The organism is Leptospira bandrabouensis, assembly GCF_004770905.1.
GTDB lineage: Bacteria > Spirochaetota > Leptospiria > Leptospirales > Leptospiraceae > Leptospira_A > Leptospira_A bandrabouensis.
In genome coordinates this window covers 980,416-1,095,758 of record NZ_RQHT01000014.1, presented here as the reverse complement: position 1 = coordinate 1,095,758, position 115,343 = coordinate 980,416, and the positions used below count along the sequence as shown (strand labels likewise).

Genomic DNA, 115,343 nt, shown 5'->3' with positions numbered 1-115,343 from the left:
ATTGATAAAATCGTTAAACTCAACTGTTTTTGTTGATCCAGATGCAATAAACAATTGTTTGTGTTTACTGGTAAGAATCCAAGATTCCCAAGTTTTTGGGGGAATGATAGATTCCCCTGTAACACCGATGACCAAATCAATTTCCGCAAATTCCAAATCGGATACATGAGAAAAACTCGATTTTAAAAATCTAGATTCCGATTGAATTTTGCGATCTACTTCTAAAATATCTAAGTTGTTTTCATGAAGGAATCCACCGATTAGAAAACTTTTTAAAAACCCACCGATGTTTCCGTTGGAACCAAGTAATAGAATTTTTCTTTTCGATAATACTTTACCAATTCCGTGCAAAGTATTGCCGATCGCATTCAAAATAGAACGAGCTACTTCCTTAGATTCTTCCTTGGTTTTTTCATTAGAAATTGCGATCGAAAAAGTAGGCAAAAATAAAAACTCTTTCTCTTCTTTTACTTTGACCAAACGATCATAACCATTGCGTGTATGTTCAACCGTTCCCATTACATAAGTTTTTAAAATTTCATTGAATGGTTTTTGTTTAATGGTTGGATCTTTTGTCTCTACCCAAAACTCATCTAATACTGATCCGAATGACACTCCATCTAATGCACGTTCATTCAAAACGGGTGCCACATAACCACCATCTTCTATGAGAATTAATTTTTCATTTTTGGGAATTAAAGACAATAATTTGTTTAAAAACAAAAATACTGCCAACCGTCTCATAGCATCAAAAAAACCTAATTTTGCTTCTTCTAATTTATGGCGGAATGTGGAATGAATTTCAAAATCACTATACAAAGGAGAAATTCCATAATAAGGAGTATGATTTTTTGTAAGTTTGAATTCTAGGCCTGCCATAAAAAAGTTTTCGGTAGGTATATCCAACAAAATATCTAAATAAACTGGAGGAATATTGCCACCATACTTTACAAAGGCGACATCAAGTGAATTTGCTTTTAATCTTCTAAAAGTTTCAATTAAAGAAATAATTTCAGAGGTGACATGATGGATTAAAAATATATTCACGCCTTCAAAACTATATTTATGCCCATTTGCATTGGCAATTTGTTCCAAAATAGGCATTCGTTTTAAATAAAAAGAAGAATCGAGTAGGGTTCTCTTCTGGTTAATACTAAAATTTAAAACTCGATCCAATCGAGATAGGTCAACATAAACTGATACTTTTCCAATTAGAGCCCGAATTGTGTTTCCTTCTTTGATTTTTTTAGAAACTGAAGAATCTTCTAATAAAAGAAATAGTTTTTTTAATATGGATAACGAAACACCTGGGTCTGAACTTAAAATCAAATTACGATATTGTTCTTCCCAATAAAAATTTATATTAGTCAGTTTTCCAAGCGGAGTTTTTTCAATTTGCCCAAATACTTTACTAAAATGACTGTTTTCTTCTTCGTAAAAAGTTTCACCCTTTTGGGCCGCATTGATCATCCCATTGCTGAGTGATTCACTAATTTTTGAAGCACCTGCAATATAAGTTCTTGTATGTACATCACTAATCACTTCATGTTTGATGTTGTTTAAGTTTAGACAACCATCTTCTTGTGTATCTATTGTTATGCGAAGAAAGAAGTCACCAATTCTGTATAAACTAGCAACCCTTTCCATTAAAATATAATAACCGGAAGGATGAATAAACTCTGCTTCAAAAGGAAATAATAAAGCTACAGAAGAATTTCTGTTCGGATCTTCCCCGTAAAATTCGGGGTGAATTTTTTTGGCTATCGATTGTTGTTGGAAAGAACCAAATACAAAACGTAAATTCTCTTCAAACTGTTCTCGAAACAAAACCCAATCTTTTAAAATTCCTGCCCTGGCAAACACCTGGACATGTTGGATATGCATATCCACTAATTCATGATTGATAGTAGGATTTATTTTATAAGTAAAAGACAAATCTCCTGGCAAAGAATGTAATTGATTACCAATCTCTTCTCCAATAGTTCGAGAAAGAATGGAAAGCCCAAAAAAGATTCGTAAATGCGTAAGATCAATCTCCCAAAGACCATCCTCAATGGGAGCAAGTACCGGGCCTAAGGAAGTGTGAATCTGTTTGTTTATGTTCATAAAGTTACTTAAAATCTACTACTACCTTCACACTGGAAGGATCTTTAGCGGTTGCATAAGCCAATTCCAATTGGTCTGAGGAAAACCTATGAGATATTAAATTTGTTTCGAGTGCATGAGTGATCTCTGGGTTATCACGAAGAAGTGAAATTGCCATATGAAAATCCCCGCATCGAGAACTATGTATCTCTTTTTGATTCGCAAAAAATTTTCCCACCAAACTTGCATCCGCTGGCCAATCTTTTGTTTTAGATGTATCAACAAGGATGGCACCCCTTGGTCGTACCAAAGAATTTTCATGCCCTGGATTCGGACGAATTGCTAAACTCAATTCTTCTGGACTGGAAACCACTACTAAATCAAATCTTGGCAATTGGTTGGAAAACATTTCAGAATTCAAAATACTCTCTGCTTCTTTGGAACTTCCCTCGAAAACTGTAAATTGTGTTTTCAACTTTTCTTTAATCGTTTCGGAAACACTACCAAACACGAATATGTTTCGATTTTTACGATTTTCCTTTTCCCAATGAAACAATACATTTGAATCGGAATAAGGAAGAATGGAAAGTTCATCTACGACAAGTTCCGTTAAATGAGCAATTCCTGCCATCACTTGCCCATTCGTTGTTTTCAGATGAACTTCTCGTTTCGCTATTTGTAACGCAGATTCAAAACCTGAAGCTGTCGAAGTAGTATCATAAACTATGTCAAATTGGTTTTTTAAACTTTCTATGTCGGTGTTTCGAAGATCAATTACTTCATCGGCACCCATAGCTTTGGATAAAGTCACTAGGTGATCGTGCCTGGTAATTGCTGTTATGCGAAAATCGGATAAATTGGTTTTCCGGTAAGAGGCAAGGGCAGCCAAAATCAAACTCCCTAAACGACGGGGTCCAAGGACCGCCACATGATCTCCCGGTTTTGGTGGAGAAGCAAGAATGGCTTGTAAGGCGGCAGCAAAGGGTTCCATCAGTACAGCAGCTTTTGGTGAAACACCTTCCAAAGAAATAGCAGCATGAACAGGGGCTAAAATATAAGGTCCAAACCCACCAGGAAGCCGATCAATGCCAAGCACTCTTCGTTCCGGGGAATGAGTGGGAATCCCTTCTTTGCAAAAAACATCAGGAGACTTGTCTCCTCGTGCTTCATAAGTATCGTTAATTTCGACGACATACTGTTTTCCTTGGTGTTCGCCAAGACCTTCCGCTAGAACTTCATGCCCAATGATTTGTGGGAGAGGGAAGGGTAAAAACCTTCTGTCTATGTCTGTGGAACAAACGCCACAGGAAATGGTTTTTAGAGGAATATAACCCGGTCCTAAGTGGAGGTAAGGGTCACCATTTCGTTTGATTTCCCAACCTTCCTTTTCATTGCCAAAATACTCGTATTCAGCTGATTCAAACGAGTCATCGGATTTGTAATCCTTCGCTCGAAATTTTAAGTTCATTACCTATTGTTGATAAAAAAAAGAAGAATGATAGTCAATGTAAAAAAGGTAAAGTTGAGAAGAAAGCCCTGTCTGATTTCTCTCCTTTCTTTATCACCAAGTAAGTAACTTGTTACAAAGACAGAAAAAAATCCACCTAGATGAGCCCAGTGAGCTACCTGGTCACGGGCAAACAAATTAGTTACATCAGAATAAACCATCATCCAACCAAAGAGAAAAACAGGAAAAGGTATAGATTTTGTTTTAGTGATGGGAAATCGAAAAGGAGATAAAAATGTTGCGGCGGAAGCCAAACCAGAAATAGCTCCACTTGCCCCAACAATCGGAGTCCTATCACCAAATATTAATCCTCTTACAATTCCATCACCTAACACGGACAGTATGCCTGCCATAAAATAAAACAATAACCAACGAGCTTTTCCTACGCGATTTTCTACAACCCGACCCAGTAGTAGAAGGAAAAACAAATTCGAAAGAAGATGAGCACCTGATCCATGAAAGAAAGTGGATAAAATCCAATTGATTGGTTCTAACTCTCCAGGTGTTGCGATAAAATATGGTCCAATTAAATCAGGAAAAAAAATAGATACAATTGGGTATAAAAGAAAAAGAAATAAAGAAAAACCTGCAGTAAGGGGAAATTCCCAAATAAATGATCGCATAACTATTTAAATGTGGGAGGAACCGCTTCTTCGGGGTTTCTTTCGTAAGCAGGATCAAAACCAGGAATTCCCACTGCCAATTCGTGAAGATCTGGTTGTTTCCAAATCAGTTCGTAATAATCTAAAGAACCATAGGAATCAAAGTGGCTATCATATAACAATCGTAAGTATTTTTCTCGATCATTCAAGATGATTCTATTGACTTCATGAACCATATCAGCGAAACTCCTAGTTTCTTTATCAAATTCATCGATCGAATCATGTAATAATCCTAAAAGGACAATGTACTTCTCCGCTTGTTTCAGTGATTTTAATGAATAAGCTAACTCTTGAAGTTTCATTAAATATAAATAAGGTCGAATGTTTTTTCCTACGAGTAATTTCTGTTTCGCAACTGCAATTTCTCGATATCCCAACCGCAAATATAAATTGGTTTCTGTTTTTTCCTTTCCGTTCGCTAATCTTGCAAGCCTGCCTAATTCAACTTCTAATTCTTCAATTTCATCTTCTAAAACATAAATATACAGTTGAATGAGTAGACCCTGTGTTCTCCTAAGTTCAGAATAGGAACGACCCAAATCCATTTGCAAATGCAGAATTTCGGATTCGATATGGTGTTGTACGCAACGTTTGAAGTATTTTTTTTGATCCTCGGTACCGCGGTTGCTAATGGTAGAATTTAGAATGCGTAGAAACTCGTAGTTATCCTTAAGTCCGTAGCTAACACGAATTAACTGAGTCGCCTTGGAACTGGACTGATCTGGCGTCATCTCTCCAATCACTGTCAGAAAGAGCATTAGTATGACCGAAAAACGTTTCATCTATGCAAATAGTTTCGGCCGTACGGAGAAAACATTAGCATGATAAAAAAGAAAAGACATATACGTCTCATATTCTAGTATTATGTCGGAGAAGAATCTGTGCAAAAGTTAGGATCACTACCAACTTCCCCCTTGGAAGCCATCGACCTCCTTAAATCTGAAATGGACCAACCAGTCTGGGAATCACGTCTTTTGGATTTGATGAAACTGGCTGCCGATGGTGATAAAAACACTTGGACTATGATTTACCAAATCATCAGGGAGGCCGACTCGGGTCGATTGAGTTGGGGTTACCACAAATCCCTACTTTCTGGAATGGTTTATCTTCTCTCTTATGTGGGGGATTCCAAAAGTTATCGAGTACTGCTGAATTATGTCAAATCACTCGACCGCGCCATTCCCATCGGTGCGATGGAACTTATCTCTGATTTACTTCCTACTTTTGCTGAACTGGATGTTCGGGAACTATTTACCATTGCTTCCAACTCTGATGAATTAAAATCTGCCTTTGGTGTTTTAGCATTATGTAAACTCAATATAGAAAACAGACTTTCCGATGATGAAAAAGAAAAACTAAAAGAGTTTTTAACTACTTATAAAAATTATAAATACTATCTCACTGATACAATCGAATTAACGTTAGAACAATTAAATGAAACGGATGCAAGCGATATGTTGACGGAGTTAGATGGAATCTTTCAATGAAAGCTGCAGTACTTCCGCAAGGCTCAAGATCTCTCGAAATCCAAGAATTGGATCTACCTTCCCTTCTCCCTAACCAGGTAAAAATCAAAGTCAAAGCCTGTGGAATTTGTGGTTCTGACATTCATTTGGTCCTTCACGGAAAAATGAAAGCAACCTATTCGCCTTGTGTTCCTGGTCATGAAACTTCAGGTGTTGTGGAGGAAGTAGGAGAACAAGTTACCCGATTCAAAAAAGGAGATCGTGTTGTTGTTAGCGCTGGAACTTCTTGTGGAAAATGTAAACACTGTTTGGCGGGAAGAGAAAATCTTTGTGAAGAAATTGGAGTTCTTGGTTTCAACCAACGTGGTGGATTTGCAGAGTATTTACAAATCGAAGAACGTTATCTTCACAATTTACCGGATGAAATTCCTTTTACAGAAGGAGCCATTTTGGCTGATGCCGTCTCTACTCCTTACCATGCCGTCAAATACCAAGGGGAAATCAAACCTGGAGACACAGTTGCCATCATTGGATGTGGTGGACTGGGAATTCACGCTGTGGCCATTGCTAAAGCATTGGGAGCAGGCCGTATTTTTGCTGTGGATATCGATAGCGGATCCCTTGAAAACGCAAAATCTTACGGGGCAGACGAACTTATATTAGTTGAAAAAAATATGCAAGTGGGTAAGGTTTTAAAAGAAAAATCTGGCGGCATTGATTTGTTATGCGACTTTTCTGGTTATATGCCCAATATTGAAAATTCGGTCCGCGCGATGAATCGTGGAGGAAGGATTGTTCTTGTCGGAATTGGCAGAAACAAATTGGAAATTCCTATGCCGTTTTTTCTAATTGAAAGACAAATTCGTATCACCGGTTCCTATGGTTCCGATAGAAGAGCAATCCCTGAGCTCATCCAACTCTATAAAGATAAAAAATTAAGTCTGACCAAATCCATTAGTGGAGTTCATAAGTTAGAAGAGACCAATGAATTTTTACATGCACTGGAAGAAAAAAAAGGAAATCCCATTCGGTTTATCATCAATCCAGAATTATGAATTATGGGGTTTCACAAGAAAGCTAAATAGATTCTGGTATAATGGAAAAACTAAATCGTTGTGGTTATAACCGTAAAAATTAGAGACTTTTATTTATTTTATTTCTAATAATAAAAAACTTAAATCATCCATTTGGTATTTCCACCCGGAAGAAAACCGAAAGAGCGAATCTTGTACAATTGCTGCAAGCTCCTGAAATTTTTGGTAACGATTGTCCCATAACAATGATTTGAGTCTTTCTTCGCCGAAGCTATCACCTGCCTCATTTAATAAGTCAAATATTCCATCCGTGTATAATAAAATTTTATCACCCGGAAACAGTTTTACTGTATCTTCTGCATAGGGAATATGAGAGAACAAACCCAAAGGTTTTCCTTTAACATTTAAATGAATGACTTCCGATTCCGAATTTCGAATGAGAAAAAAACCTGGATGGCCCGCATTACTGAATGTTGCCGTATATGATTCCGTATCAATGAATACATAAGAGGCAGTAATAAAAAGATTTTTAGTTTTTCCAACCAAATGTCTGTTCATTGAATGGAAAACCCTAGAAGGAAATTGTAAATAGGCACCGGCCCCAACAAATGCCATTTTAGACATGGCTGCTACCATTGCCGATGAAATCCCGTGCCCTGATACATCTGCCATAAGAATCGCCCAATTTCCCATACTATCTTTTGTATGATCAAAGTAATCTCCGCCCACCGACTCTAGGTTTTGCGAAAATCCTATGATTCGAATTTTATCGTCTTCATTATATTTAGAAGATAATAATGATTTTTGGAGTGCATGTGCCAAAGCTAAATCTTTATCAATTTGAATTAATCTCTGCAATTCCTTGTTTTTGATCCGCAGTTCCGCATTCATTCTGTTAATCGAATGTAATAGTTGCCAATAATGTTTAAATACATAAAATCCAAACAAACCCAACATGATAAAAAACCCGAAGTGAATAATTCTTTGTCCGTGTGAAAAAAATTCCAGGTCTACTAAAATATCATGAAGTCCTGCCAAAACAATGATGAGTAATCCCAAGGTAATGGTTCGTAGATTTTTATTTCCTTTGATTAAAACATAAATAGAAGAAAAAATTGCGATCACTGCTTCTAATACAATTACCCAATTATAATCATCTTCGCTGTTAAGAAACGAAATTCCATTTTCATAATTTTTTATAATCGAAATAAAAAAGATAATTATATGAAGGAAAGTTAGAATCTTAAATAAATTTCGAAAGAAAGGAGGAAAAATCCCAATCAAAAAAAGCAAAAGTGCAAAAGGAAAAAATGCAAAATTAATATAAGTGAGTGGAGTTACAATATACGAATACTGACTGAGAGAAAATCCAACAAAGCCGTTTAATGCTTCTATTAGAGAGGCTGAAAATAGTAAAATAGAAAAATTCAGAAATATATTTTCTCTTTTTCTTAGAAAATAAAATCCAAGAAAAATGATAGATAGGACAAGTAAAACGGGAGCAAAAAAAGTTTCAGAAAAGTTTTCTATAAACAAATCTACAAGTGCCATGGAATGATCTTTGAAAAATACTTTGCGATCCATTCCGATATAACCATGGTACCTGGATTGAAATTGAATGATGAGAGAACCTGACGGGTTTTGGTTTAAAGGAATGATATAAGGAAAAAAATGGTCTTGGAGTTTGGATTCGAAAACTAATTCTTTTCCTTGGAATAGTTTAAATTGTTCTAAAGCGATTTCAACATAAAGCACAGGGCTTTTCAGTTGTCTTACAAACTGATCACTGAATTTAATATATAAATATTGGCTCTCAAGAGATTCAAAACCCAAACGATTGGGTTCCATTTTTTGCCAATCATTTTCTGGAATCAAATTAGGATCTTTCAATTCTTCTCTTGACCAATAGTAATATCGATCTAAAAGATAAATGGATTGTTGGAATTGGCGATCCGGTGCCACTTCCGAATGTAAGTCCAAACACCCCATACACTGGAAAAGAATCCCTAAATAAAGAACAAACTGTAAGAAGGTGTGAATCGATTTATATGATTTGACTTCTTTCAAAATTTAATTCCTATAGGATCAAGCAGGATACGTTCAATGAATCGAAATCGATTCCAATCATTTTTTTACCTACTACCCCTCCTATTATTGTCTCTTACCACAATTGTGGCCCAAGAAGAGAAAACTGCCCAAGAAAGATTTGTGGAAGACAAGATGGAATGTTATTCCATCGCCACAGAAATTGACGGGCAAGAATACCAAAAATCGCTCAAATGTATCTCACAGGATTCTATCTGTTACATTATCCAAGGTTTTGCGATGAGTTGTATTCCGCGCTCTGGAAGATATTCCGCTGAACTACCAAACCTAAATCCAAAACCGACTCAACCATAATCGTATAACGGGAGATTTATGAAAATCAAAACAAAAATCACAGAAATGTTAAAAATTGATCTGCCAATCATTGCAGCTCCAATGTTCCTCGTCTCCTATCCGGAGTTAGTGGTGGCAGTTTCGGAAGCAGGTGGGATAGGCTGTTTTCCTTCTTTAAACTACCGAACACCTGAACAGTTACGGGAAGGAATTTTAGAAATCCGTTCCAAAACCAAAAAACCAATTGGAGTTAATTTGATCCTTCATAAAGAACATAACCCGAATTGGGCGAAACAATTCGAAGTTGTTATGGATTTAAAAGTAGAACTTATCATTACAAGTTTAGGGACTCCTCGAACCATTGCCAAAGAAATCAAATCCAATGGATCTACTTTGTTTTGCGATGTAACCACGCTGAAACATGCAAACATAGTCGCAAAGTCAGGTGCAGACGCTCTGATTGCCGTTTCCCAAGGAGCTGGTGGACACGCTGGTGCTATCACACCTTTTGCATTAATTCCTTACTTAAAAAAGGAAGTTGGACTACCTGTGATTGCAGCAGGTGCTATTTCTACGGGATCACAAATGGCGGCGGCCTTGTCTTTAGGGGCAGATGCAGTGTATGTTGGAACTCGTTTTATTGCGACTCCAGAGTCTAGAGCCCAAAATGAATACAAACAAATGTTAATTGATTCAAGCCCAGATGAAATCATTTATACTGAAAAAATTTCAGGAATCCCCGCCAACTGGTTAGCAAAATCAGTGGAGCGCTCTCCTGATGTTTTAGAAGATGGTCCGAAAAAAATTGCAGCAGGTCACGCTGGCGGGGAAAAAGCCGTTGAACAAGAATACAAACGTTGGAGAGATATTTGGTCTGCGGGACAGGGTGTCGCACAGATTGAAGAAGTAAAACCTGCCGGTGAAATTGTAAAAGAGATAGCCAGTGAATATTTAGCTACTCTCAACAATCTTCCTCGCTAAACTAAAATTATGCGAATTGGTCAAATAGACCGGTTCGCATTAAAAAAATAACAAAGACGAATATGAGTCTTTCTTTCGTTCTCGATCCTACTTTCAAATTAAAACTTAAAATTTGAGAATCGCATTAATCATACCTTTCGTATCTAAATAGTCGTTCGATTTATAAATCATCTTTCCATCAGCATCTAAAATTAAAAAGAAGGGTAATCCAATTTTTAATTCTGGATAATTGGGATTGTTTGCAAACTCTTCAAAAATGGGATCTGTATCATAAACTTTCCAAAGGATGGCTCTGTTTTTAAAAGTTTCATTCCATTCTTTATTCGAAAGCGTAAGTTTTTGAAACTCTTTGCAGTTTGTACACCAATCGGCATAGAAGTCGATAAATATCGGTTTCCCCGTTTCTTTGGCAATTCGATAGACATCCGCTTCACTGCGGTACCATTCTAAATTTCCATGAATCTCCGTGGGAGCCGAGTTAATTTTTGAATGAGAAGAACCCGGTTCGAGTTTCCACAAGGCCGATTGCAAAAGTAAAACTAACACAATCAAGGAAGTAAAAGCACCCATTTGTAAAAGTGCCAATTTCATTTTTTCGTGAGGAAGACCTTCTTTCTTTTGTAAGTAAAGAAAGACCAAAGCCAAAATCCAAATGAAAAATACTTTTATAGAAAGAGCGGAATCAAAACCCCAAAGGACAAAAGCTTTTTCTAAATATGTAAAAGCAAAATAAAAAATCATCAATGCAAGGATCCATTGAACGGCCTTCATCCACTTACCCGATTTTGGTAAGGCAAAACCAAAAACTCCAATGAGTAAAAATGGAATCCCAAGACCCAAACCAAATACAAACATCTTTATAGAAGTAAAAAGAATGGGAAACAAATGAATCCCTTCTGTTTGGTAAGCAATGAGTTGAACAAGAATTGAAACCACAACTGGGCCCACACAAGGAGAAGAAAGTAGACCCGCACCAACACCTAAAAAAAATGTATTCGCATAACTCACATTTGCCGAATTTCTTAAATCACCTGCAAAAAAAGGAAAATATAAAAATTCTGCAACGCTAAGACCTAAAACAAAAAACAAAATAGCAAGGATAACTTGTGTTTCAGGATATCGTAAAAAGGAATTAAAGGCCCCTCCACTCAAACCCGCAACAAGTCCAAATACTGCATACATACTGGCTAAACCCAAATAGTAAACAAAAGGGTGTGACCATTTATGATTCGTGACTCGGGATTTTAAAATCCCGGCTGTAATGGGGTATAAAGGATAAACACAAGGCAAAAGACCCGCCAAAAGCCCGCCTAAGGCCAAAAAGAAAATACTATAAACAGAAAAGGAACCGGAAGACAATTGGGATTCTATAAAGGTTTGAATTTCAGATACCATACTCGCTTTCTTAGAACGTGGCTGTGGCTTTCAAAACAATACTTCGATCCAATCTTCCGTATTCAGAAATTGGATGTGTCGCAGGTTTTGAAAACTGTTCTATATATTCGACACGATTTGATGTCTCCCCGGTACTGTCTACATACCATTTATTTGGTCCTCCTTTAGAATCATACGAACGTACTTCCGTATATCCTATTGCCAACCTAGCAGAAGGGGTCAAAAACCATTCTCCAAAGATTTGCCTTGTAATGTAATAAGACTGATCAGAATAGAGAGGATCGGTGGTTCCCGGCTTGAATCTCAACCAAGGCTCTCGTTCCACCGTCTCTGTGGCACGTAAACCAGGTGAGGGTCCACCTGTTGCAATTTCTCCGCGCATGACCAGTCGCACCGTTCCATTCCCAAGCCCTGCCCAAAAATAAGCTCCTCGTCCTGTGGATTCTGCTACTTTTGTGGCAGGTTGGTAAGGTGCTAACTTATCTACGATTTCCCCACCCAATTGTTTTTTGGCCATTCCCCCCAAACCTAAATTTAGAGCCTCTTTCCAAACCAGATGAGATTCGACTGCAATCACCTGCTCTTGGTTTAGAGAAACACTTCCTTGTTTTCTTGTAGCCGGATTCCCATCACTAACGAGGCAGCGAGTTTTTCCTTCTCGGCATTCATCACTCGCATAACCAATAGCATTCGATGCTCTTCCTAAAACATGGAGACCAGTTTTTAAATTCTCAGACCAAGTAGGTTCCCATCCCAGTTTTCCGATGACATCATATCCAGTATTCGTTGTATTCTGAGTATTTCGGTATCCTTCCCCATTGACAAGAGCAGTTTGTACAGAAAAAGAATTCCATCGAAGGATATAATTAATTCCAAGATCCACCGGATCTTTTGCAAATCCCATAGATTCTAATGGCGATTTATCGAAATAACGCCAATCATAGTTTCCTGACCAAACAGAAAACATATGCGGAAGTTCAAACATTCCAAATTGCAATTGATGTTTTGTATTTCCTAATTCAAAAGTTTTAGCAAGATTTGCTCGCCTAACTAAGAACACATAAGGATTGGATTTATTTCCTGTCCCCGCAGATGTATCATTTGTTAATGCATCGTTACGCAGGATTTCGCCCCAAAATTCGGCTTTGATTCCGGTATCTTCCCATTCTTTCGAAATGGTTACCATAGTCCAAGGAAGGGAAAATCCTGCTTTGTCAGAGGGAGATAAGTCTTTCGTTCCAGATGCTTTGTCCCGAACACGATAAGATAGTGTGGGAGTTAAGATGGCTCCCAGTTTTAATCCATAGTAGCCATCTGGTTCGTCTTTTTTAGTTGTGACTACTTCCTCACCAAAGATTGGATAGGTGAAGAAGCAAATAAGTATGAATACCTTGAAATAATATTTCACTTTTTACCGTAAGTTTCGTCCGGAGTAAAACTAGTATCTTCCCAACCCACTGGTTTGTGACATGGAAGACAACGAGACAACATGGGATTGCCTTTTCGTTTTTCTTGGAACTGAATGGTAGCACCTTCCTTTGTAATTAGTCCTTTGTAATCATTTTTTTCCAACTCAGAGGCACCTAATTTAACTGCCCCACCTGTTCCCTTAGAAAATTCAGTACCATTGATGTTTACGAGTCCTTCACAAACACAAGTGTATCCTTTTTTTTCCTTTTCTTCGTAGAACACTCCAAAGGCGGTTCCGCGAACGCCCGCAGTTGTAGTTTGTGTGGATACCTCAAAACTACCTTTTTTGAAATCGTTTACTCGGAACCATGCAGCACCATTTTGCACATAGGCTTTGGCAATTTTTTTATCAGAATTCCATTCTTTTAACGTGAAATCAGTGTTTGGTTGGATTCTTATTTCTGTTTCTTGGTATAAAAAATCCACTTTGGATCCATTCCCTGTTTTAATCCTGTCTCCAGGTTTCAGAATATCATTTACTTTGAGAGTTTTCCAAAGTTTGGAAGAGTCAGTAGAGGAGAGAAAACTCACCTTTCCACGGGTAAAGGTTGCCACGGCAAATTCTTCCGCGGAAAGGGAAACGCTGGTTAGGAGGAGGGAAGAAAGGATTAGAAGGATTCTGAGGCTCATAATCCTTCTAACAACCATATTAAAAAAATTTATCAATCAATTTTATCAATAAATTTCTATCAAGCAAGTTTTACCAGGGTATCGTAAAACCCATGTCTTTCAATTTGTACTCTAATTCCTCACGTTCACGGCTTTTTTTAGCGGTGGAACCTTGTTCATCTAACAATCCTAGTTCGATTGCCTTCTTTTTGGCCCCTTCTTTTCCGGATGTATTCAAAGCTTGGATAATTTGTGTATCGTATTTTGTGAGATTCAAAGCACTCAATCGATAATCCACAAAGGCTTCCCAAGCATTCGGAACCCATTTTTGAACAATTTGTTCGCCAATGGTTTTTGCAAATAATCGGATTTCCAACTGAGCATGGTCATCCATACGCAGAGCTAAAAAATGTAACAAATTATGTAAGTCAATTTTCCAATACGCTTCTGTATATGTGGCAAGAGGAAGGTCTTTTCTTGCTTGTTCGCGAGCCACTCCCATTTCTAATCTTTCGTTGTAAATATCAGTAGCGAACTTTTGGAATTCCGTTTCTCTTTTTGTTAGGTGGTCACCCTTGGATGATTCTAAATATCCATCACTACCTTGTTTGTTTCCTACCGATTGTACTCGCCATTCTCCAGGAAGAGTGGTTTGTGCCGAATCAATGGCTACGGAGTAACGCGTAGAGTATTCATTGACATTTGCCATACGGTGGCGAATCCACTGGCGCCAAGTGTCCATAGGAACTCGAACATGTAGCTTTAGTTCGCACATTTCAAAGGGAGTGCTATGTCTGTGGCGCATCAAATAACGAATGAGACCCCTATCCTCATTGACTTTTTTTGTTCCTTTTCCGTACGAAACGCGTGCAGCCTGAACGATGGATTCATCAGAACCCATATAATCAACAAGCCGAACAAAGCCATCGTCCAGAATCGGGAATGGTTTTCCTAGAATGGAGTCTAATTCGGGAACGGATACTCTTGAAATGGATTCGAAATCAGATTGTTGCATATTAGCTTTATTTTTTAGTTCACAGGCATATGAAAAGTCGAAAATAGAGTTATAGCGTACTGTATCGCCACATAAATAGAAAGGATGCTAAATGGCACTTGAAGAAAATTCGTTGGAAGATCGTTTGATCAAAATTTCCACCAGAGACAGCAATAAAAGTCTTATGGTAAACCCGGACAAAATTTACATTTTTCCGGTGCCCAAAACTACTTTCCAATTTTTGGAAAATATTTGGCAATCCTTCGCAAATAAAATGGTTTCTCTTGTTGACTTCAACGATCATCCTATTTTCAACTTTTCAATTTTTGAAGTCATCGACCAAGAGGAAATGAAAATTGTGGCCACAGCCACTCACTTCAAACTCAAGGAAATTGCAGAGCGTAGAAAAATTCCCGGAATTGAAGAATACATCAAAAAATCACGCCCCATTCATCTAGCGGATCCGCGAAATGAATCAGCACGTTTTATCAGAAAATCCATCATTGATTTTAATAAAGGACTAAGACCCGAAGTCATTTTTATCAATCTCAAAGAAGAAGAAATTCATCCTGAAAAAAAAGTTTTACTTTCAGAGACGATGAACCATGCGATTGGAATTCCTCTTTTTGTGAATGAGAACCCCATTGGAATTCTCTGGGGAATTACGAAAGATCCCATTCCTGAGGATAAAATTCGTCCCCTCACTCTCCAACTTTATTCCTTATTTGATGTGATAGAGTTTGTTGTCGCAAAAGAAATGGAATCGGGAAACGACCATTATATTGCACAAAAAAATATCGAAAAAGCTGATACGGTTTCCAATTCAAGAAACTTGTTTTATACAACCACAAAAGATCAAAAAGAGCCTGTCACTTCTATCATTTTCAAATCACATCAGTATAATATTGAATATAGAATGGATGCGTCCTTCATTATTCCGACAACTGATGGTTATGCGGTATCATTAAAAAGTTTTACTCCTGAAAAACTAAACAATACTGGGAAAAATCTTTTGTTAATTCCTGGATTCTTTTGCAGGCGTTCTGTGATGGACAAACTGGCAAAAGAACTTGCTCTCAAATATGGATACCGCGTTTTCCTAATGGATATGAGAGGGAGATCCAGACAAACCATGCCAAAACATGGAAAAAAAGAAGGATGGACAGTTGATAACTACATCCAAGATGACTTTCCAGAAGTTTTACGTTGGATTCGTTGGCACTACCCGAGCGAAAGAACTGTAGTCCTTGGCCATAGTATGGGTGGAATGATTCCACGTTTTTACGTGTCTTCTTATGAAAAAATCAAGGAGCAAAAAGAAGAATTCAATTTACCTAAACCAGAAGAATACATTGCAGGAATTGTATCCATTACTTCGCCTAACTATATTAGCTTAAAATCTAACTTTATTGGACTAGATACATTAAAACGTGGGTTCAGTATGCTCCCACATAAAATGATTTCCGACATGATTTTGAGTATGGCTAGTTTTTCGATGCAAGCCACAATCCAAACCATTGATTTAAAAAAATTCTTTAAACTCATATTGAATCTTCATTCCAGCTTAAGAAGTTTTAGTTATAATATTGGAACCAAAGTTTTAACCATCAAAGACTTTGTGGGTTATAAAGAAATCACTCCACCTGAATGGTATTTTCTCATGGAAGACGTGTTTTGCGAAGAATCCGTTTCTGTCATTATGCAGTTTTTCCAAAGCCAAATCTCTAACGAAAGAAGTTTCTGGTCAAACGATGGTCGGATCAATTATACAGAAAATTTTCTAAACAACTTTGATATGCCGATTTATAGTGTGATAGGAACTGTTGATAAAATCGTTCCCGAAGAAAGTTTAACGGAACTGAAAGATCTTAAATCAGAAAACAAGGTGGTCACTTATTATGAACAAGGCCACCTTGGAATTATCTTCCACGGAGAAACCGTTAGAAAAATTTGTAAAGGGATCGATGAATGGATTCAGGGATTAAAATAATCCCTTCATTCCCCTAACGTCCGCTAAACCGGTTGCGAATGAGTTCCATCTCTTTTTGAAGAGTAGCATCCCGACCGGCAAGGAAATAGGCCCCTCTCACAGGAACACTTGTGATTTCAGAGTCTTCGGTAATAGTAACAACAGTTCCAGGGATTTTCCTTTCCAAAGAGTATGTCCAAGATCCTCGCATTTTAAAACTCGCATCCGTTAGTTCAATTTTCCAAAGTTGATTGGGTTTGGATTCACGAAGCTCAAAAATCATATACCCACCCATGTCTGGTGTTTCTTCCCATTTTGTGATCGTTCCATCTGGTCGTGATTCTAGAACTTTGATGGAAACTACTTCTTTTCTTCGATTGGGTAAGTCATTTACATCGGTAATATAAGCCCAAATATCCTCAGGTTCCGCTTTTAGCCACTCACTCGTTTCTGAGTGGAATTTTGGATTCTGAAAATAGCCGACTGCTAAAAAAAGAATGACTAAGCCGATGAGTAAAAAACTGGTTCCAAAAGCAAAAAGAACAATTCGTTTCATAACTTTTTTTCTTGCTAAGTCTTAGATTGATCAATCATAATCTTTTCCACGATGCATCCAAATGAAGAGTTAATTCAAAAGTTTTATACATCCTTTCAAAACAAAGATGGCCAAACGATGGTTTCCCTTTATCATCCAGATATAGAATTCCAAGATCCTGCCTTTGGTCTTTTAAAAGGGAAAGAAGCGGTTGCCATGTGGCTGATGTTAATTGAAAGAAGCCAAAACCTTACCATTCGATTTTCGAATATCAAAGCGGATGAGTCAAAAGGATCTGCGAACTGGGAAGCGGATTATCATTTTAGTAAAACAGGAAGGATCATCCATAACAAAATCCATGCAAATTTCACTTTTAAAGACGGAAAGATCCTGACTCACAAAGATCATTTTTCAATGTGGAAGTGGCTTGGAATGGCAATGGGACCTGTAGGATATTTAATGGGTTGGTGGCCGGCACTTGGAAACAAGGTACGCAAAGAAGCACTCACCGGATTACAATTGTATATGAAACGAAAACGTATGTAGTTTGTTAGGTCCAATAGGAAATTCAATTTGGGTTCTAAATCAAGCCAAATTGTTTCCCTATTTAAAGTTACCCTTGAATTTCCAGTTATGGACTTGGCATATTGGAGAGTCCACCAGCGTTCGTTACGTCAGAGTAACCCACCGATTCCAAAAAGGATTTGGCACTGCCACTGCGACCACCGGAGGCACAATACACAATGATGGATCTGTTTTTATCACCAAATTCATCCAATCGTTTAGATACCTGGTCAACGGGAATATTGACAGCACCAGGGAAATGGCCGGACTGAAACTCTGCAACGGTCCTCACATCAACCACAAGAGCACCCGCATCAATCTTTTCTTTTAAAAGCGATGGATTACCACCTAACGAATTTTTAAGTTTGTAAACAATAAAAACAATGCTTACAACAACTAATACGATTAAGACAATTCGATTCAATTCTACTCTCCCACCTTACTTGTATAGACGAATGAAATAGAATCATTCGCACCCAACTCTCGAAAAAAACAAGAATAATAACCTGTGTGACATGCAGCACCAATTTGGTCTGTAACATACTGTACAAAAAAAGGATTCGAATGTATATAAATGGCAGCTAAGTTTTGGAGGTGGCCAGACTCTTCTCCTTTCACCCATTTTCCTTTTCGAGAACGACTATAATAGGTGCCCAAACCAGATTCCACAGCAGAAAGAAGACTTTCTTTTTTTCCCCAGGCCAACATCAAATCTTTACCAGACTTATCTTGTGCAAGGAAGGGAGAAAGTGCAGGAATGGTATTTTGAAAGGAAATCCATTCTCCTTCTGTTAATTTTAAATTTCCAGATTCCCATAACAGACGTTTATCGAACCATTTCAAATTGGGATCGATTTCTAATAATGCATCTTCATCACAATCGATAAACAATTGTTTTTTAGTAAAATCAAAATGATTCACAAAATTTTGTGCAAAATCTGCGTTCACTACTTTTAAACTCACTTCATTTGATTGGAGAGAAGGTTTTGATATGATGGTGATTTCTTTTTCTTTTGGGAGTTGTATCATCAATTAGTCTCCACAGATAAAATTTCAGTCGTTTTTGTTTTTCCACGAAGAGACAAAGTACCCATCGATTTGATTTTTAGATTTTGACGATATTCTAAGGATATTTGATCATATAATTCTTTCGAAATCAGGAAGTTTCGTTTTAAATCTTTTCCTAAAGATTCCAATCTACTTGCCGCATTGACTGTATCACCGATGACAGTGTATTCCAATCGTTTTTCCACACCTACATTTCCAACAACAACAGGGCCGTAGTGGATTCCGATACGAATGGCAATTGGTTTTTCTCCATTTGATTCTCTTTTTTGGTTCCAAAGAGACAATGCTTGTAACATCGCTACGCCAGCTCGAATCGCGTTCGTAGCATCTTCTTTTCCTGGATGAGGAGTTCCGAAAGTTACCATCATACCGTCTCCGATAAATTTATCTAGTGTGCCACTATGTTCAAAAACGGTATCTAACATAAAACTATGGTATTCGGAAAGAAGTGACATGGTTTTTTCAGGTCCTAAGGATTCTGAAATCTGAGTGAAATTGGCTATATCACAGAATAAAACAGCAACAGTTGACTCCTTACCACCAGGTTTAAAGAATTCATCGCCAGCCTCTCCCATTTGGTTGGCAACATTTGGAGAAAAATAACGAGAAAGTTGAGACATTTTGATTTCGTTTGTGACCGCTGCCAAAACTATTCGCCTAACACGGTATGTAAGATATGCCAAAAAAAATCCTAAAACGCCTATGATCCCCATTGACATGATGTAGTTATTTACATGGGCAGCAGGTCCAAGAAATGCTTCTTTAAAACTTTCTGTACTCACAAACCTGGGATCTTGTTGCGCATATACCAAAATCCCAGCTTGGCTTATCACTACTCCCAAAGCATAAATCATTGGATAAATAGGTTGGATGCTAAAGGCATTCATCACTAACGTTGCTGCGATAATAAAGTGTAAATAAGTTTTAATTAAGTAAGTTCTTGGGACTTGCGACTCACCACCAACAGCATTGTACCAAATAAACGGAAGGATCGTGATGATGAATAAATCAATCAAAACACAAAACAACCCGACAAAGGAAACAAATTTCCCTCGTTTCAAAAACTTGGACAATATATATAAAACTAAATTTAAACCTAACGAAATAGAGGCGATCGTTAATAATTCAAATAAAGTTTGAGCAACAAAGAAAGTAACAATTGTCAAAAGAGAAAAGATTATGATTTTCCCGTAGAGGCTAAATTTAATCCCTTCGATTTCCTTTTCCTTTAAGATTTGTTCTGACTTTGTTGCCATAAGTTTATTTTAAAAGATCACCAGGGTTTGCGTCACGATCAGGAACAAATAAAGATAAAGTTTTTTCTTTTCCTGATGCGAGTAACATTGCTTCCGATAATCCAAATTTCATTTGTCTTGGTTTCAAATTGGCAACAACTACCACTTTTTTCCCAACGAGTTCTTCTGCACTGTAACTCGCTTTGATCCCTGCAAAAACATTTTTGATTCCTTTTTCTCCAAGGTTAACTTTTACAAACAAAAGTTTGTCGGCACCTTCCACAGGTCCTGCTTCCAAAATTTGTCCTACTCGAAGTTCTACTTTAGAAAGTTCATCAATGGTGATAAATCCATCTTCCGAAACAGTAGTAGCTCCCGTAGCAGGAGCTGTTGTTTTTCCAGATTCGACATTTGACCTTTCTGGATTAGCTTTTTGAAATGCTTCTTTGGTTTCCTCAATCATAAGCGAAATATTTTTTTCCTCTACGCGTTTTGATAACATTTGGTATGGACCAAGAACTTGGTTTTCGAGTGTTCCATTCAAATTTAAAAAACTTAAACTTTCCACTTGGAAAAGTTCGGCAACTGAACTTACAATTTTAGGAGTTACCGGACCTAAATATGTAAATAGAATCTTTGCACAATTAAGGGAAGTTGTTACTACCTCTCTTGCTTTATCTACATCGGTTTTAATTAAATTCCAAGGCGCATAATCATTAACATATTTATTGACTTTATCCCCAAGCCCGGTAATTTCACGCATCACCTTTGAATAGTTACGTGACTCATAAGCTTCGCGAATTTCTGTTTCTTTAGATAAAAGTTCCGAAACTAAAGATTTTCCTTCTTCCGAAAGAGCACCTAATTTACGATCCATTTTATCAAGAATTGAAGTAGAAACTCGGGATACCAAGTTCACAAGATTTCCAATAAGATCAGAATTGACTCTAGATACAAAATCATCGAAAGAAATATCCACGTCTTCCATTCCTGAACCCAAACGGCAAGCGAGATAAAATCGGAAATGTTCTACATCCAAATACTTTGCGAATGTAGATGCGTTGATAAATGTTCCTCTGGATTTGGACATCTTCTCACCGTTGACAGTTAAAAATCCATGAACATTCAGTTGGGATGGTGTTTGGTAATCTGCTCCCATAAGCATTGCTGGCCAAAAAAGTCCGTGAAAGTATAAAATATCTTTTCCGATAAAATGAACAATCTCACCTTTCCCTTCTTTCCAAATTTCATTGAACTTCTTTTCATCTTTTAAAAAGTTCATAGAGGATGCCATATATCCGATCGGAGCATCCAACCAAACATAAAAATATTTATTCTCTTCTTCAGGAATTGCAAAACCAAAGTATGGGCCGTCTCGACTGATATCCCATTCTTGTAATCCAGAGGTAAACCATTCCTTTAGTTTTTTCTGCGCTCCTTCATTCAATCGGCTATCGCCTTCGATCCAAGTTTGCAGTTGCGATTGAAAGTCTTGGAGTTTAAAAAACAAATGTTTGGATTCTTTGAGGACAGGTGTGGTTCCACAAATGGAACAATAGGAATCTTTTAAATCTTTTGGAGAGTAACTAGTTCCACATACTTCACAAGAATCACCGTATTGGTCTTTTGCCCCGCATTTAGGGCAAGTTCCTTTGATGAATCTGTCAGGTAAAAACATTTTGTCATGTTCGCAGTACGACTGTTCGATGTTACGTGCAACGATATGTCCTTTTTTCTTTAAGGTGAGATAAATGGACTCTGAAAATTTTTTGTTTTCTTCCGAATTTGTCGTATAATAGTTATCATACGACACGCCAAAAGAAGTAAGGTCTTTATAATGTTCCTTCTGTACTTCTTCAATCATTGTCTCGGGTGTTTTGCCTGCTTTTTTTGCGGCAATCATAATGGGAGTTCCGTGTGTGTCATCAGCACAGAAAAAATAACAATTGTTCCCAACTAACTTTTGGAAACGTACCCAGATGTCTGTTTGGACTGCTTCTAACACATGGCCTAAATGGATGGAACCATTGGCATAGGGAAGCGCACTTGTAACGAGTATATTTTTCGACATAGATTAATTCCAGTTTCCTGATTCGAAGTTCCAATTCAGCCTATTTTTCTGAAAAATCAAGAAAAGAGTAAAAAAATGAAGTTGAACGGAGAATCCAAAGCAATACAATTCCTGATTGTTATGGCAAAGAAAATCGTCCAAAATTTGAAACAAGTCAAAGGGAACAAAAAGATTCATCCAGATTCCATCCAATCCACCCTGGACATCGAAAGTGACCTTCATATTGAATACGCCAAAGTCCTGCTTAGTTTATGGTCCTATGCTTGTCATGCGGATGGTCAGTTCAAAAAAAAAGAAGGGGAAATTGTTGGGGAATTAGTGAACGTATTATTTGAACCAGATTGCCTACTTAGTGGATTCCAATCTCAAAAAAAACAAGTTTTAGACATCTTATCAAAAACATTCGAAAATCCTCTTCCAATGAAAACCATAACGAAAGTGGTTTCTGACAATGACGAGTATGCATTGAATTTTTTTGAAGATGCTGTATGTATCGTTGCTTCCGATGGTTCTCTCAACAAGGATGAAATTCGGTTTTTGGAAGACTTGGCTAGCGAATTGAAAATTAGCCATATGGACAAAGTTAGAGTTGAGAAAAAATATTTAAATTGAGATATCAAAAACTCTAATTCAAAATTCCGATTTCTATTTTAATAAAAAAAGAAGAACTACGATTTTGAAAACCAAGGCATTTTAGAATCATCAAAGCCTTGGTTTAGAATAACAAATCCAATGACGGTCGGTAATAGGTTCTAAATTTAATTTTGAATCGAGTCGCACGATTTCCAACATTTCCTTTATTTCTTCCAGTCGGTAAGCGGCAAGCAAACTATTAAAAAAATCTCTTTTTAATACTTCAGGTTCATTATTCGCATAACGCTCTACTAGGTGGTTAGCCATGTTTAATGAATCTGGTCGCATTAGGTCGGAGATAAAAATAAAACTATCTGGATGAATCGACCTTTGTACTGCCGCCCAGAATTCAAATGGATCATGTAAATGATGTAATAAGGAATTTGAAAAAACTAAATCATAGGAAGATTCAGGAACAAATTCCTGAACGAGTTCTTTTTTAAATTCTATTTTTTGGTTTCTTTTTTTTAGAACCATTATATCCATACGCTTCTTACAAAGATCTAACATGAACGCAGAACCATCTACAAACGTAAAATTCGCATTTGGAAATTGTGAATACAGTCGAGATGACATATCACCTGGGCCACATCCTAAATCCAAGACGGATACAGGACTAAACCTTTGAGGAAGTCTATCTTGAAATTTACGAATGAGAAACGAATGCGCAGTTTCGAAGTCAGCTTGGGCGTAGGACTCTACTTGTGTAGGGTCATTCATAAGTTCTGGCTCTGGAATCCGAATCATGTGATTAAAGGAAAAGTTAACAGATCGTTTCATTCTCTAATAAGGATAAAATACTCATGAGACAAATTTTTCTAGCCATTCTTTTCTTTGTCTTTCTGACAAATTGTATGTTTACCGAAGCAATTGGAATACCCACTTATGGGGCCGTCAAAGGTTCTGAGGCAAAAAAACGAATTTCCGAGGCAATTTTTGAAGCAGAATCCACTGCCTCCTCCTTTTGGTTGTCACAATCAGGAATGAAAGGAGGACAGGGTCCTATTTCACCTCTTCTCTTAATCAATGGTTTTTTAGCCAAAATTTTATATTCCTATCTTTCCGATATCGATGATGAGGAATTTTTTATAGAGCACTCGGTGTTACAGTGCGAATCGGATATCAGAACGAAAGGTGCTCTGGTTTTGGGTGCCGTCTATGATAGTTTAACAAACGTTGGGGGAGTAGCTCGTGATGCACTATTACTTCCGGAATTTGCTTCCTGTGATTTAGAAAATACAGGTAAAGTGATTACCTTGGAACCAATTCGCTTTTAAATGAGGTAAACAATGAAATTTATATTTTCACTTATATTCGTATCAGTTTTTTCTTCTATAATAGTCAATTGTCAAAAACCCGTATCAACAGATAAAAACGCGCTGTCATTACTTGTCGCGGGAATTTTAGGTTCCTGCTATAGCCTTGACTCCTGTTTTGATCAATATGCAAAAACTACAGATGAAGGTGCAAGTTTCCAAGTATTCGATGGGTCAGGTAATAGGTTTTATGCGAGACAATCTCTTTTAGATTATAATACCTATCGACCGATTGCTTCTGGTTCCAAATGGGTCACTGCCATCACAACCATGAGGGCCATAGATTGTAATGCTGACAGTACCACATATGCAAATTGTGGGACTGTCACAACAGGAACTTGCGCTACTGGTGGAACTTTATCTTTAAGTCGAACCACGGGAGATGTCCTTGGTTGGACTGGGACAAAGGGAACCATTACCCTTCGGCAATTATTATCTTTTACATCAGGTCTCAATGCTGGTGGAGGCAATGGTTCGGGGCAAGCCACTTGTATCTCTAGTTTACCCGTCGGAGCATCAGGGACCCAAAAGGACAGCTGTGTCAATGAAATCAGGGATCAATCCACAGGAACACCTGGTGCTTTATACCAATATAATTCAAATCATATGGCAGTCGCACAACGCATGTTAGAGATATCATGCGGAAAAACTTGGGATACTATTTTTAGGCAACTCATCGTCAATCCATTAGGTTGGGATGTAAATCAAGCAGTTTGGAAAGGGAATTTTAGATCAGGCGAGGACACAGATGGAAGTTTGTCAGGTGCTTATGGTCTCTCCATTTCTCCAGAACATTATGCGCGAATGCTTAATGTTTTACTGACAAACGGAACTGCAAAAAATGCCGCTGGAGGAAATATCGCCAATTTCCTTTCTACCACATCGGTGAGAGAAATATTGTCAGACCAATACAACGGAGCAAAGATAGGTTACTCACAATTTTCTGCTTTCGGATACCGTTGGCAATACGGACTTGGCAACTGGAGATTTTGCACCACTACTGATATACCTGCTGAATGTGATAAAGACCTCATTTCGCACAGCATTGGGATTAATGGATTCTTTCCTTGGTTAGATAAAAATCGAAATTATATGGCAATCCTTGCGGTAAATAATATTGGAAGAAAAAATGGATTGAGTTTGTTACCAGCTTCTTCAACCTCATTATTCTTTGCAGAAACAGTAAGACCACTCATTCATCAACAAATAGGTAAGTAACCATGACAAAAAAACAAATTCTAATTTTGACTTTAGTAGGAATCTCTTTCCTATCAAATTTATCTTCACTCTTTGGCCAATCACCAGAATGGTCGGAGTCCAAACGTAAAAAAGGAATCCAAGTATTGACACGTCCTTTTCCTGGCTCCAATTTAGATGAATTTTTAGGTCGAACCGAATTAGATGCATCGATTTCTCAAGTCATCGCTCTTTTGACAGATCCGGCTTCTTGCAAAAACCTTTATCATCAATGCAAAGAACTCACTGTGCTTTCTGGTACTGAAAAAAAATCAGTGGTTTACCTTCGCAATGGTGCTCCTTGGCCAGTCAATGATCGTGATTTGATTATGGACCGAGGATTTGAACAAAATGAAAAAACTTTAGCCACTGTTATGAAAATCAAACGCCTTGATTCCAATGCACGGCCTACTCCTTCTGGAGTCACTCGTATGGAAAACTTTGAAGGTGTTTGGCGTATCATTCCACAGACCAATGGAAAACTAAAAATTGAATACCAAGCTCACTTTGAACCGGGTGGATCTGTTCCTCAATCCGTCATCAATTTAGTATTAACTGACACTCCTTACGAATCACTTCTGAATCTAAAAACATTAGTTGAAGAAGGAAAACATAAAGACGCAAAATTTGATTGGATCAAAGAGCCAACGAAAAACTAATTAAACCTCTGCTTTTACAAGTTATAATAAATCAGGACTGTATTTTGGCTTCACAGGGAACTTTTGTTAGGTTCTCTGTAGTCAAAATGTGGTTCTTAAACCATAACTTATAAAATTGGATCCACAGTTGGGATCGGGTGGGCAATACAATCCAAAAATTCCTGACCTATGATGAACTCTGATAAAAACTTCCGTTTTTCGTTCAAACGGCAAATACGAACTAAATTCTACCATCATGTAATTCAGTAATGCCCTAGATTCGATCGCATCTTTTTGTAAACCATCCAAATAGTATCCTTTCGCTTTATTTTCTAACTTTGGATTTTCAGAAGCAAGAGACAAACCTTCGCCTAACGATAAACTAAATGGTGAATCATACATTCTTTCAATTTTTACAATATAAAATCCGTTTACTTCCCAATGATTCATTTCTCCAAAATGTTTGGTGACATTTCCTTCCCATAAAAAATCAAACCAACGAATTCGGTAATCGAATGGCCGAGAAATTCCTATAGTACCTATATAAGATTCTTTGTAGTCGGTTTTTTGGCGGAATACAATGGGGATGAGATCTGTGGTTGTAAAGATACCTCCATATAAAACCAATTTCCAATTTTCTTTTGGAATGGAAACGGATTGAAGGTTTCGTAAAGGAAATATCCCGAATCCAAAAATTAAGGATAAAAACATTAAGGTTTTAAGAATTGTTTGGCGAAATAATTTAAGTTTTCGGTTCAAAATCAAATGAAAATTTACCTTGGTTATGGTTGGAACCAATCCTGGTTTCTTTTTTCCCATTCTTTCAACTGTAAATGGATATTATCATAATTTTGAAGGAATAATCGCTTAAGAAATGTTTCATACTCTTTGCAATTTTCTGTTTGCGATTGTTCCAGTGATTCTCTGAGTTTACCTGGTTTTTCTTGTACACAATATTTTTGTAATTTTGAAGGGTAACGATTCGAATTAAAAGCAGGTCCCACAATACTGGAACCTGTACCTATGTAGAATGGCATCGGTGCCCAAATGGTTTCATGAGTGGATAAAAAAGAAATTCTATGCAAATTAGATTCACCAGAAGTCCAAACTAGTTCCGCTTCTGTTTCCATTGTCCCGTAGTACAACATTGTTAATGCAAGTAAACTCACTCCTATACTATAAAATGGCCTTTGACTTTCTTTGCGAATGACAACCGTCAGATTATCAATATTTGACAATTCAAATCCACGATCCCATCTTGGAAGTTCATTTGGATCTATTGGTTTTTCTTCTTTTGGTTTGGGTGCATGGTCTGGGTTTGGTTCTGGTAAAGGAACCGTAGTCAAATCTACAACCTTTGTATTTTCATCTAACAAAATGGCCGGTGGAACCGGAAAAATTTCATTAAAAACTTTTGCAAGAATAGGGTCAGTGGTTGTCCATCGAATCGAGATCATTTTGTTTTTGGAAAGTTTTGCTTCCGAACTCAACTCAGGCATTGGCGTTTTGCAAAAGAGATTCAAAACAAAAAAAATGATAAAAGAGAATATTAACTTTAGATTCATATTTAGTTTATTTTTGAATTTCTACTAGGTAATATAAATAATTCTAATGGGGTCAAACGAAAAACGTCTATCATTAAAAACGAAGTTTAACAGAGATAAGATCACTCTGGTTAGACATTCCATATTTATGATAGTAATGGTTTGTCTTTTAGTAAGTTTAAAGTAGAAGTTGGAAGATATAAAAAAAGCCCGATTTCTCGGGCTTTTTCCTGTATTTTGCAGATTGGATTTTTATCCTTTCGACTAAATAGACTTAGTTTCTAATTAAGAAGCAAGTGCTTGGTCAAGTAGGTCTTTCGCAACTACTCGAAGTGCCATTACTTCTTCTGCACCTTCAAAGATAGAGAATACACGAGCATCAACAAAATATCTTGATACTGGATATTCTTCCGCATAACCCATACCACCATGAATTTGCATTGCTTCACGAGTCACCCACTCAGCAATTTTGGATGCATACAATTTAACAAGTGTTGCTTCCATTTGACCTTTGTGTTCATCGAGTAGAGTTGCTACATAGTTTGTGTATTGGCGAGTTGCTTGCACAATCATAGCCATCTTCGCGATTTTGAACTTAGTTAAAGTGTAATCGTAAATTGGTTTTGCGAACACTTTACGTTCTTGGGAATAACGAAGAGCTGCTTCAAGAGCCGCTTGCATCACACCATTGGCACGAGCTGCAGTTTGGATACGTCCACCAGCAAATCCTTCCATTTGGAAATAGAATCCTTTTCCTCGTCCTGCATCCCCACCAAGAAGGTTCTCTTTAGGCACAAAGTAATCTTCGAAAGATACTTCGTAAGAGTGCATTCCTCGGTAACCGATGGTTCCGATTGCTTTTCCTTGGATGGTTCCGCCACCGTCTTGTTTGTAACTGAATTCATGTCCTTCAAAGGATGGTTTTTCAGCCAGTAGGATGGAAAGACCTCTGTGTTTGAGACTTGGATCAGATTCTGTACGGCAAAGGATAAGTAGGAGATTCGCATAACCTGCGAATGTGCACCAAGTTTTTACACCGTTGATTACAAATCCACCGTCTACTTCTTTTGCTGTTACGGAAACTCCTGCCACGTCAGAACCGTAATTAGGTTCTGTTACCATAATTCCTGCGAATTTTTCACCGGAAGCAAGTAGCGGTAACCATTTGTTTTTTTGTTCTTCGGTTCCCCCTTTGAGGAGAGCCTTGGACATAATTTCTGGACGAGTGATGAGTGATCCTGCGGCACCAAGGGAACCACGAGAAAGTTCTTCTGTTACCACTAACATCGAAATGTTATCTGGGCGATCATCTGGTTGGATTCCACCAAACTGTTCTGGAATACAAAGACCGAAACAACCCATGTCTTTTAAGCCATTGATGATTTCTGCCGGAATCAAATCATCATGTCTATGAATGTGTTCTGCATGAGGAACCACTACGTTTTCAGCAAAATCTTTGAAGATTCCGCGGAAGTTTTCATGGTCTTCGGAAAGACCATAGGCACCGAAGTGTCCAAGATCAACAATCTTGTCTACAATGGCTTCGTAGTTTTCCATTTTCGATGCAGCTTCTACATAAGCATTGATTTCATCTGAAAAAAGTTTGGTGAATAGTTCTTGGTATGTGAGTTCATATTCAGCAGGGCGAGCTGCGAGTTCTGAACGAATGTTTGAAACAGTTTCGGCTACAAAAGTAAGAGCCATTTTTTGTTCCAATTCACCAGTTCCCTTGGAAGCATCCCAAGCATAAACGATAAAGTTCTCAGCAACACGTTGTTGAGCCGTCATCCAAGCTAATTGGTAAAACACATGTTGTGTTTTGTCCATTTTGCTTACGGATACTTTGCCGTTATCGGAATTTTTCTGAGCTAGTCGTTTGGTAACTTCATTAAGGAGGGCGGCTTGGGCACTAAGAGCCTTCTCCGCCTGGGATTTTTCGAGTTTCACTGCCGTTGCGGTCATGTGTTTAACGTTCCTGCGGTGGTTTTCTTCCACTATACGGAAAGAAAGTACCTTGTCATTTTCATTTTTAGACTAGGTTTTGGGTCGGGGAGGCCCAAACTGGACAAAAGTTGGGGTTAAGGAAAGAAATTATTGAAAATCATCGGCATTGATCCTGGATCCCACCGTGTAGGGTATGCGATTCTTTCCTTTCCACCTGGTTTACGTAGAAACCCGGAACTGTTAGTTTATGGAACGATTGAAGTGGCTCCCAAAACCCCCTCTCCTGACAACCTGCTCCAAATCCGAAAGGAACTGATGGACATCCTCACCGAATTCCAACCAGAGGCGGCCGCAGTAGAAGAACTCTTTTTTGTTCAGAACACTACGACCGGAATGAAGGTCTCGGAATCTCGCGGGGTCATCTTACTTTCCCTCGGCGAAAAACAAATCCCTGTGGTATCACTCACGGCCACACAAATCAAAAAAGGAATTTCCGCCAAAGGAAATGCCACCAAAAAAGAAGTCCGGGCAGCCATCCAAATGATTTTAGGATTCAAAGATCTGAAAGGCCACGATGACTCATGGGACGCCATCGCTTGCGCCTTTGTGGGTCGATCTTTAGTTTGAAGCGCTCCTAGCTTGGTTCATTGACAAAAAGATTTCATTCTTTTGTTCCCGACTCGCATTGGCAGAGACTGTAGAAAATCCAGTGGTGATTTCTAAATTTCCATTCCTTAAACCTTCCATAACACTATTTGCATATTCATCTAAGTTTAGACCCGCCGTATGTGTGTTAGGGATTCCTAAATCTGTATCCACCATTGGTGGCGAAACTTCAATCACTTCAATCGGTTGGTTACGAAATTGAAACCGCAATGTCAAAGTGAAAGAATGTAAGGCCGCTTTTGTCGCACTATACACAGGTGCATAAGCCAAAGGAATATGTGATAATCCAGAGGTTGTATTGAGAATGACCGCATTTTTCTTTGCAAACAGGTGTTTAGCGAATAACATAGAAAGATGAATGGGTGCTCCCAAATTTACATCGATTTCCTTTCCTAAGTCTGTCCAAGGTTCTAATTCATTTAATTTAGGATACCGTTGGATCCCTGCATTATTGAATAGAACATTGAGTTCTGGAAAATCTTTTGTAGTTTCTTGAAACAATTTTTCTCTCTCATCAGGTTTAGAAATATCACGAAGATAAGTCCCCCATTTGGGATATATTTTCTGAATCTCTTCCAATTTCTTTGCATTGGTTCCACAGACTAAAATTTGGTTTCCCAAATCAGAGAATCGTTTTGCAAGAGCAAGACCGATCCCACTTGTTCCCCCAGTGATGAGGATTGTATTTCCATTCAATTGCATGATATTTACCTTTCCCTTAGTTACATTTACAATATTTTGTAAGTTACAAAAAGTCAAGTCCGTAAGTTTCAAAACTAACATTTTTTTTATTTTGTAATTTGAGATTGACCCTCTAGGTTTTGGCCCGATCCTTTCCTTATGCCAAGAACCGGTCTCACAGCCTCGGAAATCCAAGACAAAGCGGTGGAAATTGCCATCGACCAAATGCGGGCCAAAGGTTTTGAAAAGGTTCGATTGGTGGATGTAGCTAAAGAAATGGGGATTAGCCATGCGGCCCTCTACTCCCATTTTCAAGACAAAACAGCACTTCTCGATGCAGTTTCCGAACGTTGGCTTGTGAAGTTAGATGAAAAACAGGACCTTCTCGTGAATGAAAAACGAGATCCTATCCAAAAGATCCTCACCTGGTTTCTAAATCTCCACCGCATGAAATTGGAAAAAGTGAAACTAGATCCTGAGTTGTATAAGGCTTTTGATATGGCAGCAGAAGAGTCCAAACCCTTTATCCAAACTCATTTGACCAATATGCGAATCCAAATGTCTAGTTTGGTCACAGAAGCCATAAACCAAAAAAAAATCAAAAAACGTGACGTGAACCTTGTGTCAGAAATTCTGATTTCGGCAGGAGCGGCTTTCACTCACCCTAAACTTGTGGCCCAACATTGTCATGAGGATAGAGAATCGTTGTTGGTGGATACGATTGAGGCGGTATTGAAGGGACTAGGTTGAGATGGTGGTCATTGAATACGATTATTTTAAGTATAATTAAAAAATGATTACTTTATAAGTAAAGTTTTCCAAAATATTAGATTAAACTACCAAACCACTGGTGGATTTCAAACTTACTCTTCAAAATATTTTCCAGAGATTTGAGAAAATGTGGGATCTCTAAATTAATTTTACTCTTTTTCTCCTGCTAAAAATCTAGCAGTGTTTACATTACGGATCGTCATGGATTTGTACAATTTATGGCTGATGAGTTTTGCCAATTGGCTTTTATTTACATTTTCTCGTTTGATATTCCAAAAGATGGCGCCTTTGATATAACGAATCTCTAAAAATTCTATTTTGAGAGGAAGTTCCTCAATGATTTTTTTGGAATCGGCTTCTGGAAACAAATAGGCCACATCCGTTCTTTGCGTTGGATCATTTTGCCATTCCTCTGGGATCGCTTTGGCAATTTTTTTCATTTCCTTTTCTGTCTTCACAAGAGTAGGAATTTCAAAATCAAATGTTTTCTCAAAAACCTTTTGTATTTTTAAAAGGACTGTTTCTGAATTATCATCGGATTCAAAAATGATATTACCGGAGTTGATATATGTGGAAACATTTGTAAATCCTAAGGATTCAAAAAGGATTCGAAGTTTTTTCATTTCGACTTTTCTGTTTCCTCCAACATTGATCCCTCTGAGTAGTGCTATATATTTCATGGCGGGGTGCGGTGAGAAAATTTAGAAAGGAATACTACCTTCATTTACTCCAATTCTCGATTCTTAAATCAGGAATCTTGGAAAAGTGTCTTTCGTTATTAGTAACTAATGTGTAATTTAGAAATAAAGCAGTAGACCCGATTAATAAATCGAAATCATCAAGAATATTTCCTTTTTTTTGTAATACGGCTTTCACTTCTCCAAATGTTTCGACAATTCCTTTAGTCAATTCGATAACTGGGAAAAGTTCGCCAATTCTATATACGGTTGCTAAATTCTTTTCTCTACTTTTTGATTTTTTCGCACCAAAGATTAACTCACCATAAGTAATGACGGAAATTGCTTTTGAAGAATTCTTTTTTTCGATGAGATTTTTCTGGACTCTCTCATTTCCCTTAAGACTATAAATGATAATATCTGTATCAATCAAAAAGCTCATCTGTCACCTTTGATCGATTTTTTTTAGATCTTGATGATCGAATGTCGGAGATGATTTCTTTCGCAGTTTTTTCATCGTGCCAAGAATTTGTAAGTTTTAGAAATTCAACAGTTTGTCTCTCTGTTTCAAGATTATCTCTTTTTAAATGACTTTCTATGATCATGACTACTTCTTGACTGACAGAACGATGTTCCAACTCCGCCCTTCTCTTTAATGATTCGTATAGTCTGTCATCAATATCTCTAACTTGAAGATTTGCCATATTTACTAACCAATCGTAATCCTATTCAAATTCATGAATTTTCAAGCATTTTTCATACATTCTTTGATCTGAATTTTAAGGCATTGCAAACTAAGACAGCTCTTGCTTTACATTCTTCATCTATTTTAGCTAATATAGTTAAAAAATGTTGTAGTATATTTTTTTAATTCATGTACAGAAAAAAACTTAATACGACAGCCTACCCAAGACCATCGTATCTAAATTCTAGATAAAAATACTTTCCTATGGCCTTGGACAAACCAAAAGAAAATCTTCAAACACTTGCGAAATCAAAAGTTTGTTTTTGAAAACAAGTCCCGTACTTCCGGCTGAAATTTCTGCACCTTCATTGGCATACACTTCAGTGACCTCTTTGTTCTCTGGATTGATTTTAAAAACACGAGTGGGCGCTAGATTCGTTCGATTCATCACATGACGAATGAATTTATAGGTTGAATCATGGGCCGCAAGCCATAACATTCCATTTTCATCTTCTAAAATATTATCGGGGCCCGCACCTATGGCGATGGATTCCAAATACTTTAAATTGATCTTTCCAACACTTCGTTCCACTTGATACACACGAATGGCTTTTTCAGAAAATACAGATCTGTATAAAAGTTCTTCATTTCCTTTTTTACGAATATAAATTCCATTGCCAAGCATTACAGGTACATTTAATGCCTGGAAAGTTTTTCCATCATAATAAGATACATCTGCTCTTCCGCTGCGAACGATCATGTCCCAGTACTTACGAAGGGCATTACTGGTTCCATTATCATTCGAAACAAAAATCTCTCCTGCTTCGTTCATAAAAATATCATTGGGGCTTGTAAGTGTAGGATCACTTAGAGTTTTTATAAAAGTCCATTTGCCTGACTTGGAACGTTCAAAAATTTCTATGGTATGTGGATTTTCATCAACTAACGTATGGGAGATCACAGCTAAGGTATCTACACCATTTACTTTCGCATAACTAATCCCATGTGGACGAAAATTTTCAGGATAATTGGTTTCAATTTTTTTTGCTTCTAATTTTCCATTCGAGTCAGCGAAAGAAACTTCAAACAAAGCTCCGATATCTTTTAGTCCATTGCGGCGTTCATGGGAAGAAACAATGACTGTAGATGTATCGCGGATGAGATCCAAATCTTCAGGACCGGGAGTTCCAGGAATTCGTTCGCAGCCTGCGATGGGTTTTTCTTGGATTGGGTTACTACAGTTCACAATTAAGAAAACTAGGGTCAAAACGGAGAGAAAAGTCCATAGGGTTTTTACGCGCATCCGACCATTTTAGCCCAGGATTTCAGATTCCTCCAGAAAATTCTTTCTAGACATTATTGTGCAGTGCAAAATAATGGAAAGAGAAGGAGTAACATCCGATGAGCAATGTGGAAAACAAACTGCAAGATATCGTGAATGCTGGGATTGGAGCCGTAAAGACTTCCAAAGAAGTTTGGGAGAAACTGGTTGTAGACCTAAACGAGAAAAAAAGCAAATTTGAAACTAACTTTCAAAAGTTGAAAGAACAAGGCGAAAGCGATACTAGTGACAATGCCTTAAAAGTAAAAATGGGTGTGGCTTGGGGAATCGTTCGTTTTGATGAAATCAAAGATAATGTAGTTAAATATTTAGATAAAGTCAAAGAAGGAAATCAAAACAAACCTTCATAAGTTATATTTTGTATATCACCATCCTGAATTTTCTTCCGGCAGGTTTGTTCGCAGGCCTGCTGGGTTTTTTAAACTTTAACTTTTGAACTTCGGAGTGACCGGATTTGAACCGGCGACCCCTTGCCCCCCAGACAAGTGCGCTACCGCTGCGCTACACCCCGCGTTCTGAAATCCAAAAACCTTACGATCGAAACCGGGTCAAGTCTTACTAAGAATTAGAAATTCAAATGCCTAAATTGTCTGGTGAAATGGCCCAAATAATTTGCCCATGTGCAAATTTTTCCCGAGCTACGTTGATCGCAATGGTGGAACCTGGTTGAAAGATTAAATTTTCTGCAGCACTGGAATTCCCCAATAGTTTTGCAGCGAAAAATGTGATGTCTGGATTATGACCGACTAACAGAACTGTGTCGGAATTTGTAAAATTGACTAAACAAGAAATAATATCGGTACAACCTTTACCAGCTAATAGGTCATCTGACGGAACCATTTCACAGCTATATTTTAATTCTTCAGAAAGAATCTCTGCTGTATGTTTAGTTCTTGTATAAGGGCTATAGTAAACTTGTTTAACGGCTAACGAAGAGTTTTTAATAAACTTTCCGATTTTATGAATATCACTAACACCTTTGTCGGTTAGATCCCGCTGCGAATCAGAAATCGTTCCGCTTGCGTTTTCCGCCTCACCATGACGAACCAAAATGATCTTCATATTACTTCCTAAGTCCAAGATTGGAACCTCAGACTAGCGGAGAAACAAAAAATTAAGGAATTTCTTGCGAAAATGGATGATAGAGCCATTCTAAGGAATATGACAGACAAACCCTACCGCAAAAATGTAGGCATGGTAGTTTTTAATTCTTTAGGCAAAGTAATCGTAGGGGAACGAGTACAATTCCCTGGTTCTTGGCAGTTCCCTCAAGGTGGCATCGATGAAAATGAAGATTATTTGGAAGCCGCTAAACGGGAATTATATGAAGAACTTGGAATCAAAAAAGCAATATATGTAACTGAATATCCTGATTGGATTCCTTATGACTTCCCTAATTCATTGGGACTTAATTCTCACTTACAAAAATTTCGTGGGCAATTACAGAGATGGATTTTATTTTATTGGGATGGAACTTTGGAGGAGTGTGATTTAGTCCACCATGAACAAGAGTTTTTAACAGTCCAATTTATGGAAATTGAAGATACAATCCAATCCGTTGTCGAGTTCAAACGAGCCGTCTATGAGAAGTTTGTCCCTCTTTTTAAATCTGCCATTCAAAATTACATTGCAGAGAATTCTAAATCCAAGTAAGTTCTAGAAAGGAGACTATCTTTGGGAAAATCAGAAGAAGCAAGAGCGCGAATTTTAATACGGGGAACTGTACAAGGGGTTGGATTTCGTTACTATGTCCTCCAAAAAGCCCAAGAAATGAGACTCAAAGGTTATACTCAAAACTTACCCAATGGGGAAGTCGAAGCAGTGGTAGAAGGTGATAAACTTTTTATAGAAGATTTATACAGAGCCATGCAACGAGGACCCACAAAAGCAAAAGTAAAGGATCATGTCATTGAGTGGAGTGATCCAAAAAATCAATTCAGAACATTTTTAATCAAAAAATAACATGAAAAAACGAAGACTTGGCAAAACAGGAATGGTGGTATCCGAAATTTGTATGGGTACCATGACATTTGGCTCCTCGTGTAACGAAGATGAGGCGTTTCGAATTTTAGATCGTGCCTATGATGCAGGAATTGATTTTTATGATACTGCAGAAATTTATCCGGTGCCTCCGCAAAAATCTTGGGTGCATCGAACTGAAGAAATTTTCGGAAAGTGGCTCAAAACAAAACCTCGTGATGGTATCATTCTCGCTACGAAAGTCGCAGGTCCAGGTCACGGTTGGTTTAGTCCCCCACTCCGCGAAGGAAAAACTGCATTAGACAAATACCATATTCGTCGTGCCATTGAAGGCTCCTTACAAAGATTAGGTGTTGAAACGATTGATTTGTATCAAACGCATTGGCCAGACCATGATGTATCCTATGACGAAACTATGGAAGTTTTGACTGAACTTAAAGAAGAAGGAAAAATCCGTTATGCAGGTTGTTCCAACGAAACTTCTTTTGGATTGATGAAAAGTCTTTGGACTTCCGACAAATACAATTTAATTAGATATGATTCCATTCAAAATAACTTTTCCATTTTGAACCGTCGATTCGAAGATGAGTTAGCACAGGTTTGTCGAAAAGAAGGAGTTTCTTTGTTACCTTATTCCCCGCTTGCCGGTGGAGTCCTCACAGGCAAATACAACGGTTCTGTTCCCCCGGAAGGCGCAAGATTTGTTCGTTATATGGCCGAAGGTGAAAGACAAAAACGAATGTCGAATCGTTTCCTAAATGAAAACACTTTGGCTGCCACAGCGGAACTTATGAAAATTGCTGAAAAATATGGAATGAGTGCAACTGTTCTTTCTGTTGCTTGGAGTAAACAACATGACTATGTTGCTTCCACCATCATTGGTGCCAATACTGTAGCACAATTGGAAGAATCCTTAAAAGCAACTGATGTCATCTTGTCTGAAGAAATTCTAACGGAAATCAATCTAGTTTCTAAAAAAATCCAATACCCAATGGGTTAAGGTAAATAAAAACAATGAGTTCTAATTCTTACGAAGATCCTTCAGAAAAACGTTCCGATATTGATGGAGAATCAAATCCATCAGGTAAAAAAATTTCAAAGTTTGAAAAGATCACTTCGGGAATTTTCCGGAAGGTTTTAATTTTATTTTTAATTACTTATCTCTTTCCGGAATGTTCTAGTTTTGGACCCAAAAATGCACAGAGTAGTCTTATCATTCTTCACATGACAATAGTTAAAGATGAGATGATTTTAGATGAGTTGATTGATCCAAGGTTTCAAAAGGTAACTCTTCGCAAGGGAGAAAAAACTTTTGAATACAATGAGAGTTCGGAGCACTATTATTATTTCCAAAATCTAAAGGAAGGGCAGTATGAAATTTATGATGCAGTCCATCTTTTGAATCGTGGTGCATCGGACTTTTCCTTTGGAAGTACAAAACAACCTACAAAAATTGATATCGATTTTGACCGAAACGATGTCGCAAAAACAAGGGTCGATCTACAACCAGGCACTGTTGTATTTATGGGAAGTTTTCACGTTACCGTTGATTTTAAATTCCAAGAAGAACCAAAAATCACGATTCGATATAGTAAATCGAATGAAGAAGAATTAGCTGCGATGGAACATTTGTATAAAAATTATCCAAGAACCGGTTGGGGACAAAAAGCTAAAAATAGAATGAAACTTCTATCATCATTTACGCAGTAAAAACCAAATTGGTTTGTTCTCATTCCAAAGTTTACAAACCAATTTACAGCGATTTACAATTCCTTATTTTAAAATTCTCAAACTAAAGTTACCAAATCTGGATCTTGTAAGTGCGGGGTGTTATTCCAACTCACAGGCTCCCAATGGCCTTTTTCTCTTCTAAAAACACTGAGAGAAGAATTGGTAATCGATTTCATAAATACGGGAAATTCAACAGGTTGCATTTTACAAGAGAGTCCCATCATGATTGCTATGGGTGTGCTAGAAGATACTACTAACGTACTTTTTACATCGTCAGGTATTTCTTTCGGGCCAGAAGAAACTTTGTCCACGTATTCTTTGAATGTATAAGGTTCTACAGGATCCCAAACTCCATGAACCCAATCGTGTAAAACTACCTGAATGAGTTCTTGGAAATAATCTCTAGTTTCCTCTTTTCCTTCTTCCCATGCTTTCTTATAAGATTCGTATAATTTTGCAAAGTTACTATTCGCATGACGAATCTTAGCTGCAAGACCAAGCCACATTCTGGAATCAAATTCATCCCAGGCTGAGTTTTCCACTGGTTCTGGAATACAAAACTGGTCTTTAGAAAAACTTTCAATAATACCTTGTGCAGTTTGTTTTTGTCGATTGAGGCTACCAGTGTATACAGAATCAAATTCGATTCTCTGGTTTTTGAAGTATTCTCCCAGTAGTTTGGCTTGTTTCCAGCCATGTTCTGTTAGTTGGTCATAGTTTTTTCCAAGGCGATCTGCTTGTCCATGACGGACTAAGTACAATAAAGACATTTAGGTTTGGAACCTCGGATTAGAGATGGCCAAATTTTCTTTAAGTTGGTTTTTTGCAAAATTCCAAATTTTTCCACCAGGCTTAAGGTCTGAGTTTGTTTTGTCTTTTGTTAGGTTTCGAATTGTTTTTGCAAATTCTTTGTTCCAAACTAGAAGCAAATTGTATTTTTCCTTTCGAGTTAAATTCGCAAAATCTTCCGATTTAAATTTTGTATCTAAGTCAGAAATTTTTAAATTTAAATTTTGGATTCGTTGAAGGTCAGATTCAAATTCTTTTGATTCTATTTCCCGGGCTATCACACCCAACATATTCCAAGATACTAATGTTTTATAAGATAACAAATCATCTCCTTCCAATTTAGGAAGAAGTTCCTTCATTAAAAAATCCTGAATGGTCGAAATGAGTTCTTTCGTTTCTGGTCTATATTGCATTACTGATTTCCTCGATGAGTCGCATGGCTTCCCATTCCATTTCTGCAGTTCGCCTGCCAATGGCAGCAAGTTCGATCCCCTTGTCTTTGCCAGATAAATGTCTTTCTGTTTGTTGAGCACTTCCTATGGCCCAACGTACATTCCCCATAATTTCCCAGAAAGTTACCTTAAACGGATCCACAGGGATTCCTGAAGTGTTTTGGTAAGCATCATAAAAATCTTTGCGATCCCCAAATCCACCCACTTCTTTATTCAACCTTCCAAATCGCCAGTCGCGCATACACAACCAAGCAATGTCTTCGTGGCGGTCCCCAAAATGGGCAAATTCATAATCCAAAATTCCTTGGAGTCCATCAGAGTTCATCATAAAGTTTCCTGTACGAAAATCTCCATGAACAAGAACTATATCATCAATTGCAGGAGCATTTGATTCTAACCAAAACAAACAAAGTTCTATGGCAGGATGTGCTTCGGGAAGTTCGTCTAACGATTGTCTTAGATCAGAAATAGCAATGGAAATATAATTTTCTTTTGTGACTAACTTTAGCTTTTGTTTAAGTTCTTCATCTGAAATAGAACTGGGTTTTACGGTATGGAGTTTCGCTAAGTTTGAAGCCAGATCTGTTACCATCTGGGTTTTACGATAGGAATCAAGTTCCTTATCTTTTGTGATATAACGTCCAGTAGCCTTACCTCCAATTTTTTCCATTAGAAAAAAAGGGGCACCTATGACATCGGAAGTTTCTTCTAAAAAAACTGGAGTTGGAGTTTTAACACCTGCTTTGTATACAAGCTCTGCCACTTTAAACTCATCTCGTTTTGACAAAGAAGAAAGTAAACTCGCTCCTTTGTCTGTGCGTAAAACTAACGACTGTTTTCCGGATTTAGAAATTAAGTCCAATGCATAATTGTCTTGGCAAGCTCCTCCACTTAAGTGTTGCATTTGGGAAACTTTTACATTATCTTTCCAAACGGAAGATAAGTGGAGTTCTACTTTTTCTTGTAATTCCTTAATTTCCATACTCCTTAGAAATCCCATTTTTCTGAAATGTAGTTTCTACCAATGACCATCTTATGAACTTCCGATGGTCCATCAGCAATCCTTGCGGCTCTTGCATCTCTGTAAAACAATTCCAAAGGTAAGTCTCTTGAATATCCTTTACCACCGCAAACTTGGATGCCCATATCAATTGTATTACACAAAGATTCACTCACTTTCCATTTTGCCATAGAGGTTTCTTGGCGTGCATCTTTTCCTTTTTGTAATAACCAAGCAGCTTTCAAAGTCAAAAGGAAGGCCATTTCAATTTCTGTTGCTCGTTCTGCAAACATCCATTGGATTCCTTGGTGGTCAGCGATTCGGGCATTAAATACTTCCCTTTCTTTCGCATAACTTCGTGCTATCGACAATGCTCGTCTTGCCATTCCAGTCCAACGCATACAATGTGTTAAGCGAGCAGGACCAAGCCTTTCTTGGGAAAGTCGAAAACCCTCACCAACACGCCCAAGAATCATATCTTCAGGAACTTCTACGTTTTCGAAATTTAGTTCGCAGTGTCCACCAGGTCCATGAGAACCCATAAGTTCAATTTCCCGAACCATTGTGTATCCTTTCGCATCGGTAGGTACAAGGAACATGGTGGTTTTGCGGAAACTCCCATTTACTTTTGCCATCACAATTAAATACTTCGCACCATTGGCTCCAGTGCAGTACCACTTACGTCCGTTGAGGATGTATTTATCACCTTGTTTTTCGGCATTGGTCTGTAAGGTGGTTGGGTCTGATCCTGCCCCCGGTCCTGGTTCGGTCATTGCAAAACCGGTTCGCAAATCACCTTTGATGAGTGGGTGGAGGATTAACTCTTTTTGTTTTTCAGAAGCAGCAATCGAAAGTAGATGCATGTTTCCTTCATCGGGTGCATCACAATTAAATATGTATGGTGCGATGGGGGAACGACCCAGTTCACTAAAAATGATACACGTTCCTATTAAATCTAGACCCAATCCACCTTCTGATTTTGGAAGATGTGGAGTCCAAAAACCAGCTGCCTTTACTTTAGCACGCGCTTGTTGGTTAATGTCTTCAGGCATACGACCTTTTTCATAATCGTAATGTTTTTCCAGAGGGATGATTTCATTTGTAATGAAGTCTTGGATATTTTTGCGAAGTGTTTCTACTTCTTGGGGAATTTCAAAGTCCATTGATTCCCAGAATTACAAGAATCAATATGAGTCGTAAATCTTTTTTTAATGAGATCGAAAAATAGGTCTTTCTCGTTTTGAATTTCTTCTAATTTCAAAATGCAAATGTGGACCGGTCGCTCTACCTGTTTGTCCAACTTCCCCAATTTTTTGGCCCTTTTTTACTCTCTGACCAACATTTATATTAAAATCAAAAAGATGTCCGTAACGAGTTTCATATCCTAAACTATGTTTTAAGATGATTAAATTTCCATAACCACCTTGTTTACCTTTGAAAATTACTTCACCATCCATAGAGGCAAATACATCTGATCCTTGTTCGGCGGCCAGATCAATCCCACCATGAAAGGTATCTTTTTTTGTAAATGGATCGATTCGTTTACCAAAACCAGAGGAGATCCTTGCTTCCGTTAATGGGAATTGAAATCCAAATCCATAGAAAAAAGATTTTTCTGATTTTCCCATGGATATACCTGGCAAAAACCATTTTTCTCTTTCAGAATCATATTGTAATTTGTTGGAATCTATATTATACTTTTCGGCTAACGCTAGTTTTGTTTTATCATCCCCGGTTGTTTCTTCTGGATGGAAGGTTCCACGCATATTGGGAATTTCTAAAACCATCCCTGGTGATAAATCGTGTGGTGAACTGAGCTCGTTTACAGAGGAAAGAGTTTCCAGGTCCATTCCTGTTCGTGCCATAATTTTAAAAAAATTATCTTCCTTCCGAACTTTGTATTCATAATATTTCAGGGGAATCAGTTCTTCTTTCTTTGCTCCAGACTTGGAGATTCGTAAATTTTCTTTAATTTCCGAACGAAGATTTTTTAAGGAAGGGTTTGTATATTCCAAATTTGCCAGAGTGAGTGGGCTAGAAAGGAGCGACGAGAGACTACTGAAAGTAATCAGAATCAAGGCCCATTTTGGAAAATTGACGGTTTTAGACATAATCTTCTAATTTGAATATCGGCCATTTCCGAAAAAAACGATGACGATTCTTGCCGAAATTGAGGAACTGTAAGGCAGATGCAGAATCGTTTTTTTGAAATTTTTCGACTGACAGCCTATTCGCTGGGCCTGGTTTATATATGTTCTTTCTTTTATTCCATTATTTTCTTAGCTTTCGTTAACAATTCGGTCCTGAGTGACCGGATCCCCGAAGAACAGTTACTTCCCCTCTACGAAGAATATTGGGATGGCAAAATGGACTTTGCCACAATGCTATCTGAATACGAAAAAATTGTCACACCGATCAAGGACCAATTTCAAAAGGAAATCACTGCCAATCCCAGTTTGCTATTATCTCAGTTTTACGATAAGGTGTTTTCTGAAAAACCTCATTACCTATTAGGTCATTCCATACCGTGGTTTTTATGTTATGTGGGTCTTGGATATTTACTTTATAAAAAAGTATTACAAATTCCTGTAACAAACCTTCAAGATGAATTATCCATCCCTATTTTACTTCGTGGTATGGCCAATGGATTTATCTGTTTTATCGTCGTAGTTATCTTTGGATTGATATTAGAAAGGTTATCGGTTCCTGTGGAATCAGGAGTTTTTGCAAAAAAACTTTATGAAGCCCTTCATGGAAACGGGTATTTATTAGCCTGGGGAATTTATGTTGTGGGTATCATTACAGGAATTCTGGAAGAAATCTTTTTTAGAGGATTTTTACTAAAAGCCTTTATTGATAAGAACCTTGCCCAAGAAGGTTTGTTCATAGTTTCACTCCTTTTTGGTTGGCTGCATTATGGAGAAGGGACATCGGTTGCCATTCCATTTATTATCTGCGGAGTGGGCATGTTTTTTGGATATATCTATATTAAAACCGGAAATATTTGGATTGCGATGGCTTGTCATGCCACTTATAATTCGTTAGGTTTAATTAATGCATACCTTCAACTTCCCGGAGTCCAATCATGAAACCATTTAAAAGATTCCGGTTCCTACTTTTACATATTGGTTTTTTAATTTTTCTTTCTACAGGTCTTAATAACTCTCTATTTGCCGGAGAGACAGTAGAAGTTTTGGGTGGACCTGAAGATGTGAATCTTCGTTTGGTGGCCCTTTTAAACAAATTAGATCCCGATTTTTATGCGGATGAAAAAACACAAGGTTTTGTTTACAGATACAGACATCGTTGGAAGAACCCATATGATTTTAATATTTACGTAGGGAAAGTTGGGAAAACTTCTCCTGATTCCATCATTCGCATTGAATCACCTAGACGTGGTCAAGAAAGGATGTGGAAACAAATTTTGGAACAAGAAATTCTACAAAAATCCCCACATGAATCTGCAGTTCCTCTCTCTGAAAAATACCATATTGTTTCTCAAGGTTTAAATTTAATTACACCAATGGCCTCGGTTGGTTATAACTCTTGGAACTCTCCATTATTCACAAATCGAGATACTTTTGTGAGTATGAGTATTTATTTATTATGCGATTTAATTTTGGCAGGTGGGGCTTATCTTTATGCCCAAGAAAATTTACCTAAAAAGAATATTTGGGACAATATGGCAAACGTAAAAGGCCCAGGAAGTGTTTGGGAATCACCGAATGCCGTAGGAATATTTGCAGCCCTTGCTGTTTCCAGAGCGGTTCGTGCCTTTGATGCTTGGGAAGATACATCCGCACACAACAAAACTGCTCAATTTGGTTGGTCGTTTAAATTTTAATCGAAAGAATCAAACGACCAAACTTCCCATTTTCGATTATGATTTGAATAGGTCTCTCGCTGCGTCGGCCGCACTTGACCTTTCAAAGTCTTCTCTCTCAATTAAAGTTAAGTCTAAGCCTTCTTTGTCGATTCTACTTAGAATCTTTCCAATATCTGCCACCTTACTCAGTTTAGTTGCCAAATATTTAAATGTAACTCCACAATCAGGGCATTTTTTATCTTTTAGATAGTTGAGACCCAACTTTTTACAATTTCCACAAGTTCCATAGAGATCATCAATATAGAGTAATTGTTTTTTTACATCTTCTACATTGAGTTGTCGCCAAACTCTAACAAATTTAGTATTCTTTCCAGATGCATCTGAAGTCATAGGCAATAGGAAGTATCGTTAATGAATCTTGTCAAGAAGCAATCCTCTGCGTTTTTAATCCTTCTCATTTGTATTTCTGGTTTTTTAGCTGTTGCCATCGGAGCATTTGGTGCCCACGGACTAAAAAAAATAGTATCCCCCGATTTGATGATCATTTATGAAACGGGGAACCGATATCATTTTTATCATACATTGGCATCACTTGTCGCATTTCTCTTGTTACAACATTCTTTGGTATCGGATTCGTCGAATAAAAGTAATACTTATTTGAAAATAGCAACATGGATGTTTCTATTGGGAATTTTGATTTTTTCTTTTAGTTTGTATGCCCTTGCCGTCACAGGGATTCGGGTTTTAGGTGCTATCACCCCCCTAGGAGGAGTGAGCTTTTTAATTGCTTGGTTTTGTTTGGGAGTTGGTTCTTTTTATCTTTTTGTTCCAAAAAAATAATTGCCTTGTTTACTGATTAAATTTCTAGAAATTAAGCCGTCAGCGATGAGTAACAAACCTTCGGCGGCTGCTTTTCTAGCTTCTTCTGAACTATCCTTTTGTAAGGACATGAGTTCATGTACATACTTTCTTTTTTGTACATCCAAAACTCCAAGCATTGATCCTGCTATTTTTTCATCCATTTGCATGAATGCCAATGCAAGAGTTTGTGGTGGTGTTTCTATACATAAATAGTATAATGCAAGGTTATCGAAATATGATAATTGACTTAACTTCTCTAAAACTTGTTCTGATCCTGACATAAATAATCCTTTTGTATTAATATTTTCAATTTTTACTATTTTGTTACTTCTTCAATTTTTCCATTTAAATAAGAAATTAAATATTTGGAATTAGCAGATTCACCTGTTGTCTGTTTCATCAGAGTATCTACATCAAATATTTTTCCTTTTGAGTGAATGTTTTTCCTTAGCCAACCAAGTAAGTCAGAAAAATCACCTTTCGCAGAAAATTTGTTATGCGAATCCGGATATTCTTCTGTGAATTTTTTGAAAAACTGTGAACTAAAAATATTTCCCAAAGTGTAAGTTGGGAAATATCCAAATGCACCCATCGACCAATGGATGTCCTGTAAAACACCTTCTGCATCATTTTCTATGGAAAGGCCAAAACTTTCCTTCATTTTTGCGTTCCAAATCTCTGGTAGATCCTTTACTTGAATTTTTCCATTGATGAGGTCTCTTTCGATTTCAAAACGTAAAATGATATGGAGGTTGTATGTAACTTGGTCTGCTTCCACTCTAACTTTTGTTTTTTCTGTGCTATTGATGTATTGGTATAACTCTTTAAACGGAAGTTCTTTATCCGTTAAATCAAAGTCAGATAACAAAATAGGGTAAACAAATTCCCAAAATGGTAAGGAACGTCCCACTTGATTTTCCCACAATCGGCTTTGTGATTCATGAATTCCTAAACTTAAAAACTCCGTTAAAGGGGTGGGCCATTCAGGCATTGCCGATAATCCAGACTCATATAAGGAATGACCAGTTTCGTGTAATACACCAAAGATGGAAGATAATGGATCTGTTTCCGAATATCTAGTTGTGATTCGTTTATCACCTTTACCCAGGCTTGTGGAAAACGGATGGTTACTCGTATCCAATCTAGATTCTTTTGTCGTTAATCCAAGAAGAGATGGGAGACGGTTACAAAATTTTGTTTGTTTGTCAGTGGATACGGGTCCAGGAAATGGATTTTTGAATTTAGGTGCGGTGGCAACGATTGGAACGAGTGACTTTTTCAAATCAGAAAATAAAATCTGAATTTGAGCGGCTTTGGCTCCTTTTTCATAACTGTCGAGCAAGGCATCGTAAGGTTCTGTCGTATAACCAAAGTAATCTGCCTGTTTTTTTGATAATTGAACTAACTCCTCTAATCGATTTGCAAAAGATTTGAAGTTTTTGTCCTTTTTGGCAGTTGCCCATTCTGCATGTGCTAAGTTAGTGACTCTTGCAAATTCGGAAACAAATTCAGAAGGCAATTTATCTGCTTTTTCTTTCTCTTCCATAAGAACTTCCAACTCACGATTCCAAACCGACCGGTCTTGTTCGGGGAGTTCGCCAATCGATTTTTTGGCAGTCTCTATTTGGTTTAAGAAAGATTTGTCTGTCATCCAGTCGTGGGTGAGCTCTGCCACTGCGGCAATTTGTGAGGACCGGTATTCCCTTCCCTCTTCAGGCATCATTACCTCAGAGTCCCAATGGAGGACTGAAGCTATGTCTTGGAATAATTTGATTTTTCGATATTGTTTTCGGTAATTTTCAAGTGCTTGGGGCAGGGCCATTGTCTCATTTTCTTCCTACCACACTTTCTGGAACCAAAAATCATTGACCCTTTACCCCCAACCAAAACTATGTATTTACTGTCGCGGGTGTGGTGTAACGGTAGCACAGCAGCCTTCCAAGCTTCTGGCGAGGGTTCGAGTCCCTTCGCCCGCAAGACATTCCTTCCAAACAATCAATTAACATATACTATGAAGTTGACTCGAACAGTGGCCCGAGCTGGTTTGTGAGTGACCCATAGGGAACGAACAAATCAGAAAGAAAGCCACGATGGCTTTCGAGCCGTGCCTCGGAGCACAGTGAGGAAACGATGTCCGAACAGCGGAGTGGGCTTAGTCTCTTCGTCTCCCTGGACAGGATGGGATATAAGTATCCCCGCCCGATTGGAGGGTGGGGAACTAGACCCGCCACCCAATGAACTCCAAATACCATAAATCTCTATAACAGAAAATTTCTTTTCTAAATCTAAAAAAAATAAAAGAGAAAAGTTCGTGGTTTCAACTTTCAAATTTAATTTGAAACACTTATAAATAAGATTTCTTCGCGCCACCGATCGCAGTGGAAATCCTTTCCCGAAGGGAAAGATTGGAACGAAGAGCGGGATCGCATCATCGATATTAGCTGAATGTAAAACCGATTGCGAGGCGCCCCAATTTTCAACTAAAGATTGTTAGGATAAGGCATTGTAACAAATCCTTTAAAACCATCTTGGTATACGGCGAGATATAACTTTTCTTTTCCGGGGACAACCACAATGATATAAGAGAATAAACTTCCATCGTGCATGCTGAAATACAATGGCTCACTTCCATTAGGTGAAAGAGCGAGTATGCCAGTTTTTTTGGAAACTGGTTGGAGTTTTTCTGGTATATAAAGAACAAGTCGTTTCCAAAAGGGATGATTGTGTAACCACGTAATTAGTTTCGAACGTTCTACTGGAATGGCAACCCAGATACGACCCTTTGGATCTCTGTCCATTCCATCAGGAAATCCAGGTAGACCTTCAATCACTATTTCATCTTTACCTTGTTTATCTCCCGTTAGGTGCAAACGAATGAGCCTAGATTTTGATAATTCGTTTAATAGAATGGAAGATTCGAAATCTCCATTAGAATATTCCAATAAAATTCCATCTAAGTAAGTGTATTGATATGCGATCAAACTCACGGTGTTATCGTTTAAATCATATTTCCAAAGATGTCCATTTCTTCCAAGTGTGAGAACTTCTTGTTTTGATTGTAAACTCACTCCAAGGATTGCATCAGGATGATCATAAGGTTCTGTAAAATAAATTCTCTGACCATCCCTACTAATTGCTAAATCATCTGCCTTTTCCACATTGCGACTGTTACTTTCTGATAATTTCGAAAAGGGTATTTTTGTTTCTTTTCCTTTTGGAAAAAAGATTCCGATATGATTTGCCGATGGTTCTTTAGTTTTATCTACGATAGGAACACGGCTCCCAATTTTTCTTAATTGTTTTGTGGAAATTGTTAATTCGTAAATCCCAGGAACGGCAGAATTTTTATCAGTATGTTCTTTTCCACGAGATAGGCACATATAGACGATGTCTTTGTTTTTTGGATGAAACACCATACCACCTGGTAGAAGCGGAGTTTTTATCAATGGTTCTGCTTCGTGATTATGCAAATTTACTTTCCAAATCCAACCATCAATGGAAGCAACAAATGCTCTGCCTAAATCTTCTTGTAACAAAATCTCATCTTGTGCGGGTAAAGAGGATCCGCTTATGGCTACATTCTGTTTGATCGGATCTCCCTCTGACTTGATTGCATTGATTCCTGAATGATAAGGTAAATTGATTTGTTCTTTTATTTGGTTTTTGAAATATTCTTCTGGTGTTCGACAGGAAAATAAGATTAAAAACAAACCAAGTATATAAAATGAAACCAGTATTTGTTTTTGAATTTTTGGTTGGATTACTTTTTTAATCATTAGACGTATCACCTAACGAAATACTAGACAAAGGTAGGGAATACAAACCTCTTGAGGATGTATCAAAGGAAGGAAAATAAACAGAGTCTAAGTTTGGAACTGCTACAGAGATATCTTTGATTTTTGATCCATCATGCATCGAATAGTATAAGGGAGTTTTTCCATTGGCATTCAAAACAAGGATTCCCGTTTTTTTGGCAATTGGTAACATTCGCTGTGGAAGAGAGAGTAACAGTGGTTTTAACCAAGGTTTGTTATGAATCAAATTGACAAGACCAGATCTAGGTTTAATGATACCGACCCAAATCCTTCCCTTGTCATCTCGTTCTAATCCATCAGCAAGCCCCGGAAGATTTTCTAATAAAACTTCAAAAGTACCTTCTTGTTTGCCACTGATATTTGCTTTAATGATTCTAAACTTTGTAGTTTCAGTAATGATTACAGATTCCTCTTTAGAATTGGTATGGTCTGCAATGATGATTCCATCAACAAAAGTAAACCCACTCATAACTAAAGATATGGTATTTTGTTTTCTATCAAACATCCAAAGTTTACCATGAGGATAAAGCCCTATTGCTTCGGGAACAGCTCCACTTCCCATGGCCGCATCTGCTCTTTCGAAAGGTTCTGAAAGATAAATTCTATTTCCATCTAGAGAAACTGCAAGATCATTACACAATGAAAACGGGCGCGAGTTTGCTTCATTTAAATTCTTTAATGCAAAAGTTGGACGTTTTGATTCTGGATAAACCATTTCAAAATCATCCGGATTCGTTTTAGGTAATGTTAATAATATTGGAACTACTGTTTTCGATTTAATATTTACTTCATATAACCCAACTTGTTTTGTTTCATCATAACTCACACCTCCGAGTTTGGATGCACAAACTAAAATCGATTCATTCTTTTTATTTGAAAACTGTAACCCAGCAGGATTCACCGGAGTTTTTACCCAAGCTAATGCTGTATTAGATTTAAAATCTAATTTCCAAATCCAACCATCCATTCCCGAGGCAAAAGCAATTTGATTTTTATTGTCAAAAATTAAGTCATCGTGCCCAGGTAATTCAGGCATATTTGTATTGAGATGATTTAAAAACGGATCTGGATTACTTACTTTTAAAACTGATTCGGGAACACTTCCCAGTGGATAGGCCTTTCCGATTTTAATGTTTCCTGTATTACAAGAAACGAATAACATTGATATCAAAATTGTTGATTGTAACTTAATCACTTTCATTAAATTGCCTTTTTAGTTTGGTATTTTTTTACATGAGGAACATCATCATCTAACCAATATGCTTTGTCCTCTTCTACTACGAGTATCTCTTCAAACTTAAATCCAGTTTTCCCCCAACCAAGATGTGGTTCAATGGCCCATAATCCGACTTTGTTTCCTTCATGATCAGGTGTTAATAATTCAGGTAATACCTTATGAGATAAAAATTCATAAGATCCTTGTAAACTAAACCAACTAGCAAAACTTATAGGTAATATTGGGAACGAAATGTTGGGAAGGTTTACTTTATATACACGGTGACCAAGAACGGCAAAAGGATATAACGCGTGTACGTTGTGAAATCCGGATTTTTTTGCTTCTACATCTATCTTCCACCAAATTTCTGAAGAAGTCATTTTTGAATTAAAGTATTTTGGGATTTCTTCTCGAAGGTGTAATAAGTATTCCATACCTTTATCGAGTTCTGGATTTTTGATTAACGAAGAAGAGTAACCGATATCACCAATGTAACCGTCTACAACAGGGGATACATCTAGTATAAATGATTCTTCTTCTATTAATTTCTTTTTACCCGGATGAAATTGAGTAAACCGTTTGTATCCATCAAACCTTGCATGTTCGCCAAACCAAGCAAACGGCCTATGCAAAAATACTTTGACTCCGTGGTCTCGCAGAAACTCATCCATTCGTTTGGCGGTTTGTTTTTCTGTCCAACCAGGTTTCATTTCCTTTTCAATGGTCGTAACACATTCATAGGCTAATTTTTGAGCTTTAAGAAATCCTGATTTTTCTTCCATGGATGGAGTTTTAATCGATTCCGATTTTAATTTTGAAAATTTGGAGGATAACTTCGATAACAATCCTCTTTCAGTGGTTAGGGGCATCAGTTTCTCATTTCCTTATTAGAAAGAAGAGGATAACAAAATCTAAAAAACTGTGCTTGAATGATTCCGGTATTTTTTAAGATTTATTAGAAATTTTCTTCAGGTTCACAAAATCGAACTTCCGCAGTTTTTAAATGTCCAAAAAATAACGATGGTATAAATCCAAAATTTTCTTTGAATGTTCTCGAAAAATGAGCAGAGTCGGAAAAGCCCGCTTCATGTGCTGCTTCGGTGAGATTTTTTCCTGCTTTTAATTCTTTGACTGCTCGTAATATACGAACCCATAACAGATATCTTCGCAACGGAATTCCAAGATTTTCTTTGAACAACCGTATCAATCTATCTTCTGAAATTGAAAAATCTTTACCAATTTCTTTCATTCTAATGCTATTCGGAATTTCCAATCGAATTCTTTTTGCAATCTTTTCAATTCTTGGATCCATAGTAGAATTTAATTTTTCAAAAGGATAAACAGTTCGTAGCAAATTTAATTGAAGTTGAGTTGCTTCATTATCTTCTAGGTCGCCATAATACAATGACCAAAGTGAATGAATTAAAGGTAAAAATTTTTGCACCTCTAACCTTTTCACTTCACCAGATGCTACTGATTGAGAAATGGATCCATACTCATAAGTTTCTGGATCGATCAGGAGTGCCACCATTTCTACTCCAGGCGAAATCGTGCGATGATAGGTATTGGGTCCTACAAGTGCGACTCTATATTCTTCCTTACCTAAATTAGTTTCGATTGTAATATTTTTTTCTAAAGAGATTGCAAGTGTTGCTGCATAATGTGAATGAAAATCTGTCTGCATATCGTTAGTTGCAAACATAACTCGACTGTTCCATAAATAAAGTCGGCTATTAGTTTCAAACTCCATCTATGATCCTCATTCAGAAAAACAGATGGCTTGATTATTGTAATGAGTCAAGTCTTGTAAATCGAAATATGTATCTAAGAAACTAAGAGACAAAAATAAATCTTAGTCAAAATAGAAAATAATAACATCGAAGAAATAACAACTCGTCACTCATGGCTTGGTTAAGATTTTTTTTTTTGAACTTGTATTTTCTTTTTCGAAACTTTTTTGTTTACTTTTTCTAAATTTTCGTCCACTCGAAATTTTACAATTTTTTTGATCAAAGGATAAGGTATAGGTTCGTTTAAAGGAAATTGGATCGAACCTTTTCCAAATTTGTATTTTGAAATTTCCTTCTGAAAAGCCTGGTTTCCAGAAGGAAGGGCATAAAAACCTATATGTTTCGAAAATGCTGCAAAATGTAATAGGTTTCCATTTTGTACAAATGTAGGAATTGCATAACTAATGGTTTCAGTAGCGTTTGGTGCTTCCTTTTGGATTGTTTTACGTATCTTTTGAAGGACCAATTGCACTTCTTTTGGAAAGTTCTCAATATATTCATCAATTGACTTTGGAATCTTTGACTTCATAATTTGTTCCCTTACCTCTATTAAACCTTAGTTTGTTTCCAATTTCCTTTAGTAAACAACCAAAGAGTAAATACACCTACAGAAGATTCGGAAATCATGATGGACCAAAAAACTCCAGTAGAGCCGAATGAAAAATATTTTCCCAAAAGATAAGCTAAGGGAATCTGAATGATCCAGAAGAAAACAATATTGATTTTAGTTGGTGTAATCGTGTCCCCTGCTCCATTAAACGCTTGTCCTGCGGCCATCCACCAAGCATAGATAAAGTATGAGTAAGAAACAATTTGTAACCATTGTCCGCCAATTTTTATGACTTCTGGATCCTCTGTAAAAATAGAAATTAAATTTTCGCTCCAAAAATAATAGATGATGGAAACTAAAATTAAATAACCCATATTACAGAATCCAGTATACCAAACTGATTGTTCAGCTCGGTCCGGTTTTCCTGCACCTAGATTCTGACCAACTAACGTTGCAACGGCGTTAGACATACCCCAAGAAGGCATCATGGTAAACATCATAGTTCGAAGAGCAATGGTTGCTCCCGCAACCGTTTGACTACCAAACTCAGAAAGTATCCTCATGATAAAAATCCAGGAGGTCATTCCCACAATCATTTGCCCAATTCCACCGAGTGATGTTTTTAAAATTCCACGAATGGTATCCCATTCCATTTTTAGATGGGATCGGAGAATTTTGATATGTTTCCCACCTCTAAATAAAAGCCATAACTGAAAAAGGACTCCTATCCCACGTCCGATGTTAGTAGCCATGGCAGCTCCTGTAATTCCATAAGCAGGAATTGGTCCCCAGCCAAAGATAAAAATTGGATCTAGGATAATATTTAATCCGTTAGAGATCCACAAAACCCTCATAGAAATGGCAGCATCACCTGCCCCACGAAAAACTGCATTGATAAGAAAAAGGAGTACTATTACAATGTTACCACCTAACATCCACTGCATGTAGTGATAACCTTCATTTAACACCCACTCATCGCCACCCATCAGGGTAAGAAGTTCTTTCGAAAAGAATATGCCGGCAATCGCAAATGGAATGGATGCAAAAATAGCAATCCAAATGGATTGGATGGCAGCCACCCCAGCTTTATCTTTTTCTTTTTCACCGATACGTCTAGCGATAATGGCTGTTACAGAAAATGATAGTCCCATTGCAACAGAATACAAAAGGAATAAATAGGTTTCAGTAAGTCCTACTGTTGCTATCGCGGACGCACCTAAGGAACCTACAAAATAAATATCTACAACAGCAAATACCGATTCTAATACTAACTCCAATACCATTGGAACTGAAAGTAAAAAGACAGCCTTTCGAATACTAACTTCTGTATAGTCTTCTTCAGAACCAGCAAGAGCTTTTTTTAAATCTTCCCATAAACTAGCACTTGTCATTTTATTTCTCCAAATATTGGCTGAGTCTTGAAAGTGTTTGTTTTCCACCTTCTATTGCACCAATTCTTAACTTCGCATTTCGAACGTTTGTATCAAAAAAAGTCATTTGCATCTTTACTAATGTTTGGTTCTTATCGAGGGCAAGTAGATTTATGGTCACCAAAAAATCATCATTTTTATTTTTATCTCCGGACCCATGTTGGTATTCTATATATTCGTATTCTCTAATTTCTTTATATTCAATTGTATTTGGCCAAATAGTTCCATCAGGTCCATCCATAGTAAAAACCCATCTCCCCCCTACTTTAAAGTCCATGGTTTTTGTAGTTGTTTTAAAACCTGTTGGTCCCCACCAATTACTAATTGTTAGTGGATCAGAGAAGGCTTTAAAAACTATTTGTTGTGGATGGTTCAATTTTTTCTCTATAAAAATTTGGTTAGATTTTGGTAGTGCATTTTCTTCCAATTTTTCGAAACTTTGTGACCAACCTTCTTTCATACCTGAATTGGCAAAACCGTCTCGTATTTGGTTATTAGCAAATTCTGTAATAAGAACAACTTTTGTTTTTTCACCAACTTCCTCGAAGAGAACCCTTAATTTCGAGTTTAAGATTTCTCTATCACCTGTGATTCCCGCCATTTTCTGAACTTCCTTTACCCATTCGTCTGGATGTTCATCTACTAAATCACTAATCACAAAACTTTGAAAAGGTGTGATTTCTAAAAATTGTCCTTTAACAGGATAATCGACTCCATCAGGTGATCGCATAATGATTCGATATGATCCGCCAACTTTAAAATCAAATTCCACAGTGGGATTTGTAAATCCTTTTGGGCCCCACCACTTTCCAATATGTATAGGGTTTGTCCATACCTCCCAAACAAGTTGAATGGGAGCATCAAATAGTCTTTCAATACGAACGATTTTTTCTTCTAATGTAACAATTGGATCTGATTTAAACATTGTTAGTTTTTCCCTGTTGTTTTTGTAATTCTGTTAAATAAGCATCTAAACGATCGAATCGTTCTTCCCATAATTGTTTGTATTGTTCCAACCATTGGTTAGCTTCTTGTAATGCCTCAACCTTCAATCGACAGGGGCGAAACTGGGCTGTTTTGGTTTTTTCAATGAGTCCTGCTTTTTCTAATACTTTGAGGTGTTTGGAAATTCCAGGAAGGCTCATCTCGAAAGGTTCAGCCAACTGAAGGACTGTCGCCTCTCCTGAAACCAATTGCATCAATATCTTTCGCCGTGTAGGATCTGCCAATGCCTGAAACGTAGCATTGAGTTTTTCCTCAGGATCCTTCAATTTAACCATATAGCTAATTAACCTTTTGGTTAAATTGAAGGAAGTCTAGGATCTTGTCAAGGGGAAAAGGTAAGTGGTATGCAATGAAAGTTCGAATCGGCGAATATTAGTATCCCCGCCCGATTTGAGGGTGGGGAACTGAACCCGCCTCCCAATGCAGCCCTTCTACCATAATCCTTCGGTTTCAGAAATCCAAATCGCCAAAACTCAGAAAAAATATCTTAAAAGTTCATATTACTAAATTTTACAACTCATGTAAGAGTTCGTAATTTAGGTTTCTTTTGAAAAATGAGGTTGGTTTGTAAGAGGTGGAGCAAACATAGACATCCCAACCAACAGATTGTTAGGTGGAATATCCTGGAGAATTAATTTAGTAAGAACTTTGAGTTTATAATTATGTAGCTCTCCCAATCTTTGTGGCCTCAGGAACTTCCACGAGTCTCCCTGTTTTTACATCATAATAGTATCCATACACGGGAATGTCTTTGGGAATCAATGGATGGTTTCGAATTCTTTTTACATCATCGATCACACTTTGTTCTAAAATTTCGAAGGTTAAAAAAGGAATGTATTTCGCTTCTTCCGAACCTCCCGATTCTTCTAAATTGTGCCAACCGTTCGAATCAATTGTTGCCGTTTTTAAACTTTTAGAAAGAAGGTTACGTATGATAGGATCGGTGAAAAGTTGCATCCCACAATCGGAGTGGTGGATTACAAAAAATTCTTTGGTTCCTAGTAGTTTATAGGAAATCACAAGCGAACGAATAGCATCATCACTGGCTCGACCACCGGCGTTACGAATGACATGTGCATCCCCTTCTGCTAAACCTGCGTACTTAGCAGGATCAAGTCTTGCGTCCATACAGGTTAAGATGGTAAAACTTCTGGCGGGAGGAAGAGCCAACTCCCCTTTTTTTCCAAATTCCGATGCATACTTTTCGTTCGCACCAATGACTTCTTTATGGACTTGGCTGGTTTCTTGTTGGATGGGTGTGTTTGACATAGTAGACAAAAAATTCGCTATAACGAAGAAGACTAGAAAAGAATTTGGTTCGGTAGCATTTCGTTTCCGAATCCGATCACTGCCTTTGACAAATGGCAAAGATATTGGAGATTTTTATTTGAAGGAATTAACCCGTGCCAGGGATCTGGAGGGCTTGGTCACCTACCAGCGTTAGATGGTAGGTGACGGGAGCGAAGCGGACCCCGGAGGAGCCCGGTCATTGTTACGAAAACATTCTTAAACTAGTAAAATTTGAGGCACAAAAATAAATTTGTTACTTAAAATTTTGCTAACCATTGTTAGCTTGCTTTTGGATAATCAGTATACCCTTTTTCACCTGGAGTATAAAGAGTTGTTTGGTCAAAAGAAGCTAAAGGAATGTTTTTTTGGAACCTAGTGACAAGGTCTGGATTGGCAAGGAACGGTTTCCCAAAGGCAACAAGGTCGGCATTCCCTGAGGTTAAATCTTTTTCCGCACGGTCGACGTCATATCCACCACTCAGAATCAGAGTTCCTTTAAATGCGTTTCTGATATTTTTAACTGTTTCTGGTTCTACGGTTGGTGCACCCATTGAGGAATGGTCTACCAAATGAACATACACAATTCCAATTTCATTTAGTTTTTCAGCTAACAATGAATATTCATCATGTGTTTCGGGAAATGGAAACAGATCGTTGAATGCGCCATAGGGAGATAAACGAATAGCCGTTTTATCTTTGCCAATTGCTGTGCTAACTGCTTTCGCCACTTCTATAATAAATCGAATTCGGTTTTCGATAGATCCGCCATATTCATCCGTTCTTTGGTTTGAAGAAGGATGTAAAAACTGCTCCAACAAGTATCCGTTAGCTGCATGTAATTCAACACCATCAAACCCGGCTTTGATTGCGTTTTTGGATGCGTTTACAAATTCGTCGATGGTTTGTTTGAGTTCTTCTTTTGACATTTCCTTTGGTGTAGGATGGTCTTTCATTCCATCGGCATCTGTCCACATTTGTCCTTTGGCAAGGATTGCCGATGGTCCAAGGACTTTTGCACCTTTTGGTAAATTTAATTCATGTCCAATACGGCCGGTGTGCATCAGTTGAACAAAAATTTTACTTCCTTTTGCATGAACTTTGTCTGTTACTTTTTTCCAAGCTTTGGTTTGTTCTTCTGAAAAAATTCCAGGAATTCTCGCATAACCAAGACCATTCGGGGATGGCGAGGTTCCTTCGGTAATGATCAGTCCCGCTTCTGCTCTCTGTTCGTAATAAGTGGCAACGATATCACCTGGCACATTTCCTATGGAACGGGAACGGGTCATGGGGGCCATCACCACTTTATTTTTTAAGGTAAGATTTCCTAACTTCGCTTCTGAAAATAATGATTTCACAAGGTTCTCCAATTTAATTTACTGTTGAAGAATAGACTACAACATGAAATCATTTGATGTTATATTTATTTAATATTAAACTAATTTTTAAAAAAATCAAAAATCGATTCCGAGGATGGTCAAATCGTCCTGACGATCCTGACCATTTAGAAAATTTTGTAGTGTTTTTAGGAGGTGGTTCTCTACCGCAGCTAGGTTCAAGTTTCGGGTGGATTGGAAAAGGTGGTAAAGGGATTCTTCTCCAAATTCCTCCTCTTTTGCGTTAAAGGCCTCAAAAACGCCATCGGTAAATAAAAACAACCGATCCTTTGGTTCGAAGTAAAGTTCGGATGATTCATAATGGATCTGTTTTTTAAGCCCAATCATCCTACCGGTTTTCGATAACAATAACATTTGTTCCTTTTGCAAAAGAACCGCTGCGGGATGACCTGCGGATGCATATTGAATTTTTTTCTCCCGAAGATCAATGTCTATAATCAATGCGGTGAGAAGGCTATTCAATGAAACAAAGTTATCCATAAACTCTTCGTTAAAAATTTCCATTACCTTCGAAGGAGGTAATTCAAAAGTTTTGATATTATCGTATAAACCTTTGATCGCCATTGTGATCATCGCTGCTTGGACTCCGTGACCAGTGGCATCTGCAATGAGAATTCTATATTTGGATTCTTTTAAAAGTACTACGTCAAAAAAATCTCCACCCACTTCGGATACTGGAAGATAACGATATTCAAGATTTAACTCCGTGATGAGTTTGGAATCAATAATCAGAGAATTCTCTTGAATTTTTCTTGCCACAAAGAGATCCCTTTTCATTGCATTTAAGTTTCGGTTTAACTTATCTGTACGTTCCTTTACCTTTTCTTCCAAATCTAAATTAGATTTTTCTAAGTTCGATTTAACTTGTGCTTCGGCTGCTTCCTTCTCTTTGAGGATTGAATTGTATCTATCTGCTAAAGCAAAAGCCAATAAAATCATTTCCGCCGCAGATCCGTATTGTGGCCCATCGATGGTAAAAGAATTTGTGGGTATTAATCCTAAAGCTCGCATCGTGGAAACGATCAAAGCTAAGAACAAAAAAGAAAATGCTAAAAGGAAAAAATAAGCAATTCTTTCTTTTTTAAAAGAACATACGATACCAACTAATAAAATCCAAAAGGAAGTTAAGGTATGACTGAGAACAATGATTTTTACAAAGGATTCAAAAGATAAGATATAACAAATTGGTAATACAATTTGCAAAATAATAAATACCAAGCTGACTCGGTCCAATCTGGGAGTGAATTGTTTGGTATTTAGTAACTTTCGCATAAAAATTAAAAACAAAACCAAAACAATGGAGATAAAAAAATTCACGGAATATTGGTCCATCCAAGGGGAGTTTGGCCAAAAATATTCCGAAGATATTCCGTTATGCGAAGCGATTGTAAAAGCTGTACTGATTACTACTAAAACATATAAAAAATAATTAGAATCTTTAAGAATGAAAAATAAAAATAAATTAAAAAGAACCATGGCCAAAGCAATGCCAAAATACAAGGCTTGGATCACATGGTCATTGATCTCGTGCCTATCATACAAATCCCTATTCCATAGTTGAATCGGTATGTTTATAGAATTAGGTGATTCCACTTTTAGATACACCGTAGCTTCTGTTTTTTCTGGGAACAAAATGGGAAATACAAAAAAACGACTTTGGTAGGGACGTTTTGACATAGGAACTGAATATCCCGATTGTATCTTTTTCATTTCTTTGGAACTTTGAAAATATAAATCCAAAGTTTTTAATCTTGGATAAGAAATGACGAATGTTACTTCTTTGGCAGATAGGTCCGTATTTTCCAATGGGATTCGTAACCAATACGTAGATTTTGAATAGGAAAAGTTAAAAGCTTCCTTTGAGGAAGGAACTTTTATAAATTGATTTTCAAAGTTTGGTGTACGAATCGTATCAAAATCCAAACGATTAGAAGGATCTTCAAAAACTAACATCGATTGAGCGAGATAGATTGGCGATTGATCAATATTTTGAATGTTGATTCTTTCTACAATGACCTCTTCTGCATAAATTTTGGAATTCCCAAAAATTAAAATATGTCCAACTAGAAAAAGAATTGATCCAATATTTTTCCCATTCATCGAAAATCAATTTTCCGTAACAAATAAATCAATTTCAAACATTTGATTATGATCGGAGAAGACACAAATGCCATCAAAACTCACAGATATTCCTTTAGGCTCAGAAAGTATTTTTTGTGTGATGATTTCTCCTTTAGGGGATAATAATAAAAGTTCTGTTTGGTCTTTATCCGTATAGTCATCATGAAAGGAAAGAAGAACGACCGCGTGTTTTCCATCAAAAGTAAAAACAGAGAGCACTTCTGATTGGATTGGCTTTTCTAATAATACATTTCCCGAAAAATCGATCATATAGATACCAGAAAAATCATTTGTGATAATGATTCTATCTTCGGTTGTAATGGCCGGTGTTTTTGTAATTCCAAAAGAATGAGGGCCAAGTGTATCTGTGGTTGTGAAAGGGAAAGACTTTATGATTTCCAAATGGGAATTCAGAAGTAAGGATCCATCCAAAGAAAAGGATAAATAAATTCCTCCTGGAAATTCGACGGGTAAAGAAGCTAACTCCCTTACCAAAGAAATACCAAATTCGGTTGTATTTTTAAATGTTTTTTTCTCACCAGTATTTGCTGATTCCACGATGGCGTAATAATAGTAGAATTGAAACTGTGAATCGATAAAAACTGGGTGGTAAGGGGAAAGGTATTGAAAGATAATTTCACCAGAAACATTGATTCCCAAAATTCCTTTTAAGGTATGAAAAAGAATATTTCCTGATTCTGTTTGGAAGGCCCTTCCTGAAAAAAATTCACCTGCTGGCATTTTTATCGTTTGGGTCAATTTTCCCAATTTTAAATCATAAACTTGAATTTGGGATTGGTGTGGAAGATACAAAATATCATCTATTATCGTAAAACAAAAATTATGCGAAATTCTATTTTCAGAGATATCTCTTTCTTCTGTAGAAAGAATTTCAAAACATTTAAATGCAAGTTGGATGGATACAATCTGATTCCCAAATAAGTCATAAATACAAAGTGTATCTGGTCTATTTAGTTTTGGATAATATTCGGAACCTTTTTGGAAACCTTGGTAAGAACAAAGATATCCTGATTGGTAAAATAGAATCGGTATGGAAAGACCTTCTCGAAAGGGCCTACGAATCGAAATTTTCCAAAGAATTTTTTGATTGGTTAAGTCGTATGACTGCAAAAAGAAATTATCTTTTTTTGAAGTTATAAAAGCAAATTGGTCCTTAGTAATAAATTCAGAAACAATTACAATTTCTTCTTCCTCCAATGTGAAAAGTAAATTGGCTGCCGTTGGAAATCCATTTTTTTGGATTTTTTGAAATTCTTGGGGAAATTCTTTTTGAAACCATTGGAGAAGCCACCTTTTAACGTTAGCTGGTAAACTAGGATCTCTTTGGTAATATAAAGTTTTTAGTTCATCTGATTTCGAGTTTTTTAGAACCTCGAGGACTTCCTCAAAAAAATTGTAAGGGAATGCAGATTCCTTATTGGAAAGGATTCCCGAAATTGATGGATTGCGAATCAAATCAGAACGGTGATCATCAATTCGCTCGGCAGTCTGTTCATAAAACTCTGGATAGGTGGACCTTGGATCTCCTGTCCCTCGTGTTCGAATCCACCAAAGGCTCTGACAGTTTTTACATTCATAAATTTCAGTAAACGGATTTTGTGCATTTCCCACAATGTCATCTGTAGGAAATCTGTGAGTTTGCCTTTCGTCCTGCACAGGTTCTAATCGGGAAAAATGGGAAGATCCTTTCTGGCAAAATAAACAAGACATATAGTTTCAGGGAGTTTAGGTTTATCTAGGAGAACTACTTAAGTCAAGTCCGATTCTAATTGATCTAAATCAATCATTGCAATGACTAAGTTCTTGGCAGTTTTTTCGAAAAATGAATTTTAAGATTATTCTATGCCACTGAATCCAAAAACTTACGAATCCCTAGTGGCAGACCTAAAACGTTTAGAAGAAGAAAATCGAACGTTAAAACAAACTCGTGATGATATCGCAAATAAACAGTCAGATCTAATTCATACACTCCAATTCACACAGTTTTCTATTGATACTATATCAGAAGCGATCGTCTGGCTTGATGAAGATGGGAATTACGTTTTCGTAAATGAAGCCGCATGTAAAAATTATGGATACACAAAAGAAGAATTACTTTCTATGCAAATGTTCCAAGTCGATCCTTTATTTAGTACAGAACGATGGAAGGCACATTGGCAAGAAATTTTAGATCGAAAATCCTTCACAATAGAAACTATTAATAAAAGAAAGGATGGGACTCCTGTTCCCATCGAAGTAACCGTAAATTTAGTCGAATATGGAGGAAAACAATACAATTGTGCCATCATTAGAGACATTACTGAACAAAAATTATCAGAAGAAAAACTAAAACAATCTACTATTCGCTTAGCAGAACTCAATGATACGAAAGATAAATTTTTTTCCATCATCGCTCATGACTTAAGAGGACCCTTGGGAACTCAAAGAGAATTCACCAAAATTTTAAATGAAAAAGATTCAAAATTTTCAGATATGGAAAGGACTACATATTTAAAGATGTTGGAGGAATCTTCCGACTTAGTTTATTCTTTACTCGAAAATTTATTGGATTGGGCCAGATCTCAAACTGGAAATATTGTCTTTCAACCTACTTCCATTCCATTTTTCGATCTCATTCAACGAGTCATTAGTTTATTAAAACTTTCCGCTAACAAAAAAGATGTGACCATCATCAATCAAGTTCCAAAAGATAAAATGATTTTTGGTGATTTATTTATGATTGAAACTATATTGAGGAATTTAATTTCCAATGCTATCAAATATAGTAAAATTAAAACTGAAGTCATTGTTGGTGTTTTAGAATTTGATTCAATAAAAAGTTTAGAAGCCAAATTAGAATATAAAAAATTAAATTCAAATTTACCAACGGATTCTACTGTTTTCTTTGTAAAAGACTCAGGAATCGGAATGCAAAAAGAACAAGTAGAAAGTCTCTTTCGATTGGATAAAAAGTTTTCTACGAAAGGCACTGCAGAGGAATCGGGAACGGGACTTGGACTCATTCTATGTAAGGAATTTATTGATAAACACCAGGGAAACATTTGGGTGAAAAGTAAACCAGGAATCGGTTCTACTTTTTTTGTAGGATTAGGACAAAACGCAATTTCTTGACCAATATTTTTGACTTCATCAAAAGATTTTATTTTTTCTTTCGAATCAATTTTATATCATTCGTATATAAATTTATATGTTACGTTTTGGAAAAAAAATATTCATTTGTTTTGTCGTATTTGCTTTCCCCCTTTTTGCACAAAGCCAAACGAATGAACCAGAAACTAATCCAGATTTGCCAAAACAACCTGGATCTTCCTTACGTTCCAGACTCAAAGTATTGGAACTTGCGGGTGAATTTTTACAAACACCTTCGGAAGGTGGCCCTCAGTCTGTTTCTAGTATTTTAAATTCTGCACGTGTCGCAGCAAGTTTTGCAAATACCAATACAGCAAATAACTTAAACCCTCCAGGGATCATTACCGAAAGTGCAGAATCGAGACCGACTTCAACCGTATCACCAAGAATCAAATATTCACACCAATTCTCAGAGGATTTTTTTATAGGATTTGTTTATGCAAAAGGAGAACATTACAACGATACAAGGACAAGTTTTAGTACCAATGGACTTTATTTAAACGACCGGGTGCGGTCGGGTGTCAATGAAGTTGGTGTTAGAATTGGGGTAGGACCACTTAATTATTTAACCAGTACAAGCTCGAATGAATTCAGTTTTTCCTATTCAGAATTATCTTCCCGAGGACCATTCCAATCGTTTCAGTTAAAATTTCCTTATTTGAGGACGGGCGAACAATCTGTAACAGAAGGTTATGCCCTTTCTACAGGAACCGTCGAGTTCAAAACTAAAAATTATGGTATGAGTTTTGGATTTGTTGCGTCGTTAACCGATTGGCTCAACTTATACATGATAGGTGACCTAACAGTTTTTGCAGGACAACTTAAACTTGCCTCTTATGGAATTGAAACTTCATCTACAGGAACATTAAATGCAAACAAACAATTGGTTTTTAGTACACCTGTAAATAAAACAGACTTAACTATGTTTCAATCTAAGGAAGGATTATCTCGTGGACTAGGTGGTGCTTCTCTTACCTATGAAATCGGACTTGTTTGGAAGATTTTCGAGACCTTCGGTTTAAAGTATGGCGGTTTTTACCAAATATCTTCTTTTAGTATCTCGGAAGTGAGCGGATACAATTGGGGACCTGGCAAAACACCTGTCGAGCTTAGTTCCGTTCCCAACATCAATTCTTCCCAAAGTTCCAAAGAATTTGGTTCCTTTGGTGCGAATGTTTCTATTGTTAAAAACTTTTGAATCTTATCTGCTGTCTTATTAGTAACGATAGTATTCGTGAAATAGGACAATTAGATGAAACACAAATCAATATTATACGCGCAAAAACTCGATTTCCAATGGCCAACATCGGATCCATTTTTGTTTTGTGTTCACCACGAAGATTTTTATCCCAAAGGCAATGGAAAGTTTGGCCCAGATGCTTCTCTACAAGGAAGACAAATTGGCCAAGACTTTGCCGGCAAAGATGGATGGAGGATGTATCATGGGGAAACCATTCCTGGATTTCCTGGTCATCCACACCGCGGATTTGAAACAGTCACTGTAGTCCAAAGGGGTCTGATTGACCATGCTGATTCCCAAGGAGCTGCCGGCAGGTATGGAGATGGGGACGTACAATGGATGACAGCCGGTGCTGGGATCCAACATTCCGAAATGTTTCCTTTGGTGGATGAATCGGCAGAAAATACTTTGGAACTTTTTCAGATTTGGTTAAATCTTCCTGCTAAAAATAAATTTGTAGATCCACATTTCAAAATGTTTTGGAACGAAGACATTCCTGTTAAAGTTATCTCAGATACCGCTGGTAAAAAAGTAAAAATCAAAACGGTCGCAGGATCTTTGTTTGGCGAAAAACCACTAGACCCTCCACCAGATTCCTGGGCAGGAGATCCAAAAAACGAAGTAGGAATTTATATTTTAGATTTAGATCCAGAAGCCAGTTTTGTTCTTCCCGCAAGTTCAGAAGGTAACAATAGAAATCTATATTATTTCCGAGGGGAAGGACTTGTCATCGATGAGGTCTTAGTTCCCGGAAAACATATGTACAATCTAAAGTCTGATGTTTCTGCAGAATTAAAAAATGGATCGGAAGCGGCCCGTATTTTGATTTTAGAAGGAAAACCCATTGCCGAACCAGTGGTGCAATATGGACCTTTTGTGATGAACAAACAAGAAGAAATACAACAGGCGTTTGACGACTATCGCAAAACACAATTTGGTGGATGGCCTTGGGATTCTTACGATCCAGTCCATGTCGGCAAAGGTAGATTTGCCAGACATGCAGATGGCAAAGAAGAAATTCCCACTAAATCCTAATTCGAGTGGGAATTTCCGTTAAGAGTGAAAGGGAAAGTGAATTTTTAACGGTCTGTCAAACAACCAGTACTTGCATCTTTTACCATCTGGATGTACTTCCATAAATATCCAGTGGTGATCCTGTACGGTGGTTTTTTCCAGGCCGCTCTTCTTTTTTCCAATTCTTCTGGAGAAACCAAAACCTCTAGTTTGTTGGTGCGAGCATCAATGAGAATTTTATCCCCATCTTGGACAAAGGCGATTTCCCCTCCTTCCATTGCTTCTGGGGTGATATGGCCTACTACAAATCCATGACTTCCTCCAGAGAACCTTCCATCAGTGATAAGTGCCACGTTGTCACCAAGACCCGCTCCAATGATCGCAGAAGTGGGTTTTAACATCTCAGGCATTCCTGGTCCACCTTTGGGACCCACATAACGAATCACAACCACATGGCCTGGTTTTACCTTTCCATCGCGAATCCCAGCATTGGCTTCTACTTCCGAATCAAAACAGATGGCTTTGCCTTCAAACATCTCCCCTTCATGTCCTGTGATTTTTGCCACAGCCCCTTTTTTGGCAATATTGCCATAGAGAACTTGGATATGGCCCTCTTTTTTGATGGGGTTACTAACAGGTCGAAGTAAGTCCTGGTCACTCGGAAGATCAGGTAGTGCTTCTAAGTTTTCTGCAATGGTTTTTCCCGTAACCGTCAAACAAGAACCATCAAGTAAACCTTCGCGTAACATGAATTTCATGATGGCAGGAGTTCCCCCGATGGCATGCAGGTCTTCCATAAGATACTTTCCACTTGGTTTCATATCTGCGAGAAGCGGAGTGGTATCAGTGACTTTTTGAATTTGTTCCAAATCAAGTGGAATTCCCATTGTCCTTGCAATCGCAATCATATGTAAAGCAGCGTTAGTTGAACCACCAAGAATGGTGACTACACGAAGTGCATTTAAAATGGATTTAGGAGTGATGATATCAGAAGGTTTGATGTCCTTTTCTAAAAGATTGTACATATACTTTCCAATATTCATACACTCTTTCTTTTTCTCTTCACTGCGTGCAGGGGAAGAAGAACTATAAGGCAAACTCATTCCCATGACTTCAATGGCAGTTGCCATTGTGTTGGCAGTATACATTCCACCACAGGCGCCAGGCCCCGGGCAGGAATTTTTAATCACTTCTTTAAAATCATCTTCCGTGATTTTACCGTTAATTTTTTTTCCGTAAGCTTCAAAGGCTGAAACAATATTTAATTTTTCCCCTTTATAGTGACCACCGTTGATGGTTCCGCCATAGACCATGATGGATGGACGGTTGAGTCTTGCCATTGCCATAATGGCACCTGGCATATTTTTATCGCAACCAGCTGTAAAAAGCAGTCCGTCATAATAATGAGCACCGGCAATCGTTTCAATGGAGTCGGCTATGATCTCTCTGGATGGTAGGGAATAACGCATTCCGTCATTTCCATTGGTAATTCCATCGCTCACACCTATCGTATTAAATAATAAACCCACCATTTGTTTTGTATCTAAGATACTTTTCTTTTGTAAGGCAGATAGAGTAGTTAAGTGCATGTTACACGGATTTCCATCAAATCCCGTACTTCCAATTCCTATGAATGGTTTGTTCAAATCTTCATAAGGAACTCCCGATCCAATGATCATGGCTTGCGAAGCAGGAAGGGATTCATCTTGGGTAAGGGTGCGGCTGTATCGATTCAAAGACATAAAATTCAATTTCCTTTGGATTAAAGACAAAATGAAAGATGGCGAGGTTAAGGAAAGCGGATTTTGAATTTATGGTCGAGTGATTTCGACTAGGATATTATTTTCAAGATTTCCTTGTGTTAGGTCTTTTTCCCAATCCTTAAACTCTAAATTCAAACAGCTGTTAGCTCTATCACGATTTCCTTGGGGCAGAAACCCGTTGTTTGTGATGTTTTTTGCAGCTTTGGCGATTTTTCCGCGCACAGACTCTAACCATTGGATTTCAGAAAAGTTCGCTAATCTTTTTTCGTTCGATAGCTGGAATCCTTCTAACTCACAAGAATCCACCACGCGGAATGTATATTTTGATTTTATATTCTCTATCTCAGAGGCAGTGGTTGCTTTCAAAACCAGGATCCCTGATTGAAGGATGGATTCTAGGCAATCACTGGTCCTATTTTGAATGGTTCTCATTTCATTGAACATAACATTCAATTCATTTTGTGTGAGAACAAGTTGGTTGACTGAACAAACTCCCAATGGTCGCCTGCTGCAGAATTGATTGTTAGTAGGAAGTGTTGTATCTGTTTTAATACAATTTCCCGACTCCCTGACCAAATACAATGTAGTCAGAAACAAAGTTTGTTTGTTTTCCTCTTTTTTCTCTTTTTCGCTCCCACTTTCAAAACAAGAGGCAAAAAAAAGAACTAAATACAAACTCATTACGATTCTTTTCAAAATCTTACCTCGATACCGATATTCACAAGAGGAATGATCGCCATTTTTCCGTTAGGTGTTTGAGAGACAATATAAGGAGAATTGACAGTATCATAAGTAGGGGCCGGATTCTGATTCCTTTGGAAGTTTTTAGTATTATCAAAGTCAAAACCCGCTTGGTTCCTTCGCCCATAAAAATTCACAAATTCAATGTAAGTATTCACATATCCCCAGGAATAGTTTTCAATTCGATCAATTCGCAAATCAAACTGATGGAAAGGTAGAAATCGATCGCTGTTATAATTACTAGAATAATTTGGAAAATATAAATTCAAACCAAAAGTGGCAGCTTGGTTGGCTCGTGTAGCACTAGTTATGGGAGTATAAGGTGTTCCCGAAAAATACCGAAACCTGCCACCCACCATCCATTCTGGATTGAATTTATAACCAAATACAATATTCAAAATATGAGTTCTGTCCAAATCATAAAGTTGTTCTTTGTCATTATTATAAATCACTTCTACATTGTTATCATCGTAATAATTGATGTAGTTGGTTCCCAATTTGCTTTGTGCCAAAAGTGTTCTTGAATTATTGAGTAAAGTTCTATTTCTAGTTTCATCACTATTCAACCTGGATTGGTTATTGATTCGTTTGGTGATAGAGTTTGTGTAAGAAATCCATCCAAAAAGCCCTGACTGTTCTCTTGGATCTTTTGTTTTTTTGATAAAAATTTCTACACCTTCTGAATGTCCATAACCTGCATTGGAATAGTTGAGATTTTTGGGAGTGATCGGATTTGCAAGTACCTTTGCCGTTTCATTTACAAAAACCCTAACATCATTATTGAGAGCATAAGGATCCACAATATAGGCATCGGGAACAATGATGTTTTGAAAGATATTACGAAAACCTTCGATTTTAATTTGCCAATGGTTTGCTAATTCTTGGCTCACACCAATTGAATTGTGTTCGGCTCTTTCCATAAACAAATTAGGATTTCCTGACTTCGAAGATAGTGCTTCGATAGACACTGGGGCGTTATAATGAATTCCATGCCCTGCCATGATCCCTGTTTTTGTGGATTCAAAAAGATAACCGCCAGTAATCCTGGGAGCCAAATTGGTTTCGTTACTGCCTGAATAATTGTCAATTCGTGCACCTGGTGTTAGGCGAAAACCAGCATATTTAAAAGGAAGTTCTGCATAGGCAGATTTTTCCTTATACCGAATTCGGTCTCCATCAATCACAGATCGAAACGCTGCATTCGAGTTTAAAAGATCATTGAATATATCAAAAAATAAGCGGTTATAGGAAGAAATATTTTCTCCCTTAAGAGTTGTCTCTCGGAAGCGACCCTGCACTCCCGCTTCGAGTTTGAGATGTTCTTCCCAAAGTTCCCATTCGAAAGCATTATGCACATAAGTAATAGAATCAGTGGTTCTGTTCTGTAACCCAAAAATATTTTCTGCCGTCAGTGGATTAGTAAAACGAAGTTCAAAAAATTCATTAAAAGAGGTACGGGAATAAGATAAGGTATTTCGAAAGGATTTTCCTTTCCAAACATAACGAATCGCATCGGTTCGGAACATACGATCGAGTCCAGTAGGTGGTCTTGGGTCTCCTCCTCCCCGTTCTAAATCTGCTTGGGCCTTTGTATAAGCCTGGCGATCTCTTGTTCCAAAAGTTTGTACTGTTAATCTATGTTCGGAGTTAATATCCCAAATGAGTTTCCATTGGTAGTCTTGGTATTCAGCAAATTTAGCATCTTCAGGAATTCCCTGGGGATAGGCTTGGAGTAGAACTACGTTAGGATAATTTTTACGGCCAGAACTGATCATGGCAAGTCCTGGTAGGATTTTGGATTGGTTATAAACATCTGATAAAAACAAATTGGTATTGATGACAGTTTTATTTTCATCCACCCGATCTGTACCTTCAATGGCAATAATTCCTCCAGTCGCATAACCATATTTAGCCGGAAATGCACCTGAAAATACATCAAAAGACTTGATTAGGTTATTATTTAAAACAGAAGATTGATTTCCTAAATGAAAGGGATAAGGAAGAGGAAATCCATCAAAGTAATATTGATTTTGCCTTGTACCGCCTCCTCGCAAAGATAGGTCCCCTCTTTCGCTATTGCTATAAGGATTTCCAGTGAGTAAATTGGATCCAATGTTTGTAAATACAGATGGTAAAATCCCTACGGGGGCCCCAATCACAACACCAGGAACCGTTTGCAGTGCTTTCAAGGAATCACCGGAAACTCCCGGAAGACGTTTGATTTCCTCTTGGACCAGTCCATACCGAGAAAGCGGAGTTTTATCCCTCTCCCCACTCACCAAAATTCCTGCTAAGTTTGATTCGTATATAGTGACAAGGATTACTTGGCCTTTAAAACGGACTTCTCGAAATACTGATTCTGTTTTGTCAGCGGTCGAAATTTTGATTTCATAATATCCTGGTTCGGGAAATCGAAGTTTGGCGATTCCTTCCTCGTTTGATACCGCACTTGTTTTTCCTTTTTTTGAAATAACTAAAGCATTGTTTACTGGTTTTCCGGAATTGGATTTTACAATTTGAAATATAACTTCTATATTTCCTTCTGCATAACTGGGCAAAACCCAAACAAAAGTTAGAAGAAAGATTAATAATTGTAACCAATATTGTTTCATTTAGAATTAGGAATTAAACATTCTGCAATACGATAAAGTTCATCCAATGATCTTTTATCATCAAGCAAACGGTATCCTTGCAAAACCCCCTCATAAACAAAAAATAATTGTTTGGCGAGTAGTCGACAATCCACTTTAGAATTTAAGTGAACGTTCCCAACCGAATCTTCCAGATACTCTGCTAAACAATCGATAGTTCGATTGGCAATTTCTTCAATTTCTTTCCGAATTTCCAATTCATTTGCAGCAATTTGGGCTCGGAAATTTGCCATCCCACATCCATACAGTTGGGATTCCCTTGCTTCTCTCGAAAGAATTCGCACCCATGCTTTGATAAAATCCAATGGTTTTGGATTTCTTTTCATCAAGGATTTAAGCAATGTTAAATTTTCTTCCGAATAGATCCGAAGCACTTCCTTACCCAACATTTCTTTTGAGGAAAAGTGTTGGTAGAGGCTTGCTTTGACAGTTTTAGCCTCTTCCACAATTTGATTGAGTCCGGTTTCTGAGTATCCTTGTTTTAAAAATAAATTGCGGCTGACTTGGAGAAGTCGGACTCGGGTTGGTTCCTTTTTCATATCTCCTCCAAACTCCATAAATTCGGTATTCAGGCAAATAATATACCAACTGGTATGTATGAAAAGTTCTTGCCAATACATACCGACTGGTATGTATGTGTCCTAGGAGAATCCAAATGAACTCTGAAATGATATCCATTCACGAAACGGCTACTTCGGTCACAGAAGCATTAGATACTCGCCATAGTATCCGAGAATACCTGTCCCAACCGATTCCAGAAGAAATCCTCAAACGAATTTTTGAAAAGGCCTTACGCTCCCCCAGTTGGAAAAACTCCCAACCTTGGAAGGTTCATATTGTGAGTGGGGGAAAAAAAGACCTCTTAGCGGAAGCACTGACAAAAGCAGCACTTGAATCTACCCCACGTCCTGAAACTAGTTGGCCAGAATCTTATCCAAGCGACGCTAAAAAACGAATGTTTGATTTAGGTATGAAAATCTATGGAGTAGCAGGAATAGATAGAAAAGACAAAGAAGCGAGAGATAAGTTTATGCTTCGAAACTTTGAATTCTTCGGGGCACCGACGGCTGTCTTTATCACCTCCAAATTCGATCTAAACTTTTTTGTTGGAATTGATTTAGGATGTTTTCTCCAATCGGTTTTGCTCTTAGCAAGAGAAGAAGGTTTAGGCACATGCCCCCAAGCAGCCCTTGGTGCCTTTCCCGATGTGGTAAGAAATGCTCTTACATTACCCCAAGAGGAAAAAGTGATTTTGGGACTAAGCATTGGGTATCCGAATCCAGATTCAGAACTTAACAGGTTCCATACACCGAGGGAATCGGCCGAAGATTTAATTCATTTCTATTGAAAAAGGATTTCTGATTCTTAAAATTTAGTATATGCTGATCTAACTAAAAAATTCAAAACAGCAGGTCAGTATGTATTCTAAAACTTTCTGGAATGAACGTTATGCGAGCGAAGAATATGTTTATGGAAAAGATCCAAATGAGTTTTTACGTACTCGTTTACCAAATTTAAAAAAAGGAAGAATCCTTTTTCCATGTGAAGGAGAAGGACGAAATGCTGTTTTTGCTGCTGGCCTTGGTTGGGATGTATTTGCCTTTGATCAGTCAGAATCTGGAAAAGAAAAAGCAACGGCTCTTGCTAAAGAAAAAAATGTAAGTTTTCATTATGAAATTTCAGATGCTTTGAATTATCCTTATGCACCCGACCAAATGGATATGGTTGCTTTGATCTACTGTCATTTTCCTAAATCCATTCGCACTACCATTCATAGGAATTGTGTTCGCACATTAAAACCTGGTGGCATTTTGTTATTGGAAGCGTTTTCTCCCGACCAGTTAAAATATACATCAGGTGGTCCGAAAGATCCTGATATGCTCTACCATTTAAAAGATTTGCGGATGGATTTTTCGGAAATGAGTGTTGAATATGAAGAGGCTTTGGAAATTGAACTGAATGAAAGTCCGTTCCATAGAGGAAAAGCCGCCATTGTAAGATTGGTTTTACGAAAAATTTAAGTAAGTTTTTTCTTTTAAGTTTGGAAATTCATGATTCTCTTTTTCCGGAAGAAGGGGAAAAGCTTCATGAAATTTTTCATTTCGTTTTTAATAGGAATTAGTTTCTTTTTACAATGTTCGTTTGGTCAAAAGGTTAAGTATGCGGAACTAAAACAATCTTACCCGAAAGTGAATTGGGAAGCCCGTAGAACAGAAGCCGTCAAACTTTTGACCGATCTTTTGAAGATCCCTTCTGTGCGTGGAAACGAAATCCAAGTGGCCAAGTACATCCAAGCTGTCCTCACAAAAGAAGGAATTCCTTCTCGATTTGTTTTTGATCCCAAACACCCCACAAGACCAAACTTAATTGCGGAATTACCAGCCACAGTTCCCAATCCCGAACCAGGGATCATCCTCGCCAACCATTTGGATACAGTCGAATTTGATCCTCGTGAATGGAAAATGGCACCACTTTCTGGCACTGTAAACGAAGGTCGAGTTTGGGGGCGAGGGGCTATTGATATGAAAGGAATGGCAGTTATGGAATTACTCGCCTTTCTGGAAATCAAACGATCGGGAATTCCAAGAACTAGAAAAATTATGTATTTGGCTTTGGCCGATGAAGAATCTGGTTCCGAGTTAGGTGGAAAGTATATGACTTCAAAACAAAAACAAGTTTTTGAAGGATATGAATACGCCATCAATGAAGGTGGAGTTGCCACAAGAGACATTGTGATTCCTGGTTCCACTATCTTTAACATTCAATATGCGGAAAAAGGAAACATTTGGTTAAGAGCAAAAATTAAAGGAACAAGCGGACATGGGTCCTCACCTCCAACACAATACCCAGCCTTATCCTTAATTCAATTTTTTAATGAAGTGAGAGAACTAGAATCTGATATTCGCATAACAGAAGAAACCGATGCGTTTTTTTACCAACTTGGGACTATCAGTTCTTTTCCAAAATCTTTCTTTTTAAAAAATGCAAGAAATCCACTCATTAAACCTTTATTACATGGAACCATTCGAAGCAATCGCCACCTGACGGCAATGACAACCAATACAAAATCCATTACAGGATTTCGTACCACAGAAGGGGAAGGTGGAGAAAATGTGATAGCGGGCGAAGCTTCAGGAAGATTGGATATCCGCACACTTCCCGGTGTTGATATTGAGGAATTTGCCAATAAGGTAAAAACCATTGCTGCCAAATACAATGCAGAGATTACATTTACCGACATCAATCCGACAGATGTATCTCCCATCAATACGCGTTTTTTTAGCACCTTGGCCGCTGTTTCTGTGAATAAATTTCCCAATAGTACAGTGACTCCTTTCCTTTCTCCGGGCAAAACAGATAATTCTTATTTAAGACGGGTAGGAATCAAAGCTTACGGTCTGATTCCCGCAGTTCTTAAATCAGAAGACATCGATGGAATGCATGGAAAAAATGAAAACATGACGATTGATAATTTGGAACTTGGAACTAAGATCCTTTTTGAGACTTTAGTAGAGATGAATCAGTAAGGGAAGTGGGTTGTGAAGGATGGAGGATGGCACTGATTCTGATAAGAGTGAGTGCCAGATTATATTACTAGGTGCTGTTAGGCGGAGTGTTTTAGGCTATTTACCAGATAGTTTTGAAACCTTTAAGCTTCATTTTAGATATAACTGAATCTCTACTAATGAGAGTGTAATTACGCTTAATTGATAGGTAAATAAGAAATAAGTCAAATGGATCTTTATGATCTAAAAGCTCAAATTTTGAAAATAGAATTGCTTCATCGCCGGAAAAATCCATAATTTCTATATTCATTTTTGTTAATAATTCAGGTATATTTTCCTCTTTGAACCCAGAAATTTCTAATTTCTTTAACCTAATTTTTAGTGCTATTTCCCATAACGATATGCTAGAAACGATTATACGATTACTCGAATTTTCTATGATTTTTAAAACATTTTTACTCAATTTTTCCGGATCAGAAATACACCAAAGTATGCAATGTGTATCAATTAAATAATTCATTTCAAATTTAGTAATTCATCTTCAGTCATTTTGAAATTTTTTGCGAAAGTAATTTTTGATTTTCCCTTTAATATTCCTAATTTTCGTTTTCCCGATTTTTTAGAATATAGCGGGACTATTTTGGCGACTGGCTTTTTGTTTTTTCCATAAAGAATTTCAACTTCCTCACCATTTTGTACTAATTCTAATATATTTGAGAATTTAGTTTTGAGCTCACCAACAGGGAATGCTTTCATATTATGAGTATGTGGTTTTCTTGACTACTTGTCAATTTAATTCATACGCGGTAAATCAAATTTTGAGTCATGTCGCATAACGAACGATATTCGAACTTATTTAATTAGGCAATTCCTATTTTAGAGAGAGCAAATATTTCAAAATCCCCTCTTCTCCTCGTTCATCGGCAAGTTCCGCAAGACTCACACCACCTACGGTTTTGACTTTGGTTTCTGCCCCAGCTTTCACTAAGAGTTTTACTAAATCCAAATTTCCGCGGTATACAGCGCGGTAGAGTGCGGTTTCTCCTGTCGTATTACGAAGATTAACGTTGGCACCTTTTTCGATTAAGAACTTTGCCATGTCCAAATCCTCTTCGTCAGCAGCTTTGATGAGAGGGGAATTGCCTAAGGAGTCCTTAGCATTGATAGAGACTCCTTCCGCCAAAAGTTCTTTTACTAATTCTAAGTTTCCTTTTTCTACTGCGTGAAAGAGGCGATGTTCGCGGCTCATGGGTGCTTTGACAACCGTTTCATCTTCCATACAGGAAACACCAAATTGGATGATTGTCAAAAAAATGAGAAAGGGCTTTGCAGGAATAAAAAATCGAGTGGAAAGAAATTGTAACATCGGTTTTAGTCTAATGGTTTAACTATGAAACGTCGATCCATTTTTCCAAACAGTTTCCAGTTCCTTGTCATTTTGGGTGTGAGCCTATCCTCTTTTATATCTTGTTTGTCCATCATTAGCCCGGGCGAGGTGGGACTGATGTGGAGGCCATATAGCACCGGCCTCAGCCAGAAACCACTGGAATCCAGAGTGCAAACTTATATGCCTTGGAATAGTGTTTATATTTACTCAATCCAATGGACGAGTCACCAAGAAAAGGTAGAAGTATTAACTCGAGATGATTTGACCATTACCGTTAGTGCGGCTATTATCATCCGACCGATCCAAAATGAAATTTACGAACTAGAAATGGAGATTGGCCGAGATTATTATGAGAAGGTTGTTAAACCTCAATTTCGCACTGCGATAAGAAATATTTTATCTGCTTATAATATGGTTTCGATTTCCAAAGAAACACCTAACGTCTCTGCACAAATTAAAAAGTCTCTGGCCGAAAAACTAAAAGACAAACATGTCGAAATCGATGATGTAATTATTGATGATGTTGAGTATAGCCCATCCATTTTAAAAGCAATAGAAAGTAAACTTACTAAACAACAAGAACAAGAACAAATGAAGTTCGAAATCAATATTGCGAAACGAGATGCAGAAATCCAACAGATCTCTGCGGATGGTAGGGCCAAAGCCGTACTCATTGAAGCTGAAGCACAAGCCAAAGCACAACGAATGATTTCGGAATCCTTAACACCAAAATACATCCAATTGAAGGCAATGGAGAATCCGAATAATAAATTGATTTTTGTTCCCAACGGAAAAGATGGATTGCCGATTATCGTGAATCCAGAGGGGAAATGAGGGAGAGGTAGTAGGATTATCAATAAAAAAGCCCCACCTTTTTAGGTAGGGCCACTTTTAAGAAGGTCTATTTGGATATTTAGCTTAGAACTTATATCCAGCAGACATGGAGAAAGAAACACCTTCCCTGTAGGATCGGAAAAGTTTCTCTTCGTTGAGTAACTCATCCTTAACATAAATCTTAAACCTTTGGTCTGTTACGTTCTTCGCTGCAAATTTAAAATCTAATTTTTCATCTATTTTGTGAGAGAACACAATGTCCGTCAAACCTACACCACGTTCATAAGCATCAGGAGTACCGTTAGCCCCGACCACAAAGATTCTATCTCCAAAGTAGTTATAGTATAATCCAATAGTTGTAGTTTTTAATTTATTCAAATAAACATCAAATTTTAGGTTTGCAACAAAGTCAGATTGTCCTTGCAAGGGTCTTCGAATGTTAGTTGGATCATAAGAAAAACTTCTATCGATTGGATCCAATATTCCTGCTTTTCCTATTGTAAACTGCTCCCATGTCATAACGTTTACTAAAGACTTAATAAAGAAAACGTTTGTTTCAAAACGAAATCTATCAAAAAATTCCCTTCTGAAATCTAGTTCAACCCCTCGAATCGTGGCGCGGCTAGCGTTTGCATAAGTAAAAAATGGTGATATTTGACCTGCGACAGGTTGTCCAATTAACTCAATAGGATTGGAAAGGTCTTTATGAAATACACCAACTGCTGCATAGTTTGCACCACCCATAAAGTATTCATATCTAAAATCAAAGTTATGAATATACGTTCTTTGTAAGTTTGGATTTCCTCTAATTCTATCACCTCCAAAGTAAGGAGTGAAAGCAAATGGAGACATTTCTCTAAAATCTGGTCTTGTTAAAGTTTGAGTATAACCAAACCTTAAGTTTTGATCCTTAAGAAATTCATAAACAAAATTTGCACTTGGAAGAACATCTTTAGTTCTAATTTCACCTACACCATTATTATCTGCAGCACATATATTGTTTTTAACTAAAAGAATTCTCTCTCCTTCCGACCCAGTTTCACAACCATAACCTGGCTTTCTTACATCAAACTGTTCCTTCAATACAAATGTTTTTACCTTTTGGTAAGAGTCTTCATATCTCGCTCCACCAATAAATCTAAACTTTGAGAATAGTGGGATATCAATTTGAGAAAAATAAGAATGCAATTTCTGATATGCATCATAAGCGTTAGGCTCAACTTGCCTTTCAGAAAAAGTTCTATTGGCAAGTCCTGTGCTATTAGTTCTCAGAAATTCTAAAGGATTATATACGAGCTCTCCTGGAACTGGATACAAGTCATTGGTAGTAGCTCCAACATTTGATTTGGATCCAAACTCTCGGAAAGTAAATGATTTGAATCGGTCTAAAGCCGAGCCTCCAAATTTAAATGAAGATTTAAGTCCATTCCATTGGTCAAAAGGTATTTCGTATGCTACGCTAAAACTTCTCACGGTATCATTTGCAGTAGAATAAAATCTAGAACCATCAGGGTTATTACCTAATCTAGTAGGGACGGTAGTAACTGGACTAGTTTGTGGTCTACGCCAAACTTGTTGTGTTAAGTTTGGTTCATCTCTTTTAGCTTCACCATAGTTCATCTGCCAATCGAGAGTATGTGGCCTTCCAATAGAACCTAAGTTAATTGAATGTTTTCCACCAAAACTTGAATTAAATAATTGTCTGCTTATGAAATCATTAGTCTGTGAAAAAAATTGAAAATTGTCAATATTGTTTGTTCCAACAGATTCACGAACTGACTTTTCAGAAGATACAGAATAAAAATTCTTAAGAAAGAATTGCTGACCACTCATTGGTTCATAAGCCAAGTTTAAATTGTTTCCAAACAAACGTTCTTCTAAATAGATATCAGCATCTTGTGTTTGTAGTGGAGAAACTGTAGTAAGATCTTTAAGAGAGAGATTTACAGGATTACCCGGTATATAACGAACATCTTTTTGCCTTTTGAAACGATAATCAACTGAGTGTGTTGTTCCAAAAAGGACACCTAACCTTTGGCCGGATTCTGTTAATTTAAATGTATTTCCAACTGTAAAATTGAAGTTTTTATCATATGGTGCTTTGGTCGTATCAGGAGTCCATGTAGAAGGAAATGTAGTAGCTCCTAAACTGATTAAAGATGGATTGATTCCACCAAATCTACTACCAGGTTCAAATGGTAAATATTCTGGAACAGATTTTACAATTGAAGGTAATTCTTGGTTTGCAGTTGGTCTTCCAAAAAAATCCCCACCATTAAAAGTTTGCCATTTATTCCTTGTAGTATTTGAATTATAACCAATACCCAATCCAACTTTCATAGTAAATTCATCTGGATATTCCTTAGTTTCAATTTTAACTAATCCTCCGGAGAATTCAGCAGATTCTTCTGGAACAAAAGTCTTAATAATTCTAATATTTTTAATTAAGGAAGCAGGAAATAAATCTAACGGAACAACACGTTTATCAGGTTCTGTCGATGGAATGTAAGCATCATTTAAGTATGTAGAGGAATATCTTTCACCAAGACCTCTTACAAAAACATATTTACCACCAATCAATGTAATTCCTGTTACACGTTTTACTATTTCATTTGCAGATGAATCTGGGGATTTTTTGATAGATTCAGCACCGATAGAATCTGATACAGTTGCAGATTTTTTTTGAAGTTGTAATAGAGCTGCATCTGATTCATTCAAAGCGCGATCTTTTACTTCAACTGTTTGTAAAACTTGCGCTCCAAAAGTCACATTCATTTGACTAGCTTTTCCAGCAGCAACGACTATTGTCCTATTTTGTGGACCATAACCGTACATTTGGTATTCCACTTGGTATGTGCCAGGGGGGAGATCTAATGTATATTTTCCATCAAAATCAGTCTTAGCAAATTTTTTCTCAGATCTTACAACGATAGTGGCACCGAAGACAGGCTCTCCGTTTTCCGAATCAATAATTGTTCCTTTTACTGACCCATTACTTTGGGCAAATATGCTCAGAGATGTAGCAAGAAACAATGTGAGTAGAATGATTATCTTCTTAATTAAGTTCATAAATTCCTTCAGAGCCAAGCTTATAGAATTTATTAATAAGTAAATGAAAAGGGAATTGAGTTGAGTTACGTTTACGTGAACTAATTATTACAAAACGATTACAAGATTAAGGTGCTAAAACTCCAACTTTATAGCCAGTTGTTGTTTGAAATACCATTTTGATTTGTTTCAATTCATATAGATTTTTATCAATTTTCAATTGAATTGATTTTGGTTTATACGCTTTTAAATTTCGGTAATCTTTTGGATCATCCCAGTCAATCGATGTTATTTGAAATTTTTTCTCATAAATCAACTTTGCGATTTCTTTAATCGCCATTTCTTCACGAATATCGAGCATCTTCTTATATTCGGTAAGAGGTGTAGAATCTAACATAGTTCCATAGCCAAGAACATTCGGAAATAACACTTCCATTTTTTCGTCCCAGCTAACGTAATACGAAGTTGGTTTTCCAGTATTTGATATTTCAGTTAAAAAATTCTTAATTGCTAGTTCTTTTGATTTGGAAGATTGATTCCAGTCTTTCTGATTCAACCTGTTTAGTTCGATTTGTTTTTGGTCGTTTTTGATTTGTAAAATTACTTTTTGATTTTCTTCTTCCATTTGATCACGCCAGTTGTCGCGATCACAAGAAATAAGAGATAAGTTGATTAAAATAAATATTAATTTCTTCATATAAAACACCTAGTGATCAGTTTATGATCACTAGGTAAACTGATAATTTAATTATCTAGCTCGATAAACAGTCCAGTCTTTATACCATTCTGATGTTGCACCACCAACGTAAGTGCCTGAAAGAGAACCAATCGTTCTATAATCTGGTTTTGTTTCGCCAAATCCACATTCGGTTGTAGAACCTACTGAAGAAATTGGAGTCGCACTGATTGTTGTTGAACCAGTTGGAGTAATTGCTGTAGTTTTTCCTGTTTCATACGCTAAGTTTGAAATAGTAGCTGTCACTGCAGGGAATGTTCCAGTAGTTGAAGTGCTCACAGCAGCGGCATCAGCGAAACCATAGATAATGGCCTTGTTGATTGTACCCGCAAAACCTTCTCTTAATCTCATACCTTGTCCACCAGAAATACCAGCTCCGACTAATGTAACATTTGTAATCGTAGGATTTGTACAACGTGAGAGTGATCCAGCGCATGTTCCGCCACCACCGCTAGTTGAGTCAATACCATCCATTTCAAAACCATGTGGATCTGTTGAGAATGAACCACCACATGAAGAAGGATATTTATGACCGATTAAATTTGTGAGTGTTCCCGTAAATGATTCATCTAAGTCGAAGTCGTCATCAAGACCACCAGTGGCGAGCATGTTAGACCAAGTTCCTGATCCACCCCAAGCCTCAACTCCGTCATCCAATCCTCTATGAACCTGAACATGATTTAATACAGACTTTGATGAGTAGATTGATAGGTTATTTAATTCGTCGCCAGGAGCGACCTCATTTCCACCAAATTCAACAATATTATAAGACATATTCAAATTTTCTACATCGGAACCTAATGCTCCACCATAACCTTGTGGTGTAGTTCCTTCTGTATTCGAAGAACGTGAAGCCCCACTTGTTCCGATGACTACGATACCACCCCAATCTCCTGGGAATCGGGAACCAAGTGCACTTGCCGAAGACCAACAGATAGGATCTGCTGCCGTTCCGTTTGCAATTAACTTGGAACCTTGTTTAAAGAAAATAGAAGATCCTCTTTGCCCAAAAATCGCTGTTCCAGGAGATACAGTGAGAGTGGCTCCGGATTCTACAAATACAGTTCCTTGGAGTAAAATTCCACCCGACCAAGTTTCTGAACCAGAAATGGATCCACTTTTAATTGTAGGTCCACCTGCCAATCGTCGTCCATCACAAAGGTTTTCACCTATTGTTGGGTTCACAATTGGATATTCCCCTTTAACAAATACTTTGACAGCTTTAATAGTTGCTATAAATCCAGATGCTGTTACTGAAACATTTGAAGTATTTGTTCTATCATTCAAATCAATGTTTAAATTTAACGTTCCATTTCCTAATGAATTTGTAAAAGTGCTAGCTGCTAAGTTAGCAACTACCGAAGAACAATTGGAGGTATTGTCTGCACCAGTAGATTCAGATGCCGAAAATTTTAGGGCACCATTAACCGTAGTTGTTCGAAAACTAAGTGTAAACTCTCCGTCCACAGTATTTGCTGGCGCAGCGGCTCCTACTGCATAACTGTTTGTTTGGCAGGAAGTGAAGTCCGACAAATTAGTTTGACCAGAAGAAAGAATAGGATTCTCTCCATCTTCAACAACCACTTTACCATCTTTTATTTCGGAACCACCTGAAGTTTTAAGTGTTCCTGTAAGAATAATCGTATATTCTGGCTGGTTTAGCAAAAATGCTAATGCAGCCAAAAGAAGCGTATTATCATCCTTTTTCTTTTGGCAATCTACCGATGCAAGTCCCATCATTGCAATGAGAACCAACACCAGGCCTTTATTGATAATTTTTTTCATTTGAAATCCTCTTTCGAAAAACTCGAATTTGTTTCGCTAGCGGGCCTTCCCGAAAGGGATTCGCAAAAATTCTCCCTCTAGCTAGAGGTAAATATGCATCTTATTTGTTACAGTGGAATGACAAGCTGGTGAAGGTTCTATGAAGGTTTGGTTAAAGACGTTATTTCTTGATTCGATTTAAAATTTTTACTAAGTTACTTTTAATACGTCGAATTTGGTCTGAAGTTAGTTGGAGTTTTCCATTCTCAGCTTTTTCTATAACTAATTCTGCTTTTGTGATAAACGTTACGGCCTCTTCGTCGATAGCTTCTTTACGTTTTTGTTTTTCTCGGTAGGCATCTAAGGCCTTTTGCACATCCAAAAGTTCCTTAGAAATCCCACCTATTGCAATATTGAGTTCAACTATGTTTTCATCCATTAGTTAGATAACCAAATCCATAACAAAACTTAGCAAAGAAATTTGAATTCTATTGATATAAAACATCTATAAATTTCTTTTTAGCCTCTAAATGTTCCTTGAATGTGGAAGAAAAATAATGAGAACCATCAGGTTTGAGAAGAAAAAACAATTTATCCGATTTCATTGGCTTAAAAGCAGCTTCTAACGCTGGTAAACCTGGATTCGAAATTGGTCCTGGTGGCCATCCACCGTTGATATAAGTATTGTATGGTGATACAATCTTAAGATCAGATTCAAATAACCTTTTTTTGGGTTTATCAAATAAATACTGAATGGTAGCACAAGACTCTAAATTAATATTTTTTTCAATCCGAGTTAAAAACACACCTGCCATCATAGGTCTTTCTTCTTTTCTCACAGCCTCCCTTTCCACTATGGAAGCAAGTACTACTCTAAAATGAAGATCCGCTGGTTTTATATCTTTCGCCTCAGGAATGGATTCTAATTTTTTATAGAAACGCTTGATCATCATCTCAGTAATTCGTTCCAAAGGATAATTTAAAGGAACCGAATACGTTTCAGGAAACAAATAACCTTCTAAAGTTTTTGCAGGAATATTGTATTTTGTTAGCAAAGCAGGACTTTGTGTCACTTTCAAAAATTCTTCTCGTGAGATGGCTAGTTTTTTTGAAACTAATAAATCTCCAATCTGGCGATTGTTATATCCTTCAGGTACGGTAAAACTTATGAGTTTTACTTTTCCAGAAATGATGACGTCGAGAATTTTACGTGAACTCATTCCGTCATTAATGTCATAAACACCTTGTTTGATTTTGTTTCCGGCTCTCGTAAATTTCATCAAGTAATTGAAATATACAGATGATTTGATCATTCCCGCAGCAGCTAACTCGCGTACTACACTCGATGAAGGTTCGCCGGGATCAATGATGAGTTCGTATTTATTTTGCCCATCGCCGACAGCACCTCCTTTGAGTTCGTCGACTACGAAAAAACCAATCAAGGCCAAAACTAATAGTAAGGAAATACTTAATCCTGATAAAACCAGGTATTTTTTAAGTTTCGAGTTCATTTCATCCCCATTCTCTTTGTCATATCGGCAATTACCAAATCTTTTTTATGGTATTAGGACTGGTTCCATTTCTAATCTAACAAAAAATGTTTCTAATACGCGTTGTCTGACAGATTCCGCCATCTTTAAAAGTGCTGACGTTGAACCTTCTATATTAATTAGACCTAAACAATGTTTATCTGAGATACCGACCCCACCTGGATATTTGGTACCTTTTTGGATCCCAGAGTTTTCAATCAGCCAAGCAGCCGAGAGTTTTTTGTAACCAGGAGATTCGGAATAGATAGGAGGATTTTCGAATCCAAGTTTTTTAGCATTTTCTATGAATTTTTCTGCTTCAAAATCAGAAAGGATTGGATTTGTGAAAAAAGAACCCGCCGAACGAGCGTTTGGATCATTTTCATCTAGAACCATCGACTTTTTCTTTCGAAGTTGAACCACCAAATTTCGAACCATTTCCATTTGTTGAATTCGCGATTCTAAATTTGATTTGCCGTTTTTAAAATTTTCTGAATTAGAAGTTTCCCATAGATTTTGTAACTCCGGGTAACGTAAACAAGGTGCAGCTTCCTTAGACAATTGAAAGGTAACTGAAATTACAATATAGTCTTTATAAATACCGGATTTAAACTCACTATTGCGATAGCGAAAATTACAGTTTTGATTCTTAATTGAAATGATTTCTCCAGAAGGATTCATACATTCCACTTCTAAAATTGAATCTTTGACTTCTTGGCCATAAGCTCCAATATTTTGAATTGGAGATGCACCGACAGAACCTGGAATCCCTGAAAGACACTCAACGCCAGCTAACCCTTGCTTGACTACAAATTCAACAAAATGGTCCCAAATTACACCAGCACCAACTTGAAAAATGCTGTATTCATTGTTTGAATCTAAACACCGTATGCCAGGGATTTGCATTTTAAAAATGACACCAGGAAAACCAGAATCTCGAAATATAGTATTCGATCCACCACCCAAAATAAAAAAAGGTAGGTTTTCATTTTTACAAAATTCTAAAGCATACCTTAGATCTTCGATTGTCTTTATAGAAATGAAGTACTTTGCCTCACCACCCAATTGCAATGTTGTGTGCGGAGCCAAGTGAACATTATTTTGGACAAACATAATCCCAATAAAAAGTTTCCGCAAAAATCGTAAGTAAGAAAATCAGTCTTATGAGTCGTTCCAACCCGAAAGTTTACGAATATTCTGGATGTAGTACCTGCCGAAATGCCCTCAAATATTTAAAAGCCAAAAAAGTGGATTTTCAGCAAGTCCCTATCCGGGACAATCCCCCTTCTGTCACAGAGCTTAAGAAAGCAAAACAATACTTAGGTGATATTAAAAAACTTTTTAATACCTCAGGTAAGGATTATCGTGAAGGAAATTGGAAAGAAAAGTTAACTGCACTTACGGAAGATCAAATTTATAAAGAACTCTCCTCGAATGGAAATTTGGTGAAACGACCGTTTGTTGTGGGCGATGGTTGGTTTTTGGTAGGGTTTAAGGAAGAGGAGTGGAAGGAAAAATTGGGGTAGCCTAGGAAGCTGCGGATATTAGAATCCCCGCCCGATTGTTGGGTGGGGAACTAGACCCGCCACCCAATGCATTCCCTTTACCATGCGCGGGACAAAAACACAACTGATTTGTTTAAAATCATTTTTTTTTGAATAATTAGTTCATATTTCCACAGCCTAGAGACTACTTTCGCTTTTGATTCGGTGGATTTTTTGATTGCATTTTCGGTTCGTCACTATCTTCACCAATATCAATTTGAATTAGTTTTGAACTTCTATTAATTCGATTTTCTTCCTTTACTAGTTTCCTGTTTTCATCCAATTTCAAAAGATATTCCATAACAAAAGGTAAAACTAATCTTGAAAGTGCAGTAGCAACTAACACACCAAAGATGACAACTGTTGCTAGCGGTCTTTGCACTTCAGCGCCTGCCATAGTTGATAATGCCATTGGCAAAAAGCCAATGGCTGCAATAAACTCTGTAGTGAGAACAGGACGTAATGATAAAATCCCTGCCGATACAACGGCCTTATCGATATCTACATCTGCTTTGATTTCATCCTTTAAAGTTGATGCATAAACGACGCCGTTCAATACAGCTATCCCACTGACTGCAATAAAACCAACAGCTGCAGGGATGCTAAAAGGAAGGCCACGAACTAACAAACCCAGTATACCTCCTGCTGCAGCAAGAGGTACTACAGAAAAAACACCAACTGCATAATACACACTTTCGAATGCTATGATTAACATAAAAAATATAATCGCTAGTGCTACCGGAACTACAAGAATGAGTCGGTCTCGTGCACGAACAAAATTATCAAATTGTCCTCCCCATTCAATTTCATAACCTTCAGGTAAAGCATTTTGAATGGATTCGGTTTTCTTTTTAGCCTCATTGATATATCCAACGAGATCACGACCTCGAATATTCACTTCCACAAAAATTCTCCGTCTGAGTCCTTCTCGATAAATCGCTGATGCAGAATCAAGAATTTCAATATCTGCCACTTGAGCTAGCGGAACCGTCGTACCTCGTGAAGTCATAATAGGAATGTTTCGGACTGAATCGATGTCTTTCGCCTGTAAATCTAATCGTAATACTAAATCATACCTTCTAGCACCTTCAAATATTTTCCCTGCTGTCGAGCCAACTCTCATCATTTCGACCGTGCGTAATATTTCGGAAGCGGTCACCCCATAACGAGCCATGTTATCATAGTTTGTGTTTATTTGCAACATGGGAAGACCTAACAAACGTTGTACACGCAAATCACCTGTTCCTTCTATTTTTGACAGAACCGTTGCCATTTTATCTGCTTGAGTTTTTAAGGTTTGTAAATCATCGCCATAAATTTTAAGAACCACATCAGCTTTCGAACCAGTAAGTAGCGCATTCACTCGATTTTCAATTGGTTGAGACATACTAAAATATGTAGATGGGATCGATGATATTAGTTTATCTTTCAAAACATTCATCAATTCTTCTCTAGAACTGGCATTGACCCAATTTTTTTTCGGAGAAAGTTTTACCATGACAGAAGTTTCTTCCGTACCCAAAGGTTCTGCTGCAGACTCTCCCCTACCAACTCGAGAGACAACACTTGAAATTTCAGGAAATGGTTTTAATACCCTTTCAATATCTTTATTTAAATCTTTTGAATAATCAATGGCAGTGGAAGGCAAACGTTTCGCATCAATTTCAATTTCGCCTTCGTCAATTCTAGGTAAAAATTCTGATCCTAGATAAGATCCTAAGAAAAAGGAACCTATTACCAAAAACACTGAGAATAATAAAATCTTTTGTTTTCTTTGTTTTCCCAAATTTAATAGTAAAACGTAATATTCTTCAATTTTTTCCCAAGCATGAGCCTTATGAATGAAAGGTTTTTTATAAAAAATCGCAAGACTTGCAGGAAATACTGTAATCGAAAATACAAGTGCACTTGCAAGAGCTAAAGCAACTGTAATTGCCATTGGACGAAACATACGCCCTTCCACTCCTTCAAGAACCATCAGAGGCAAATAAACTAACATGATAATCGCAACAGAAAATGCCGCTGCCTTACCGACTTTTTGACATCTTTCTAAAATGATATCGTCCGTGATTTTTTTAATTTCATCTTCATTCATCGGTCGGTTAAATTTTTTTCTACCCATATAAAAACCGGCCAAAACTGATTCTAACATCACGATAGAACCATCCACTAACAATCCAAAATCTAATGCACCTAGTGACATTAAATTTCCTACTACGCCTATATATTTCATAAATATAACAGCGATTAGCATAGATACCGGAATTGCTAAAGCGACAAGTATACCTCCTTTCGCAGTTCCTAGAGTCAATATCAAAGCAAAAAATACTAATACGGCTCCCTCTGTAAGATTAATAAAAACTGTTTTCAATGCACGATTGATAAACTCAGATCTATCATAAAAAGGTTCAATTTTCATTCCCTGTGGTAGTGTGGATCGAATTTCCTCCATTCTTTGTTTTACATCACTCACAACTTTGCGCGAATTTTGACCGAGTAACATAATGACAGTGGCAGCAACCACCTCCTTTCCATTTTTTGTTGCAATTCCAAATCGTAATGCTGGACCTTCTTTAACTGTTGCTATTTGCCCTAGTAAAAGCGGAATTCCATCGTTTGCAGTTCTTACAGCCACTCTTTTGATTTCATCAATACCCTCGAACTGACCTTCACCTCTAATCACAAGTTGTTCATAATCTTTCTGAACGTAACCTCCACCTGTGTTAAAGTTAGCTGTTTTCAAATTCTCTAATATTTCAGAAATTGTTAAATTGTGAACTTGTAATCTTTTAGGATCGATAAGTATTTGATATTGTTTAAGAGAACCACCTAAAGTATTCACTTCGATAACTCCAGGAACACTTTTAATTTTTTTAGAAAGATCCCAATCAATAAAACTACGTAGGTCTGTTTCGTTATGATTTTCTGATGTTAAAATGAATTCATAAATATCACCCAAAGCAGTAGCAACTGGTGCTAATTCAGGTTTTCCATATTCAGGTGGAATCTCTGCATCAACTAACTTCAATCGTTCATTTACAATTTGTCTTGCGAACCAAATATCAGTTCCATCTTCAAAAATTACCGAGACAGAGCTTACACCAGCGCGAGAAATGGACCTAATTTCAGTGGCACCTGGAATCCCATTTAATTTTAATTCAATAGGATAGGTAATGAACTGCTCCACTTCAAAAGGAGTTAAGGCGGGAGAAGATGTAACTGCAGTTACCTGAACATTAGTAACATCTGGAACTGCATCAATAGGCAAATGGAAAGCGTTTATAACTCCAACCAAACAAAAAACTAAAGTTACACCCATTACTTTAAATTTGTTTTGAATTGAAAATGCTACAACTGATTCTATCATAAGGTTTACTTTATGATAGAATATCATAACTTGTTTTTCTGGCTAGTGAAACTTATTAAGATTTAAACCCAAAACTTTAGTGATAAAAAATTAGAGAACCAAAAACATTTAAATTTGTTCTCGTATTACATCTACTTCAACTTTCAACTTATGTTTTCCACCACCAAATAAAATTCCCTTTAATGGAGATACGTCCGCATAATCTCGACCAACAGCTGTGATAATATATTCTTCTGTGATGATTTTGCCATTTGTTGGATCAAAATCCAACCAACCAAAGATAGGACAATAAACAGAAACCCACGCATGTGTTGCATCACTTCCTTGTAATTTTTGCGTACCGGGAGGAGGAAGTGTCTCTAAATATCCGCTCACATAACGAGCTGGAATTCTTAACGAACGTAAGGCAGCTATCATCAAATGAGAGAAATCTTGACACACACCTTTTCTTTCGTTTAAAACTTGGTCAATTGGTGTGTTAATACTCGTCGCTTTAGGATCATATTGAAAAGTTTGGTAAATATAAGTTGTCATCTCCAAGGCCGCCGCATAAACAGGTTTGCCATCAGTAAAAAACAAACGTGCAAATTCCGAATAACTTTGTTTAGCCGCAATAAACGAAGATGGTTGGATGTATTCAATAGACAAAAGGTCTGCATCAAGCGTGGACTCATGAATGAGTGAATATATATTTTCCCAAGGAGTCGATTTAGATAAATCAATTCCCAAAGACTGATGTGTTCGTACTGTCGATTCAACAACAACTTCTAAAGAACGATGAGGATCTTCTACCGAAAACAAAAAGACTTGGTTACCAAAGTAATCTCTTCGAAAGGAAGAGACTACAGGTTTAGGGTTTACAGTCACATGAGTTCTAAAACAATCCTGGTGCGAGGTTGTCAACGGATACATGTGAGCCATATTATGGCAGTAAGCAACTGTATCATCATAACTATACTTAGTTTTATGTATTACTTTAAAATCAGCCATTACCATCTCCGATCCTTGTTTGTTCTTCGGTATAATTGAAATACCGACCAGACAGGGCTTCAGATAATTGTTTTAAAAAGGTATGTAACTCTTCCAACCAAATGGAAACAGATTCTAAAGGATTTTCACTCGCAAAGAATATAGAAATATCTTTCATTTTAAAGTGAGTGTATAGCTGAAGAGCCGCACGATCTTCTGAATAAACGACTTTCTCATCTTTACCTGGTAAAAACTTTATATTTGAATTGATTTGTTCTAATTGATAAGCAAAAGATCTAGGATTAGTAGTATCAAATAACAAAATATCTAAAACTGATTCTTGGTCTATTTTTCCACTATATCGCCTATTATAAGTTAATCTAATGTCATTAATTCTCAAAAAAGTTTCAAAGGATGATTTGTCCCGAAATTTATCCCATCGGATCATTCCTTGTAACATCAAAATCATATTGATTGATCTTTCGATGCGACGACCAAGATTTAAAAAATACCAACCGGCTTCTCGACTCATATTTTCAAAAGACAAACCAGTTAATGAAGATAAGTTCACGATTATTTTTTGTAGATAGTCAATAATCTGATCATAAGATTCGATTTCATGAATCGATTGGTCTTCTAAGTGCAATAAAATCTTTTTCATATCTTCTGAGAGTCGATCTCTAACAGATTTAGAAGCTGTCACTAGGCTCTTTAGATGAAAAGCTAAACTACCTACTATTTGGCGATTTGTTGTTAATCGCTGTAGTTCTGGAAATGGGTTTAAAAATAATTCACCTGCGTCGTCTCCAATAAAACCTGGATAACTATTAGTAACATGTGTTACTAATTTTAAGGAATTTTCTAAAGATTCTCTTTCGTAACCGTCTTCAACTTGTAAAATTTTATATGTGGCCTCTCGTATGACACGCGTTTGATTTTCTGATCTTTCCAAATACCTTGCCAACCAAAATAAATTATCTGCGACACGGCTCGGCACTCCTGCACTTTTTCTTGAAATCAAAACTTGATCTGATTTTGGTACTAAAAGTGATTCTTCTTTTTGAGTTTCCGTAGCGAGAACCCAAAGGTCTTTACTCCAAGCACCTCTTTGGCTTGTAATGAAAAAATCATCCAAGGAAGGTGAAACCCTTACTAAACCACCAGCCATGGTTTGATATCCAGATCCAGAGGAAGAAACAAATGTTCTCATGATAGCCCGACCCGGTCGAAAGCCATTTTCACCTAACACAGGAACAGTGGCAGAAGCGATCATTTCTTGTGCAATGAAACGATTGGGCGATGATTTTAATTTTTGTAAAAACGAATCTTTTCTAGCTCCGCTCAGTTCAATGAAAGTTACAGGTTTTTCTTCATCAGTACGAGATACTGTTTTAAAAACATATTTTTCTGGATTTTGTAAAACTAATTGAAAGTGATGTAGTGTTCCCATCCAATAAGTTGGTGCCATTGGCAGAATTAAATCTTCGCCCAAATAAAAACGGCATAAATCTGAATAAAAAGGCAATAAAGCGCGATTTTCTAAAAAGCCAGTTCCAATAGGATTCGCAATTTTTACATGTCCAGAACGAACTGATTCTAAAAGTCCAGGAACGCCTAAAAGTGAATCTCCTCTAAGTTCCAAAGGATCCATAAAATCATCATCAACTCTTCGCAAAATCAAATCGATTTGTTGCAAACCTTCCACAGTTTTCATATATACTTTATTTTTTCTAACTGTTAAGTCTTCGCCTTGGACAAGTGTGTAACCTAAATATCCAGCAAGATAGGCATGCTCAAAATATGTTTCATTCGATGGTCCTGGGGTTAATAAAACTATAACCGGCTCTCTTCCACTAACGCCCGCAAGTTGAGTTAAGGATTTTCGTAGGGAGCGAAAGTAAACTGCAACGCGGTGAACCATTGCATCGCGATACATACTGGGAAAAATTCGAGACAATACAATCCGATTTTCTAATGAATATCCAGAACCTGAAGGTGCTTGTACACGATCATTCAAAACATAAAAATTTCCATCCGCAGCTCTTATTATATCACAAACAAAAAAAAGAAGTGCCGGATTTTTAGTTAGAAAGTGATTAGAATCATACATTCCGTCGCAAGCACGTAAAAATGATGTTTCATTAAATAGAATTTCTGGTGGAATTTTTTTTTCGTGTAACAGTCGTCTTTTGGAATATACATCTCTAACCAGTGCATCAAGTAAATCAGCACGTTGATTAAGTCCTCTTTCTAAAATCCTCCATTCCTCACTTTCCATTACTAATGGAAATAAATCTAAATCCCAAGGCCTTTCTTTTGCTTCGGGTGAATCTGATTGGTATAAATTATATGTAACACCATTTTCTCTTAAAATTCGATCCGTATCACGTCGTCGATTCAATAACTCCGCCGGGCCAAGTTCTTGAAAGGATTTTACTAAGAACTTATATTTGTTTCGAATTTGACCTTCTGCATCGTAGAGTTCATCATAAACTCCAGGAATGGTTTTATAATTTCCGATTAAAGGAAAAGGTTCTTGAGTCATCATCTATTTGAATGTAACCATCCTAAGATCTAAGGTAGATGGGAAGGCTTTATTTTCTAAACGAACTGGCGGCAAACTTTTTCCAATCTTATGACCATGAGTCCAAAAACGAGAAATCCTTCTTGATTCTGCTTCATATCCATTGATAGGAATGGTTTGGTATGACAATCCTCCAGGATGAGAAACATGATAAGTACAACCACCAAGAGCTCTATGATTCCAGGTATCGTAAACATCAAACACTAACGATTGTTGTGCCGGTAATTGTGGATGTAAAGTAAATACAGGTGACCAGGCTTTAAAACGAACACCAGCAACGAATTCATTCTGAACCGAAGTTGGTTGTAGTGGAACTTCGTATCCATTACAACTCAAACGATATCTCTCTGGATGAAATCCTTTAACTTTGACTTGCACTCTCTCTGTAGCAGAATCTACTCCCCGTGAAGTTCCTTGTGCTGTATTTTCTTCTCCAAGTACGTTCCATGGTTCAAGTGCCATTCGTAATTCAATTTCCATACCATCTAAATAACAAATTCCATATTGTGGAAACCTAAATTCAAAAAAAGGATCAAAGTCTTTTGATAAAAAACCAAAACCACTATTTTGTAAATCTTGAATCACTTCTTTAAAATCACGATAAACAAAATAAGGTAACATAAATCGATCGTGTAATTCAGTATTCCAATTAATGGGATTTCCATAGTATGGATCTTCCCAAAACTTACAAACAATAGCCATCATAAATGCTTGTTGGATGACACTCATCTGATAATGAGGTGGCATTTCAAATGCTCGCATTTCGATAAGCCCCAAACGGCCAGTAGGTGACCCTGGATCAAACAATTTGTCTATAGATATTTCTGTTCGATGTGTATTTCCTGTAATATCAATTAAAATATTTCTTAAAATTCGATCCAACATCCAAGGTGGAGTATGTCGATTGGAATCTATTTGTTGGAATGCTATTTTTAATTCATGTAATGAATCATTTCTTGCTTCATCAATTCTAGGTGATTGCGAAGTAGGTCCAATAAACATTCCAGAGAATAAATAGGAAAGTCCTGGATGATTTTGCCAATAGGCAACCAAACTTCGTAAAAGCGAAGGTTTTCGTAAGAATGGGCTATCACCAACAGTTGCTCCACCTAATGTGATGTGATTTCCACCGCCTGTTCCAGAATGACGACCATCAATTAAAAATTTTTCTGCAGTCAATCGAAGTTGGTAAGCCTCGTCATATAGAACTTTTGTTTTTTCAACGATCTCTCCAAAGGAAGTGGAAGGATGGAAGTTTACCTCAATCACACCGGGATCTGGGGTAATTTTAAAACGATTTAACCTTGGGTCATGAGGAGCTTCGTAGCCTTCCAAAACAATCGGAATGTCTGTTTCTAGGGCCGTTTGTTCAATTGCATAAATGAGCCTGAGCCAACCTTCTAAAGATTGGATGGGTGGTAAAAAAACACGGATGTTTCCATTTCGGGGTTCGACACAAAGGGCGGTTCTTGTCTGAAAGCCACCAATCGAATAACTAAAGTTTGTTGTAAATAACTGTGACTGCCCTAATTCCTTTGCTTTGGGCAATTTTGGTTTGGGTACGGCGGGATCTTCTGGATAAGGATAATACGATTTTCCACCTAAGGAATGTAAGGGAAGCCTAAATCCAATAGGTGAATCTCCAGGAATTAAAAACATCTTGCCACGCTGAAAAGTCCATTCATCTGTAATCCAAGAATGGCTGAAAGCATCGTAATCAAGGGGAATTGTGTAACCAACTTCACGATGAATGCCAGAATCGATCACTCTTAAGATACGTTCCCGTTCCATTTTGTCATAAGTATTTAAACCATCTAACATGGATTCGGTATCCTTTGGCAAATTTGCTTCTTGCCAAAGATAATACAAATTATCTTCATAAGCTGAATGAATTGATTTAGAAGGTATATTTAAATGGTTTCCGAGAACACTTATGAATTTTCTTGCATCTTCTGTGGTTGCCGAACCAGTATAACGATCGTCTGCTAATAAATACGGGTGATTCCAAATTGGTTCTCCATCTTTTCGCCAATAAGAAATCATAGCCCAACGAGGAATTGGCTCTCCAGGATACCATTTTCCTTGGCTATATTGCAGTAGTCCCCCAGGTGCAAAATGTTTTCCCAAACGTTTGATGAGCTGCTCTGACTTAGAATATTTTTCAAAACCCAACGCATCAAAATTCCATTCCGGTGCTTCCCGATTTTCTGTGGATACAAAAGTAGGTTCTCCACCAATGGTAAGCCTTATATCATTTTTTCTGATTCTTTTATCAATAGAATCACCTAACCGAATAATACGATCCCAATCTTCATTATGATATGGTAAAGTAACACGTGGTGTTTCCAAAACTCTCTCCACGTTCATGTGGAAAGAAAACTCAGACTTAGCTTTTTCTGTAAAACCTTGAATGGGGCCAGCAGATTCTGGTTCTGGAGTTGCCGCGAGAGGAATATGTCCTTCACCAGCAAAAAGACCAGATGTTGGATCAAGTCCTACCCAACCAGCACCAGGAATATAAACTTCTGCCCAAGCATGTAAATCGGTAAAATCTGATTCAGCACCCGATGGGCCATCTAAAGATTTTACATCCGCTTTTAATTGTATTAAATATCCAGATACAAATCTTGCCGCAAGACCCATATGTCTCAGAATTTGAACTAACAAATAAGCAGAATCTCTACAAGAACCCATTCGAGAAGAAAGAGTAAATTCAGTAGTTTGGATTCCAGGTTCCATTCGAATCACATAACCAATGTCAGAGTAAATTTTTGCGTTGAGAGTTACTAAAAATTCTACGATTCTTTTTGGTTCTTTATTAATTGTTTTGAGATACGATGTAAGTAGTTTCCCCGGTTTTTTAACTTTTAAATAAGGTGTTAATTCCTTTTTTAAAATTTTGTCATAAGTAAAAGGAAATTTCTCCGCATACTCTTCCACAAAAAAATCAAATGGATTGATTACCTTTAAGTCTGTAACCAAATCTACAGCTACTTGTAGAATATTTGTTTTTTCAGGAAAAACCAAACGTGCTAAATAATTACCAAATGGATCCTGTTGCCAATTAAGGAATTTCTGTTCTGGCAAAATATTCAACGAATAAGAAACAATATGATTCTTAGTATGTGGTGCAGGTCTTAATCGAATTACATGCGGAGAGAGCCTAATTGACTTATCATATTGATAAGTCGTAATATGGGAAAGTGCTACTCGTATACTCATAGTTAGTTTGTAAAAAAACGTTCCACAATTTTGGAACCTATATGATTGAGCTCTATTTGAATATCATCCAAATATTCATGTAGACCTTTATCAAAAATGGAATTGATATTTTCTGATCGCAATCGATTCAAATATACGGTAGTGGCATCTTGTGCGAGGTTTCTTGGTAAACCTTCCTTGATTCCTGAAATTTTCTCCAACGCATCTTGCATTTCTTGCAAACAAAAGAAAATAGATCTTGGAAATGTCTCATTAAGAATTAGAAACTCAGCTATATCTTTAGGATCCACTCGTTTGTATTTTTGATTGTACATCTCGTGAGCCGATGCTGATTTCAATAAAGACAACCACTGCAGTAAATCTAAGGTAGAACCTACATCGTGAACGGATGGTAGTAGAATAAAATACTTCATATCGAGAATTCTCGTAGTTTTATCAGCACGTTCTAAAAATCTACCAAGCAAAGAAAAATTCCATACTTCGTCATGAGAAATCGTAGCATCAGAACATCCGTAAAAACTTTGACAACTTTTACGTACTGTACTTAAGAATTCAGAAAGTCCCATCGAAAGTGTATCTCCATGTAGTTCAGCACTTTCCAAATACACTTTACGATAATCTTTCACAAAAAGATAAAATTCGTTTAAAACTTCCCACATAGAAGTAGAAATGTTTTCTCGAATCGTACGAGCATTCTCTCTTGCTCTTGACAAACATTGAAAAATTGAATTTGGATTCTCCTCATCAAAAGTCATAAAACGTATGACATTGACTGGGGTCGGAGCAGAATATCTTTTCTCAAATAATTCAATGTCACCAGTTGTATGCACAAGTGGTAACCACTGGTTGGGAACATCTTCATTCAAATCCAAAGACAACTGATGATTCACATCAATAAACCTCGAGTAGTTTTCTGCCCTCTCGATATATCGATTCATCCAAAATACTGATTCAGCAACTCGGCTTAACATATAAACACCTTATCCCAAAACCCAGGTGTCTTTTGAACCGCCTCCCTGGGATGAGTTGACCACAAGTGATCCTTTGCGAAGTGCGACGCGAGTTAATCCACCAGGCATCACATAAATGTCTTTACCGTACAAAATGAACGGTCTTAAGTCAACATGCCGTGATTCAATTTTATCTGCAATGAGAGTAGGAACGGTTGAAAGATTCAAAACTGGTTGGGCTATATAGTTTCTAGGATCTGCTTTAACCAGCTTTTTAAAGTCTTCTTGTTCTTGTTTACTTGCTTTGGGGCCAATGATCATTCCGTAACCACCAGCACCGTTGGCTGCTTTTACCACCAAGTTATGAATATTGTCTAAAACATATTTTAAGTCAGCTTCCTCAGAACAAAGATAAGTGGGAACATTAGGAATGATCGGATCTTCACCTAAGTAGTATTTAATGATCTTAGGAACGTAAGAATAAATCACTTTATCATCAGCGACTCCAGTTCCTGGAGCATTGGCAAGTGCCACGTTCCCTCTTTTGAATGCTTCAAAGATTCCCTTTACACCAAGCAAAGAGTCTGGTCTGAAGGTAGTTTGATCCATGAAGGTATCATCTATCCTTCGATAAATTACATCCACCTTACGAAGTCCTTTGGTTGTTTTCATATAAATTTTATGATTTTCAACAACGAGATCTGATCCTTCTACAAGATACACACCCATCTTCTGTGCTAAAAAACTATGTTCATAATACGCTGAATTGAAAACACCTGGAGTCCAAACGGCAATCACTGGATCAATCGCATCGGTTAGGTTTTCCAACATAGATCTTAGGTGGTAAGGATAATCGTATACTTGACGAATATTTAATTTTTCGAAAAGTTCTGGAAAGGTTCGTTTCATCACTTCCCGATTTTCCAATACATAAGACACACCGGAAGGACAACGTAAATTATCTTCTAACACATGAAAGGCGCCTGCACCATCACGCACTAAGTCGGTTCCAGTAATATGAATCCATATATCCTTAGGTGGTTTTAGACCAATACATTGTTTGAGATATCCTGAACTTGACTCAATTAGATCCCTCGGAATGATTTTATCTTTTAGAATTTTACCTTCGCTATAAATATCAGTTAAAAATAAATTTAGTGCCTGGATCCTTTGTTTCAGTCCTTTTTCCAAACTAACCCATTCTTCGCTTGGAACAATACGAGGGATAACATCAAAAGGCATGATCCTTTCTTGTTCCCCACCATCACCATACAGAGTAAAGGTGATCCCAAGCGACATGAGCGCTCTCTCGGCAGAACTACTACGTTTTACGAGTTCGATCCCACCTAAACTTTCCATTTTCGTTTTTACAAAATCATAACTTTTACGCGGATAACCTTCGCTAGAAAACATCTCATCATAAATATTTTTGGCACTATAATCGGCGATAAACATGGGGGTACCCTCTGCTTACTTAGTTAGCAATATTTGTACCAAATGGAAGATATGATCCCAAAAGATGGTTTCCGAACCTATCTGACATAAGTTGAGAAAGCTTAGGTGTTTTTCTGTTTATAAATTAAGCAGCAGGAGAAAAGACCAAATGGCAATGTTTATAGTGTGTACGAAATGATTAGTTTTCAGTAGAAGGATTCAATTCATTCGAAGAAATTTTTTTCTTTTTCTCCTGTTTCAGGCGAAAACTATAAGCCAAACTTCGAAAAAAATCTAAAAACGGGAAAAATTTGAAAAAAAACCGATTTCCCCATTGGAAGAAATGTTCATATCTCTTTTTTTTTGGGCGAACCACGGAAGATAAAACAGATTTTGCCAACCGCTTTGGATCCGATTGTTTTGGTTCGAGAGCAATGACTCTTGAAAATCGAAACTCTCTGCCCACCTGTTTACGAAAAGAATCCCAAAAATAATCCAAAGCAGATTTTGAAGATCCATATAATCCAAATCCAGGTGTGGGACCTTTTGTTAAATCTGAACTAACAACGATAATATGAAGACCCACTGAAATCAAATTTGTCAAACGTTGAACCGTCCGAATAGGTGCAAGAGTGTTAGAGTGGAATAATGATTTTAGTTTATTCCAATCATCGTTCTCATCTTCCGCATAAGAAATCTGTTCTGAGTTTAGAATGAATACATCAATTTTGTCTAAGGTTTCAATAGCAGACTCTATCAGCCTTTCCATTTGATCAGGTTTGGATGGATCAATTTTGTATTTTTGAAGATTGGGATGGTTAGGAATCTCTTCTGGATTGGAATCACCCACTACAACGAGTGCACCTTCTGCAAGTAACATTGGTAAAAGTTCCTTTCCTAAAGGGGAAGAACCTGAACTAAGAACAATCTTTTTGGATGATAACTTCATATTGGTGACAGAGAAAGTGGATCAATTGAGAGATGGATCTTTTGTATGGTCAACAAAGTATTTATAGATCCCACCTTTACTACGAAGGGCATCCCTCCAAACTACTTCAGGATCATCTTCTCGAAAGATAATAGATTCATCCACTTGGTCAGAGACTACCCAAGATAATCTTTCAAATTCACTTTCTAATTGGCCGGAAGACCAACCAGCATATCCTTGCAACACACGAAACTGGATTTGGTCAGAAGATAAAACTTCTAACATTGTATCAAAACTTCTGGCCATATAAATGCCAGGAACAATTTCTACACCAGGATCTTCCGTTTGTTTCCCATTGTGAAGAATTGATACAAACATATTGTCCACGGGACCACCAGAAAACACTTGTTTGCTGGAATGAACTGTTTCTGGAAGATTTTTGATTAATGATTCCATTGTTTGGTCGGTTGGTTTATTTAAAACCAGACCAAAAGCTCCGTCGTCATCATGATCCACCATAAGGACAACGGACTTATGAAAAAAATCCTGAATCACACTAGAATTGGAAATAAGTAACTTTCCGCGAGTTGAATCAGGATTTTCTGTCATTATTTTTTGCCGTGAATCTCTTCTAAGATACGATATGCCACTTCTAATGTTTTAATATCGGAATCACCTTTCACCATTGGTTCAGATTCGCCCTTGATACATTTTACAAAGTGTTCGTGTTCTTGTTTGAGTGGGTTATCTTTGTGAACAAAGATTTTTTCCACTATGGATTCTTGTCTATATTTGATTTCTCCACTTCCCAGTTGTGTGGTGGAACTGGCTTGTCGGTGAAGTTCAATTTCTTGATTTGTAAAATCTAAAAATACATAAGAATCTTTTTGAGAAATATTTAGAGTTCTTATTTTTGCTTGGGAGGAACGTGATGCGTTGAGTGACGCCACACAACCGTTAGCAAATTTTAAAACCACACTTGCAATATCTTCGTGATTCGATACAACAGAAGATCCAACAGCTTTCACTTCAGTCACTTCTGATTTTACTAAGTTGAGTACGATGTCGATATCATGGATCATCATATCCAAAACAACGCCAACATCAGTGATGCGGCTATTGTAAGGAGCAATCCTTCTCGATTCAATGAGGATTGGGTGTTCGGCAATTTTACCTAACTCAAGAACTGCACCATTAAATCTTTCCACGTGCCCCACTTGCAAAATCAAATTATTTTGTTTTGCTAAGTTTACGAGTTCCTTTGCTTCTTCCACTGTCTGAGAAATTGGTTTTTCAACCAAAACATGTTTTTTCTCAGTTAGCGCCTGTTTGGCGATTTTGTGATGTAAGAAAGTAGGCGCTGCAATGATGATTGCATCCGTTTCTTTCAATAAATCTTCTATCGTACCAAATGCTTTTGTTTTGTGTTTCTCAGCAATTTGAGTGGCACGTTCTACGTTGGCGTCGAATATCCCGATGAGCTCAGCATCAGATAATTGTTTAGCCACGTTTACGTGGTACTGGCCCATGTGGCCGGTACCGATGACTCCGAGTCGGACTTTTTTATCCATAGATGCTCTCAATATTCCAAAACTTCAGCGGAAAAACAACTTAGATTTTCCGCCGCTACCAACCTTTTCACCGGACTCTCGGGCAAATTCTTCCATCAATTCTCTCTGTTTTTTAGAAAGTTTCTTAGGAATTTCGACCTTGATGATTACATGTTGGTCCCCTTTCCCGTAAGAACCGAGGTATGGGATTCCATGACCCTTTAATCGGAAGATTTGTCCACTTTCCGTTCCCTCAGGAATTTTTAAGTTGATGGTCTTTCCATCAATAGAGGGAACTTCGATCTCGCCGCCAAGACAAGCCATAGACAATGAAATTGTTTTTTGAACAATTAAATCGTTTCCTTGGCGTTCAAAGGTCGGGTGTTTTTTGATATGAGTAACTACATACAAATCACCACTTGGGCCACCGTTCGGGCCAGATTCCCCTTCCCCAGAAACTTTGAGTCGGCTTCCCGATTCTACACCGGCAGGAATTTTTATATGAATGGTTCGTCTTTTCTCTGTTAGGCCCTCACCTTTACAAGTTTTACAAGGATTGGAAATGACTTTTCCTTTTCCTTTACAACGAGGGCAAGTGGTTGTCACACTAAAGAAACCTTGTGTCCTTCGCACTTGGCCTGTTCCCGAACAATCAGGACACACTGTAGGCGAAGATCCTTTTGCTGCTCCTGATCCTGAACAATCCACACAGGTTTCAAGTCTTGGAATTTCTATTTTATATTCTTTTCCAAGAGCGGCATCTTCTAAACTAACTTCTAAATTATAACGGAGATCCGATCCTCTTTGAGGACCGGACCTTCTTCCACCACCGCGGCTACCGCCACCACCACCGCCTCCGAAAAATTCACTGAAGATATCACCGAAGTCGCCAAAGATATCAGAGAAGTCTGTATAAGCTCCTGCCCCATATCCGCCACCGGCTCCGGCGTTTACGCCTGCTTTACCAAATTGGTCATAAGCTGCACGTTTTTGCGCGTCACGTAACACTTCATAGGCTTCTGTGGCCTCTTTGAATTTTTCTTCCGCTTCTTTATCACCCTTATTTTTATCAGGGTGATACTTGATGGCTAACTTACGATAGGCGCTCTTGATCTCATCATCAGAGGCACCTTTCGAAACGCCTAATACTTCGTAGTAACCACGGTCGCTCATAGTTTTACTTCTTTTTCTCTATTTATTTTTTGTCTTCATCAACTACGGTGTAATCCGCATCGACTACCTTTTCGCCACCGGCAGAAGATTCACTTGCACCTTGACCCGGAGCACCCGCTTGGTCTGCACCAGGAGCTCCAGCTTCAGGGCCTGCTTGTGAATAAATCTTTTGTCCAATTTGCATTGCGACTTGTTGGATAGAATCACGAGATGCTTTCATTCTTTCCACGTCACCAGATTCCATAGCTTCACGGCCGCGTTTAATTTCGTCCTGTGCTCTTTGTTTTTCTGATTCGTCAAGTTTGTCAGCAGATTCACCGATGGTTTTTTCTAATTGGTAAACAATAGCTTCCAATTCGTTTTTAGTATCAGCTGCTTCACGAAGTTTTTTATCTTCTTCTGCGTGAGCTTCTGCATCTTTTACCATCTTTTTGATTTCTTCTTCAGAGAGTCCCGAAGAAGATTCAATACGAATCTTTTGTTCTTTTCCTGTTCCTAAATCTTTCGCAGATACATGGACAATACCGTTTGCGTCGATATCAAAAGTCACTTCGATTTGAGGTACTCCTCTTGGTGCCGATGGAATTCCCACTAAGTCAAAACGACCGAGGGTTCTATTGGCACTAGCCATCTCACGTTCCCCTTGTAAGACATGAACCGAAACCGTAGTTTGATTGTCTGCCGCAGTAGAGAACACTTGTGACTTTCTTGTAGGAATGGTTGTATTTCTTTCGATGAGTTTTGTCATCACACCACCGAGAGTTTCAATTCCAAGTGAAAGTGGAGTGACATCGAGTAACAATACATCTGTTACATCACCTGCAAGAACTCCTCCTTGGATCGCAGCACCAACGGCTACCACTTCATCAGGGTTCACAGATTTGTTTGGTTCTTTACCAAAAATTTCTTTTACAAGAGCTTGCACCGCAGGGATACGAATCGATCCACCCACAAGGATAACTTCATCAATTTCACTAGCAGAAAGACCTGCATCTTTTAATGCATTTAAACAAGGAATACGAGTCCTTTCTACAAGAGATCTTGTAATCTCATCAAACTTTGCTTTGGTGAGTGTCATATCCAAGTGTTTTGGACCAGAAGCATCCGCTGTGATGAATGGAAGGTTGATTTGAGTGGAAGAGGTCCCAGACAACTCGATTTTAGCTTTTTCAGCTGCTTCTTTCAAACGTTGTACTGTGTTTTTATCTCCAGAAATATCAATCCCTGTTTGTTTTTTGAATTCATCGATCATCCATTGCATGACAACGTTATCAAAGTCGTCACCACCAAGATGAGTGTCCCCATTTGTGGATTTTACTTCAAAAACTCCGTCACCAAGTTCGAGGATAGAAACGTCAAAAGTTCCACCACCTAAGTCATATACGGCGATCTTTGCACTGGTTTTTTTCTTATCAAAACCATAAGCAAGAGCTGCTGCTGTAGGTTCGTTGATGATACGTTCTACTTCAAGCCCTGCAATACGACCTGCGTCTTTTGTTGCTTGTCTTTGTTCGTCATTGAAGTAAGCAGGAACTGTTACGACTGCTTTTTTTACTTCGTGGCCTAGAAAGTCTTCTGCGGTTTTCTTCATTTTTTGAAGAACACGAGCCGCAATTTCTTGTGGAGTGAATTCACCAGAAACGGTTTCAAATTTCACACCATCATTTCCAGCACGGATCACTTTGTAAGATACCATCTTTGCTTCGTCACCAGCTTCGTTAAAACGACGGCCGATAAAACGTTTCGCAGAACGAATTGTATTTACCGCGTTTGTGATCGCTTGGTTTTTTGCAAATTGACCCACAATGGTTTCACCCTTTGCGGTAAAAGCAACAATCGAAGGAGTGGTTCTTGCCCCTTCAGAGTTTTGAATGACAACAGGATCTCCACCTTCCATAACCGCCACACAAGAGTTAGTGGTTCCTAAATCGATACCGATAATTTTTTCCTTAGACATAAACTTCTCCTTCTTACTAAAATTAACTTTGTGGTTTTCCCACTTTCACACGTGCAGGACGAATCGATTGTTTGTTTTCACCTTCTTCATGGTAATAACCAGCTTGGTAAGTTTCCACTACAGTCTCTTCCGTAAACTCTGCACTTTCCTCAGAAGCAATTGCTTCCATAAGCATTGGATCAAACGGCATTCCTTTCGGATCTAATCGTTTGATTCCTTCTTTTTCCAATACGGAATAAAATTCCTTTTGAACCATTATGATTCCTTCTACGAAAGCCATTACTTCGGGTGTTTGGTTCGGAACATTAGAAACGCGTTCCAAATTGTCCAAAGCACCTGTCAGTCCTTCCGCAAACTTTTTGATAGATTCTTTTCTTGCATTTAACAAGTCGTTTGCGGTTCTACGTTTGTAGTTTTGAAACTCCGCACGTTCTCTTAACCAAGAATCTTTTAAAGTTTCGATTTCCTTTTTAGCGTTATCGAGTTCTTTCTCAGCACCTTCTACCGCTTGTTCAATGGCTTCATCCGAGATGGCCTGTCCTTCTTCGACCGACACATTTTGTTCATCAACGGACCCGTTTGTTTCTTCTGCCATTTTTCCTCCTACTATCTACTCAATTTCGTAATCATTTCTGAAACTAACTTTGAAGTGAATTCAATCAAAGGTAATGCCTTGTTGTAATTCATCCTCTGAGGACCAATGATTCCCATAGAACCAATCCTCTTTTCACCCATACGGTAATTAGTTGCGATGATGGTTACACCACCTAACTTTTCATTACCATCTTTTCCTATAATGGTATAAACACCATCCATAGGAACATAATCGCTAAAAAAGTCTTTGAGGAACTGTTTTTCATCAAATAGATGCAGGATGTTTTCTAATTGTTCCTCTTCATCCTTAAAGTTTTCATAAAGGTTTTTCAATCCATCGATATATAAATTATCTACAGATTGGTTATCTGCACCCATTGCTCTCGCAATTGATGGTGCAAATAAAGAAAATCCTTCCGGACCTTCCTTTTTCAACATCATCTGAGGAATCAGATTACTTTGAATTTCATGCACATCAAAACCTTTGACGTTATCATTCAAATATCTTGAAATTTGGTACAAAGTCTCTTGAGAGATGTGGTAATCGAAAAATATATTCCGATTGAGCACAGTACCCGACCGCATGACAAGAATCATAAGAACTTCTCCACCATTTACATGGATGAGTTCAATATGTTTGAGTGTGTCAAGTGACCCTTCAGGGCCGAGAACCACACTCGCTGACTGCGAAAGAGATGCTAATACTTTGGATGTTGCGATAAGAACTTGGTCCAATCGAAATTGCATCCGAAGATACTCTTCCTGGATTCTTTGTTTCTCCCGCATGGTTAACTCAAATAGAGTCACCAAACTATCAACATACAAACGGTAACCGCGCTCTGTAGGAACACGCCCACCCGAAGTATGTCTTGCCACAATAAAACCCATCTCTTCTAGTTCTGCGAGGCAGGACCGAATGGTAGCGGGTGAGACTCCGATATCGTATTTTTCAGAAAGGGTTTTGGATCCGACCGGTTTGTTGTCCGATACAAATTCCTCAACCAGAGCTTTCAAAATAGATCGATGTCTAGGGGATAGATCCATTTCCTTCTTAGCACTTCCTTTAGCACTCTGATGATTAGAGTGCTAATCTATGCTTAAAGTTTACGGATTTGCGTTTTTTTCGTCAAGCAGGAAGAAGATTAGAGCCTGGAATTTTAGCAGAGTTTGCAAGAATCTGCTAAAATTATGTCACACCGGATAAACTTGGATGCGATTTCTGCCGTGGTTCTTGGCTTGGTAAAGTGCTATGTCCGCCAACTTCAAAATTTCCTCAGGTTTTTGGAGAGGGTGCACCTTGGTGTATCCAATGCTTAGGGTGATGTTGAGGTAATAGTTATCAAAAATAAAAAAACGATGGTTTTCTACGGATTCGCGAAGTCGATCAAGGACAATGGTCGCCCCTTCTGTAGTTGTGTCGGGAAGGATACAACCAAACTCCTCTCCCCCAATCCTTCCCACTGTGTCTTCTTCCCTTAGACAATCTACAAAGATATTGGCCATTTTTTTGAGAACCAAATCTCCAATGTCATGGCCATAGGTATCATTGATGACTTTAAAATGATCGATATCAAGGACCGCTAGAACTGATTCCCGATTGCGTCGTTTGACCGTAGCGACTGTCTTTTGTAAACTTTCCGAAAAGGAACGGCGGTTCGGCAACATGGTAAGTTCATCCATATAAGCCAAACGTTTCAAACTATTGATCAGAACATTTTTTTGTTCTTCCAATCTTCTACGTTCGCGAACGTCACGAATGATGGCCGCATAATACATTTGGTGATCATTGCGAATGGTAAAGGCTCTGATCTCTACGGGAATGGTTCCTTTGGGTTTTGTGACAAGCTCCAGTTCTTTTAAAAATCCTGCAATGTAATGCGAATCTTTAGAACTAACAAAGGTTTCTATTGAGTTTTGTTCTCCTTTTTCATTTGGAGGAAAAAGAAAGGAAAATGTTTTTTGATATAATTCGTCTTTGGAAAATCCAGTTAACGATTGTAATGCTAAATTGCTAAATAGTATTTTACTATCTGTATCTAAAACGACGATTGCATCGATAGATTGTGAGACAATCTCTCTAGCAAACACATCTGAATTGATCTCATTCATGACCCCAAATTTCCCCATAACCTTTTTCGCTTCGGAATGAATCCCGCCACTTGTGGATATGACGAAAATTAATTTCCGGTTTGTTGGTTCGGAATTCTTTTTTCGGCAAAACCTTCATTGGTTTTGGATTCAGACCTTGATACCAATAAGCAACAGCGATTAAATCTAAGGTCAAGGAATTTGCATGTCCATGCTCTAATAAGAATAGGAAATTTTTTTCAAAACGAATAGGGGATTCCACCCAAAATCGATACAAATGGGTTCTCCCCAACCAACCAACAGAATCAGATACGCGCGGGTATCCGAAATAGGGATGCATAAAAATTTCTTTTGGTGACCAAGCTGTGTTAAAAACATCTTCGGTGCCTGTTCCCTTTAGATTGGCTTCTATTTGATTCCCATCAATGAAAATCAAATCATCCCCTTCTCCATACCAAAGTGGAGTGGGTGAATCCACATACAAATTGAGACCAATAAACTGACCTTTGCCTTCTGTTTCGAGGACTGAGAAGTAATTTTCCTTTTTAAAAACAGTTTTTTCTGTTTCACCAAGAAGTCCCCACTCGTTTTCTTTTCCATTTGTTGTATTAGGTTTTGTTGTATTTCGATTCCACTGCGCATGGAAACGCAAATTGGAATTTAAGGGTTCTTTCCACTCTTCGTAATCAATATAAAAATAGAAATTACTGATATCTTCCTCAGATTCATTTTCAATTTCTATCTTTGCCCCCGATTCAAACGGCATGGGAAAGTAGGAATTCATTGACTTTCCTTTTTTAGGTGCTGCTACAAGTGGTGCCGAATTCATGATATATTCTTCTCCCCAACCTTGTCCAAAAAATTCACCTAACGGAACTTCTACGGAAGCATGTGGATGATTGTCCCAATACATACGAATCACAGCATTTTTTCTGGCCATTGGATCTTTACTGGCAAGGGTCATCCAAATATGTTTGATCACACCTCTGGATTTGATTTCAGCGATGGTGACTGTTTTTTTCTTTGGAATTTTGATAAAGTCATCATTTCCATTGGTGGGATCTGCACTCGAAATTCTTTGGTTACGATAGGTTTTCTCTTTCCAAAGGGAAGACTCCCATCCATCAGCAAATAAGGAATTGATGAAAAAATAAAAAATCCCAATAAAAAGAATCATGATCTTTATTTTTCGGTAACATATTAAGTTTGTCCCAAAACCAGTTACAATTTGAAGATTACGAATTAACATAAAATAGGTTCTTTTTTCCCGTTTGATTTAATATTTCAAAATATGATTATACTTTTTTAGTGATGTGGTTAGCCAACTTTCGCGTTTGGTTTCCCACGATTCACTAAGGTGAGAAAAATCCCGACCTGCACAAGTGATTGCAAAAAAATTTCAAATATCACATAGAGATGAATGGAGATAGAAACTTCTGGAATCAAAAATACCATTCCTTCTAGACTCCCCACTGAAGGTGAAATGGCAGCAAAACCTCCAAGCACCGTCCGCATCCAAACCAATACAAACATCTGTTTGCCGAAAGTTTGTGTGCAAAACCAGTCCCAAATCACTAACAAAAAACTTACCATTAAGATGGCTTGGATGATGAGTGTAGGAAATAACCAGGTCATCGCCCGAGACCAAGCAGCACCATCGTTTGCTGTAATGAGAAACAATGGAAATACCGCATTCTCCCCTTCATAATAATCTTTCATGATTAATTGGAAATAGGGGATAGAAACCAGGATATAGGCAGAAAGATGGCTGAAAATAAACTGAATTGTGATTTTAATCTTCGGATTCATGTTAAAGTTGTCCAATAAGGTAGGAATCCCATCTTAACATGATGAAATCAGAACTCAAGGCAAAACTGCAACGGACATTTCCAAAAGCCAAAACTGTTTCCTCTGGAAGGCTTTTTACACGCCAGTTGAGTAATCTCGTTGATGAGTCGATCCGCACCCTTTTTAACGAGGTATCCGAAGGAATTCCTTTAAAAGATCATCTATGTTTGATTGCCGTGGGTGGGTACGGTCGAAGAGAACTTGCTCCCTACTCTGACATTGATTTACTTTATCTTCATGATGGAAAACTATCAGATAAAGTATTAAGCGAAATCATTTCCAAAATAAACACATTCTTATACAACAATGAAAAGGAAGTAGGCCATTCATGTCGTACGATCAAAGAATCATTTAAATACTTAGATCAAATCGAAACTTTCCATGCCGTGCTTGATTCTCGTTTTCTAGTAGGTTCGGAGATATTATTTCAAAAATACAAATCAGAGTTTTTAGCAAAAATTCCAGAGAAAACCATAAAAACTTATAATGACTGGAAACTCTCTTATCTTCGAGAACGAATCATTAATTCTTACAATCCCATCTTACTTTCTGAACCAAATATCAAAAACGATCCTTTGGGACTTCGTGATATCCAACATATGTATTGGATTGAAAAAACAAATCCACTGGCTGATTCCGCAGATGGTGGTATTTTTGATTTTTATTTGATTGGAGACAGTTTAACACTATTATCTGCTTATGATTTTTTGTTATTAACAAGATCCGCCTTACACATCATTAGCGGGCGAAAAAACGATCGTTTGGATTTGGGATTACAAGGTGAAGTGGCAGAGTATTTAGGTTTTGGACCAAAAAACGAAATCAAAACTCTCGAATCCTTTATGAGTCAATTTTACAAAGCACAAAAAGAAGTGTATTTTTATATTGGAACTTATTTGGATGAAAAAACCAATCGAAACAAAAAAAGAATCCAAAGAGAATTATCCAATCCAGAAAGTTTATATGACGATATTATACAATTTTTCGCAGAATCACAGTTAAATGAAGAAGAACCTTCCCGAATTGATTTGAACGAAATCCGATTTGCCTCTCATTTTATAGATGATGATTTTAAAAACCAAAAATCTGTTTTAGATACTTTTCTTGGTATGTTACGCCAAAAAAAAAGAATTGGGCATACACTCACTCTAATGCACGAGTGTAACATATTAGGAAAATTAATCCCTGAGTTTGGAGCCTGTACAAACTTTCCTCTCTTCAGTTATCATCATCAATATACAGTGGATGAACACACTCTTTTAATCTTAAGAGAGTTAGATGTTCTGATTGCAGATTTATGGGAAGATAGACAAGTCCAAGATGTATTCAATGAATGTAAACATATTGAAATACTTGCTCTCGCCATCCTCATCCATGATGCAGGGAAGGTAAAAGAAGGAGACCATAGTCAATACGGTGCTGAACTGGCACTTATCATTGCAGAACGATTTAGACTTTCCGAAGAAGATACTGAACTTTTGCGGTTTTTAGTTGCCGAACACATTGTGATGTCAGAACTCTCTTCCAAAAGAGATATTTATGATCCCAATCTTATCTCATCTTTTGCAAAACAATTTTCTAGTGAGAACACTTTACGTTTATTATACATTCTAACTATAATTGACACAAAGTCTGTTGGTCAAGGAGTTCTAACCAACTGGAAAAAAGAGATATTACATTTTTTATTTATATCAACTCTTACCTATCTTCAAAAAAAAGAAATCACAGCAGATACTCAAGAACGGATCGAATCTACTTTAGAAACATATTTGATCGAAAAAGAAGGACTATCCCTCGAACAAACCGAACACATTGTCAACTTCGGCATGAAGATCAAACCTTCTTCCTACTTACATTATAATACTCCGAGAAGAGTATTCCAACATTTTAGTTTATTATATGAATGGAAAAACTCGAAATTACCTTTCCGGATAATTGCAGAAAGAGAACCTGCTTTCGTTACCTTATCCATTTTTGCAAACGCTGACAAACAAATGTTGCTCTATTTGTCAGGAACCATTTCCTCTCTTGGACTTAGTTTAGTTGGATTACGATTATTTCGAACTGAAGAAAACCAACTCATCCTACAAGCACAAGTTACCGACGAGTATGGTAGTGGTGAAATCGCAGAACAACAAATTGCCGACATTGAATCTACGCTGGCAGACTGTATTGAAGGGAAAATCAATATAGAAGATTTAGCATCTACTACAAATATTTGGAAAACATTGCCACAAATTCCCGATGGAATGGTAGAGGAATTAGTAAAATTTGCCAATGACCTTTCAGAGACCTATTCTGTGTTAGAGGTAAGAGTTCCTGATTCCATTGGACTTGTGTATCGAATTCTAAAAACATTACTCGACTTTGAACTAGAAGTCATTTTTGTTAGGATCTCAACCAGCGCCGATTTTGCTTATGATTCTTTTCATATTCAAACTAAAAATGGAAAAAAAATCGAAGATGCAGGACTTCTGCTGGCAATCAAAGAAAAAATCCTCTCAGTTGCAAGAGTTAAAGAAAACCAAGGAATCATGGAGATAAGTTTTTAATATGGCATGGTGGAAAGAAGCAGTTATCTATCAAATTTACCCACGTAGTTTTCAAGATTCCAATGGAGATGGAATTGGTGACTTAGAAGGTATCATTCAACGTTTGGATTACCTTGCTGGGTCTAAAGATTCTCTTGGTATTGATGCCATTTGGTTATCGCCAGTATATCCCTCTCCCATGTTTGATTTTGGGTATGATATTTCTAACTATGAAGAAATTGATCCTGTTTATGGTGACATTCAAACCTTCAAACGGTTGTTAAAGGAAGCACACAAACGTGGTATCCGAATCATTATGGATCTAGTGGTTAATCATACATCTCACCTCCATCCTTGGTTTATCGAATCCAGATCCTCTGTGAATAGCCCCAAAAGAGATTGGTATATTTGGAAAGAACCAAATCACAATGGTCCACCAAATAATTGGTTAGGTGCGTTTGGAGGTTCCGGTTGGGAATATGACAAACGAACAGGTGAATACTATTTCCATTCTTTCCTTAAAGAACAACCTGACCTCAATTGGCGTAATCCCGATGTAGAAGATGCTATATTTAGAATGATGAAGTACTGGTTGGATATGGGTGTTGATGGTTTCAGACTAGATGTAGTCAACTTATATGTAAAAGATGAATTTTTACGAAACAATGCTTCCTACTTTATGAAAGGACCAAGGCCGTACGACAAACAAGTTCACGCTTACGATCGTGATCGTCCAGAAATGCATGGAATCCTCCGTCGTATGCGTAAACTTTTGGATTCCTATGACGAAAAACGGATGTTTGTTGGTGAGATCATGCAAGATTTCCCTGGGAATGTTTTACTTCCTGCAACATACTGTGGTCGTAATGATGAGTTACATCTTGCATTTAATTTTATGTTTTTATTCTCGCCTTGGAAGGCGGAACGATTCTATCAAATTGTAAAAGATTTTGAATCTGCACTTGGAGAAGACAATTGGCCAAACTATACTCTTTCCAATCATGATTTTCCACGACATATTACAAGGTATGAAAAAGGTGCCGACACCATTGCAAGAGCAAAACTTGCAGCCTGTATGATGTTAACTTTAAGAGGAACACCTTTTTTATATTACGGCGAAGAGATTGGTATGAAACGCCAAAAAGTTTCTTATAACAAAATCCAAGATCCTGTGGGTAAAAGATATTGGCCTTTCCATCCTGGCCGTGACCCAGAACGAATTCCTATGCCTTGGGATGGATCCGAATCTACCGGATTCACAACGGGAAAAGCTTGGCTTCCATTGTATGAAGAGAAAAATATTGTAAATGTCGAAAAACAAAAGGAAGATCCGAATTCTCTTTTTTTCACGTACAAAAAACTAATCCAAATCCGAAAGGATAGAAAATCCTTAAGAAAAGGAAAATTAAAAATACTATTAAGTGCAGACAAGCAAGTGTTATACTACAGAAGAAGAGATGGGAAAGAAGAAACTTATGTGTTTTTAAATTTTTCATCTAAACCTGTCAGCGTTTCCTATCCTAGAAAATGGATATTAAATGAAATTCTATTTAGCTCAAACAACAGAATCTCTTCCCATGAACTTGAAAAGGAGTTGGACACCGGCGGATTACTTTTGTTGCCAAATGAAGCTGTAATTTTTGGAAAATAATTTTTTTTTATAAATCCAAATGTTTGAGTTATCCATATTCTAAATTTGGAATAGAATTTAGAATTATTTTAAACTGTTGACAATTCTCCTTCGGGGATTTGGCTGGCAGTAGATGGGTCGAGGTATGAAAAAGACTGTGATCAGCAAACTATCGGTTATACTGTTCTCGTTTATCTTCCTCAGTACTAACACGGAAGGATATTCGGCATCCCATACCTCCGACATAAAAACGAATTCATACAATACATCGAGTATTTACGATTTTAGTTTTTTCATTAACAACATTTCCGAATCTAGCGAAGAAGAAGCAGAGTTAGATTCTTTTCATCAAAATCAAGTCCCAACTACATTAACTTCTTATACTTCTTTTCCTGCTGAATTTTATTCCGAATTTTTAACGTTCCAAAATCAAAAATTAATTTCTAACGAAAGTTTAGAAAAACCTAAAAACCGCGCTCCTCCACTTTCTTTCCTCTAAAATCTTATTCCATTAATGGTGCCGTCATTGGTGCCGAATGATCTTAGATCTAAATCATTTGTTTCAACTTTCGATTGAACAAAGCGAGGATACCATGAAATTTTCTTTAGAGTTTAGAAACTCAACTTCTTATAAACTTTCTATCCTGATTACCTGTATTATTTTAATAAATTCATTCCTAGCGAATTGTCATTCGCGGAATCACGAAGAAAAAAATTCTCTTACTGCTGCTTATCCTTGGAAACAAGATGTGACGATAGAAAAAAATTATGTGGCACAAGTAAAAGCAATCCAACGGATCGAAATTAGAGCCTTCGAAAAAGGATATTTAACCAACATTTATATGGATGAAGGAAAAGTTGTCAAAAAAGGGCAAAAGCTTTTTCAAGTGATGCCCATGCTCGTGAATGCCCAATATGAAAAAGCAAAAGCTGAGTATGAATCAACTTCCATCGAATATGAAAACACCGAAAAACTTTTTAAGGAAAATGTAGTTTCTCAAACAGAGTTATCCTTAATCAAAGCTAGATTGAAAAAAAATAAAGCTACAATGGATTTGGCTCAAATCCACCTAAACTTAGCGACTGTTACTGCACCTTTCACTGGAATCACTGACCGTTTTCAAGTTCGTTTGGGAAGTTTGGTCGAAGAAGGAACTTTACTCACAACCATTTCTGATATATCAAAACTTTGGGTGTACTTTAATGTATCAGAGAAAGATTACCTAAATTTTACAAATAATAGGAAATCAGGTGATAAACCATTAAAAGTAAAATTCTTAATGGCGAATAACCAACTTTTCAAATACGAAGGTGTCGCTGATACAATCGAAGGAGAGTTCGATAGCGAAACTGGTACGATTCCCTTTCGAGCCACATTCCCTAACCCAGATCGACTTTTGCGCCACGGTGAAACTGGCAATGTTGTAGTTCATGAAAAACTAAATGATGCATTGATCATTCCTCAAAAAGCAACCTTTGAGGTTTTAGACAAACACTATGTTTATGTAGTAAATCTTAAAGGTAAAATCAAAGCCACAGAGATCAAAATTGCAAATGAAATACCTCATTTATTCGTAGTTGAATCAGGAATTACAGAGAACGATATCATCCTTTTAGAAGGACTTGGAAAAGTTCATGATGATGATGTAATTAAATATAAAGTTGAATCTCGTGAAAATATTCTGAAAAGTTTTGATTTAGCTGCTCATTAGGAGAACCATTTATGTTTACTAAATTTCTCCAAAGACCAGTTCTTGCCATCGTTTTATCTGTATTAATTGTATTTGTAGGATTAATTTCTATAAAAAACATTCCTGTTTCGCAATTTCCAGAAATTGCTCCACCAAGGGTTACCATTACTTTATCTTTTCCCGGTGCGAGTGCACAAGTATTAGTGCAATCAACCATCACTACTCTTGAACAAGCTATCAATGGTGTTGCAGGAATGCGATACATGATTTCATCATCTACAAGTTCTGGTGATGCCATCATACAGGTATTATTTGATCCTGGTACCAACCCAAATGATGCTTTAGTCCAAGTAAAAACAAGAGTGGATCAAATGATGTATCGAGTTCCTGAGCTAGTACGACTAGAAGGAATTTTTGTACAACCTGTCCAACCAAGTATGTTATTGTACGTAAACCTATATAGTAAAGATCCAAATGCGAGTGAAAAGTTTCTTTATAACTATGCTACTGTATTTCTATTACCTGAACTAAAACGAATTCATGGAATTGGGCAAGCAAAGATACTAGGAACTAGGCAATATGCAATGCGCGTTTGGTTAAATCCTGATCGAATGCGCGCATACAATGTAACCACTGCCGAGGTGATGAAATCTATCCAAAATCAAAGTATCATTGCAAGGCCGGGCAGACTTGGACAAAGTTCAGGAAAACAGGCACAATCACTAGAATACACTCTCACCTATGAAGGTTGGTACAACGATCCTGGGCAGTATGAAAACATCATCATACGAGCAAAAAATGGTGGAGAGGTTTTGTACTTAAAAGATATAGCAAAAGTAGAACTTGATAGTGAGTTTTATAATATTTATTCCGATGTGGATGGTCATCCAGCAGCGGCCATTATGTTCAAACAAACGGAAGGAAGTAATGCGAAAGAAGTTATCGAAGATATCAAATCAAAGTTAGAAGAACTTAAAAAAACATTTCCTCCACAAATGGATTACAAACTCAGTTACGATGTCTCAAGTTTTATTGACGCAGCGATTGAAAAGGTAATTCACACACTTGTCGAAGCATTCGTACTCGTTGCCATCGTAGTTTTTATCTTTTTAGGAGATTGGCGTTCTACACTTATTCCTATCATAGCAGTACCTGTATCCTTAATTGGAGCATTTTCATTTATGTTGGCTTTAGGTCTTACCATCAACTTAATCACACTGTTTGCAATGGTATTAGCAATTGGTATCGTTGTGGATGACGCCATTGTTGTTGTGGAAGCAGTTCATGCGAAAATGAGCGAAAATCATCAAAGTGTCTATTTAGCCGTAAAAAACGTTTTGGGTGAAATCAGTGGAGCGGTGATTGCCATTACACTTCTTATGACTGCCGTATTTGTTCCTGTCACTTTTTTACCAGGACCGGTGGGAGTATTCTATCGACAATTTGCTATTACAATGGCAACTTCAATTGTTTTATCAGGATTTGTTGCTCTAACACTCACACCAGTGTTAACCGCAATGATTCTAAAACCTCATGTTCATAATAAAAAAACACACAATCCAATTGATATATTCTTAAATAAATTCAATGATTACTTCGATCAAATCACTGAAAAATATGTAAACTTGATGCATCGTTTCTCTGGATCAAAAGTGTTTATCATATCCATCCTTCTAAGTTTTACGGTTGGATTTTTATTATTAACACAAATTGTTCCAGCAGGTTTTGTTCCTGGAGAAGACCAAGGTATGATTTACGCAGTCATACAAACTCCACCTGGATCAACGATCGAAAAAACAAATGATGTCGCACGCAAACTGCAAGAGGTCGCCTTAAAAATTGAAGGTGTCGACTCAGTAGCATCCCTTGCTGGTTATGAAATTCTAACGGAAGGAGAAGGTTCCAATGCTGGAACCTGTCTGATTAGTTTAAAAGATTGGTCGGATAGAAAAAACTCAGTTCATGATGTTATGGAAGAACTCGAACATAATACAAAGAACTTCGGTGCTATCATTGAATTTTTTGAACCTCCCGCCGTACCGGGATTTGGTGCTGCTGGTGGTGTCATGTTTCGTTTGTTAGATAAAACAAATAGCGGTGATTATACTGCATTTGACAAAGTCCATGAGGAGTTTATGGGTGAACTTAAAAAAAGAGAAGAATTAACAGGTTTATTCTCCTTTTATTCTGCTAAGTTTCCACAACTCGAAGTAAAATTAGATCGAAAACTTGCAATGCAAAAAGGTGTCAACATTGGTGAAGCAATGGACAATCTTGATATTCTTGTTGGAAGTACTTATGAACAAGGCTTCATTCGCTTCAACCAGTTTTTTAAAGTTTATGTTCAATCCCTTCCAGAATTCAGGAGATTACCATCTGATATTTTAAAACTTTTTACACCAAATGATAAAGGAGAAATGGTTCCTTACTCTGCATTTTTATCCCTGGAACAAAAACAAGGAGCTAACGAAATCACAAGATACAACGCATATACTTCATCAGTAATCAATGTT

105 protein-coding genes, 2 tRNA genes and 1 pseudogene (2 of these 108 only partly in view) are annotated in these 115,343 nt (G+C 37.4%); 34 read left to right on the top strand and 74 right to left on the bottom strand.

Going from position 1 to position 115,343, the window contains the following annotated elements; all coding sequences use genetic code 11:
* The 4 genes in view from EHR07_RS12390 to EHR07_RS12375 are tightly spaced (at most 4 nt apart) and all read right to left on the bottom strand, a layout consistent with a single transcriptional unit that may run on beyond the window.
* Nucleotides 1–2,106, bottom strand: the 5' portion of a protein-coding gene (locus EHR07_RS12390; RefSeq protein ID WP_135745356.1) for a hypothetical protein. Its footprint begins 345 nt before the window's first position; 2,106 of the gene's 2,451 nt are visible here — the first part of the coding sequence; its start codon is at nt 2,104–2,106; its stop codon lies off the left edge, out of view.
* Between the two features lie 4 nt (nt 2,107–2,110).
* A complete protein-coding gene (locus EHR07_RS12385; RefSeq protein ID WP_135745355.1) occupies nt 2,111–3,553 on the bottom strand; it encodes an MDR/zinc-dependent alcohol dehydrogenase-like family protein in 1,443 nt (480 codons plus the stop codon).
* Nucleotides 3,553–4,215, bottom strand: a complete 663-nt coding sequence (locus EHR07_RS12380; protein ID WP_135573063.1) for a rhomboid family intramembrane serine protease — start codon at nt 4,213–4,215, stop codon at nt 3,553–3,555. Before EHR07_RS12380 ends, EHR07_RS12385 begins: the two co-directional genes overlap by 1 nt.
* Before the next feature lie 2 nt (nt 4,216–4,217).
* Nucleotides 4,218–5,036: an adhesin OmpL37 family surface protein gene (locus EHR07_RS12375; protein WP_167483372.1), complete on the bottom strand. Its 819-nt coding sequence runs from the start codon at nt 5,034–5,036 to the stop codon at nt 4,218–4,220.
* Nucleotides 5,037–5,135: 99 nt separating this feature from the next.
* Between EHR07_RS12375 and EHR07_RS12370 the strand changes: the two genes are divergently transcribed.
* Both EHR07_RS12370 and EHR07_RS12365 read left to right on the top strand, forming a co-directional pair.
* On the top strand, nt 5,136–5,741 hold the full coding sequence (locus EHR07_RS12370) for a hypothetical protein (protein WP_135745354.1): 606 nt from the start codon (nt 5,136–5,138) through the stop codon (nt 5,739–5,741).
* On the top strand, nt 5,738–6,775 hold the full coding sequence (locus EHR07_RS12365; RefSeq protein WP_135745353.1) for a zinc-binding dehydrogenase: 1,038 nt from the start codon (nt 5,738–5,740) through the stop codon (nt 6,773–6,775). The genes EHR07_RS12370 and EHR07_RS12365 overlap by 4 nt, the downstream gene beginning before the upstream one ends.
* A 93-nt stretch (nt 6,776–6,868) precedes the next feature.
* On the opposite strand, the gene EHR07_RS12360 is transcribed toward EHR07_RS12365, so the two are convergent.
* A complete protein-coding gene (locus tag EHR07_RS12360) occupies nt 6,869–8,821 on the bottom strand; it encodes a SpoIIE family protein phosphatase (protein WP_135745352.1) in 1,953 nt (650 codons plus the stop codon).
* 36 nt (nt 8,822–8,857) lie between these two features.
* On the opposite strand from EHR07_RS12360, the gene EHR07_RS12355 reads away from it, so the two are divergent.
* Nucleotides 8,858–9,154: a hypothetical protein gene (locus EHR07_RS12355; protein ID WP_135745351.1), complete on the top strand. Its 297-nt coding sequence runs from the start codon at nt 8,858–8,860 to the stop codon at nt 9,152–9,154.
* Nucleotides 9,155–9,172: 18 nt separating this feature from the next.
* The gene (locus EHR07_RS12350) at nt 9,173–10,114 is read left to right on the top strand and encodes an NAD(P)H-dependent flavin oxidoreductase (protein WP_135745350.1); all 942 of its coding nucleotides are present in this window, start codon (nt 9,173–9,175) and stop codon (nt 10,112–10,114) included.
* Between the two features lie 105 nt (nt 10,115–10,219).
* Here the strand turns inward: EHR07_RS12350 and EHR07_RS12345 are convergent, their stop codons facing one another.
* From EHR07_RS12345 to thyX, 4 genes are read right to left on the bottom strand one after another with little or no spacing between them, the layout of a single operon-like run.
* Complete coding sequence (locus EHR07_RS12345) at nt 10,220–11,509, bottom strand: protein-disulfide reductase DsbD family protein (protein ID WP_135745349.1); 1,290 nt, start codon at nt 11,507–11,509, stop codon at nt 10,220–10,222.
* A gap of 10 nt (nt 11,510–11,519) precedes the next feature.
* A complete protein-coding gene (locus EHR07_RS12340) occupies nt 11,520–12,917 on the bottom strand; it encodes a hypothetical protein (RefSeq protein WP_135745348.1) in 1,398 nt (465 codons plus the stop codon).
* On the bottom strand, nt 12,914–13,627 hold the full coding sequence (locus tag EHR07_RS12335) for a FecR family protein (RefSeq protein ID WP_135746277.1): 714 nt from the start codon (nt 13,625–13,627) through the stop codon (nt 12,914–12,916). The genes EHR07_RS12340 and EHR07_RS12335 overlap by 4 nt, the downstream gene beginning before the upstream one ends.
* A gap of 52 nt (nt 13,628–13,679) precedes the next feature.
* Nucleotides 13,680–14,603, bottom strand: a complete 924-nt coding sequence (thyX, locus tag EHR07_RS12330; RefSeq protein ID WP_135573047.1) for an FAD-dependent thymidylate synthase — start codon at nt 14,601–14,603, stop codon at nt 13,680–13,682.
* A gap of 91 nt (nt 14,604–14,694) precedes the next feature.
* Between thyX and EHR07_RS12325 the strand changes: the two genes are divergently transcribed.
* A complete protein-coding gene (locus EHR07_RS12325) occupies nt 14,695–16,572 on the top strand; it encodes an alpha/beta fold hydrolase (RefSeq protein WP_135745347.1) in 1,878 nt (625 codons plus the stop codon).
* A 13-nt stretch (nt 16,573–16,585) separates the two neighbouring features.
* Here EHR07_RS12325 and EHR07_RS12320 read toward each other — a convergent pair whose 3' ends face one another.
* The gene (locus EHR07_RS12320) at nt 16,586–17,107 is read right to left on the bottom strand and encodes an SRPBCC family protein (protein WP_135745346.1); all 522 of its coding nucleotides are present in this window, start codon (nt 17,105–17,107) and stop codon (nt 16,586–16,588) included.
* 51 nt (nt 17,108–17,158) lie between these two features.
* Here EHR07_RS12320 and EHR07_RS12315 point away from each other — a divergent pair, with 51 nt between their 5' ends.
* Entirely contained in the window at nt 17,159–17,632 is a 474-nt protein-coding gene (locus tag EHR07_RS12315) for a nuclear transport factor 2 family protein (RefSeq protein WP_135745345.1), read from the top strand.
* An 85-nt stretch (nt 17,633–17,717) separates the two neighbouring features.
* Here the strand turns inward: EHR07_RS12315 and EHR07_RS12310 are convergent, their stop codons facing one another.
* The 4 genes from EHR07_RS12310 to metG are packed head-to-tail and all read right to left on the bottom strand — an operon-like array spanning nt 17,718 to nt 22,024.
* Nucleotides 17,718–18,074, bottom strand: coding sequence for a rhodanese-like domain-containing protein (locus EHR07_RS12310; RefSeq protein ID WP_135745344.1), 357 nt, complete (start codon nt 18,072–18,074; stop codon nt 17,718–17,720).
* 2 nt (nt 18,075–18,076) lie between these two features.
* The gene (locus tag EHR07_RS12305) at nt 18,077–18,679 is read right to left on the bottom strand and encodes a phosphoribosyl-AMP cyclohydrolase (RefSeq protein ID WP_135745343.1); all 603 of its coding nucleotides are present in this window, start codon (nt 18,677–18,679) and stop codon (nt 18,077–18,079) included.
* Nucleotides 18,679–19,974: an adenylate/guanylate cyclase domain-containing protein gene (locus tag EHR07_RS12300; protein ID WP_135745342.1), complete on the bottom strand. Its 1,296-nt coding sequence runs from the start codon at nt 19,972–19,974 to the stop codon at nt 18,679–18,681. Before EHR07_RS12300 ends, EHR07_RS12305 begins: the two co-directional genes overlap by 1 nt.
* 4 nt (nt 19,975–19,978) lie before the next feature.
* Nucleotides 19,979–22,024: a methionine--tRNA ligase gene (gene metG, locus EHR07_RS12295; RefSeq protein ID WP_135745341.1), complete on the bottom strand. Its 2,046-nt coding sequence runs from the start codon at nt 22,022–22,024 to the stop codon at nt 19,979–19,981.
* A gap of 120 nt (nt 22,025–22,144) precedes the next feature.
* Here metG and EHR07_RS12290 point away from each other — a divergent pair, with 120 nt between their 5' ends.
* On the top strand, nt 22,145–22,636 hold the full coding sequence (locus EHR07_RS12290) for a tellurite resistance TerB family protein (RefSeq protein WP_409035732.1): 492 nt from the start codon (nt 22,145–22,147) through the stop codon (nt 22,634–22,636).
* A 90-nt stretch (nt 22,637–22,726) separates the two neighbouring features.
* Here EHR07_RS12290 and EHR07_RS12285 read toward each other — a convergent pair whose 3' ends face one another.
* The gene (locus EHR07_RS12285) at nt 22,727–23,437 is read right to left on the bottom strand and encodes a class I SAM-dependent methyltransferase (protein ID WP_208739778.1); all 711 of its coding nucleotides are present in this window, start codon (nt 23,435–23,437) and stop codon (nt 22,727–22,729) included.
* A 23-nt stretch (nt 23,438–23,460) separates the two neighbouring features.
* Here EHR07_RS12285 and EHR07_RS12280 point away from each other — a divergent pair, with 23 nt between their 5' ends.
* The 3 genes from EHR07_RS12280 to EHR07_RS12270 are packed head-to-tail and all read left to right on the top strand — an operon-like array spanning nt 23,461 to nt 25,868.
* Nucleotides 23,461–23,934, top strand: coding sequence for a TIGR04452 family lipoprotein (locus tag EHR07_RS12280; RefSeq protein ID WP_135745339.1), 474 nt, complete (start codon nt 23,461–23,463; stop codon nt 23,932–23,934).
* Between the two features lie 12 nt (nt 23,935–23,946).
* On the top strand, nt 23,947–25,191 hold the full coding sequence (locus EHR07_RS12275) for a serine hydrolase domain-containing protein (protein WP_135745338.1): 1,245 nt from the start codon (nt 23,947–23,949) through the stop codon (nt 25,189–25,191).
* Between the two features lie 2 nt (nt 25,192–25,193).
* Complete coding sequence (locus EHR07_RS12270) at nt 25,194–25,868, top strand: START domain-containing protein (RefSeq protein WP_135745337.1); 675 nt, start codon at nt 25,194–25,196, stop codon at nt 25,866–25,868.
* Nucleotides 25,869–25,949: 81 nt separating this feature from the next.
* Here the strand turns inward: EHR07_RS12270 and EHR07_RS12265 are convergent, their stop codons facing one another.
* From EHR07_RS12265 to EHR07_RS12255, 3 genes are all read right to left on the bottom strand, one after another.
* Nucleotides 25,950–26,612: a hypothetical protein gene (locus EHR07_RS12265; RefSeq protein WP_425270302.1), complete on the bottom strand. Its 663-nt coding sequence runs from the start codon at nt 26,610–26,612 to the stop codon at nt 25,950–25,952.
* A gap of 17 nt (nt 26,613–26,629) precedes the next feature.
* Nucleotides 26,630–27,346 (bottom strand): hypothetical protein, encoded by a 717-nt coding sequence (locus EHR07_RS12260; protein ID WP_238735349.1) that lies wholly within the window; start codon nt 27,344–27,346, stop codon nt 26,630–26,632.
* Between the two features lie 330 nt (nt 27,347–27,676).
* Nucleotides 27,677–29,353, bottom strand: coding sequence for an acyl-CoA dehydrogenase family protein (locus EHR07_RS12255; RefSeq protein ID WP_135745334.1), 1,677 nt, complete (start codon nt 29,351–29,353; stop codon nt 27,677–27,679).
* Between the two features lie 132 nt (nt 29,354–29,485).
* Here EHR07_RS12255 and EHR07_RS12250 point away from each other — a divergent pair, with 132 nt between their 5' ends.
* Nucleotides 29,486–29,962: a crossover junction endodeoxyribonuclease RuvC gene (locus tag EHR07_RS12250; protein ID WP_135745333.1), complete on the top strand. Its 477-nt coding sequence runs from the start codon at nt 29,486–29,488 to the stop codon at nt 29,960–29,962.
* Here EHR07_RS12250 and EHR07_RS12245 read toward each other — a convergent pair.
* On the bottom strand, nt 29,954–30,703 hold the full coding sequence (locus EHR07_RS12245) for an SDR family oxidoreductase (RefSeq protein WP_208739845.1): 750 nt from the start codon (nt 30,701–30,703) through the stop codon (nt 29,954–29,956). The genes EHR07_RS12250 and EHR07_RS12245 overlap by 9 nt on opposite strands.
* 138 nt (nt 30,704–30,841) lie before the next feature.
* Here EHR07_RS12245 and EHR07_RS12240 point away from each other — a divergent pair, with 138 nt between their 5' ends.
* Entirely contained in the window at nt 30,842–31,432 is a 591-nt protein-coding gene (locus EHR07_RS12240) for a TetR/AcrR family transcriptional regulator (RefSeq protein ID WP_135745332.1), read from the top strand.
* Nucleotides 31,433–31,602: 170 nt separating this feature from the next.
* Here EHR07_RS12240 and EHR07_RS12235 read toward each other — a convergent pair whose 3' ends face one another.
* The 4 genes from EHR07_RS12235 to EHR07_RS12220 form a co-directional block, all read right to left on the bottom strand.
* Nucleotides 31,603–32,133: a DUF1697 domain-containing protein gene (locus EHR07_RS12235; RefSeq protein ID WP_135745331.1), complete on the bottom strand. Its 531-nt coding sequence runs from the start codon at nt 32,131–32,133 to the stop codon at nt 31,603–31,605.
* A gap of 40 nt (nt 32,134–32,173) precedes the next feature.
* A complete protein-coding gene (locus EHR07_RS12230) occupies nt 32,174–32,572 on the bottom strand; it encodes a type II toxin-antitoxin system VapC family toxin (RefSeq protein ID WP_135745330.1) in 399 nt (132 codons plus the stop codon).
* Nucleotides 32,556–32,834 (bottom strand): FitA-like ribbon-helix-helix domain-containing protein, encoded by a 279-nt coding sequence (locus EHR07_RS12225; RefSeq protein ID WP_100743805.1) that lies wholly within the window; start codon nt 32,832–32,834, stop codon nt 32,556–32,558. Before EHR07_RS12225 ends, EHR07_RS12230 begins: the two co-directional genes overlap by 17 nt.
* Before the next feature lie 243 nt (nt 32,835–33,077).
* Nucleotides 33,078–34,082 (bottom strand): arylesterase, encoded by a 1,005-nt coding sequence (locus EHR07_RS12220; RefSeq protein WP_244288940.1) that lies wholly within the window; start codon nt 34,080–34,082, stop codon nt 33,078–33,080.
* Between the two features lie 134 nt (nt 34,083–34,216).
* Here EHR07_RS12220 and EHR07_RS12215 point away from each other — a divergent pair, with 134 nt between their 5' ends.
* Nucleotides 34,217–34,507 carry an LIMLP_16025 family protein gene (locus EHR07_RS12215; RefSeq protein ID WP_004785337.1) on the top strand — a complete coding sequence of 97 codons (291 nt, stop codon included), beginning with the start codon at nt 34,217–34,219 and terminating at the stop codon, nt 34,505–34,507.
* 89 nt (nt 34,508–34,596) lie between these two features.
* On the opposite strand, the gene EHR07_RS12210 is transcribed toward EHR07_RS12215, so the two are convergent.
* A tRNA-Pro gene (locus EHR07_RS12210) sits at nt 34,597–34,668 on the bottom strand.
* Between the two features lie 62 nt (nt 34,669–34,730).
* The gene (gene sixA / locus EHR07_RS12205) at nt 34,731–35,219 is read right to left on the bottom strand and encodes a phosphohistidine phosphatase SixA (protein WP_135745328.1); all 489 of its coding nucleotides are present in this window, start codon (nt 35,217–35,219) and stop codon (nt 34,731–34,733) included.
* Nucleotides 35,220–35,291: 72 nt separating this feature from the next.
* Between sixA and EHR07_RS12200 the strand changes: the two genes are divergently transcribed.
* The 4 genes from EHR07_RS12200 to EHR07_RS12185 are packed head-to-tail and all read left to right on the top strand — an operon-like array spanning nt 35,292 to nt 37,847.
* Nucleotides 35,292–35,810, top strand: a complete 519-nt coding sequence (locus tag EHR07_RS12200; RefSeq protein ID WP_135745327.1) for an RNA pyrophosphohydrolase — start codon at nt 35,292–35,294, stop codon at nt 35,808–35,810.
* A gap of 21 nt (nt 35,811–35,831) precedes the next feature.
* A complete protein-coding gene (locus EHR07_RS12195) occupies nt 35,832–36,119 on the top strand; it encodes an acylphosphatase (RefSeq protein ID WP_135572996.1) in 288 nt (95 codons plus the stop codon).
* A 1-nt stretch (nt 36,120) separates the two neighbouring features.
* Complete coding sequence (locus EHR07_RS12190; RefSeq protein ID WP_135745326.1) at nt 36,121–37,137, top strand: aldo/keto reductase; 1,017 nt, start codon at nt 36,121–36,123, stop codon at nt 37,135–37,137.
* A gap of 14 nt (nt 37,138–37,151) precedes the next feature.
* Complete coding sequence (locus tag EHR07_RS12185; RefSeq protein ID WP_135745325.1) at nt 37,152–37,847, top strand: hypothetical protein; 696 nt, start codon at nt 37,152–37,154, stop codon at nt 37,845–37,847.
* Between the two features lie 77 nt (nt 37,848–37,924).
* On the opposite strand, the gene EHR07_RS12180 is transcribed toward EHR07_RS12185, so the two are convergent.
* Genes EHR07_RS12180 through EHR07_RS12160 form a run of 5 tightly spaced genes read right to left on the bottom strand, consistent with a single transcriptional unit; the run spans nt 37,925 to nt 42,220 of the window.
* Complete coding sequence (locus EHR07_RS12180) at nt 37,925–38,638, bottom strand: histidine phosphatase family protein (RefSeq protein WP_135745324.1); 714 nt, start codon at nt 38,636–38,638, stop codon at nt 37,925–37,927.
* Complete coding sequence (locus tag EHR07_RS12175) at nt 38,639–39,070, bottom strand: hypothetical protein (protein WP_135745323.1); 432 nt, start codon at nt 39,068–39,070, stop codon at nt 38,639–38,641.
* Nucleotides 39,060–40,091, bottom strand: a complete 1,032-nt coding sequence (locus tag EHR07_RS12170; RefSeq protein WP_135745322.1) for a phosphotransferase family protein — start codon at nt 40,089–40,091, stop codon at nt 39,060–39,062. The genes EHR07_RS12175 and EHR07_RS12170 overlap by 11 nt, the downstream gene beginning before the upstream one ends.
* 5 nt (nt 40,092–40,096) lie before the next feature.
* A complete protein-coding gene (locus EHR07_RS12165) occupies nt 40,097–41,272 on the bottom strand; it encodes an acyl-CoA dehydrogenase family protein (RefSeq protein WP_135745321.1) in 1,176 nt (391 codons plus the stop codon).
* A gap of 45 nt (nt 41,273–41,317) precedes the next feature.
* Complete coding sequence (locus EHR07_RS12160) at nt 41,318–42,220, bottom strand: LysM peptidoglycan-binding domain-containing M23 family metallopeptidase (protein WP_135745320.1); 903 nt, start codon at nt 42,218–42,220, stop codon at nt 41,318–41,320.
* A 255-nt stretch (nt 42,221–42,475) separates the two neighbouring features.
* On the opposite strand from EHR07_RS12160, the gene EHR07_RS12155 reads away from it, so the two are divergent.
* Nucleotides 42,476–43,198: a CPBP family intramembrane glutamic endopeptidase gene (locus EHR07_RS12155; protein WP_238735323.1), complete on the top strand. Its 723-nt coding sequence runs from the start codon at nt 42,476–42,478 to the stop codon at nt 43,196–43,198.
* Nucleotides 43,195–43,953 (top strand): hypothetical protein, encoded by a 759-nt coding sequence (locus EHR07_RS12150; protein WP_135745318.1) that lies wholly within the window; start codon nt 43,195–43,197, stop codon nt 43,951–43,953. The genes EHR07_RS12155 and EHR07_RS12150 overlap by 4 nt, the downstream gene beginning before the upstream one ends.
* A 36-nt stretch (nt 43,954–43,989) precedes the next feature.
* Here EHR07_RS12150 and EHR07_RS12145 read toward each other — a convergent pair whose 3' ends face one another.
* The gene (locus EHR07_RS12145; RefSeq protein ID WP_100789015.1) at nt 43,990–44,325 is read right to left on the bottom strand and encodes a hypothetical protein; all 336 of its coding nucleotides are present in this window, start codon (nt 44,323–44,325) and stop codon (nt 43,990–43,992) included.
* Nucleotides 44,326–44,346: 21 nt separating this feature from the next.
* Between EHR07_RS12145 and EHR07_RS12140 the strand changes: the two genes are divergently transcribed.
* Nucleotides 44,347–44,775, top strand: coding sequence for a DUF423 domain-containing protein (locus tag EHR07_RS12140; protein WP_135745317.1), 429 nt, complete (start codon nt 44,347–44,349; stop codon nt 44,773–44,775).
* Here the strand turns inward: EHR07_RS12140 and EHR07_RS12135 are convergent.
* Together EHR07_RS12135 and EHR07_RS12130 are read right to left on the bottom strand one after the other, a co-directional pair.
* The gene (locus EHR07_RS12135) at nt 44,751–45,077 is read right to left on the bottom strand and encodes a hypothetical protein (RefSeq protein ID WP_135695518.1); all 327 of its coding nucleotides are present in this window, start codon (nt 45,075–45,077) and stop codon (nt 44,751–44,753) included. The genes EHR07_RS12140 and EHR07_RS12135 overlap by 25 nt on opposite strands.
* A 35-nt stretch (nt 45,078–45,112) precedes the next feature.
* Nucleotides 45,113–46,618, bottom strand: coding sequence for a carboxypeptidase M32 (locus tag EHR07_RS12130; RefSeq protein ID WP_135745316.1), 1,506 nt, complete (start codon nt 46,616–46,618; stop codon nt 45,113–45,115).
* A gap of 83 nt (nt 46,619–46,701) precedes the next feature.
* Between EHR07_RS12130 and EHR07_RS12125 the strand changes: the two genes are divergently transcribed.
* Nucleotides 46,702–46,772: transfer RNA gene (locus EHR07_RS12125), tRNA-Gly, on the top strand.
* A 504-nt stretch (nt 46,773–47,276) separates the two neighbouring features.
* Here the strand turns inward: EHR07_RS12125 and EHR07_RS12120 are convergent.
* The 12 genes from EHR07_RS12120 to EHR07_RS12065 form a co-directional block, all read right to left on the bottom strand.
* On the bottom strand, nt 47,277–48,572 hold the full coding sequence (locus EHR07_RS12120; protein ID WP_135745315.1) for an SMP-30/gluconolactonase/LRE family protein: 1,296 nt from the start codon (nt 48,570–48,572) through the stop codon (nt 47,277–47,279).
* Nucleotides 48,565–49,812 carry an SMP-30/gluconolactonase/LRE family protein gene (locus EHR07_RS12115; RefSeq protein WP_135745314.1) on the bottom strand — a complete coding sequence of 416 codons (1,248 nt, stop codon included), beginning with the start codon at nt 49,810–49,812 and terminating at the stop codon, nt 48,565–48,567. The genes EHR07_RS12120 and EHR07_RS12115 overlap by 8 nt, the downstream gene beginning before the upstream one ends.
* The gene (locus EHR07_RS12110; protein WP_135745313.1) at nt 49,812–50,696 is read right to left on the bottom strand and encodes a M24 family metallopeptidase; all 885 of its coding nucleotides are present in this window, start codon (nt 50,694–50,696) and stop codon (nt 49,812–49,814) included. Before EHR07_RS12110 ends, EHR07_RS12115 begins: the two co-directional genes overlap by 1 nt.
* Nucleotides 50,697–50,782: 86 nt before the next feature.
* Nucleotides 50,783–51,529, bottom strand: a complete 747-nt coding sequence (locus tag EHR07_RS12105; RefSeq protein ID WP_135745312.1) for a helix-turn-helix transcriptional regulator — start codon at nt 51,527–51,529, stop codon at nt 50,783–50,785.
* 209 nt (nt 51,530–51,738) lie between these two features.
* Nucleotides 51,739–52,146, bottom strand: a complete 408-nt coding sequence (locus EHR07_RS12100) for an iron chaperone (protein WP_135745311.1) — start codon at nt 52,144–52,146, stop codon at nt 51,739–51,741.
* A gap of 20 nt (nt 52,147–52,166) precedes the next feature.
* On the bottom strand, nt 52,167–53,558 hold the full coding sequence (locus EHR07_RS12095) for an MATE family efflux transporter (RefSeq protein WP_135745310.1): 1,392 nt from the start codon (nt 53,556–53,558) through the stop codon (nt 52,167–52,169).
* 1 nt (nt 53,559) lies between these two features.
* Nucleotides 53,560–54,522 (bottom strand): SRPBCC family protein, encoded by a 963-nt coding sequence (locus tag EHR07_RS12090; RefSeq protein WP_135745309.1) that lies wholly within the window; start codon nt 54,520–54,522, stop codon nt 53,560–53,562.
* On the bottom strand, nt 54,515–54,877 hold the full coding sequence (locus tag EHR07_RS12085) for an ArsR/SmtB family transcription factor (RefSeq protein WP_135745308.1): 363 nt from the start codon (nt 54,875–54,877) through the stop codon (nt 54,515–54,517). The genes EHR07_RS12090 and EHR07_RS12085 overlap by 8 nt, the downstream gene beginning before the upstream one ends.
* Before the next feature lie 385 nt (nt 54,878–55,262).
* The gene (locus EHR07_RS12080; protein WP_135745307.1) at nt 55,263–55,871 is read right to left on the bottom strand and encodes a beta-class carbonic anhydrase; all 609 of its coding nucleotides are present in this window, start codon (nt 55,869–55,871) and stop codon (nt 55,263–55,265) included.
* Between the two features lie 299 nt (nt 55,872–56,170).
* Nucleotides 56,171–57,247: an alkene reductase gene (locus EHR07_RS12075; RefSeq protein ID WP_135745306.1), complete on the bottom strand. Its 1,077-nt coding sequence runs from the start codon at nt 57,245–57,247 to the stop codon at nt 56,171–56,173.
* Between the two features lie 96 nt (nt 57,248–57,343).
* On the bottom strand, nt 57,344–59,386 hold the full coding sequence (locus EHR07_RS12070) for a 7TM diverse intracellular signaling domain-containing protein (protein ID WP_135745305.1): 2,043 nt from the start codon (nt 59,384–59,386) through the stop codon (nt 57,344–57,346).
* Nucleotides 59,387–59,392: 6 nt separating this feature from the next.
* Nucleotides 59,393–61,138 (bottom strand): hypothetical protein, encoded by a 1,746-nt coding sequence (locus tag EHR07_RS12065; protein WP_135745304.1) that lies wholly within the window; start codon nt 61,136–61,138, stop codon nt 59,393–59,395.
* Nucleotides 61,139–61,270: 132 nt separating this feature from the next.
* On the opposite strand from EHR07_RS12065, the gene EHR07_RS12060 reads away from it, so the two are divergent.
* From EHR07_RS12060 to EHR07_RS12050, 3 genes are all read left to right on the top strand, one after another.
* Nucleotides 61,271–62,539: a PAS domain-containing sensor histidine kinase gene (locus EHR07_RS12060; protein WP_135745303.1), complete on the top strand. Its 1,269-nt coding sequence runs from the start codon at nt 61,271–61,273 to the stop codon at nt 62,537–62,539.
* A gap of 76 nt (nt 62,540–62,615) precedes the next feature.
* A complete protein-coding gene (locus EHR07_RS12055; protein WP_135745302.1) occupies nt 62,616–63,755 on the top strand; it encodes a hypothetical protein in 1,140 nt (379 codons plus the stop codon).
* Between the two features lie 54 nt (nt 63,756–63,809).
* Nucleotides 63,810–64,832: a pirin family protein gene (locus EHR07_RS12050; RefSeq protein WP_135745301.1), complete on the top strand. Its 1,023-nt coding sequence runs from the start codon at nt 63,810–63,812 to the stop codon at nt 64,830–64,832.
* 44 nt (nt 64,833–64,876) lie between these two features.
* Here the strand turns inward: EHR07_RS12050 and ilvD are convergent, their stop codons facing one another.
* The 4 genes from ilvD to EHR07_RS12030 form a co-directional block, all read right to left on the bottom strand.
* Complete coding sequence (ilvD, locus tag EHR07_RS12045) at nt 64,877–66,553, bottom strand: dihydroxy-acid dehydratase (RefSeq protein ID WP_135745300.1); 1,677 nt, start codon at nt 66,551–66,553, stop codon at nt 64,877–64,879.
* Between the two features lie 69 nt (nt 66,554–66,622).
* The gene (locus EHR07_RS12040; RefSeq protein WP_135745299.1) at nt 66,623–67,270 is read right to left on the bottom strand and encodes a hypothetical protein; all 648 of its coding nucleotides are present in this window, start codon (nt 67,268–67,270) and stop codon (nt 66,623–66,625) included.
* Nucleotides 67,267–69,927, bottom strand: coding sequence for a TonB-dependent receptor plug domain-containing protein (locus tag EHR07_RS12035; protein ID WP_135745298.1), 2,661 nt, complete (start codon nt 69,925–69,927; stop codon nt 67,267–67,269). Before EHR07_RS12035 ends, EHR07_RS12040 begins: the two co-directional genes overlap by 4 nt.
* Nucleotides 69,924–70,505, bottom strand: coding sequence for a TetR/AcrR family transcriptional regulator (locus EHR07_RS12030; RefSeq protein ID WP_135745297.1), 582 nt, complete (start codon nt 70,503–70,505; stop codon nt 69,924–69,926). Before EHR07_RS12030 ends, EHR07_RS12035 begins: the two co-directional genes overlap by 4 nt.
* A gap of 116 nt (nt 70,506–70,621) precedes the next feature.
* Here EHR07_RS12030 and EHR07_RS12025 point away from each other — a divergent pair, with 116 nt between their 5' ends.
* From EHR07_RS12025 to EHR07_RS12015, 3 genes are all read left to right on the top strand, one after another.
* Nucleotides 70,622–71,314 carry a nitroreductase gene (locus EHR07_RS12025; protein WP_135745296.1) on the top strand — a complete coding sequence of 231 codons (693 nt, stop codon included), beginning with the start codon at nt 70,622–70,624 and terminating at the stop codon, nt 71,312–71,314.
* Between the two features lie 70 nt (nt 71,315–71,384).
* Nucleotides 71,385–71,987 (top strand): class I SAM-dependent methyltransferase, encoded by a 603-nt coding sequence (locus EHR07_RS12020; RefSeq protein WP_135745295.1) that lies wholly within the window; start codon nt 71,385–71,387, stop codon nt 71,985–71,987.
* Between the two features lie 66 nt (nt 71,988–72,053).
* Entirely contained in the window at nt 72,054–73,493 is a 1,440-nt protein-coding gene (locus EHR07_RS12015; RefSeq protein WP_135745294.1) for a M20/M25/M40 family metallo-hydrolase, read from the top strand.
* 100 nt (nt 73,494–73,593) lie between these two features.
* Here EHR07_RS12015 and EHR07_RS12010 read toward each other — a convergent pair whose 3' ends face one another.
* From EHR07_RS12010 to EHR07_RS12000, 3 genes are all read right to left on the bottom strand, one after another.
* Nucleotides 73,594–73,992 (bottom strand): type II toxin-antitoxin system VapC family toxin, encoded by a 399-nt coding sequence (locus tag EHR07_RS12010; protein WP_135745293.1) that lies wholly within the window; start codon nt 73,990–73,992, stop codon nt 73,594–73,596.
* A complete protein-coding gene (locus EHR07_RS12005; protein WP_135745292.1) occupies nt 73,989–74,228 on the bottom strand; it encodes a type II toxin-antitoxin system Phd/YefM family antitoxin in 240 nt (79 codons plus the stop codon). Before EHR07_RS12005 ends, EHR07_RS12010 begins: the two co-directional genes overlap by 4 nt.
* 115 nt (nt 74,229–74,343) lie before the next feature.
* The gene (locus EHR07_RS12000; RefSeq protein ID WP_208739776.1) at nt 74,344–74,838 is read right to left on the bottom strand and encodes an ankyrin repeat domain-containing protein; all 495 of its coding nucleotides are present in this window, start codon (nt 74,836–74,838) and stop codon (nt 74,344–74,346) included.
* Nucleotides 74,839–74,862: 24 nt separating this feature from the next.
* Between EHR07_RS12000 and EHR07_RS11995 the strand changes: the two genes are divergently transcribed.
* Complete coding sequence (locus EHR07_RS11995) at nt 74,863–75,693, top strand: prohibitin family protein (RefSeq protein WP_135745291.1); 831 nt, start codon at nt 74,863–74,865, stop codon at nt 75,691–75,693.
* An 84-nt stretch (nt 75,694–75,777) separates the two neighbouring features.
* Here EHR07_RS11995 and EHR07_RS11990 read toward each other — a convergent pair whose 3' ends face one another.
* From EHR07_RS11990 to EHR07_RS11965, 6 genes are all read right to left on the bottom strand, one after another.
* Nucleotides 75,778–78,753, bottom strand: coding sequence for a TonB-dependent receptor (locus EHR07_RS11990; RefSeq protein ID WP_409035734.1), 2,976 nt, complete (start codon nt 78,751–78,753; stop codon nt 75,778–75,780).
* A 115-nt stretch (nt 78,754–78,868) separates the two neighbouring features.
* Nucleotides 78,869–79,438 carry a hypothetical protein gene (locus tag EHR07_RS11985; RefSeq protein WP_135745289.1) on the bottom strand — a complete coding sequence of 190 codons (570 nt, stop codon included), beginning with the start codon at nt 79,436–79,438 and terminating at the stop codon, nt 78,869–78,871.
* Between the two features lie 51 nt (nt 79,439–79,489).
* Entirely contained in the window at nt 79,490–81,262 is a 1,773-nt protein-coding gene (locus tag EHR07_RS11980) for a hypothetical protein (protein WP_135745288.1), read from the bottom strand.
* A 160-nt stretch (nt 81,263–81,422) separates the two neighbouring features.
* Nucleotides 81,423–81,680, bottom strand: a complete 258-nt coding sequence (locus tag EHR07_RS11975; RefSeq protein ID WP_135745287.1) for a hypothetical protein — start codon at nt 81,678–81,680, stop codon at nt 81,423–81,425.
* A gap of 49 nt (nt 81,681–81,729) precedes the next feature.
* Nucleotides 81,730–82,752: an endolytic transglycosylase MltG gene (gene mltG, locus EHR07_RS11970; protein WP_135745286.1), complete on the bottom strand. Its 1,023-nt coding sequence runs from the start codon at nt 82,750–82,752 to the stop codon at nt 81,730–81,732.
* A 45-nt stretch (nt 82,753–82,797) separates the two neighbouring features.
* Entirely contained in the window at nt 82,798–83,883 is a 1,086-nt protein-coding gene (locus EHR07_RS11965) for a UDP-N-acetylmuramate dehydrogenase (protein WP_135745285.1), read from the bottom strand.
* A gap of 50 nt (nt 83,884–83,933) precedes the next feature.
* Here EHR07_RS11965 and EHR07_RS11960 point away from each other — a divergent pair, with 50 nt between their 5' ends.
* Nucleotides 83,934–84,296, top strand: a complete 363-nt coding sequence (locus EHR07_RS11960; protein ID WP_135745284.1) for a Spx/MgsR family RNA polymerase-binding regulatory protein — start codon at nt 83,934–83,936, stop codon at nt 84,294–84,296.
* Nucleotides 84,297–84,558: 262 nt separating this feature from the next.
* On the opposite strand, the pseudogene EHR07_RS11955 reads toward EHR07_RS11960, so the two are convergent.
* From EHR07_RS11955 to EHR07_RS11880, 16 genes and pseudogenes are all read right to left on the bottom strand, one after another.
* Nucleotides 84,559–87,681 (bottom strand): annotated as a pseudogene (locus tag EHR07_RS11955) (efflux RND transporter permease subunit); the annotation flags it as partial.
* A 108-nt stretch (nt 87,682–87,789) separates the two neighbouring features.
* Nucleotides 87,790–88,671, bottom strand: coding sequence for a transglutaminase family protein (locus EHR07_RS11950; RefSeq protein WP_135745282.1), 882 nt, complete (start codon nt 88,669–88,671; stop codon nt 87,790–87,792).
* Nucleotides 88,664–91,198: a circularly permuted type 2 ATP-grasp protein gene (locus EHR07_RS11945; RefSeq protein WP_135745281.1), complete on the bottom strand. Its 2,535-nt coding sequence runs from the start codon at nt 91,196–91,198 to the stop codon at nt 88,664–88,666. Before EHR07_RS11945 ends, EHR07_RS11950 begins: the two co-directional genes overlap by 8 nt.
* Nucleotides 91,199–94,456 (bottom strand): transglutaminase family protein, encoded by a 3,258-nt coding sequence (locus tag EHR07_RS11940; protein WP_135745280.1) that lies wholly within the window; start codon nt 94,454–94,456, stop codon nt 91,199–91,201.
* A gap of 2 nt (nt 94,457–94,458) precedes the next feature.
* Nucleotides 94,459–95,427 (bottom strand): alpha-E domain-containing protein, encoded by a 969-nt coding sequence (locus EHR07_RS11935; protein ID WP_135745279.1) that lies wholly within the window; start codon nt 95,425–95,427, stop codon nt 94,459–94,461.
* 9 nt (nt 95,428–95,436) lie between these two features.
* Nucleotides 95,437–96,861 carry a circularly permuted type 2 ATP-grasp protein gene (locus EHR07_RS11930; RefSeq protein ID WP_135745278.1) on the bottom strand — a complete coding sequence of 475 codons (1,425 nt, stop codon included), beginning with the start codon at nt 96,859–96,861 and terminating at the stop codon, nt 95,437–95,439.
* A 178-nt stretch (nt 96,862–97,039) separates the two neighbouring features.
* A complete protein-coding gene (locus EHR07_RS11925) occupies nt 97,040–97,789 on the bottom strand; it encodes an SDR family NAD(P)-dependent oxidoreductase (protein ID WP_135745277.1) in 750 nt (249 codons plus the stop codon).
* 21 nt (nt 97,790–97,810) lie between these two features.
* A complete protein-coding gene (locus EHR07_RS11920; protein ID WP_135745276.1) occupies nt 97,811–98,377 on the bottom strand; it encodes a YqgE/AlgH family protein in 567 nt (188 codons plus the stop codon).
* Entirely contained in the window at nt 98,377–99,339 is a 963-nt protein-coding gene (locus EHR07_RS11915) for a Gfo/Idh/MocA family protein (RefSeq protein WP_135745275.1), read from the bottom strand. Before EHR07_RS11915 ends, EHR07_RS11920 begins: the two co-directional genes overlap by 1 nt.
* A 24-nt stretch (nt 99,340–99,363) precedes the next feature.
* A complete protein-coding gene (gene dnaJ / locus EHR07_RS11910) occupies nt 99,364–100,491 on the bottom strand; it encodes a molecular chaperone DnaJ (RefSeq protein ID WP_135745274.1) in 1,128 nt (375 codons plus the stop codon).
* 22 nt (nt 100,492–100,513) lie between these two features.
* The gene (gene dnaK, locus EHR07_RS11905; protein WP_135745273.1) at nt 100,514–102,448 is read right to left on the bottom strand and encodes a molecular chaperone DnaK; all 1,935 of its coding nucleotides are present in this window, start codon (nt 102,446–102,448) and stop codon (nt 100,514–100,516) included.
* 22 nt (nt 102,449–102,470) lie between these two features.
* The gene (gene grpE / locus EHR07_RS11900; RefSeq protein WP_135745272.1) at nt 102,471–103,043 is read right to left on the bottom strand and encodes a nucleotide exchange factor GrpE; all 573 of its coding nucleotides are present in this window, start codon (nt 103,041–103,043) and stop codon (nt 102,471–102,473) included.
* Between the two features lie 11 nt (nt 103,044–103,054).
* On the bottom strand, nt 103,055–104,086 hold the full coding sequence (gene hrcA, locus EHR07_RS11895; RefSeq protein WP_135745271.1) for a heat-inducible transcriptional repressor HrcA: 1,032 nt from the start codon (nt 104,084–104,086) through the stop codon (nt 103,055–103,057).
* Nucleotides 104,087–104,233: 147 nt separating this feature from the next.
* A complete protein-coding gene (locus tag EHR07_RS11890; RefSeq protein WP_135745270.1) occupies nt 104,234–105,151 on the bottom strand; it encodes a sensor domain-containing diguanylate cyclase in 918 nt (305 codons plus the stop codon).
* The gene (locus EHR07_RS11885) at nt 105,144–106,307 is read right to left on the bottom strand and encodes a glycoside hydrolase family 172 protein (protein ID WP_338127423.1); all 1,164 of its coding nucleotides are present in this window, start codon (nt 106,305–106,307) and stop codon (nt 105,144–105,146) included. The genes EHR07_RS11890 and EHR07_RS11885 overlap by 8 nt, the downstream gene beginning before the upstream one ends.
* Before the next feature lie 140 nt (nt 106,308–106,447).
* On the bottom strand, nt 106,448–106,939 hold the full coding sequence (locus EHR07_RS11880) for a hypothetical protein (RefSeq protein WP_135745268.1): 492 nt from the start codon (nt 106,937–106,939) through the stop codon (nt 106,448–106,450).
* A gap of 38 nt (nt 106,940–106,977) precedes the next feature.
* On the opposite strand from EHR07_RS11880, the gene EHR07_RS11875 reads away from it, so the two are divergent.
* The 5 genes from EHR07_RS11875 to EHR07_RS11855 all read left to right on the top strand — a co-directional run.
* Complete coding sequence (locus tag EHR07_RS11875) at nt 106,978–109,530, top strand: [protein-PII] uridylyltransferase family protein (protein ID WP_135745267.1); 2,553 nt, start codon at nt 106,978–106,980, stop codon at nt 109,528–109,530.
* 1 nt (nt 109,531) lies between these two features.
* Nucleotides 109,532–111,160 (top strand): glycoside hydrolase family 13 protein, encoded by a 1,629-nt coding sequence (locus tag EHR07_RS11870; RefSeq protein WP_135745266.1) that lies wholly within the window; start codon nt 109,532–109,534, stop codon nt 111,158–111,160.
* Nucleotides 111,161–111,284: 124 nt separating this feature from the next.
* The gene (locus tag EHR07_RS11865) at nt 111,285–111,638 is read left to right on the top strand and encodes a hypothetical protein (RefSeq protein ID WP_135745265.1); all 354 of its coding nucleotides are present in this window, start codon (nt 111,285–111,287) and stop codon (nt 111,636–111,638) included.
* Between the two features lie 94 nt (nt 111,639–111,732).
* Complete coding sequence (locus tag EHR07_RS11860; RefSeq protein ID WP_135745264.1) at nt 111,733–112,851, top strand: efflux RND transporter periplasmic adaptor subunit; 1,119 nt, start codon at nt 111,733–111,735, stop codon at nt 112,849–112,851.
* Between the two features lie 11 nt (nt 112,852–112,862).
* Nucleotides 112,863–115,343, top strand: the 5' portion of a protein-coding gene (locus EHR07_RS11855) for an efflux RND transporter permease subunit (protein WP_135745263.1). Its footprint extends 720 nt past the window's final position; 2,481 of the gene's 3,201 nt are visible here — the first part of the coding sequence; the start codon lies at nt 112,863–112,865; the stop codon falls past the right edge of the window.

Excerpts from the sequence above, each read along its gene's own strand:
- EHR07_RS12365 (WP_135745353.1), top strand. The coding sequence starts at position 5,738 with ATGAAAGCTGCAGTACTTCCGCAAGGCTCAAGATCTCTCGAAATCCAA.
- EHR07_RS12275 (WP_135745338.1), top strand. The coding sequence starts at position 23,947 with ATGAAATTTATATTTTCACTTATATTCGTATCAGTTTTTTCTTCTATA.
- EHR07_RS11985 (WP_135745289.1), bottom strand. The coding sequence starts at position 79,438 with ATGAAGAAATTAATATTTATTTTAATCAACTTATCTCTTATTTCTTGT.
- dnaK (WP_135745273.1), bottom strand. The coding sequence starts at position 102,448 with ATGTCTAAGGAAAAAATTATCGGTATCGATTTAGGAACCACTAACTCT.
- EHR07_RS12030 (WP_135745297.1), bottom strand. The coding sequence starts at position 70,505 with ATGAAAAAGGAACCAACCCGAGTCCGACTTCTCCAAGTCAGCCGCAAT.
- EHR07_RS12110 (WP_135745313.1), bottom strand. The coding sequence starts at position 50,696 with ATGCCCCTAACCACTGAAAGAGGATTGTTATCGAAGTTATCCTCCAAA.
- EHR07_RS12320 (WP_135745346.1), bottom strand. The coding sequence starts at position 17,107 with ATGAAACGAATTGTTCTTTTTGCTTTTGGAACCAGTTTTTTACTCATC.
- EHR07_RS11885 (WP_338127423.1), bottom strand. The coding sequence starts at position 106,307 with ATGATTCTTTTTATTGGGATTTTTTATTTTTTCATCAATTCCTTATTT.
- EHR07_RS12180 (WP_135745324.1), bottom strand. The coding sequence starts at position 38,638 with ATGTCTTTATTGTACTTAGTCCGTCATGGACAAGCAGATCGCCTTGGA.
- EHR07_RS12070 (WP_135745305.1), bottom strand. The coding sequence starts at position 59,386 with ATGAATGGGAAAAATATTGGATCAATTCTTTTTCTAGTTGGACATATT.
- EHR07_RS12150 (WP_135745318.1), top strand. The coding sequence starts at position 43,195 with ATGAAACCATTTAAAAGATTCCGGTTCCTACTTTTACATATTGGTTTT.
- EHR07_RS12315 (WP_135745345.1), top strand. The coding sequence starts at position 17,159 with ATGCATCCAAATGAAGAGTTAATTCAAAAGTTTTATACATCCTTTCAA.
- EHR07_RS12095 (WP_135745310.1), bottom strand. The coding sequence starts at position 53,558 with ATGACAAGTGCTAGTTTATGGGAAGATTTAAAAAAAGCTCTTGCTGGT.
- EHR07_RS12135 (WP_135695518.1), bottom strand. The coding sequence starts at position 45,077 with ATGTCAGGATCAGAACAAGTTTTAGAGAAGTTAAGTCAATTATCATAT.
- EHR07_RS12245 (WP_208739845.1), bottom strand. The coding sequence starts at position 30,703 with ATGCAATTGAATGGAAATACAATCCTCATCACTGGGGGAACAAGTGGG.
- EHR07_RS12200 (WP_135745327.1), top strand. The coding sequence starts at position 35,292 with ATGGATGATAGAGCCATTCTAAGGAATATGACAGACAAACCCTACCGC.
- EHR07_RS12235 (WP_135745331.1), bottom strand. The coding sequence starts at position 32,133 with ATGAAATATATAGCACTACTCAGAGGGATCAATGTTGGAGGAAACAGA.
- EHR07_RS12190 (WP_135745326.1), top strand. The coding sequence starts at position 36,121 with ATGAAAAAACGAAGACTTGGCAAAACAGGAATGGTGGTATCCGAAATT.
- EHR07_RS12115 (WP_135745314.1), bottom strand. The coding sequence starts at position 49,812 with ATGAAAGTGATTAAGTTACAATCAACAATTTTGATATCAATGTTATTC.
- EHR07_RS12090 (WP_135745309.1), bottom strand. The coding sequence starts at position 54,522 with ATGTTTAAATCAGATCCAATTGTTACATTAGAAGAAAAAATCGTTCGT.
- EHR07_RS12020 (WP_135745295.1), top strand. The coding sequence starts at position 71,385 with ATGTATTCTAAAACTTTCTGGAATGAACGTTATGCGAGCGAAGAATAT.
- EHR07_RS12380 (WP_135573063.1), bottom strand. The coding sequence starts at position 4,215 with ATGCGATCATTTATTTGGGAATTTCCCCTTACTGCAGGTTTTTCTTTA.
- EHR07_RS12215 (WP_004785337.1), top strand. The coding sequence starts at position 34,217 with ATGAGCAATGTGGAAAACAAACTGCAAGATATCGTGAATGCTGGGATT.
- EHR07_RS11915 (WP_135745275.1), bottom strand. The coding sequence starts at position 99,339 with ATGGATAAAAAAGTCCGACTCGGAGTCATCGGTACCGGCCACATGGGC.
- EHR07_RS12010 (WP_135745293.1), bottom strand. The coding sequence starts at position 73,992 with ATGAATTATTTAATTGATACACATTGCATACTTTGGTGTATTTCTGAT.
- ilvD (WP_135745300.1), bottom strand. The coding sequence starts at position 66,553 with ATGTCTTTGAATCGATACAGCCGCACCCTTACCCAAGATGAATCCCTT.
- EHR07_RS11925 (WP_135745277.1), bottom strand. The coding sequence starts at position 97,789 with ATGAAGTTATCATCCAAAAAGATTGTTCTTAGTTCAGGTTCTTCCCCT.
- EHR07_RS12165 (WP_135745321.1), bottom strand. The coding sequence starts at position 41,272 with ATGGACTTTGAAATTCCCCAAGAAGTAGAAACACTTCGCAAAAATATC.
- EHR07_RS11960 (WP_135745284.1), top strand. The coding sequence starts at position 83,934 with ATGAGTCGTTCCAACCCGAAAGTTTACGAATATTCTGGATGTAGTACC.
- EHR07_RS12000 (WP_208739776.1), bottom strand. The coding sequence starts at position 74,838 with ATGTTACAATTTCTTTCCACTCGATTTTTTATTCCTGCAAAGCCCTTT.
- EHR07_RS11930 (WP_135745278.1), bottom strand. The coding sequence starts at position 96,861 with ATGTTTATCGCCGATTATAGTGCCAAAAATATTTATGATGAGATGTTT.
- EHR07_RS11945 (WP_135745281.1), bottom strand. The coding sequence starts at position 91,198 with ATGATGACTCAAGAACCTTTTCCTTTAATCGGAAATTATAAAACCATT.
- EHR07_RS12300 (WP_135745342.1), bottom strand. The coding sequence starts at position 19,974 with ATGGCAACAAAGTCAGAACAAATCTTAAAGGAAAAGGAAATCGAAGGG.
- EHR07_RS11880 (WP_135745268.1), bottom strand. The coding sequence starts at position 106,939 with ATGAATCCGAAGATTAAAATCACAATTCAGTTTATTTTCAGCCATCTT.
- EHR07_RS11920 (WP_135745276.1), bottom strand. The coding sequence starts at position 98,377 with ATGACAGAAAATCCTGATTCAACTCGCGGAAAGTTACTTATTTCCAAT.
- EHR07_RS12175 (WP_135745323.1), bottom strand. The coding sequence starts at position 39,070 with ATGCAATATAGACCAGAAACGAAAGAACTCATTTCGACCATTCAGGAT.
- EHR07_RS12050 (WP_135745301.1), top strand. The coding sequence starts at position 63,810 with ATGAAACACAAATCAATATTATACGCGCAAAAACTCGATTTCCAATGG.
- EHR07_RS11865 (WP_135745265.1), top strand. The coding sequence starts at position 111,285 with ATGAAAAAGACTGTGATCAGCAAACTATCGGTTATACTGTTCTCGTTT.
- EHR07_RS11935 (WP_135745279.1), bottom strand. The coding sequence starts at position 95,427 with ATGTTAAGCCGAGTTGCTGAATCAGTATTTTGGATGAATCGATATATC.
- thyX (WP_135573047.1), bottom strand. The coding sequence starts at position 14,603 with ATGCAACAATCTGATTTCGAATCCATTTCAAGAGTATCCGTTCCCGAA.
- EHR07_RS12170 (WP_135745322.1), bottom strand. The coding sequence starts at position 40,091 with ATGGAAATTAAGGAATTACAAGAAAAAGTAGAACTCCACTTATCTTCC.
- EHR07_RS12140 (WP_135745317.1), top strand. The coding sequence starts at position 44,347 with ATGAATCTTGTCAAGAAGCAATCCTCTGCGTTTTTAATCCTTCTCATT.
- EHR07_RS12015 (WP_135745294.1), top strand. The coding sequence starts at position 72,054 with ATGAAATTTTTCATTTCGTTTTTAATAGGAATTAGTTTCTTTTTACAA.
- EHR07_RS12080 (WP_135745307.1), bottom strand. The coding sequence starts at position 55,871 with ATGTCAAACACACCCATCCAACAAGAAACCAGCCAAGTCCATAAAGAA.
- EHR07_RS12285 (WP_208739778.1), bottom strand. The coding sequence starts at position 23,437 with ATGAAACGATCTGTTAACTTTTCCTTTAATCACATGATTCGGATTCCA.
- EHR07_RS12065 (WP_135745304.1), bottom strand. The coding sequence starts at position 61,138 with ATGTCTTGTTTATTTTGCCAGAAAGGATCTTCCCATTTTTCCCGATTA.
- EHR07_RS11950 (WP_135745282.1), bottom strand. The coding sequence starts at position 88,671 with ATGGCTGATTTTAAAGTAATACATAAAACTAAGTATAGTTATGATGAT.
- EHR07_RS12305 (WP_135745343.1), bottom strand. The coding sequence starts at position 18,679 with ATGATACAACTCCCAAAAGAAAAAGAAATCACCATCATATCAAAACCT.
- EHR07_RS12120 (WP_135745315.1), bottom strand. The coding sequence starts at position 48,572 with ATGATTAAAAAAGTAATCCAACCAAAAATTCAAAAACAAATACTGGTT.
- EHR07_RS12240 (WP_135745332.1), top strand. The coding sequence starts at position 30,842 with ATGCCAAGAACCGGTCTCACAGCCTCGGAAATCCAAGACAAAGCGGTG.
- EHR07_RS12105 (WP_135745312.1), bottom strand. The coding sequence starts at position 51,529 with ATGTTTGCAACTAACGATATGCAGACAGATTTTCATTCACATTATGCA.
- mltG (WP_135745286.1), bottom strand. The coding sequence starts at position 82,752 with ATGAACTCGAAACTTAAAAAATACCTGGTTTTATCAGGATTAAGTATT.
- EHR07_RS12005 (WP_135745292.1), bottom strand. The coding sequence starts at position 74,228 with ATGAAAGCATTCCCTGTTGGTGAGCTCAAAACTAAATTCTCAAATATA.
- EHR07_RS12160 (WP_135745320.1), bottom strand. The coding sequence starts at position 42,220 with ATGTCTAAAACCGTCAATTTTCCAAAATGGGCCTTGATTCTGATTACT.
- dnaJ (WP_135745274.1), bottom strand. The coding sequence starts at position 100,491 with ATGAGCGACCGTGGTTACTACGAAGTATTAGGCGTTTCGAAAGGTGCC.
- EHR07_RS12085 (WP_135745308.1), bottom strand. The coding sequence starts at position 54,877 with ATGGTTAAATTGAAGGATCCTGAGGAAAAACTCAATGCTACGTTTCAG.
- EHR07_RS11995 (WP_135745291.1), top strand. The coding sequence starts at position 74,863 with ATGAAACGTCGATCCATTTTTCCAAACAGTTTCCAGTTCCTTGTCATT.
- EHR07_RS12345 (WP_135745349.1), bottom strand. The coding sequence starts at position 11,509 with ATGGTATCTGAAATTCAAACCTTTATAGAATCCCAATTGTCTTCCGGT.
- EHR07_RS12290 (WP_409035732.1), top strand. The coding sequence starts at position 22,145 with ATGGCAAAGAAAATCGTCCAAAATTTGAAACAAGTCAAAGGGAACAAA.
- EHR07_RS12185 (WP_135745325.1), top strand. The coding sequence starts at position 37,152 with ATGAGTTCTAATTCTTACGAAGATCCTTCAGAAAAACGTTCCGATATT.
- sixA (WP_135745328.1), bottom strand. The coding sequence starts at position 35,219 with ATGAAGATCATTTTGGTTCGTCATGGTGAGGCGGAAAACGCAAGCGGA.
- EHR07_RS11940 (WP_135745280.1), bottom strand. The coding sequence starts at position 94,456 with ATGAGTATACGAGTAGCACTTTCCCATATTACGACTTATCAATATGAT.
- EHR07_RS11975 (WP_135745287.1), bottom strand. The coding sequence starts at position 81,680 with ATGGATGAAAACATAGTTGAACTCAATATTGCAATAGGTGGGATTTCT.
- EHR07_RS11860 (WP_135745264.1), top strand. The coding sequence starts at position 111,733 with ATGAAATTTTCTTTAGAGTTTAGAAACTCAACTTCTTATAAACTTTCT.
- EHR07_RS12155 (WP_238735323.1), top strand. The coding sequence starts at position 42,476 with ATGGACTTTGCCACAATGCTATCTGAATACGAAAAAATTGTCACACCG.
- EHR07_RS11965 (WP_135745285.1), bottom strand. The coding sequence starts at position 83,883 with ATGTTTGTCCAAAATAATGTTCACTTGGCTCCGCACACAACATTGCAA.
- EHR07_RS12145 (WP_100789015.1), bottom strand. The coding sequence starts at position 44,325 with ATGACTTCAGATGCATCTGGAAAGAATACTAAATTTGTTAGAGTTTGG.
- EHR07_RS12335 (WP_135746277.1), bottom strand. The coding sequence starts at position 13,627 with ATGGTTGTTAGAAGGATTATGAGCCTCAGAATCCTTCTAATCCTTTCT.
- metG (WP_135745341.1), bottom strand. The coding sequence starts at position 22,024 with ATGTCGAAAAATATACTCGTTACAAGTGCGCTTCCCTATGCCAATGGT.
- EHR07_RS11980 (WP_135745288.1), bottom strand. The coding sequence starts at position 81,262 with ATGAAAAAAATTATCAATAAAGGCCTGGTGTTGGTTCTCATTGCAATG.
- EHR07_RS11870 (WP_135745266.1), top strand. The coding sequence starts at position 109,532 with ATGGCATGGTGGAAAGAAGCAGTTATCTATCAAATTTACCCACGTAGT.
- EHR07_RS12060 (WP_135745303.1), top strand. The coding sequence starts at position 61,271 with ATGCCACTGAATCCAAAAACTTACGAATCCCTAGTGGCAGACCTAAAA.
- EHR07_RS11875 (WP_135745267.1), top strand. The coding sequence starts at position 106,978 with ATGATGAAATCAGAACTCAAGGCAAAACTGCAACGGACATTTCCAAAA.
- EHR07_RS12260 (WP_238735349.1), bottom strand. The coding sequence starts at position 27,346 with ATGCCTGAGTTGAGTTCGGAAGCAAAACTTTCCAAAAACAAAATGATC.
- EHR07_RS12325 (WP_135745347.1), top strand. The coding sequence starts at position 14,695 with ATGGCACTTGAAGAAAATTCGTTGGAAGATCGTTTGATCAAAATTTCC.
- EHR07_RS12025 (WP_135745296.1), top strand. The coding sequence starts at position 70,622 with ATGAACTCTGAAATGATATCCATTCACGAAACGGCTACTTCGGTCACA.
- EHR07_RS12385 (WP_135745355.1), bottom strand. The coding sequence starts at position 3,553 with ATGAACTTAAAATTTCGAGCGAAGGATTACAAATCCGATGACTCGTTT.
- hrcA (WP_135745271.1), bottom strand. The coding sequence starts at position 104,086 with ATGGATCTATCCCCTAGACATCGATCTATTTTGAAAGCTCTGGTTGAG.
- EHR07_RS12280 (WP_135745339.1), top strand. The coding sequence starts at position 23,461 with ATGAGACAAATTTTTCTAGCCATTCTTTTCTTTGTCTTTCTGACAAAT.
- EHR07_RS12035 (WP_135745298.1), bottom strand. The coding sequence starts at position 69,927 with ATGAAACAATATTGGTTACAATTATTAATCTTTCTTCTAACTTTTGTT.
- EHR07_RS12355 (WP_135745351.1), top strand. The coding sequence starts at position 8,858 with ATGAATCGAAATCGATTCCAATCATTTTTTTACCTACTACCCCTCCTA.
- grpE (WP_135745272.1), bottom strand. The coding sequence starts at position 103,043 with ATGGCAGAAGAAACAAACGGGTCCGTTGATGAACAAAATGTGTCGGTC.
- EHR07_RS12055 (WP_135745302.1), top strand. The coding sequence starts at position 62,616 with ATGTTACGTTTTGGAAAAAAAATATTCATTTGTTTTGTCGTATTTGCT.
- EHR07_RS12350 (WP_135745350.1), top strand. The coding sequence starts at position 9,173 with ATGAAAATCAAAACAAAAATCACAGAAATGTTAAAAATTGATCTGCCA.
- EHR07_RS12375 (WP_167483372.1), bottom strand. The coding sequence starts at position 5,036 with ATGAAACGTTTTTCGGTCATACTAATGCTCTTTCTGACAGTGATTGGA.
- EHR07_RS12255 (WP_135745334.1), bottom strand. The coding sequence starts at position 29,353 with ATGACCGCAACGGCAGTGAAACTCGAAAAATCCCAGGCGGAGAAGGCT.
- EHR07_RS12225 (WP_100743805.1), bottom strand. The coding sequence starts at position 32,834 with ATGGCAAATCTTCAAGTTAGAGATATTGATGACAGACTATACGAATCA.
- EHR07_RS11890 (WP_135745270.1), bottom strand. The coding sequence starts at position 105,151 with ATGAATGAGATCAATTCAGATGTGTTTGCTAGAGAGATTGTCTCACAA.
- EHR07_RS12230 (WP_135745330.1), bottom strand. The coding sequence starts at position 32,572 with ATGAGCTTTTTGATTGATACAGATATTATCATTTATAGTCTTAAGGGA.
- EHR07_RS12270 (WP_135745337.1), top strand. The coding sequence starts at position 25,194 with ATGACAAAAAAACAAATTCTAATTTTGACTTTAGTAGGAATCTCTTTC.
- EHR07_RS12130 (WP_135745316.1), bottom strand. The coding sequence starts at position 46,618 with ATGGCCCTGCCCCAAGCACTTGAAAATTACCGAAAACAATATCGAAAA.
- EHR07_RS12100 (WP_135745311.1), bottom strand. The coding sequence starts at position 52,146 with ATGAAGTCAAAGATTCCAAAGTCAATTGATGAATATATTGAGAACTTT.